This window comes from Streptomyces paludis, assembly GCF_003344965.1.
In the GTDB taxonomy this organism is placed as follows: domain Bacteria; phylum Actinomycetota; class Actinomycetes; order Streptomycetales; family Streptomycetaceae; genus Streptomyces; species Streptomyces paludis.
Window position 1 is genome coordinate 1829626 of record NZ_CP031194.1, and the last position, 115343, is coordinate 1944968.

Annotated in this window: 82 protein-coding genes, 3 tRNA genes and 2 pseudogenes (2 of these 87 only partly in view); 46 read left to right on the forward strand and 41 right to left on the reverse strand. The window is 71.4% G+C overall.

Going from position 1 to position 115343, the window contains the following annotated elements; genetic code table 11:
- A protein-coding gene (locus tag DVK44_RS07970; protein WP_162793708.1) for a pirin family protein crosses the window boundary here: on the reverse strand, window positions 1-283 show its start. The gene continues 392 nt to the left of window position 1, outside the view; the window shows 283 of its 675 coding nt (coding positions 1-283); it begins with the start codon at window positions 281-283; the stop codon falls past the left edge of the window.
- Window positions 284-367: 84 nt separating this feature from the next.
- On the opposite strand from DVK44_RS07970, the gene DVK44_RS07975 reads away from it, so the two are divergent.
- From DVK44_RS07975 to fabF, 5 genes are all read left to right on the forward strand, one after another.
- Window positions 368-1591 (forward strand): PucR family transcriptional regulator, encoded by a 1224-nt coding sequence (locus DVK44_RS07975; protein WP_181957425.1) that lies wholly within the window; start codon window positions 368-370, stop codon window positions 1589-1591.
- An 83-nt stretch (window positions 1592-1674) separates the two neighbouring features.
- On the forward strand, window positions 1675-2622 hold the full coding sequence (locus DVK44_RS07980; protein ID WP_114659013.1) for an ACP S-malonyltransferase: 948 nt from the start codon (window positions 1675-1677) through the stop codon (window positions 2620-2622).
- A 12-nt stretch (window positions 2623-2634) separates the two neighbouring features.
- Window positions 2635-3636 (forward strand): ketoacyl-ACP synthase III, encoded by a 1002-nt coding sequence (locus tag DVK44_RS07985; protein WP_114659014.1) that lies wholly within the window; start codon window positions 2635-2637, stop codon window positions 3634-3636.
- Between the two features lie 106 nt (window positions 3637-3742).
- Window positions 3743-3991, forward strand: coding sequence for an acyl carrier protein (locus DVK44_RS07990; protein ID WP_114659015.1), 249 nt, complete (start codon window positions 3743-3745; stop codon window positions 3989-3991).
- A 77-nt stretch (window positions 3992-4068) separates the two neighbouring features.
- Window positions 4069-5331: a beta-ketoacyl-ACP synthase II gene (fabF, locus tag DVK44_RS07995; protein WP_114659016.1), complete on the forward strand. Its 1263-nt coding sequence runs from the start codon at window positions 4069-4071 to the stop codon at window positions 5329-5331.
- Window positions 5332-5425: 94 nt separating this feature from the next.
- Here the strand turns inward: fabF and DVK44_RS08000 are convergent, their stop codons facing one another.
- Window positions 5426-6316, reverse strand: coding sequence for an NAD(P)-dependent oxidoreductase (locus DVK44_RS08000; protein ID WP_114659017.1), 891 nt, complete (start codon window positions 6314-6316; stop codon window positions 5426-5428).
- A gap of 247 nt (window positions 6317-6563) precedes the next feature.
- The gene (locus DVK44_RS08010; RefSeq protein ID WP_114659018.1) at window positions 6564-7058 is read right to left on the reverse strand and encodes a DUF3145 domain-containing protein; all 495 of its coding nucleotides are present in this window, start codon (window positions 7056-7058) and stop codon (window positions 6564-6566) included.
- Window positions 7059-7347: 289 nt separating this feature from the next.
- Between DVK44_RS08010 and DVK44_RS08015 the strand changes: the two genes are divergently transcribed.
- Entirely contained in the window at window positions 7348-8259 is a 912-nt protein-coding gene (locus DVK44_RS08015; protein ID WP_114659019.1) for an SGNH/GDSL hydrolase family protein, read from the forward strand.
- Between the two features lie 20 nt (window positions 8260-8279).
- The gene (locus DVK44_RS08020; RefSeq protein WP_114659020.1) at window positions 8280-9281 is read left to right on the forward strand and encodes an aldose epimerase family protein; all 1002 of its coding nucleotides are present in this window, start codon (window positions 8280-8282) and stop codon (window positions 9279-9281) included.
- Between the two features lie 140 nt (window positions 9282-9421).
- On the opposite strand, the gene DVK44_RS08025 is transcribed toward DVK44_RS08020, so the two are convergent.
- Window positions 9422-11911 carry a beta-glucosidase gene (locus DVK44_RS08025; protein ID WP_228447037.1) on the reverse strand — a complete coding sequence of 830 codons (2490 nt, stop codon included), beginning with the start codon at window positions 11909-11911 and terminating at the stop codon, window positions 9422-9424.
- A gap of 120 nt (window positions 11912-12031) precedes the next feature.
- On the opposite strand from DVK44_RS08025, the gene DVK44_RS08030 reads away from it, so the two are divergent.
- Together DVK44_RS08030 and DVK44_RS08035 are read left to right on the forward strand one after the other, a co-directional pair.
- The gene (locus tag DVK44_RS08030) at window positions 12032-12619 is read left to right on the forward strand and encodes a TetR/AcrR family transcriptional regulator (RefSeq protein ID WP_114659021.1); all 588 of its coding nucleotides are present in this window, start codon (window positions 12032-12034) and stop codon (window positions 12617-12619) included.
- Between the two features lie 103 nt (window positions 12620-12722).
- Window positions 12723-14075 carry a pyroglutamyl-peptidase I gene (locus DVK44_RS08035; RefSeq protein WP_228447038.1) on the forward strand — a complete coding sequence of 451 codons (1353 nt, stop codon included), beginning with the start codon at window positions 12723-12725 and terminating at the stop codon, window positions 14073-14075.
- Window positions 14076-14104: 29 nt separating this feature from the next.
- On the opposite strand, the gene DVK44_RS08040 is transcribed toward DVK44_RS08035, so the two are convergent.
- On the reverse strand, window positions 14105-14971 hold the full coding sequence (locus DVK44_RS08040; RefSeq protein ID WP_114659022.1) for an EI24 domain-containing protein: 867 nt from the start codon (window positions 14969-14971) through the stop codon (window positions 14105-14107).
- Between the two features lie 187 nt (window positions 14972-15158).
- Here DVK44_RS08040 and DVK44_RS08045 point away from each other — a divergent pair, with 187 nt between their 5' ends.
- Window positions 15159-17792, forward strand: a complete 2634-nt coding sequence (locus DVK44_RS08045) for a M14 family zinc carboxypeptidase (protein WP_114659023.1) — start codon at window positions 15159-15161, stop codon at window positions 17790-17792.
- Window positions 17793-17861: 69 nt separating this feature from the next.
- Here DVK44_RS08045 and DVK44_RS08050 read toward each other — a convergent pair whose 3' ends face one another.
- The 3 genes from DVK44_RS08050 to DVK44_RS08060 form a co-directional block, all read right to left on the reverse strand.
- Complete coding sequence (locus DVK44_RS08050) at window positions 17862-19274, reverse strand: family 43 glycosylhydrolase (RefSeq protein WP_114664989.1); 1413 nt, start codon at window positions 19272-19274, stop codon at window positions 17862-17864.
- A gap of 141 nt (window positions 19275-19415) precedes the next feature.
- A complete protein-coding gene (locus DVK44_RS08055) occupies window positions 19416-20390 on the reverse strand; it encodes an arabinan endo-1,5-alpha-L-arabinosidase (protein ID WP_162793710.1) in 975 nt (324 codons plus the stop codon).
- Between the two features lie 247 nt (window positions 20391-20637).
- On the reverse strand, window positions 20638-21306 hold the full coding sequence (locus DVK44_RS08060; protein WP_114659025.1) for a hypothetical protein: 669 nt from the start codon (window positions 21304-21306) through the stop codon (window positions 20638-20640).
- A 462-nt stretch (window positions 21307-21768) separates the two neighbouring features.
- Between DVK44_RS08060 and DVK44_RS08065 the strand changes: the two genes are divergently transcribed.
- Complete coding sequence (locus tag DVK44_RS08065; protein ID WP_114659026.1) at window positions 21769-28083, forward strand: DNRLRE domain-containing protein; 6315 nt, start codon at window positions 21769-21771, stop codon at window positions 28081-28083.
- Between the two features lie 110 nt (window positions 28084-28193).
- Window positions 28194-28631, forward strand: a complete 438-nt coding sequence (locus DVK44_RS08070; protein WP_162793712.1) for an SCO4225 family membrane protein — start codon at window positions 28194-28196, stop codon at window positions 28629-28631.
- Window positions 28632-28712: 81 nt separating this feature from the next.
- Here DVK44_RS08070 and arfA read toward each other — a convergent pair whose 3' ends face one another.
- Both arfA and DVK44_RS08080 read right to left on the reverse strand, forming a co-directional pair.
- On the reverse strand, window positions 28713-30221 hold the full coding sequence (gene arfA, locus DVK44_RS08075) for an arabinosylfuranosidase ArfA (RefSeq protein WP_114659028.1): 1509 nt from the start codon (window positions 30219-30221) through the stop codon (window positions 28713-28715).
- Between the two features lie 290 nt (window positions 30222-30511).
- Entirely contained in the window at window positions 30512-31519 is a 1008-nt protein-coding gene (locus DVK44_RS08080; protein WP_114659029.1) for an NADP-dependent oxidoreductase, read from the reverse strand.
- Between the two features lie 106 nt (window positions 31520-31625).
- On the opposite strand from DVK44_RS08080, the gene DVK44_RS08085 reads away from it, so the two are divergent.
- Window positions 31626-32066 (forward strand): MarR family winged helix-turn-helix transcriptional regulator, encoded by a 441-nt coding sequence (locus DVK44_RS08085; RefSeq protein WP_114659030.1) that lies wholly within the window; start codon window positions 31626-31628, stop codon window positions 32064-32066.
- 92 nt (window positions 32067-32158) lie between these two features.
- On the opposite strand, the gene DVK44_RS36285 is transcribed toward DVK44_RS08085, so the two are convergent.
- A complete protein-coding gene (locus DVK44_RS36285; RefSeq protein WP_162793715.1) occupies window positions 32159-32989 on the reverse strand; it encodes an SCO2400 family protein in 831 nt (276 codons plus the stop codon).
- Window positions 32990-33135: 146 nt separating this feature from the next.
- On the opposite strand from DVK44_RS36285, the gene DVK44_RS08095 reads away from it, so the two are divergent.
- The 3 genes from DVK44_RS08095 to DVK44_RS08105 all read left to right on the forward strand — a co-directional run bounded on the left by DVK44_RS08095 (window position 33136) and on the right by DVK44_RS08105 (window position 36665).
- The gene (locus tag DVK44_RS08095) at window positions 33136-33762 is read left to right on the forward strand and encodes a hypothetical protein (RefSeq protein ID WP_114659032.1); all 627 of its coding nucleotides are present in this window, start codon (window positions 33136-33138) and stop codon (window positions 33760-33762) included.
- Between the two features lie 127 nt (window positions 33763-33889).
- Window positions 33890-34933, forward strand: a complete 1044-nt coding sequence (gene mreB / locus DVK44_RS08100) for a rod shape-determining protein (RefSeq protein ID WP_114659033.1) — start codon at window positions 33890-33892, stop codon at window positions 34931-34933.
- A gap of 133 nt (window positions 34934-35066) precedes the next feature.
- Entirely contained in the window at window positions 35067-36665 is a 1599-nt protein-coding gene (locus tag DVK44_RS08105; RefSeq protein WP_228447580.1) for a GAF domain-containing protein, read from the forward strand.
- A gap of 58 nt (window positions 36666-36723) precedes the next feature.
- On the opposite strand, the gene DVK44_RS08110 is transcribed toward DVK44_RS08105, so the two are convergent.
- Complete coding sequence (locus DVK44_RS08110) at window positions 36724-37557, reverse strand: SAM-dependent methyltransferase (RefSeq protein WP_114659035.1); 834 nt, start codon at window positions 37555-37557, stop codon at window positions 36724-36726.
- A 289-nt stretch (window positions 37558-37846) separates the two neighbouring features.
- Between DVK44_RS08110 and DVK44_RS08115 the strand changes: the two genes are divergently transcribed.
- A complete protein-coding gene (locus DVK44_RS08115; RefSeq protein ID WP_114659036.1) occupies window positions 37847-38332 on the forward strand; it encodes a hypothetical protein in 486 nt (161 codons plus the stop codon).
- 108 nt (window positions 38333-38440) lie between these two features.
- Here the strand turns inward: DVK44_RS08115 and DVK44_RS08120 are convergent, their stop codons facing one another.
- A complete protein-coding gene (locus tag DVK44_RS08120) occupies window positions 38441-38683 on the reverse strand; it encodes a hypothetical protein (protein ID WP_114659037.1) in 243 nt (80 codons plus the stop codon).
- A gap of 166 nt (window positions 38684-38849) precedes the next feature.
- Here DVK44_RS08120 and DVK44_RS08125 point away from each other — a divergent pair, with 166 nt between their 5' ends.
- The 3 genes from DVK44_RS08125 (at window position 38850) to DVK44_RS08135 (ending at window position 41524) form a co-directional block, all read left to right on the forward strand.
- Window positions 38850-39185: a YnfA family protein gene (locus DVK44_RS08125; protein ID WP_114659038.1), complete on the forward strand. Its 336-nt coding sequence runs from the start codon at window positions 38850-38852 to the stop codon at window positions 39183-39185.
- A gap of 81 nt (window positions 39186-39266) precedes the next feature.
- A complete protein-coding gene (locus DVK44_RS08130; RefSeq protein WP_162793717.1) occupies window positions 39267-40694 on the forward strand; it encodes a tetratricopeptide repeat protein in 1428 nt (475 codons plus the stop codon).
- A 56-nt stretch (window positions 40695-40750) separates the two neighbouring features.
- Window positions 40751-41524, forward strand: coding sequence for a hypothetical protein (locus DVK44_RS08135; protein ID WP_114659040.1), 774 nt, complete (start codon window positions 40751-40753; stop codon window positions 41522-41524).
- A gap of 7 nt (window positions 41525-41531) precedes the next feature.
- Here DVK44_RS08135 and DVK44_RS08140 read toward each other — a convergent pair whose 3' ends face one another.
- From DVK44_RS08140 to DVK44_RS08160, 5 genes are all read right to left on the reverse strand, one after another.
- Window positions 41532-41951, reverse strand: a complete 420-nt coding sequence (locus DVK44_RS08140) for an arsenate reductase ArsC (RefSeq protein ID WP_228447581.1) — start codon at window positions 41949-41951, stop codon at window positions 41532-41534.
- 76 nt (window positions 41952-42027) lie between these two features.
- Window positions 42028-43107 carry an ACR3 family arsenite efflux transporter gene (gene arsB / locus DVK44_RS08145; protein WP_114659042.1) on the reverse strand — a complete coding sequence of 360 codons (1080 nt, stop codon included), beginning with the start codon at window positions 43105-43107 and terminating at the stop codon, window positions 42028-42030.
- Complete coding sequence (locus DVK44_RS08150) at window positions 43104-43538, reverse strand: ArsR/SmtB family transcription factor (protein ID WP_114659043.1); 435 nt, start codon at window positions 43536-43538, stop codon at window positions 43104-43106. The genes arsB and DVK44_RS08150 overlap by 4 nt, the downstream gene beginning before the upstream one ends.
- 24 nt (window positions 43539-43562) lie before the next feature.
- Window positions 43563-45056, reverse strand: coding sequence for a sensor histidine kinase (locus DVK44_RS08155; protein WP_114664990.1), 1494 nt, complete (start codon window positions 45054-45056; stop codon window positions 43563-43565).
- Window positions 45043-45783 carry a response regulator transcription factor gene (locus DVK44_RS08160; RefSeq protein ID WP_228447039.1) on the reverse strand — a complete coding sequence of 247 codons (741 nt, stop codon included), beginning with the start codon at window positions 45781-45783 and terminating at the stop codon, window positions 45043-45045. The genes DVK44_RS08155 and DVK44_RS08160 overlap by 14 nt, the downstream gene beginning before the upstream one ends.
- Before the next feature lie 160 nt (window positions 45784-45943).
- On the opposite strand from DVK44_RS08160, the gene DVK44_RS08165 reads away from it, so the two are divergent.
- Window positions 45944-47476, forward strand: a complete 1533-nt coding sequence (locus DVK44_RS08165) for a glycosyltransferase family 39 protein (RefSeq protein ID WP_114659044.1) — start codon at window positions 45944-45946, stop codon at window positions 47474-47476.
- Window positions 47477-47582: 106 nt separating this feature from the next.
- Here the strand turns inward: DVK44_RS08165 and DVK44_RS08170 are convergent, their stop codons facing one another.
- The 4 genes from DVK44_RS08170 to DVK44_RS08185 form a co-directional block, all read right to left on the reverse strand.
- A complete protein-coding gene (locus DVK44_RS08170; RefSeq protein ID WP_228447040.1) occupies window positions 47583-48572 on the reverse strand; it encodes a sugar-binding transcriptional regulator in 990 nt (329 codons plus the stop codon).
- Window positions 48573-48676: 104 nt separating this feature from the next.
- The gene (locus tag DVK44_RS08175; protein WP_228447041.1) at window positions 48677-50191 is read right to left on the reverse strand and encodes an FGGY family carbohydrate kinase; all 1515 of its coding nucleotides are present in this window, start codon (window positions 50189-50191) and stop codon (window positions 48677-48679) included.
- Entirely contained in the window at window positions 50188-51162 is a 975-nt protein-coding gene (locus tag DVK44_RS08180) for a transketolase family protein (protein ID WP_228447042.1), read from the reverse strand. The genes DVK44_RS08175 and DVK44_RS08180 overlap by 4 nt, the downstream gene beginning before the upstream one ends.
- Complete coding sequence (locus tag DVK44_RS08185) at window positions 51159-52040, reverse strand: transketolase (RefSeq protein WP_114659046.1); 882 nt, start codon at window positions 52038-52040, stop codon at window positions 51159-51161. Before DVK44_RS08185 ends, DVK44_RS08180 begins: the two co-directional genes overlap by 4 nt.
- A gap of 212 nt (window positions 52041-52252) precedes the next feature.
- On the opposite strand from DVK44_RS08185, the gene DVK44_RS08190 reads away from it, so the two are divergent.
- From DVK44_RS08190 to DVK44_RS08235, 10 genes are all read left to right on the forward strand, one after another.
- A complete protein-coding gene (locus tag DVK44_RS08190) occupies window positions 52253-53224 on the forward strand; it encodes a sugar phosphate isomerase/epimerase family protein (protein ID WP_228447043.1) in 972 nt (323 codons plus the stop codon).
- Window positions 53225-53354: 130 nt separating this feature from the next.
- The gene (locus tag DVK44_RS08195) at window positions 53355-54878 is read left to right on the forward strand and encodes an ABC transporter substrate-binding protein (protein WP_114659048.1); all 1524 of its coding nucleotides are present in this window, start codon (window positions 53355-53357) and stop codon (window positions 54876-54878) included.
- A 24-nt stretch (window positions 54879-54902) separates the two neighbouring features.
- The gene (locus tag DVK44_RS08200; protein WP_114659049.1) at window positions 54903-55844 is read left to right on the forward strand and encodes an ABC transporter permease; all 942 of its coding nucleotides are present in this window, start codon (window positions 54903-54905) and stop codon (window positions 55842-55844) included.
- Window positions 55841-57676: a dipeptide/oligopeptide/nickel ABC transporter permease/ATP-binding protein gene (locus DVK44_RS08205; RefSeq protein ID WP_114659050.1), complete on the forward strand. Its 1836-nt coding sequence runs from the start codon at window positions 55841-55843 to the stop codon at window positions 57674-57676. Before DVK44_RS08200 ends, DVK44_RS08205 begins: the two co-directional genes overlap by 4 nt.
- Window positions 57673-58581 carry an ATP-binding cassette domain-containing protein gene (locus tag DVK44_RS08210; protein ID WP_114659051.1) on the forward strand — a complete coding sequence of 303 codons (909 nt, stop codon included), beginning with the start codon at window positions 57673-57675 and terminating at the stop codon, window positions 58579-58581. Before DVK44_RS08205 ends, DVK44_RS08210 begins: the two co-directional genes overlap by 4 nt.
- A complete protein-coding gene (locus tag DVK44_RS08215; RefSeq protein WP_114659052.1) occupies window positions 58578-60167 on the forward strand; it encodes a glycoside hydrolase family 43 protein in 1590 nt (529 codons plus the stop codon). Before DVK44_RS08210 ends, DVK44_RS08215 begins: the two co-directional genes overlap by 4 nt.
- A complete protein-coding gene (locus tag DVK44_RS08220) occupies window positions 60164-62383 on the forward strand; it encodes a beta-galactosidase (protein ID WP_114659053.1) in 2220 nt (739 codons plus the stop codon). Before DVK44_RS08215 ends, DVK44_RS08220 begins: the two co-directional genes overlap by 4 nt.
- The gene (locus DVK44_RS08225; protein WP_114659054.1) at window positions 62383-64137 is read left to right on the forward strand and encodes a DUF5605 domain-containing protein; all 1755 of its coding nucleotides are present in this window, start codon (window positions 62383-62385) and stop codon (window positions 64135-64137) included. Before DVK44_RS08220 ends, DVK44_RS08225 begins: the two co-directional genes overlap by 1 nt.
- 84 nt (window positions 64138-64221) lie before the next feature.
- Window positions 64222-65331 carry a hypothetical protein gene (locus DVK44_RS08230; RefSeq protein WP_114659055.1) on the forward strand — a complete coding sequence of 370 codons (1110 nt, stop codon included), beginning with the start codon at window positions 64222-64224 and terminating at the stop codon, window positions 65329-65331.
- A gap of 51 nt (window positions 65332-65382) precedes the next feature.
- On the forward strand, window positions 65383-66252 hold the full coding sequence (locus tag DVK44_RS08235) for a DUF3592 domain-containing protein (protein WP_114659056.1): 870 nt from the start codon (window positions 65383-65385) through the stop codon (window positions 66250-66252).
- A gap of 35 nt (window positions 66253-66287) precedes the next feature.
- Here DVK44_RS08235 and DVK44_RS08240 read toward each other — a convergent pair whose 3' ends face one another.
- Window positions 66288-67271 carry a LysR family transcriptional regulator gene (locus DVK44_RS08240; protein ID WP_114659057.1) on the reverse strand — a complete coding sequence of 328 codons (984 nt, stop codon included), beginning with the start codon at window positions 67269-67271 and terminating at the stop codon, window positions 66288-66290.
- A gap of 149 nt (window positions 67272-67420) precedes the next feature.
- Here DVK44_RS08240 and DVK44_RS08245 point away from each other — a divergent pair, with 149 nt between their 5' ends.
- The 7 genes from DVK44_RS08245 to DVK44_RS08275 all read left to right on the forward strand — a co-directional run bounded on the left by DVK44_RS08245 (window position 67421) and on the right by DVK44_RS08275 (window position 76242).
- Window positions 67421-68491 carry an alpha/beta hydrolase gene (locus DVK44_RS08245; RefSeq protein ID WP_228447044.1) on the forward strand — a complete coding sequence of 357 codons (1071 nt, stop codon included), beginning with the start codon at window positions 67421-67423 and terminating at the stop codon, window positions 68489-68491.
- A gap of 104 nt (window positions 68492-68595) precedes the next feature.
- Window positions 68596-68916 carry an SDR family NAD(P)-dependent oxidoreductase gene (locus DVK44_RS37860; protein WP_408055300.1) on the forward strand — a complete coding sequence of 107 codons (321 nt, stop codon included), beginning with the start codon at window positions 68596-68598 and terminating at the stop codon, window positions 68914-68916.
- Window positions 68917-69829: 913 nt separating this feature from the next.
- On the forward strand, window positions 69830-71815 hold the full coding sequence (locus tag DVK44_RS08255; RefSeq protein ID WP_114659058.1) for an AfsR/SARP family transcriptional regulator: 1986 nt from the start codon (window positions 69830-69832) through the stop codon (window positions 71813-71815).
- Window positions 71816-72178: 363 nt separating this feature from the next.
- Window positions 72179-73402: an iron-containing redox enzyme family protein gene (locus DVK44_RS08260; protein WP_114659059.1), complete on the forward strand. Its 1224-nt coding sequence runs from the start codon at window positions 72179-72181 to the stop codon at window positions 73400-73402.
- Window positions 73399-73842 (forward strand): Rieske (2Fe-2S) protein, encoded by a 444-nt coding sequence (locus DVK44_RS08265; RefSeq protein WP_114659060.1) that lies wholly within the window; start codon window positions 73399-73401, stop codon window positions 73840-73842. The genes DVK44_RS08260 and DVK44_RS08265 overlap by 4 nt, the downstream gene beginning before the upstream one ends.
- Window positions 73839-74930, forward strand: a complete 1092-nt coding sequence (locus tag DVK44_RS08270) for a 50S ribosomal protein L11 methyltransferase (protein ID WP_114659061.1) — start codon at window positions 73839-73841, stop codon at window positions 74928-74930. Before DVK44_RS08265 ends, DVK44_RS08270 begins: the two co-directional genes overlap by 4 nt.
- A 4-nt stretch (window positions 74931-74934) precedes the next feature.
- Window positions 74935-76242, forward strand: coding sequence for an APC family permease (locus DVK44_RS08275; RefSeq protein WP_162793719.1), 1308 nt, complete (start codon window positions 74935-74937; stop codon window positions 76240-76242).
- A gap of 748 nt (window positions 76243-76990) precedes the next feature.
- On the opposite strand, the gene DVK44_RS37590 is transcribed toward DVK44_RS08275, so the two are convergent.
- The gene (locus DVK44_RS37590; RefSeq protein ID WP_269439581.1) at window positions 76991-77116 is read right to left on the reverse strand and encodes a hypothetical protein; all 126 of its coding nucleotides are present in this window, start codon (window positions 77114-77116) and stop codon (window positions 76991-76993) included.
- A 502-nt stretch (window positions 77117-77618) separates the two neighbouring features.
- On the opposite strand from DVK44_RS37590, the gene DVK44_RS08285 reads away from it, so the two are divergent.
- Window positions 77619-78143 (forward strand): hypothetical protein, encoded by a 525-nt coding sequence (locus DVK44_RS08285; RefSeq protein ID WP_114659063.1) that lies wholly within the window; start codon window positions 77619-77621, stop codon window positions 78141-78143.
- A gap of 15 nt (window positions 78144-78158) precedes the next feature.
- Here DVK44_RS08285 and DVK44_RS08290 read toward each other — a convergent pair whose 3' ends face one another.
- Both DVK44_RS08290 and DVK44_RS08295 read right to left on the reverse strand, forming a co-directional pair.
- Window positions 78159-78782 (reverse strand): SMI1/KNR4 family protein, encoded by a 624-nt coding sequence (locus DVK44_RS08290; protein ID WP_114659064.1) that lies wholly within the window; start codon window positions 78780-78782, stop codon window positions 78159-78161.
- Between the two features lie 75 nt (window positions 78783-78857).
- Window positions 78858-80021 carry an acyltransferase family protein gene (locus tag DVK44_RS08295; RefSeq protein ID WP_114664994.1) on the reverse strand — a complete coding sequence of 388 codons (1164 nt, stop codon included), beginning with the start codon at window positions 80019-80021 and terminating at the stop codon, window positions 78858-78860.
- Between the two features lie 335 nt (window positions 80022-80356).
- Between DVK44_RS08295 and DVK44_RS08300 the strand changes: the two genes are divergently transcribed.
- Window positions 80357-84139, forward strand: coding sequence for an nSTAND1 domain-containing NTPase (locus tag DVK44_RS08300; protein ID WP_114659065.1), 3783 nt, complete (start codon window positions 80357-80359; stop codon window positions 84137-84139).
- Between the two features lie 125 nt (window positions 84140-84264).
- Here DVK44_RS08300 and DVK44_RS08305 read toward each other — a convergent pair whose 3' ends face one another.
- From DVK44_RS08305 to DVK44_RS08325, 5 genes are all read right to left on the reverse strand, one after another.
- A complete protein-coding gene (locus tag DVK44_RS08305; protein ID WP_114659066.1) occupies window positions 84265-95157 on the reverse strand; it encodes a non-ribosomal peptide synthetase/type I polyketide synthase in 10893 nt (3630 codons plus the stop codon).
- Window positions 95117-96460, reverse strand: coding sequence for an MFS transporter (locus tag DVK44_RS08310; RefSeq protein ID WP_114659067.1), 1344 nt, complete (start codon window positions 96458-96460; stop codon window positions 95117-95119). The genes DVK44_RS08305 and DVK44_RS08310 overlap by 41 nt, the downstream gene beginning before the upstream one ends.
- A gap of 593 nt (window positions 96461-97053) precedes the next feature.
- Complete coding sequence (locus tag DVK44_RS08315) at window positions 97054-98130, reverse strand: LLM class flavin-dependent oxidoreductase (RefSeq protein WP_114659068.1); 1077 nt, start codon at window positions 98128-98130, stop codon at window positions 97054-97056.
- Window positions 98131-98233: 103 nt separating this feature from the next.
- On the reverse strand, window positions 98234-98983 hold the full coding sequence (locus DVK44_RS08320; protein ID WP_114659069.1) for an SDR family NAD(P)-dependent oxidoreductase: 750 nt from the start codon (window positions 98981-98983) through the stop codon (window positions 98234-98236).
- A 73-nt stretch (window positions 98984-99056) separates the two neighbouring features.
- Window positions 99057-99470: a nuclear transport factor 2 family protein gene (locus tag DVK44_RS08325; RefSeq protein ID WP_114659070.1), complete on the reverse strand. Its 414-nt coding sequence runs from the start codon at window positions 99468-99470 to the stop codon at window positions 99057-99059.
- Between the two features lie 110 nt (window positions 99471-99580).
- Between DVK44_RS08325 and DVK44_RS08330 the strand changes: the two genes are divergently transcribed.
- The gene (locus tag DVK44_RS08330; RefSeq protein WP_114659071.1) at window positions 99581-100018 is read left to right on the forward strand and encodes a MerR family transcriptional regulator; all 438 of its coding nucleotides are present in this window, start codon (window positions 99581-99583) and stop codon (window positions 100016-100018) included.
- Window positions 100019-100170: 152 nt separating this feature from the next.
- Here the strand turns inward: DVK44_RS08330 and DVK44_RS36990 are convergent.
- The 3 genes and pseudogenes from DVK44_RS36990 to DVK44_RS08350 all read right to left on the reverse strand — a co-directional run.
- Window positions 100171-100406, reverse strand: a pseudogene (locus DVK44_RS36990) (pyruvate dehydrogenase); the annotation flags it as partial.
- Window positions 100400-101248, reverse strand: coding sequence for a CaiB/BaiF CoA transferase family protein (locus DVK44_RS08340; RefSeq protein WP_114659072.1), 849 nt, complete (start codon window positions 101246-101248; stop codon window positions 100400-100402). The pseudogene DVK44_RS36990 and the gene DVK44_RS08340, both read right to left, overlap by 7 nt.
- 318 nt (window positions 101249-101566) lie before the next feature.
- Window positions 101567-102511, reverse strand: a complete 945-nt coding sequence (locus DVK44_RS08350) for an alpha/beta hydrolase family protein (RefSeq protein ID WP_228447046.1) — start codon at window positions 102509-102511, stop codon at window positions 101567-101569.
- Between the two features lie 122 nt (window positions 102512-102633).
- On the opposite strand from DVK44_RS08350, the gene DVK44_RS08355 reads away from it, so the two are divergent.
- Window positions 102634-103029 (forward strand): MerR family transcriptional regulator, encoded by a 396-nt coding sequence (locus tag DVK44_RS08355; RefSeq protein ID WP_114659074.1) that lies wholly within the window; start codon window positions 102634-102636, stop codon window positions 103027-103029.
- 260 nt (window positions 103030-103289) lie between these two features.
- On the opposite strand, the gene DVK44_RS08360 is transcribed toward DVK44_RS08355, so the two are convergent.
- From DVK44_RS08360 to DVK44_RS08370, 3 genes are all read right to left on the reverse strand, one after another.
- Window positions 103290-103366, reverse strand: a tRNA-Ile gene (locus tag DVK44_RS08360).
- Between the two features lie 213 nt (window positions 103367-103579).
- A tRNA-Asn gene (locus DVK44_RS08365) sits at window positions 103580-103652 on the reverse strand.
- Window positions 103653-103657: 5 nt separating this feature from the next.
- Window positions 103658-103730, reverse strand: a tRNA-Asn gene (locus tag DVK44_RS08370).
- A gap of 207 nt (window positions 103731-103937) precedes the next feature.
- Between DVK44_RS08370 and DVK44_RS08375 the strand changes: the two genes are divergently transcribed.
- From DVK44_RS08375 to DVK44_RS08390, 4 genes are all read left to right on the forward strand, one after another.
- Window positions 103938-104249: a YtxH domain-containing protein gene (locus DVK44_RS08375; RefSeq protein WP_114659075.1), complete on the forward strand. Its 312-nt coding sequence runs from the start codon at window positions 103938-103940 to the stop codon at window positions 104247-104249.
- A gap of 66 nt (window positions 104250-104315) precedes the next feature.
- Window positions 104316-105761: an FGGY family carbohydrate kinase gene (locus DVK44_RS08380; RefSeq protein ID WP_114659076.1), complete on the forward strand. Its 1446-nt coding sequence runs from the start codon at window positions 104316-104318 to the stop codon at window positions 105759-105761.
- A 131-nt stretch (window positions 105762-105892) separates the two neighbouring features.
- Entirely contained in the window at window positions 105893-107626 is a 1734-nt protein-coding gene (locus tag DVK44_RS08385) for an ABC transporter ATP-binding protein (RefSeq protein ID WP_114659077.1), read from the forward strand.
- On the forward strand, window positions 107626-109557 hold the full coding sequence (locus DVK44_RS08390) for an ABC transporter ATP-binding protein (RefSeq protein ID WP_114659078.1): 1932 nt from the start codon (window positions 107626-107628) through the stop codon (window positions 109555-109557). The genes DVK44_RS08385 and DVK44_RS08390 overlap by 1 nt, the downstream gene beginning before the upstream one ends.
- An 80-nt stretch (window positions 109558-109637) precedes the next feature.
- Here DVK44_RS08390 and DVK44_RS08395 read toward each other — a convergent pair.
- From DVK44_RS08395 to DVK44_RS08410, 4 genes and pseudogenes are all read right to left on the reverse strand, one after another.
- Window positions 109638-110594 (reverse strand): annotated as a pseudogene (locus DVK44_RS08395) (RNA polymerase sigma factor); the annotation flags it as partial.
- 305 nt (window positions 110595-110899) lie between these two features.
- Complete coding sequence (dnaG, locus tag DVK44_RS08400; protein ID WP_114659079.1) at window positions 110900-112813, reverse strand: DNA primase; 1914 nt, start codon at window positions 112811-112813, stop codon at window positions 110900-110902.
- 75 nt (window positions 112814-112888) lie between these two features.
- Window positions 112889-114163 (reverse strand): NAD(P)/FAD-dependent oxidoreductase, encoded by a 1275-nt coding sequence (locus DVK44_RS08405; protein WP_114659080.1) that lies wholly within the window; start codon window positions 114161-114163, stop codon window positions 112889-112891.
- A gap of 172 nt (window positions 114164-114335) precedes the next feature.
- A protein-coding gene (locus tag DVK44_RS08410; RefSeq protein WP_181957427.1) for a deoxyguanosinetriphosphate triphosphohydrolase crosses the window boundary here: on the reverse strand, window positions 114336-115343 show its 3' portion. 303 nt of this gene lie beyond the right edge of the window; the window shows 1008 of its 1311 coding nt (coding positions 304-1311); its start codon lies off the right edge, out of view; its stop codon occupies window positions 114336-114338.

Genomic DNA, 115343 nt, shown 5'->3' on the forward strand with positions numbered 1-115343 from the left:
GCCGCTGGACGTCGCCCGCGCGGACGACCGTGGCGTGCCCGGCCGAGTCGCGGTGGGTCAGCTCGCCCTCGACGACCCAGGTGACGATCTCGGTGTTGCTGTGCGGGTGTTCGGCGAAGCCCGCGCCCGCCGCGAGCCGCTCCTCGTTGCAGGCCAGGAGCGCGCCGAAGCGCAGGTTGTCCGGGTCGTAGAACCGCCCGAAGGAGAAGGCGTGCCGGGACTCGATGCCCTCGGCAGGGTTGCCTCCGGGGTAGCGGTCGGCCGCGCGCGTCACGAGAATCACCCGCGTACCGTACGAGACCCGCCCGCGTACCGTACGGGAAGCACCGCCGCACCAGCGCCCCCGGGCCTCCGCCCGCCCGTCGGGATGAGGCAGTCTTGTCCCGTGCCAGAACCCTCGAACGAACCGCCTCAGCCACCCGCCCCTCCGGTCCATCCGCACCCCGCGACACTGCGGCGGCTGGAACGGTCCTCGGGACGGCTCGCCGCGGACGCCATCGCGCGCATGGACGCGACGCTGCCCTGGTACCGGGCGATGCCGCCGGAGAACCGTTCGTGGATCGGGCTGGTCGCCCAGGCGGGGATCGCCGCGTTCACCGAGTGGTTCCGGCATCCGGAAACCCCGCAGGCCATCTCGACCGATGTGTTCGGCACGGCGCCGCGCGAGCTGACGCGGGCGATCACGCTGCGCCAGACCGTGGAGATGGTACGGACCTCGATCGAGGTCATGGAGGCGGCGGTCCACGAGATCGCCGCGCCGGGCGACGAGTCGGTGCTGCGCGAGGCGCTGCTCGTCTACGCGCGGGAGATCGCCTTCGCGACGGCCCAGGTGTACGCGCAGGCCGCCGAGGCGCGCGGGGCGTGGGACGCCCGGCTGGAGTCGCTCGTGGTGAACGCCGTGCTGTCGGGGGAGGCCGACGAGGGCACGATCTCGCGGGCGGCGGCGCTCGGCTGGAACTCGCCCGACCATGTCTGTGTGGTGCTCGGGACCGCGCCGGACGGTGACAGCGAGCTGACGGTGGAGGCGATCCGCCGGGCCTCCCGGCATGCGAAGGTGCAGGTCCTGACCGGGGTGCTGGGCAACCGGCTGGTCGTGATCGCCGGGGGCAGCGACAATCCGCTCCAGGTCGCCAAGGCGCTGATCGGCCCGTACGCGGCGGGCGCCGTGGTGGCGGGTCCGGTGGTGCCGGACCTGCTGGCGGCGACGAAGTCGGCGCAGGCGGCGGCGGCCGGGCTGAAGGCGTGTTTCGCCTGGCAGGACGCGCCCCGGCCGGTGCTGGCGGACGATCTGCTGCCGGAGCGCGCGATCGCCTCCGATCCGGCGGCGCGCGAGCAGTTGGTGGAGGAGATCTACAGACCGCTGGAGGAGGCGGGGTCGGCGCTGCTGGAGACGCTGAGCGTGTATCTGGAGCAGGCCAGCAGTCTGGAGGGCGCGGCGCGAATGCTCTTCGTCCATCCCAATACCGTCCGCTACCGGCTACGACGTGTGACTGACGTCACCGGATGGTCACCGTCCGACGTCAGGTCGGCGTTCACGCTGCGGATCGCGCTGATCCTGGGGCGCTTGGCCGACGGGGATCCCCGGTCCTAGACTTTTGTCGTACTCCAACAATTACCCTCACGGTTCTTCGTTCCTGTCCCCACGGGCGGTGAGGACCGTCCGCAAGAGAGAGTGTGAGAGTGCTCGTACTCGTCGCTCCCGGCCAAGGCGCTCAGACGCCCGGCTTCCTGACTCCCTGGCTCGATCTGCCCGGCGCCGAAGACCGGCTGCGCGCGTGGTCGGCCGTCATCGATCTGGATCTGGTCCACTACGGCACGAAGGCCGACGCGGACGAGATCCGGGACACCGCGGTCGCCCAGCCGCTGCTGGTGGCCGCCGCGCTGCTGTCGGCGCGTCAGCTCTTCCCGGCGACCGACGATGTCGTACGGAACGTGGGCGCGGCGGCGGGCCACAGCGTCGGCGAGCTGGCCGCGGCGGCGCTCGCCGGGGTGCTGGACGACGACGCGGCCCTGCGGCTCGTGCGGGCGCGCGGGCTGGCGATGGCCGAGGCCGCCGCCGTCACGGAGACCGGGATGTCGGCGCTGCTCGGCGGCGACCCGGAGACCACGCTCGCGCATCTGGAGAAGCTCGGTCTGACCCCGGCCAATGTGAACGGCGCCGGGCAGATCGTGGCCGCGGGCACCCTGGAGCAGCTGGCGGCGCTGGCGGAGGACAAGCCGGAGGGCGTACGGCGCGTGGTCGCGCTGAAGGTCGCCGGGGCGTTCCACACGAGCCATATGGCGCCCGCGGTCGCCGCCCTGGAAGCCGCCGCCGGGTCGCTGACGCCGGCGGATCCGCTCGTACCGTATGTGTCGAACCGTGACGGCGAGGCCGTCGCCACCGGCGCCGGTGTGGTGGAGCGGCTGGTCGGGCAGGTCGCGAACCCGGTGCGCTGGGACCTGTGCATGGAGACGTTCCAGGCACGGGGCGTGACGGCGCTGCTGGAGCTGTGCCCCGGTGGCACCCTGACCGGTATCGCCAAGCGCGCCCTGCCCGGGGTGCGGACGCTGGCACTGAAGACCCCCGACGACCTCGACGCCGCTCGTGCGCTGATCGCCGAACACTCCTCCACGGCTGAATAGGAGCCCGAGAGCATGTCGAAGATCAAGCCCAGCCAGGGCGCCCCGTACGCGCGGATCATGGGGGTGGGCGGCTACCGCCCGACCCGGGTCGTGCCGAACGAAGTGATCCTCGAAACGATCGATTCGTCCGACGAGTGGATCCGCTCACGCTCCGGTATCGCCAGCCGCCACTGGGCCTCCCCGGAGGAGACGGTCGCGGCGATGTCCATCGAGGCGGCCGGCAAGGCGATCGCCGACGCGGGGATCACCCCCGGGCAGATCGGTGGCGTGATCGTCTGCACCGTCTCGCACTTCAAGCAGACCCCGGCCGTCGCCACGGAGATCGCGGACCGGATCGGGGCGGGGAAGCCCGCCGCGTTCGACATCTCCGCGGGCTGCGCCGGATTCGGTTACGGTCTGACCCTGGCCAAGGGCATGATCGTGGATGGCTCGGCGGAGTATGTGCTGGTCATCGGCGTGGAGCGGCTCTCCGACCTGACCGATCTGGAGGACCGCGCGACGGCCTTCCTGTTCGGTGACGGTGCGGGCGCCGTGATCGTCGGACCGGCGAAGGAGCCGATGATCGGTCCCGCGATCTGGGGCTCCGAGGGCGACAAGTCGGACACGATCAAGCAGACCGTTCCCTGGGACGACTACCGTGAGGGCAGGCCGGAGAAGTTTCCGGCCATCACCCAGGAGGGCCAGGCGGTCTTCCGCTGGGCCGTCTTCGAGATGGCGAAGGTCGCCCAGCAGGCGCTGGACGCGGCCGGAATCACCCCGGAGGAACTGGACGTCTTCATTCCGCACCAGGCCAATATGCGGATCATCGACTCGATGGTGAAGACTCTGAAGCTGCCGGAGAGCGTCACGGTCGCGCGTGACATCGAGACCACCGGCAACACCTCGGCAGCCTCGATCCCGCTCGCGATGGAGCGGCTCCTGGCGACCGGCCAGGCGAAGAGCGGTGACACCGCGCTCGTCATCGGCTTCGGGGCGGGTCTCGTCTACGCCGCGATGGTCGTTACCCTCCCCTAGGCACACCACACCGGATCCCTCGCCGGATCCGGGGCGTTACCGCCGCTGTTCCCGTTTCACCCGCTGTTCCCGTTTCATCCTCTGCGATTAACAAAGGAGCGCCATCATGGCCTTCACCCAGGAAGAGATCGTCGCCGGTCTCGGCGAGATCGTGAACGAGATCGCCGGCATCCCGGCGGAGGACGTCCAGCTGGACAAGTCCTTCACCGACGACCTGGACGTCGACTCGCTGTCCATGGTCGAGGTCGTCGTCGCCGCCGAAGAGCGCTTCGACGTCAAGATCCCGGACGACGACGTCAAGAACCTGAAGACGGTCGGCGACGCCGCCGACTACATCGCGAAGCACCAGTCCTGACCCGACACCGCGGCTGACGCCACCCGGTGGTGGCGCCGTAAAATTCAGCACCCTCTACACGTGGAGAAAGAATTCCAGTGAGCCCGACCAATCGCACCGTGGTCGTCACCGGTATCGGCGCAACCACACCGCTGGGTGGCGACAGCGCCTCGACCTGGGAAGGTCTGCTCGCGGGCCGCTCCGGGGTACGCCCCCTGGAGGGCGAGCGTTTCGCGAACCTGCCGGTCCGTATCGCCGCCACCGCCGCCGTCGACCCGGGCGATGTCCTGCCCCGTCCGCTCGCGCGCAAGCTGGACCGCTCGGCGCAGTTCGCGCTGATCGCGGCCCGTGAGGCATGGGCCGACGCGGGCTTCACCGCGCGCGCCGGCGAGGACGCCTCGGTCGATCCCGACCGGCTCGGGACGGTGATCGCCTCCGGTATCGGCGGTGTCACCACCCTGCTCGACCAGTACGACGTGCTCAAGGAGCGCGGCGAGCGCCGGGTCTCCCCGCACACCGTGCCGATGCTGATGCCGAACAGTCCCTCGGCCAACGTGAGCCTGGAGGTGGGCGCCCGGGCGGGCGTGCACACCCCGGTCTCCGCCTGCGCGTCGGGCGCCGAGGCCGTCGGCTACGCCGTGGAGATGATCCGTACCGGCCGCGCCGATGTCGTCGTCGCCGGGGGTACGGAAGCGGCCATCCACCCGCTGCCCATGGCGGCGTTCGCCAACATGATGGCGATGTCCAAGAACAACGAGCACCCCACCGAGGCGTCCCGCCCGTACGACACGGGCCGTGACGGCTTTGTCATGGGTGAGGGCTCGGGCGTGGTCGTCCTGGAGTCCGCCGAGCACGCGGCGAAGCGCGGCGCGCGCGTCTACTGCGAGGTCCTGGGCCAGGGCCTGTCGTCCGACGCGCACCACATCGCGCAGCCCGAGCCGACGGGCCGGGGTATCGCGAAGGCCATGCAGAACCTGCTGGACTCGTCGGACCTCAAGCCCTCCGAGGTCATGCACCTCAACGCGCACGCGACGTCCACCCCGCAGGGCGATGTCGCCGAGATCAAGGCGCTGCGCCGGGTCCTGGGCGACGAGCTGGACCATGTCGCGATCTCCGCGACGAAGTCGATGACCGGTCATCTGCTGGGCGGCGCGGGCGGTATCGAGACCGTCGCGACGGCTCTCGCGCTGTACCACCGGGTGGCGCCCCCGACGATCAACATCGACCAGCTCGACGCCGAGGTCGACGCGGACGTCGTGCGCGGCGAGCCCCGGCCGCTGCCCAGCGGCACGATCGCGGCGATCAACAACTCGTTCGGCTTCGGCGGCCACAACGTGGTGCTGGCGCTGCGTACGGTCTGACGGACAGTCCGACGATCCGCTCGAACTGAAGTGCCCGGCCGGGGAATTCCCCAGCCGGGCACTTTCCGTGCGGGTGCTTTTCGGTATGAGGGCGTCAGGCGCCGGTCCGGTCCTCGTCGAAGCTCGCGAAGTACGTCGCCACCATGTCCTGTTCGCCGTGGCCCTGCGCAGCCGCCCGCCGGAAGCGCTCCGCGCCCGCGGCGGCGAGATCGAGGCGGACACCGGCCGCCGCGCCCGCCGAGGCGATCAGGTGGGCGTCCTTCGCGGCGGTGGTGACGGTGAAGCTCGGGGTGTAGTCGCCGTCCAGGATCGCCGTGGACTTGGCCTGGAGATAGCCGCAGTCGAGCGGGCCGCCCGCGACCGCCGCCAGGAAGTGACGGGGGTCCACATCCAGGCCCTTGGCCAGCGCGAGGGCCTCGGCGGCGCCGTTGGTGAGGGCCAGCACCCAGCTGTTGCAGACGAGCTTCAGCCGGCTCGCCGCGCCCGTCGTGCCGTCGTCGGACAGCCAGACCGTACGGGAGCCGACCGCGTCGAGTACGGAGGCGAGCGGCGCGCGGACCTCCGCCGGGCCCGCGGCGAGGATCAGGAGCTGTCCGCTCTCGGCCGGGGCCCGGGTGCCGAGGACGGGCGCGTCGACGAAGGCCAGGCCCTCCCGGTGCGCCAGTTCGGCCAGCGGGGCGATCGCCTCGGCGCCCGTGGTCGTCGACTGGAGCCAGACCGCCCCGCGGCGCAGCCCCGGCGCGGCGGCCGTCATGGCCTCCAGCGCGGCCGGGCCGTCGTACAGCATCGTGAGGATCACCTCGGCGCCGCGCACCGCCTCCGCGGGCGTCGCGGCGACCGTGGCGCCCTCGGCGGCCAGCGGCTCGGCCTTGGCCGGGCTGCGGTTCCAGACGCGGACGCGGTGTCCGGCGCGGCAGAGGTTACGGGCCATCGCCGCGCCCATGATGCCGGTGCCGAGGACCGCCACGACCGGGCGGTCCGTCATCGCTGCTAGGGCGTGTTGCGAAAGTCCCGCCTGGCCCACGGCGCCTGGCACGCACGCTCGCGGCGTTGTCGGGCTCACCCCAGTACGTCCAGTACTGGGGCGACCCTCCGCCTTGCGATCGCACGCACCAGACGCCGTGGGCCCCGCCCTTCGGGCGGACGGCGCTACTTTCGCAACACGCCCTAGATCAGTCATGATCACCAGCGTAGGACGTGGCACCGGCGCGGGCACCGTAAGCCGCCCGCCGCTACACCACCTGGTGCAGCCACCGCACCGGCGCGCCCTCGCCCGCGTACCGGAACGGCTCCAGTTCGTCGTCCCACGGCTTGCCGAGCAGCTTGGCGACCTCCGCCTCCAGCTGGGTCTCGCCCCGCTGGGAGCGGGCGAGGGCGGCGCGCAGCCGGTCCTCCGGGATCAGGATGTCGCCGTGCATACCGGTGACGGCATGGAAGATGCCCAGGTCGGGGGTGGCGCTGTAGCGCTCGCCCTCGGCGGTCGCGCACGGTTCGGCGGTCACCTCGAAGCGCAGCATCTGCCAGCCGCGCAGGGCGGAGGCCAGCTGGGAGGCGGTGCCGGCCCGGCCCTTCCAGGAGACCTCGGCTCTCAAGGTGCCGGGCGAGGCCGGCTGCCGGATCCAGTCGAGCTGGACCCGCAGGCCCAGCACGCCCGCCACCGCCCATTCGACGTGCGGGCACATCGCGCGCGGTGCGGAGTGCACGTACAGAACTCCACGTGTCGTCACCGGGACCTCCAGTGTGGGACGAGGTTCGCCTTTCCCAGCGCCTCAGTAAACAGCATCGGGAGTGAAACTCCGCAAAAGGGACAGTAAGTGACGTGAGGTAATTTACCGGAGCCGAAGATCGGGTGTCTCTGGTGCGGACGTGGGAAAAGCTATCGTGCGGTGGGGGGCCTACGGTGACGTACGGTCGGTCCGGGGGCGGATATCCGCGAAGCTTTCACTCGGCAGGGCGCCGCCGGATGCCCGAGAGGACCGGACGGGCCGTCCGTGCGGCCCGGAGGAGGGAGTCAGGATGCCGACACCACGACCACCCGGGACGCCTCCGCGCGGGGCCGCTCTGCGTGCCGGCGCCGCCGCGCTCACCCTCGCGCTCACCGGAGTGCTGGCCGGCTGCGGCTCCGGCGGCTCGGCGCCGCCCGGTCCTGAGGTGAAGCGGGTTCCGGCCGCGCCCGTCTGGAACCGGAGTCCCGCCTCGGTGGCCGCCGTCGGCGACTCCATCACCCGCGGCTTCGACGCCTGCGCGGTGCTCGCGGACTGCCCGGAGGTCTCCTGGGCGACCGGTACGGACGACGGGGTGCGCAGCCTCGCGTACCGGCTCCTCGGCGCGCCCGCGGCGGCGGAGAAGAGCTGGAACCACGCGGTGACCGGCTCCCGGATGGCCGATCTCCCCGAGCAGATGGAGCGGGCGGCCCAGGAGAAGCCCGAGCTGGTCACGGTCATGGCGGGCGCGAACGACGCCTGCCGCGACACCCCCGAGCAGATGACGTCGGTCGCCTCCTTCCGTACGTCCTTCGAGTCCGCCGTGCGGACGTTGCGCGCGGCGGCGCCCAAGGCGCAGGTGTACGTGGCGAGCGTGCCGGACCTCAAGCGGCTCTGGTCGACCGGGCGCGGCAATCCGCTGGGCCGGCAGATCTGGAAGCTGGGGCTGTGCGCCTCGATGCTCGGGGACGCGCAGGACATGAGCGCGGAGGCGCGGCAGCGGCGCGCGACGGTGTACGACCGGGTCGTGGCGTACAACGGGGTGCTGGCGGAGGTGTGCGCGAAGGACGCGCGCTGCCGGTACGACGGCGGAGCGGTCTTCGACTACCGGTTCACCGGCAAGCAGCTGAGCCACTGGGACTGGTTCCACCCCAGCAAGGACGGGCAGGGCGAGCTGGCGGACATCGCCTACCGCAATGTCACGGCGGCCCGGCCTCCGGCGTAAGGTTCTTGATCGTGACTGTCATGAACACGGAGCGCGTTGGCGCCACCGCCGAGGGTACGCCCGTCCACCGCTGGACCCTGGAGCGGGCCGGTACCCGGGTACGGCTGCTGACGTACGGCGGGGTCGTGCAGTCGGTCGAGATCCCCGACCGGGACGGTGTCCCCGGGCAGGTGGCGCTCGGTTTCGCGGACGCCGGGGACTATCCCGCCGCCCGTGGCCCGTACGTGGGCGCGCTGATCGGCCGGTACGCGAACCGGATCGCGGGCGCCGCCTTCACGCTGGACGGGGTGGCGCACCGGCTGACGGCCAACGAGGGCCCCAACACGCTGCACGGCGGCGGGGGCGGCTTCGACCGGCGGGTGTGGGACGCGGTGGCGGAGGGTGCCCACGGGGTGCGGCTGTCGCTGGTCAGCCCGGACGGCGAGGAGGGGTTCCCGGGCCGGGTGGAGCTGTCGGCGACGTACGCGCTGGAGGCGGACGGCGCGCTGCGGATCGACTACCGGGCCGTGACGGACGCCCCGACCCATATCAACCTCACCAACCACACCTACTGGAATCTGGGCGGGGTCCGGGACGCGGACGGCGGTGTGGCCAACGGCCCGGCGACCGCGCACGAGTTGAGGATCGCGGCCGGGCACATCACCCCGGTCGACGCGGCGGCCCTGCCGACCGGGGAGCGGGCGCCGGTCGGCGGCACGCGCTTCGACTTCCGCGAGCGGCGGGTGGTGGGACTCGGTTACGACCACAACTTCGTCCTGGACGAGGTGGCCGAGGGGGAGGCCGCCGCCGAGCTGTACGACCCGGTGTCGGGGCGCGTGCTGACGGTCACGACCACGGAGCCGGGGCTCCAGCTCTACACGGGCGACCACTTCGACGGGGAGCCGTTCGGCCCGGGGGCGGGCATCGCGCTGGAGACCCAGCACTTCCCGGACTCCCCCAACCGGCCCGGCTTTCCCAGCACCGTGCTGCGGCCGGGCGAGGAGTTCCGCTCCACGACGGTCTACGGCTTCGCGGCACGCTGAACGGCACGCGGCCCGTACGGCACGGCACCTGGTACGTACGGCAGCGGTACGTACCGCACGGCGCGCGAGACGTGGTGCGGCATACGGCCCCGGTGCGGAGTCAGGTCCGCCTCGGGGCCGTACGTAAGGGGCCGGTCGTGTCAGCCGGCTTCCACCGTGCGGGTCAGCGGGCGGTCGGCCACGGAGCGGCCCGCCTGGACCTCGTACGCGCCGGGGACGAGCGTCCAGCCGCCGGCGGTCCCGCCCTCCCCGGCGCTCTCGTCCCAGATCTCGAAGGCGCGCCGCCGCAGCGGTACGCGCACCTCGACGCTCTCCCCCGGGTCCGCCTCGGCCTGGGCGAAGCCGGCGAGCCAGCGGGCCGGCCGTTCGACGGGGTCGTTGACGGCGGACAGATAGATCTGCACGGTCTCGCGGCCCGTGCGGGCGCCGGTGTTGCGCAGCCGTACCGTCGCCTCCTCGGGGGTGGCCGTGAGCGTCTCGTACTCCCAGGTGGTGTAGCCGAGGCCGTGGCCGAAGGGGTACGCGGGGACGGCGCCCGACCGCTCCCAGGCCCGGTATCCGATGAACACGCCCTCGGTGTAGTGGAGTTCGTCGTCCGTCGGGGTGACCTCGGAGACCGGGGCGTCGGCCAGGACGGCCGGCCAGGTGGTGGGCAGCCGGCCGCCGGGCTCGGCCGCGCCGAGCAGCACATCGGCGAGCGCCGCGCCGCCCTCCTGGCCCGGGAACCAGCCGAGCAGCACCGCCGCGACCTCCTCGCGCCAGGGCAGCTCCACCGGGGAGCCGGTGTTGACGACCACCACCGTGTTCGGGTTGGCGGCGGCGACGGCCCGTACGAGATCGTCCTGACGGCCGGGGAGGCGCAGGCTCGTACGGTCGAAGCCCTCGGACTCGACGCGCTCCGTCGTGGCGACCACGACGACGGCGGTGGCGGCCGTACGAGCGGCCTCGGCGGCCTCGGCTATCAGCTCGTCGGGGTCGTGGCGCGGGCCGAGGTGGAGCAGGGAGACGGCGACGGCGTCGATCGGGGCGTCCGGGATCCGCTCGACGGTGTACAGGAGCGAGATGTCGATCTGCTTGCCCTCGGTCAGCTCCGCACGGGCGCGCTCGACCGGTGTGCCGAAGAACGCCTCGAACGGGTCGGACGCCTCGTGAAAGCCCTCCGCGCCCTCGAAGAGCCGCTCGCCGGCGACGGTGAGCGCGAAGCCGCCGAGGCCCTGGGTGCCGAAGGTGTGCTCGCCGCTCTCGCGCGGGGTGAAGGTGCCGGTCAGCTCGATGGTGTGGAGGGTCTCGTGGGTGACGCCGTCGGGCAGGTCGGTCCCGGCCCACTGGAGCCGGCCGCCGGGGACGGACGAGGTGCCGAGGATCCGTCCCGAGGCGTCGCGGCAGACGGCCGTCAGCGCGAACCCCTCGTCGGCGCCCGCCAGTTCGTCGCTGGGATCGGCGCCGAGCGCGTACGTCAGGGCGCCGGGCGGGAGGGCGGCGGCGAGGCCGTCGAGCGGGGAGACGACATGGCCGGGGAAGACGGTGGCCGCGCCGCCGCCGAGGATCCGGGCCTGGCGCGCGGCGGCGCCGATCAGGGCGACGGTGGCGCCGGGGGCGAGCGGCAGGGTGCCGTTCTCGTTGCGGACGAGGACGAAGGAGCGGCGGGCGATCTCGCGGGCGAGCGCGTCGCCGTCGATCGGGGCCGGGAGCCCGGCGGCGGGGACGGCGGCGGGGGCCCCGTCGAGGATGCCGACCCGGGCGGCGAGCAGCAGGACGCGCCGCACGGCCTCGTCCACGGTCCGCTCGGGCACCTCCCCGGCCCGTACGGCTTCGACCAGCGCCTCGCCGTACACCGTGCGCGGCCCGGGCATCGCGATGTCGAGGCCGCCGAGGAGCGAGGGGGCGGTGGAGCGGGCGGCGAGCCAGTCGGAGACGTTCGCGCCGTCGAAGCCCCATTCGCCGCGCAGCACCTCGTTCTGGAGGTAGCGGTGTTCGGACATCGTGGAGCCGTTGACCTGGTTGTAGGCGGCCATGATGCCCCAGGGGTGGGCGTTCTTGACGATGGCTTCGAAGGGGGCGAGGTACAGCTCGCGCAGGGGGCGGGGGGCGACGATGTTGTCGACGGTGAAGCGGTCGGTCTCGGCGTCGTTGGCGACGAAGTGCTTGACGGTCGTGCCGACGCCGCCGTCCTGGACCCCCAGCACATATCCCGTGCCGATCTCGCCGGTGAGGTACGGGTCCTCGCTGTACGCCTCGAAGTGCCGCCCGCCCAGCGGCGACCGGTGCAGATTCACCGTCGGAGCCAGCAGCACATGCACACCCTTGCGGCGCGCCTCCTGCGCCAGCAGCCGCCCCGCCCGCCGCGCCAGCCCCGGATCCCAGCTCGCCGCCAGCGCGGTCGGCGACGGCAGCGCGACGGAGGGATCATCCGCCGTCCAGCGCACCCCCCGGACCCCGACCGGACCGTCCGACATCACCAGCGAACCGAGCCCGATCCCCGGAAACGCCGGCAGCGACCACATGTCCTGCCCGGCCAGCAGCCGCGCCTTGTCCGCCAGTTCGAGCTTGCCGAGCGCCGCGTCGACGGCGGTCTCGCGCGCCCGGTCGGTCTGGGTGGTGCGATCGGCCCGGGTGATGGGTGCGGCCACGTCCGTACCTCCTCGTCGGTGAGGTGAGCGGTTACATACTGATCCTCATATCTGTGCACCGGTAGGGTTCTTTATCCATTCGTAATCTTCAACGAGCCAGCGAACGAGAGGAAACGGCCGATGGGGCGTGCCAGGAGCGAGGAACGGCGCGCGGAGATCCTCCGCGCCGCCTTCGAGGTCATCGCGGAGCGCGGCTACCGGGGCGCCACACTGAGCGCGGTGGCCGAGCGCGTCGGCCTCACCCAGCAGGGGCTGCTCCACTACTTCCCCGCCAAGGAGGCGCTGCTGATCGCCGTCCTGGAGGAGCGCGACCAGTGGGACACGGGCGGCGCGCGGATCGGCGGGCGACGGGGCTGGCGGCTGGAGCTGCTGGAGGCGCTGGTGGAGTACAACGCGATGCGCCCGGGGGTGGTGCAGACGTTCTCGGCGCTGCTGGGCGAGAGCGTGACGGAGGACCACCCGGCGCGGGAGTTCTTCACCCACCGCTACGCGCTGGTACGGGACGACATGGCCGGCGTCCTGCGCGAGGAGTTCGGCGACCGGCTGCCGGGCGGCCTCACCCCGGAGCGGGCGGCGCCGCTGCTGACGGCGGTGATGGACGGGCTCCAGTACCAGTGGCTGCTGGACCCGGAGTCGGTGGACATGCCGGCGGTCTTCCGCGACTTCGTGGGGCTGCTGCGGACGGGGGAGCCGGACCGGGAGGGGTGAGGGGCCTCGGCGGTACGCCATGGCCGGTGGCGCCGGTGCCATGGCTAGCGGCGCGATCACGCGGGTAGTACTTCCGCCAGTCGAGGGAAGGAACACCATCACCATGCGACTCACCCGGCACACACGTCACAGCCAAGAACGCGCAGGGGAACGGACTTTACGGGTACGGCCGCGGCGGCTCGGCCCGGCGCTCCTCATCGCCACCGCGCTCACCTTCACCGCGTCGCCCGCACCGGCAGCGGCGGCGGAGTCTTCGGCGTCGGTGGAGGACCGGACGGTGCGGCTCACCGCGTTCCCCGTGGTCGAGATACAGCGCCTCGCCCAGGACGTGCCCCAGGAGATCCTGCGGCGCTCGGGCTTCGACGCGGTGGCGCCCGCGTTCGAGGGGGCGCTGCGCGACGCCCGTACACCGGCCGCCGCCGCGCGGACCGTCGAGCGGCACGGCACCGCGTTGTGGAAGCGCGCGGTGGACCGCGCCCAGGGCCGGGGCCCCGACGGGGGCGATCTGAACCGTAACGACGACCGTCCGCTGTACTGGGCGCGGCTCGGGATGATCTTGGAACTGCGGCAGTGGCAGCCCGAGTTCACGCTCTCCGAGGAGGCCCGTACGCGGCTGCTCGGGAAGCTGGAACGGTCGTCGCGGGGCCAGGACGCGCTGACGTTCGCCGACAAGAAGAACACCAAGAAGAGCGCCAAGAAGCTCAAGCGGATCGTGGTGACGGGCTTCGACCCGTTCACCCTCGACACCGATGTGCGGATCAGCAATCCGTCGGGGGCGACCGCGCTGGCCCTGGACGGGACGGTCATCAGGACCGCCGAGGGGCCGGCCCTGGTCAAGGCGGCCGTCTTCCCGGTCCGCTGGCAGGACTTCGCCGACGGCACGGTCGAGCAGACCCTGCGCCGCCCACTGGCCCAGGCCGATCTCTTCGCCACGGTCAGCCAGGGCCGGGTGGGCCGGATCGACGTGGAGCGCTTCAACGGCGCCTGGCGCGGCGGCTTTCCCGACAACGAGGGCGCGGAGTTCACCGGCCCCGTACCGGTGCGGGACCCGGCGACCCAGCCGCAGTGGACGACGACCAGCCTGCCGTACGGCGCGATCACGGCGGCGGCCACCGGCCCCTTCCCCGTCTACGACAACACCTCGGTGACCGAGATCCCGGCGGGCGGCACCACAGCGGTCGTACGCCCGAACGGCCCGACCCCCGGCTCCGAGGCCCGCCTCGGCGGCGGCGGAAACTACCTCTCCAACGAAATCGCCTACCGCGCCACCCTGCTCCGCGACCGCCTCGGCCTCGACATCCCGGGCGGCCATATCCACACACCGGTACTCCGCTTCGGAGCGGGGAACACCAGCCCCTGGACGGGCACGGTGACCGACCCGGTCTTCGAGCAGAACCGGGCCGACATCATCGCGCAGGTGAGAACCATCATCCAGGTGGCGATCGAGGCGTCCTGAGGGGACCGGGCCGGGCCGGGCCGCCGGCCCTACCGTTCCGGTATGAGCGGCGCGGCCGACGGGCTCACGGCAGACGGAGCCGGTGCCGAGACCGGCGCCGTATCCGCCACCGGGTGCGGGACCGCAGCCCCCGCGCCCGTCGCGACGGCCTCGTCCCCGTCCTCGGACAGCAGATCGCGCACCAGCATCGTCGCGCCCGCCACCGCGCCCGGCATCAGGAAGACCGCCACGAACGGTACGAGGAAGGCGAGCGTCAGGGGTACGCCGAAGCCCAGGGCGAGCATGCGGCGGCCCCGGAGCAGTACGAGGCGTTCCTTCAGCTGGATCTCGCGGCGGGCCAGCGCCACCGCTGTCAGTTCCTCGGCCAGGAAGAAGCCGGAGACGCAGAAGCCGAGGACGGGGATGACCGTCTGTCCGATGACCGGGATGAAGCCGAGCGCGAAGAGCAGTACGCCGTACAGCGCCACGCGGACCAGAATGCGCACGCTGTCCCGGGTGGATATCCACAGGTCGTGCCAGAACGACAGGCCGGACTGGGGGACTTCGCCGCCCGCCTCGCGGTCGACGTCCTCCGACAGCACGTCGTAGAACGGCGAGCCGATCAGCAGGGTGACGGCCGTGAAGGTGATCACCGCGAGGAAGAGGCCGAGCGCGAAGACGAGCACGGTCAGGAAACCCCGGAAGAGACCCAGCCAGGGCGAGGACCAGCCGTCCGCGAACGGGGTCGACCACGCCACCAGATTGTCGGCGCCGAAGCCGAGGCCGACGAGGGCACCCGCGTACAGCACCAGGGTGATCAGTCCGGGCAGCAGCCCGAAGCCGAACCGGCGGCCGTGGGTGCCGGCCCACCGCTGGCCCTTCAACAAGTAGCCGAATCCGGCCGTGAGATCACGCATGGGACGCATGGCAAGCAGAGTACCGGCGCCCACTGACAGCCCCTGTCCCGTCCGGGACGGACGCGGCCGACCCCTCCCCGTCATACGGAGGTGGTCGTTCCGGAACACAACGGGTAGACCCTGCCTGACGATCAGCGCCACCGATCATCGTCGATCGCTTCCCTCTACAGTCGGAGGAACCAGACCTATGGGCATACCCAGCCGCACACCCCGCCGTATCTCCAGACCCGCCCTGCTCACCACCACCGCCGCCGCCGTCACCGCCGGTGCCCTGCTGCTCGTCCCGCTCCCGACCGCCGTCGCCGCGCCCGACCCCGGCGCAGCCGCGCGTCAGCAACCGCACCCGGTACGGGAGCGCGGCGGCCCGGACGCCGGCACCAGCACCGCCGCCGCGCTTCCGGCGGCCAAGCCCGCCGGTGCCGATGCCGGTGCCAGTACCGGTACCAGCGCCGCGCCCGCGCTCCGCAAGGACGGTGGCTATCCGCGCCGTACGGTCCTGAGCGCGCCGCCCGAGAATCCGGCCGACAAGTCGATCAAGCTCGGCCTCGCCCCGTACCACTCGCTCGCGCCCAGGCTCAACGCCCTCCAGAAGCTGGGCGATCGCGTCAGCGTCGAGGTCGCGGGCCGGTCGGCGGGCGGGCACGAGCTGTATCTCGTCACCGTGACCGCGCCCGAGAGCGCCCGGCAGGCCCGCGAGCAGGACCGGATGCGTGAGCTGATCGGCGACTCGCCCGCCGTCGCGGCCAAGGACCGGCGGATCACGTCGTCCTACAAGACCCCGGTCTTCATCAACAACAACATCCACGGCAACGAGTGGGAGGGCACCGACGCCGCCCTCGCGCTCATCGAGGAACTCGCCAAGGCGAAGGACGCGAAGACCGCCGGGCTGCTCGCGAAGAACCGCATCTATCTCAATGTCACCGCCAACCCCGACGGCCGTATCGCCGGCACCCGCGCCAACGCCAACGGCTTCGACCTCAACCGGGACTTCATCACCGCGTCCCAGCCCGAGGTCCGCGCCATGCGGCAGATAGCCGTCGACAAGCAGCCCGCCGTGATGCTCGATCTGCACGGGTACGTCAACGGCACCCTCATCGAGCCGACGACCCCGCCGCACGGCGAGAACTACGAGTACGACCTCTTCCTCAAGAACACCTACGCCAACGCCCTCGGCATGGAGAAGGCGGTCAACGACCTCGGCTACACGCCCGCGAAGGACGGCGTCCAGCCGCCCGTCATCCCCTTCCGGGACCAGCAGGAGGGCTGGGACGACTGGCCGCCCATCTTCACGCCGCAGTACATGGCCTTCCAGGGCGCGGTGGCCTCGCACACCGTCGAGTTCCCGATGCGCGTCAACAACGCCTCGTACGACTCCCTGCCGGTCGAGGAGCTGCGCCGGCGCTCCGCCATCAACACCGATATCGCGGGCGCGGTGATGCGCGCGACGCTCGACTACACCCTCGGCCACCGCGCCTCGGTGCTCGCCGACCAGATCGAGGTGTTCCGGCGCGGCGCGGCCGGCGAGGCGCAGCGGCCGGTCTCCGAGGAGACCGTGCCGGGGGTGCCGGGCATCGGTCCGGAGGACGTGTACACCACCGACTTCCCGCGCGCGTACGTGATTCCGGCGGGCGCCGGTCAGCGCTCCGCGACGGCCGCCGCGCGACTGGTGGATCATCTGATCGCCAATGATGTACGAGTGGTACGGGCCACCGTCGGCTTCCGGCTGGGCGGGCAGGCGTACCCGGCCGGTTCGTACGTCGTCGACATGCGTCAGCCGAAACGCGGTCTGGCCAATGTGATTCTGGGCGAGGGCCGCGACATCAGCGCGGACGTCTCGACCATGTACGACATCTCGGGCTGGAGCCTCGGGCTGCTGTGGGGCGCGCGGGTGGACAAGGTCCAGCGGGCGGACGGGCGGCTGCCGGTGGCCGGGCGGCCGGTCGTGGCCGCCGCGCCGACCGGCTCCGTGGCCGGGGGCCGGGGCGCGCTACGGCTCGCGCTGGACGACGCGAAGGAGCTGACGGCGCTCAACTCGCTGCTCGCGGAGGGTGTTTCGATACGGCGCGCGGCCGATGGCTCGGCGGTCGTACCGGCGTCGGCGCGTCCGCTGGCGACCGTGCTCGCGAGCCGGTACGGGGTCGCCTTCGGCGCCGCGAGCGAGCCGGGGTCGGCGGCCCTGGGGCGTACGCGCGTCGCCGCCGCCGTCACACCCGGCGAGCAGTTCGCGCTGCGCGGGATGGGCTTCGAGGTGACGCCGGTGTCGACGGCGGTCCTCAACGCGGGCTTCGACTGGGCGGCGGCCGATGTGCTGTACGTGTCGTCCGGGCTGTCGTACACCGCCCTGAACGCGACTGCGCGCTCGGCGCTGGGCGGCTTCCTGGCCGGGGGCGGCCGGGTGGTCGGCGTCGGTTCGGCGGGGTCGGCGTTCAACACGGCCGCCGGGCTGCTGGAGGCGAGGCCGGTGGCGGGCAACGGTGACGCCAACGGGGTGGTGCGGGTGGTCAACGCGGGCGGCCCGGTCACCGGTGGCGCCCCGGCGCACGCCTTTGTGTACTCGCCGCGCTGGTTCACCGCCCTGGGCTCCGGCGTACGCGTCGACCAGTCGTACGCCACGGGCAATCCGCTGGTCTCCGGCCACTGGCGCGCGCTCGCCAACGGCACGGGCGGCCCGGCGGACGCGGCGGGCCGCGCGTCGGTCGTCAGCGGTATGTCGGCGGTGGGCGCGCCGGTGGTGCTGTTCGGCACGGAGCCGCTCTTCCGGGACCACCCGAAGGGGCAGTTCGCGCAGGTCGGCCGGGCGCTGCTGGGCGCGGCGGGCTGACGTCAGGGGCGGGGCGCTGGGGATGATCGTACGAACGACCGCCCCAGCGCCCCCGTCCCCTCCGCCGTCTCACACCGGCCTCAACTGCCACTGCTGGCACAGGTCGCCGGTCCACGACCACTGCCGTACGTCGGCGCCCTCGGCCGTCGAGCAGTGCGCGACGTCCGCGACCTTGCCGCTGCGGGCGTTGACGATCCGTACCCAGCCGCCCCGGTCGGTGACGATGAACCGGAACGCCTGGCAGGTGCTGTTCAGCCAGGTCCACTGGCGCAGTTCGGCGCCGTCGGCGACGGAGCAGTTCGCGGTGTCGAGGACCTTGCCGGTGGCGGTGTTGACGAGCCGGGCGGTGTCGTTGCCGAGGTCCTCGATCCGCCATCGCTGGTGGGCGCCGCCGTCGCAGCTCCACTGGATGACATGCGTGCCGTCGGCCGCCGAACCGCCCTCCACCTCAAGGCACTTGCCGCTGTCGCGGTTCACCAGGGTGTAGCCGGTGGGGGTGGCCGCGCGCTCGCCGGAGGGGCCGGGGAGGGTGCGGCCGGCGGCGGCCGGGGTGCCGAGGTCCGGGGTGCCGTCCGCGTTCCAGGTGAACTTCTGGGCGCGGGTGGTCCGTCCCTTGTCGCAGCCGCCGTTCGCGGAGCCGCCGGCGTGGTAGACGGTCCAGCTCTCCGTTCCGTCGGGCGAGGTGAAGAACCCGCCCTGGCCGGGGCCGTGGACTCCCGCCGCGCCGGCGCCCGAGAAGACCGGGGTGGGGCTCTTCGTCCAGGAGGCCGCGCTGAGCGGGTCGGTCCCGGTGTAGGCGAGCAGTCCGAGCCGGGGGCCGGGGGTCCGGCAGCCGCCGGCCGAGTAGACGAGGAAGGTCTTCCCGCCCCGCTGGAGCACTTCGGGCCCCTCGTTGACCGTGCCGCCGGCCCGCTCCCAGCCGTACCCCGGTGTGGAGAGGGTGGAGAAGCCGCCGCTCAGGGTGTACGGGGTGGACATCGGCGCGATCACCAGGTTCCGCGTACCGCCGCCGCGCGCGCTGCCGAGCAGGTAGAGGCGGCCGTCGAGGGTGAGGAGGCTGGCGTCGAGCAGCCGGCCGCCGCCCAGCTGGTTCTTGTAGGTGTACGGGCCCATCGGGTCGGTGCCGACGCTCTCCAGGACATGGACGCGCTGGGTGGGCCGGTAGTCGGTGATGCCCTGGCCCGCCACGTAGTACAGGTACCAGTGCCCGTCGACGAGGTGCATCTCGGGCGCCCGCATGGTGCAGCAGCGCGAGGAGGTGGAGTCGGACCACACCTGGACGCTCGGCGCGGTGGCGAGCCCGGCCAGGGTGGGCGACTTGCGCATGGTCAGCTCGGAGGTCCGGGAGGTGGTGATGAGGTAGTAGTCGCCGTCGTGGAACCGGATCCAGGGGTCGGTGCCCTTCTGCGACTTGACGGGATTGGTGTACGGACGGCCCTCGGCGGCCCCGGCGGGCGGCGCGACGATCGCGACGAAGGCCATGAAGACGACCAGGGCGGAGCAGAGGAGGACGAAGAGGAAGGCGGGCGGGGGCGGCCGGTCGGCGCGGGTCAGGGTCGGGGACGTGGTCCGTTGCGCGGTCCGGGCGCGCGGTGTGGATCGCTTCATGCTTCGCGTCCCCCGTCAGTACGCCGTCGGCCAGCCGCCGGACCAGCTCAGCAGATTGACGCCGAGCTTGGGGGTGCCGTTGTCCTGGCCGTCGTAGTAGTGGTAGACGAGGAGGTCGCCGTCGGTGTCCGCCATGACGGACTGGCCGCCGGGGCCGATATAGCGGCCGTGGCTCTCCAGTACGGGCGAGCCGCCGTTGTTCATCATGGCGACACCGTTCTTGTCGGCGCACGGTCCGGTGACCCGGGAGGCCCGGCCGACCTTGATCTTGTACGTGGAGGCGGTGCCGGCGCAGCAGGTGTCGTACGAGGCGAAGAGGTAGTAGAGGCCGTTCCGTTTGACCAGGTACGGCGCTTCGACGGCCTTGGTCCCGGTGGGGCGGGAGGCGAGGGCGTAGCGGGTGGTGTCGGCCGCGTACTGCTTGCCGGTGGACGGGTCGATACGGATCATCTTGATCCCCGTCCACCAGGAGCCGAAGGTCAGCCACCAGCTGCCGTCGTCGTCGACGAAGAGGTTGGGGTCGATGGCGTTGTAGTCGCTGCTCGCGTTCGACGTGTAGACGGTGCCGTAGTCGGTCCAGCTGCCCGGCCGGCCGGTGGTGGAGCCCGCGAGGCCGATGGCGGAGGTGCTGGAGCCGAAGGTCGAGACGGCGTAGTACATCAGGTACTTGCCGCCGTGGTACGAGATGTCCGGCGCCCAGGGGTCCCTGGCCGGGGAGTACGTGGACCACCAGGCGGGCGCGGTGGTGAAGGCGGAGCCGGCGCGCGCGAAGGCGACGCGGTCGGTGGAGGTACGGGCCTGGAGGCCGTCGCCGGTGGAGTAGAGGAGGTACTGCCCGGCGGAGGTGCGGAGCATGGTCGGGTCGTGGACGACGATGTCGCCGGTGACCCGGCCGGGGTTGGGGTAGGCGGCGGCGCTGCTCGGGACGAGGGCGAGGAGCAGGGCTGCGGGCAGGGCGAGGAGCGGGATTCTGCGGGAGGTGCGGCTCACGCGGACTCTCCTTACGGCCGTGGGGGGGAGACAGCGCGGCCGGCGGAACCTGGTCCCGTTCGGCATGCCGGACCGCACTCGCGGTGTCGGACGGGAAACTAGAGTCGAAGCGCTTGCGCGTCAACGGTTCACGCATACGCCGGGCATCGGCGGCCCTGGGGACGGGCGGTGCCCCGGTGGAGCGCTCCACCGGGGCACCGCCCGCAGACACCGCCCGTACGGACCCGGCCGGGTCTCCGGCCCGCTCTCAACGGGCCCTGGCGACCTTGAAGTCCACCGGCTTGAAGTCGCTCCAGCCCTTGCCCTCGGCGCCCGCCTCGGCCTTCACATGGGTGACCTTCCGGTCCCAGTGGCGGGGCAGCGAGACCCGGACCTCTATGCGGACCGTGGCGCCCTTCTTCACCGTCCGCTCGCCGAACCCGGCGAAGGAGTGGTCGCCGTGCCTGCCTTCGGGGGTGTGCCCCCAGGGCACCTTCTTCCAGGTGCCGTGGCTCAGCTCCTTGAGCACCGGCTGGTCCGCCGCGTAGGTGCTGTAGCCGAACCGGACGTGTTCCAGGGTGTGTCCGGTGCCGTTGTGCAGCCGGATGGTGAAGGTCTCGGCCTTGCCGCCCGGCTTGAGTGTGGTGTGCGCGGACCAGTCGGCGATCTTCACCTTCACGCCTCCGGACCGGGCCGGGACGACCGGCTCCGGCCGCGGTGACGGCTTGTTGTGCGACGGCGACGGCGAGGACGACGAGGGTGCCGGTGCCGGCTTGCCGGCATGCGACGGTGCGGCGTAGGCGGCACCGGCCCCCAGCAGCGAACCGGCGACCACGGCACCCCCGAGCGCCAGCGCACCGGTCCGGCGCAGCGCCCGCGCGCCGCGCCGGCCGGTCCCGCCCGTACCGCCGGTGCCGCCGGTCCCGTTGTTCCTCACACCGCTACCGCCATTGAAAAGTTCCACTTCGGGCCTCTTTCTCACGGTTCACATCTCTCTGGGAGCGACTGAAACGGAATGCTCCGTTCCAGCCTGCTCGCCCCGAAAGAGGGCGATCTCCGCGCGGGCGTTTCATCCCCGTACAGAGTTTCCGCACCGATGAGAAGCGCTTTGCCCGATCATGCCGTTGGCGTCGAGAGCCCGAGTTGAAGCGCTTGCGCGCCGAGGCTCGGGCACCCATGTAGGGAAAATGTAAAAATTATGAAAAGATCATCCGCGGCCGGGGCGACATATGCCCCAGATACGCGAGGAGTTGTTTTTTTGATGAACCACCTTTTCGGTGGTGGAGCGGGACTTGGGGGATCCGATCGGTCGCGGCGTCCGGACAGGACGCGTGTATCGGAACCCGCGGAATCGAGATCCTCACACGGCCCGGCGCAGCCGAAGCGGGCGCTCGCACGGATGTCACTGGCCGTCGCGCTGACCCTGGCACTGGAATCGGCGGTCACGGTCGCGACGACGGGCCAGGCTGTCGCACTGCCCGCGCACACCTCCGCCTCAGCGCCGCAGACGCGTTCACCCGCCGCTGTCACCGAGGCCACCGACACGGATTCCGCGCGGGTGGCGGCTCGCCTCGCCGGCAAGCGGGTCGAAGTCCTGTCCGAGCGCACCGAGTCGTCCACGACCTGGGCGAACCCCGATGGCACCGTAACGGTCGACACCTTCGGCGGGCCGGTCCGCTACGAGGACGACCTCAGCGGCGCCTGGCGGGACATCGATGTGGCTCTGGTCCAGCGGCGGAACGGCGTCGTCGAGGCCGCGGCCCATCCGCTCGGCCTGACCCTCGCGGGCAGAACCTCCGCGGCCGACGCCGCGAGGATCGAGGCGTCCGGGGGCGAACCGGGAGAGCCGAAGACACCCGCCGTACCGCTCGTTTCCCTGGACGACGGCGCCGGCAAGGAACTGACGGTCTCCTGGCGCGGCGAGCTTCCCGCGCCCACCGTCGTGGACACACACGCACGTTATGCGGACGCGATGCCGTTCACCGATCTGATCGTGGAATCCACCCGTACGGGCTTCGAGCAGTTCCTGGAGCTGAAGGACCGTCGCGCCGTCGAGGCGAACGGCTCCGTGACGCTCACTCTGAGTACCAAGGGGCTCGACGTCCGCGCGAATGAGGACCGTTCGGTCTCGTTCCTGGACAGCGACAGCGGCGAACAGGTCGGAGTCCTGCCCGCCCCGGTGATGTGGGACGCGCGCACCGACCCCAGGAGCGGGGACCCCTACCGCACCGCCGAAGTGGGACTCACGGTCTCCCAGCGGGGCGACGATGTCGACCTCACGCTCACCCCGGACCAGGACTTCCTGACGGCTCCCGACACCACGTTCCCGGTGACGGTCGATCCGGCGGTGAACATCGGCCCCAGTTTCGACGCCTTCGTTCAGCAGGGCTACACCACGGACCAGTCCGCGTCGACCGAGCTGAAGCTGGGCAACAACGGATCGGGCCAGGCGGCGCGCTCCTTCCTCGCCTTCCCGATGGCTTCCGTCACGGGAAAGAACATCACCCAGGCGAAGCTCAACCTGTGGAACTTCCACTCCTGGTCGTGCGCGGCGAGGAGTTGGGAGGTGTGGGACACCGGGTCCGTCTCCGCGTCCGCCCGCTGGACCGCACAGCCCGCCTGGCGCAAGAAGTGGGCGGACACGACGAGCACCAAGGGGTACTCCTCGGGGTGCGCGGACGGGTGGGTCAGCCAGGACATCACCGGACTGGCCCAGTCCTGGGCGGCCAACGGAAACGCGACCAACACGCTCGGCATCCGGGCCACGGACGAATCCGATCCGTACGGCTGGAAGAAGTTCAACTCCGCCGACGCGGCCTCGAACATCCCCTACCTCTCGGTGACATACACCTCCCTGGCCTCCGTACCGACCGGGCAGGCCATCACCCCCTCACTGGTGAACGCCTACAACGGCAAGCGATACGTCACCTCGCTCACCCCTCAGGTGTCGGCGAAGGTGAGCCACGCGGGCGGCGGCAGCGTCAAGGCACAGTTCGAGATCACACCCGACCCGGCCTACAACGACGCCGGTGGCTACTCGTACACGGTGACCAGCGCGAACGTGGCGTCCGGCGGGAACGCGAAGATCACCGTGCCGGCGGACAAGGCGTTCCCGGCGGGCTCTCATCTGCGGTACCGCGTGCGCGGGTACGACGGCGCGCTCTACGGACCGTGGACCGGCTACACCGTATTCGTACTGAACACGGCCAAGCCGGCCGCACCCGGGATCAGTTGCGACACCTACCAAAGGGACACCTGGTCGGCCAAGGCCGAGGACAGCACCAAGTGCACCTTCACCACGACTTCCAGCGACGGCCAGGGCTACCTGTGGGGCCTGGACGATCCGGCCACGCCCAAACGCGTCGACGACACGATCGCCGGGTCGGGAGGCAAGCCGTTGACCGTCACCGTCAAGCCGGGGGACGGCTGGCACACCCTGTACGCGAGGACCGTCGACTCCGGAGGCAATCTGTCCACCGCCACCACGCAGTACTCCTTCGGTGTCGGTGCGGACGGTGCCGCGCTGCTGTCTCCCTCCGAGGGAGACCGGTCGGCTCGCCGGGTGGCGCTGTCCGCCAAGGGCAGGACCGACTACACGGGGGTGGCGTATCAGTACCGCCGTGGCGAGACAGACACCTGGAAAAACGTTCCTTCATCCGATGTGAAGAAGGCATCGGACGGTTCGGCCGTAGCCGGCTGGCCGCTGGCCATCAGTGGCGGCATCACCCCGGCGCTCACCTGGGATGTCACCGCCACGCTCGCGGAGGACGGACCCATCGACGTACGCGCCTCGTTCGTCAAGGGTTCCACCACGGGCTATTCGCAGCCCAGCACGGTCACGGTGGACCGCAGAGCGGGCACCGCGCCCGCCGAGCGGCTGGGTCCTGGCACTCTGAACCTGCTCACCGGTGACTACACGCTGTCGATCACCGATGTCTCCGCCTTCGGTATGACCGTTTCCCGGTCCGTCTCCTCCCGCCATCCGTCGGCGGTGGAGGAGGGACAGGCCGCGATCTTCGGCAAGGAGTGGACCGCCGGCAGGATCCTCGGGGACTCCGAGGTGTCGTGGTCGCAGGTGAAGAAGACCTCGGCCGTCTCCGTCGCGCTCGTGGACATCAGCGGCCAGTCCCGGGGCTTCACGGCCACCGGCACGGGCGGCTGGCGACCGGAGCCGGGCTCCTCGGAGCTGACTCTGACCGGATCACTGACCGGCTCGTTCACCCTGCGGGACACCGAGGGCACGGTGACCGTCTTCAGCAGGACCGACTCCAAGGCGACCACCTGGCAGGCGACCTCCACCACTCAGGACGGCCTGGCCGTCTCCACCACGACCGTGATCCCCGAAGCCGCGGGCACCAACGGCCTGACACGTCCGAAGCGCATCGTCGCGTCGACCTCGGCCGTTCCGGCCGCCACCTGCGCCGGCGCTCCCGCCACCAGGGGGTGCCGAGTGCTGGATTTCGTGTACGCCACCACCACCACGGCCACGGACGACTCCCCCGGAGACCACGCCGGCCAAGTGACGGAGATCCGCCTCTGGTCGACAGCCCCGGGAGCCTCCGCCGCGACATCGGAACCGGTGCAGCGGTACCTCTACGACAGGGCGGGGAGGCTGTTCGAGACCTGGCAGCCGAAGGTGAGCCCGCCGCTGAAGACCCGCTACGGCTACGACGCCGACGGCAGGGTCACGACATTGACCCAGGCAGGCGAGCTTCCGTGGACCTTCGCCTACGGAAGGGCCGGCCACACGGACGTGGCCGGTGACGGGATGCTGCTCAAGATGTCCCGCCCGGGGCTGCGCGGAGGCACCGCCGACGTCGTCGAGGGCATCAGCGAGACCAGCGTCGTCTACGACGTACCCGTGACCGGCGCAGGCGCCCCTTACCCGATGGGTCCCTCGGACGTACGAGCATGGGGACAGAGCGACGCGCCCACCGATGCCACCGCCCTGCTGCCGCCCGACGCGGTTCCCCCGCACCACACCGGCTCCGCTCTGAGCGCCGGTGACTACGAGCGGGCGGCCATCACCTATGTCAACGCCTCGGGACGTGAGGTCAACTCGGCTGTGCCGGGAGGACATATCACCGCTGCCGAATACGACCGCCACGGCAACAGCGTACGTACGCTGTCCGCGGCCAACCGGGCCCTGGCACTCGCCCTCACCGCCGATGACCGGGCCACACTGGCCGACCTCGGAATCGCGGCTCTGCCGACGGCCGAGCGAGCCGAGCTGCTCTCCGCCCGCTCGACGTACGACGAGAGCGGCACGCGCGGCCTGGAGGTGTTCGGTCCGCTGCGGCGCATCGAGCTGACGGAGCCGCTGAAGTCGGGAACAACCACCCTGCTGCCGGCCGGCACTTCGGTAGCGGCGCGCAACTGGACGGTGAGCACCTACGACGCCGGGCGTCCCACGGACGGCAGCGCCACCGTGGAGGACCAGGTCACCCGCGCCACCTCCGGGGCCCAGCTCCTGGACTCTCCCGCGCTCATGGCCGAGGCCCGGGTCACCGAGACCGTCTACGACTGGGTCAAGGGACTGCCCGTCAAAACGATCGAGGACCCGGCCGGACTCGCGCTGACCACCATCACTTCGTATGACGAACAAGGCCGGGCGGTCAAGGAACAGCTCCCCGGAGCCGACGGCAACGACGCCGCCACTCAGCTCACGACGTACTGGTCGGCGACGGGCACCGGCAACTGCGCCGGGCGGCCCGAGTGGGCCGATCTGCCCTGCTCGACCTACGCCGCGGCACCGATCACCGGCGGGGGGAGCAATCCGAGCGGTCAGCCGGTCACCACATCCGCCTACGACTGGTGGGGCAACACCACCAGAACCCAGGAGACCGTCGGCGGGGTGACGCGCGTCACCGAGACGGGATACGACGCGGCGGGCCGGGCCATCTCGCTGAAGACCAGCGGCGGCAGCGGCCGTTCCGTACCGGAGACGACCATCACCTACGACCCCGGCAACGGGCAGCCGTTCAGAACCGTCTCACCGACCGGGGGCACGATCACCCAGAGGTACGACGCGCTGGGGCGCCTGATCTCGTACACCGACGCCGACGACGGCACCACCCGGACCGAGTACGACGCGCTCGACCGGCCGGTCAAGGTCTCCGATTCCATTCCTTCGACCGTGACCTACTCCTACGACCACCGGGCCGAGCCGCGTGGCATGGCGGTCAGGAGCACCGACTCGGTGGCGGGTGTGTTCACCGCCCAGTACGACGCGGACGGCTCGGTCGTGCGGGAAGGACTGCCCGGCGGCTACACCCTGACACAGAAGGAGGATCCCGCCGGGGCCGTCGTCTCCCGGGTCTACGTTCGGGACAGCGACAGCGTCGGCGTCATGGCCGACTCCGTGACCCGGTCCATCCATGGCGAGGTCGTCGGCCACGACGGCTGGTCGTCGCAGACCTTCGGTTACGACAGGACCGGGCGGCTGGCAACCGTCGAGGACACGGTCGGGGACGTGTGCACGAGGCGAACCTATACGTTCGACCGGAGCGCCAACCGGACCTCGCTCACCAGCGCGAGCGGCGGCGTCGGCGCGGACTGCCCGACGAGCGCGGGCACTCGCAGGACGCACAGCTACGACAGCGGCAACCGCCTGGTCGACGCGGGGTACGGATACGACGCGTTCGGCCGTACCACCACCCTGCCCGGCAGCCGGATCGACTACTTCGCCAACGATCTGGTCCATCAGCAGACCACCGCGGGAGCGCGTCAGACCTGGACGCTCGACGCCCATCACCGGGCACGCTCCTGGACGGTGGAGTCCAGTACGGAGAACGGCTGGGAGACCACCGGGTCCAAGCGGAACCACTACGACGGTGACGGAGACAGCCCACGCTGGATCGTCGAGGACACCGGGACCGGGGCACTGACCCGTATCGTCGACTCGGCGGCGGGTGAGTTCTCGGCGACGACCGGGGCGGACGGTGGCACCGTCCTGCAACTGACCGGAATCCACGGGGACATCGGACTCCAGCTCCCGCTGGACCCGGCCGAGGCCCCCCAGGTGCTCGACAACGACGAGTACGGCAACGCCCGTCTTGGGCAGGCCGCTCCCCGCTACGGCTGGCTCGGTGCCAAGCAGCGCTCCAGCGAGACCCTCACCGGTCTGACGATGCTGGGTGTCCGCCTGTACAACCCGGCGACCGGACGGTTTCTCTCCGTGGACCCCGACCCGGACGGCGGGTCGAACGCCTACGTCTACTGCTCGGGCGACGCGGTCAACTGCCGCGACACCACCGGGCTGCTGGACTACAGCTTCGAATTCCAGCTCGGCCTCGGCAAAGCAAAGGCGAAATCCCTCTTCAAGCACTGGATGAAGAATTTCGGAAAGATCTTCCCACTCAAGGGACGAGCCAAAAAGATCACCCATGTCGGCCAGAAGATGGATCTGCGCGACTCGATCGCCGGATTCGGCTCCATCAACTTCAATGTACGCGTCGCGTCCATCGGAGCACGGAGGCTGCGCCTCGACGCACGCAAGGGAAGCGTCGTCTACGGCCGAAACTCCTACATAGCTTTCCGCATCCACAAACCCAAGAAGGACAGCAAGGGATTCGGGCAGCTCTACCTGATCGTCCACGGCCACACGGAGGGCGACACCTGGGCGGACCGCTGGATACCAGGGTTCATGTACCGGAAGGGAGCATATTCCACCTGGGATAAACTGGCCAGTAACCTCCGTCGGCAGGTGTGGTGAGAACAGGTAGTCGCCACCGCCTTCAACTGCGGTGACCCAGGTGCGGGCGGTGACCGCCGGCCGCCCGCACCCAGAACCGTCCCACACCTCCCCGGATATAAGGAACTTCCGTGAGACAGACTGGACCGATTTCCCGGAGAATCGCCCCGGCAATCGACAACTGGACCTCCAGGATCTACGCAGGAATCGTTCTCACTCTGGCCTTGTGGGCCACAGCGGGCGCGCTGGGTTTTGTGGAGGACCCGGATTCCATCGCACGCTTCCTGGCCGTGGTGCTGTGCATGCCATGGACTCTGGCGGTGTTCCTGATGATATGGATCAGCCAGATCGAGACATGGCTGCTCGGTTACAGTTTCTACGCCGAATCGCCGAACTGGATGTTCGAGCCCCTGTGGCTCGTGTTCTGTGTCGTCGCCGTATTTCTGAACGCGCGCATCATTTCCCGGCTCACTCGCCTCGCGGCGCTGCGTACCGGCCCTTCGGGACAGATCGTCCCGCTGGGGCTGCTGGGATTCTTCGGCGTGATCGTTCTGATTTTCCGCTGGTGACCGACCGCTCCCCGCCGGCCCTGTCCGGGGCCGGCGGGGAGCGGTGCCGTCAGGAAGCGGTCGAGTCAGGAAGCGGGCCCTTCAGGGGGCCAGTCGGATCACGTTCCAGGAGAGCGGTTCCAGAGTGGCCGTCAGGGAGCCGGCGGTGAGGGAGGTGCCCTCGGCCGCGTGCGGGGTGACGCGGTCCTGGTCCTCCAGGGTGTTCCTGGCCTCCGGGTCGGCGTCGGCGAGGACGCTGTGCTCGACGACCGTCGTCAGCCCGAGCCCGGCCAGCTCCACGGTGAGCGGCAGCGCCTCGGTCTGGCTGCGGTTGACGGCGAAGACGGTGACCGAACCGTCCTCGGCCCGTACGGCGGTGGCGTGCAGCAGGTCGGCCTCGCCGTGCTTCTTCGTGGTGTGCGACGGCGAGTCGACCCGTACGTCCAGCACCGTGCCACGGCCGTACTTGGACGCCTGGGCGAAGGGGTAGAAGGTGGTCTGCCGCCAGGCGGCGCCGCCCGGCTCGGTCATGATCGGCGCGATGACATTGACGAGCTGGGCGAGGCAGGCCACCGTGACCCGGTCCGCGTGCCGGAGCAGCGCGATCAGCAGCGAGCCGAAGACGACGGCGTCGGTCACCGAGTAGATGTCCTCCAGCAGACGGGGGGCCTCCTGCCAGTCCTCGACCTGGTGCGGGTTCGGCTTCTCCATGTACCAGACGTTCCACTCGTCGAACGAGAGGTTGATCTTCTTGTCGGACTTCAGCCGGGCCCCGACATGGTCACAGGTCGCCACGACCTTCTCGATGAACGCCTCCATGTCCACCGCCGAGGCGAGGAAGGAGTCGCGGTCGCCGTCCGTCTCCCAGTAGTAGCTGTGCAGGGAGACATAGTCGACGAGGTCGTATGTCTCGGTGAGGACCGTCGCCTCCCACGCGGCGAAGGTGTCCATGTTCGAGTTGGACGAGCCGCTGGCGACCAGTTCGACGTCCGGGTCGATCTGCCGCATCGCGCGCGCGGTCTCGGCGGCGATCCGCCCGTACTCCTCGGCCGTCTTGTGGCCGGTCTGCCAGGGGCCGTCCACCTCGTTGCCCAGGCACCAGAGCCGGATGCCGTACGGGTCCTTGTCGCCGTTCGCGGCGCGGCGGTCGGACAGCTCCGTGCCGGAGGGGTGGTTGGCGTACTCCTGGAGCTGGATGGCCTCGGCCACCCCGCGCGTACCGAGGTTGACGGCCATCATCGGCTCGGCCTCGGGGCCGGCCTTGCGGACGAAGTCGATGAACTCGCCGAGCCCGAAGCGGTTGGACTCCGTGGTCTTCCAGGCCAGGTCGAGCCGGCGGGGCCGCTCGTCCACCGGTCCCACGCTGTCCTCCCAGCGGAAGCCGGAGACGAAGTTGCCGCCCGGGTAGCGGATGGCCGTGGGGCCCAGCTCGCGGACGAGTTCGAGGACGTCCGTACGGAGCCCGGCCGCGTCGGCGGTCGGATGGCCGGGCTCGTGGATGCCGGTGTAGACACAGCGGCCGAGGTGTTCGACGAACGAGCCGAAGAGCCGGGGGTTCACCTCGCCGACCGTGAAGTCCGGGTGCAGGGTGAAGCGGGCGGATCGGGTCATGGCTTCCTCAACTGATTCTGTGCGGCGGATGCGGGCGGGCACGGACATGCGCGGGCACGGGGACGTTCCGACCTCACGGACCCCTCCGTCCGAAATGTCGAACCGCAACCGTAACTTCGAACGAAAACGTACGGTCGATCAGGAATTCACGTCAATGCCTCGCCCGAAAATCCGGATCAAGTTCAGAATGCCGAACAAGCAGAACAAAGCGGTGAGGGCCGCGCCCCGCTGGATCGGGGTGCGGCCCTCGGGTGTGCCGTACACGCACATCGGCTCGTACGGAGTGCCGGTCAGCCCAGGGTGACGATCATCTTCCCGGTGTTGTCACCACGGAGTACACCCAGGAACGCGTCAAAGCCGTTCTCAATACCCTCGACCGTCGTCTCGCGGTACTTCAGCTGTCCCGAGGCGATCCAGCCCGAGACATCCTGGACGAACTTCTCCTTGAGGCCGAAGTGGTCGCTGACCAGCATGCCCTGGAGGCGCAGCCGCTTGCCGATGACCAGGGCGAGATTGCGCGGGCCGGCGGTCGGGCCCGTGTTGTTGTACTGCGCGATGGCGCCGCACAGCGTCGCGCGGCCGTTCACGTTCAGCTCGGAGACCGCGGCTTCGAGGTGCTCCCCGCCCACATTGTCGAAGTAGACGTCGATGCCGTCGGGCGCCGCCGCCGCGAGCTGCTCCCGGACCGGGCCGTCCTTGTAGTTGAACGCCGCGTCGAAGCCGTACTCCTCGATGAGCAGCTTGACCTTCTCGTCCGAACCGGCCGAACCGATCACCCGCGAGGCGCCGTTGATCTTCGCGATCTGGCCGACCTGGCTGCCGACGGCGCCGGCTGCGCCGGAGACGAAGACGGCGTCGCCCTCCTTGAAGGACGCGGTCTCGAAGAGTCCGGCGTACGCCGTGAGGCCGGTCATGCCCAGCACCCCGAGATACGCGGGGAGCGGCGCGTCGATCCTGGTGGCGTGCGCGGCCGGGACCTCGGCGTACTCACGCCAGCCGAGGCCGTGCAGCACACTGTCACCGACGGCGAAGCCCTCGGCGTTCGACGCGATGACCTCGCCGACCGCGCCGCCGTCCATCGGCTGGTCCAGCTGGAACGGCGGGGTGTACGACTTCACGTCGTTCATCCGGCCGCGCATGTACGGGTCGACGGAGAAGTGCCGATTCCGGACCAGGATCCGCCCCTCCCCCGGCTCGGTCACCGGAACGTCGCGCAGGGCCACGTCCGACGGCACGGGCCAGCCGTCAGGACGGGCGACGAGATACCAGGCGCGGCCGGATGTGGGGAGTGCGGTCATGGTGCGGATCCTCCTCGGACGGTCTTCCACGGAAAAGCTTCACTACCTGAAACAACCATGCCTCTGAATATTTCATGTTGTCAAGTATCTGGGTAGACTGTGTCCCATGGCCACTCCACTCGCCCGCACAGACCCACTGACCCTCGAAGTGGTCGACCTGATAGGCACCGTCGTGGCGCGGTACTACGAGGAGTACGAACAGGCCGCCGCCCAGCACTCCCTCACCGGCGCGCAGGCGCGCGTCCTGCGGCTGCTGTCGCTGGAGCCCCTGCCGATGCGCCGCCTCGCGCGACAGCTGAAGTGCGAGCCGTCCAATGTCACCGGCATCATCGACCGGCTGGAGGCGCGCGAGCTGGTGGAGCGGCGGCCCGATCCGGCCGACCGCAGGGTGAAGCTGGCCGTCCCGACGGAGAAGGGCCTCGCGACGGCGGCGCTGATGCGGGACGCGCTGGACTTCGCCCGGGAACCGCTCGCCGGGCTCACGGTCACGGAGCGGGCGCTGCTGCGGGATCTGCTGAAGCGGATGCTGGGCGAGAGCCCGGTCTGACGGGGGCGGCCGGTCCGACGGGGGCGGCCGGTCTGACGGGGGCGGCCGGTTCTGACAGGCTCCCGGTGGTCAGGCGCGCCGCCGGCGGGTGGTCAGGTGCACCACCAGAGGAAGCGGGTGCAGGTCTCGGTCGGCTCGGGCGTGGGGGTCGCGGTGGGGGTGGGGCTGGTGGACGGCGTCGGGGTGGCGCCGGGGGTCCCGGTGGCCGGGGCGTCGGAGGCGGAGGTGCCGGTTCCGGTCGGCGTAGTGGTGCCCGGCTCCGGCGGCTGACCGCCACCGCTCGCCGTACCGGCGTCCGGGCGGCCCTCACCGGCGGGCGCCGAAGGGACGGGCTGCCCCGACGCGTTCGGGCCGGCGCCACCGGCGCCCGTACCGCCGTCGCCGTCCTCCGGGTCCGTCGTCACTCCCGTCCCCGTACCGGCTCCGGTCTCCGCGCCCGGCGCCGGGCCGGACGCACTGGCGCCGGGGGCGTCGGGGACGGCCGGGCGGTCCGTACCGTCCCCGCCGCCGTCGGGGGCGACGACGGCGTCCTCCCGCACCGAGGTGGCGCCGTCCCGGCCTCCGGGGTCCGTCGTGAGGTGGGCCACTCCCAGCGCGCCCGCCGCCAGCACCACCACGATCCCGCCGATCAGCGCCCCGCGACCGCGCCCGCGACTGCGGCTGTCCCGCGACCGGCGCGGTCCGGTACGGCCCGACGAGGTCGCGGAGGGCTCCGGTTCGCGCGGGGGCACGGTCAGCTCGTACGGGACGACCGCGTCCGGAGCCGATACGGGAGCCGGTGCCGGTGCCGGAGCCGACGCCCGAGCCGACGCCGGAACCGCGTCCGCGCGCGGTTCGGGGCGTGCCTCGCCGGCGGGCGCGCCGCATCCCGGGCAGGCCAGCGCGCCATTGAGGTGCCGACGGCACGGGTCGCAGTAGTCCATGAGGACCGCAGATTATTCGGCCGCGATGACAAGGAGACGCGCACTGTTGTGCGAATCCTGTGCAAACACCGGATTCCGAACGCATGATGTCTTAATCCGGACGCCATGATGTCCGGATTCAAAACCCGGGACGGCAGGATGGCGGTATGACGTCCCAGGGGCCTTTCGGGCCGCTCGATTTCCAGCTCGTACTGCTGCGCAGGATGGCCGACCACCAGCCCGAGCTGGTCGAAGACGCCCGCCGCGAGCTGGGTGTCTCCCTCGCCACCATGCGCGAGGCCAACCGGCGCTGGCAGGCGCGGGCGCGCTCGCCGCACGCCCGGGGCGCGCTGTCCCGCTACCGCGCCGCGCTCGGCGCGCCGGAGCACACCGTACGGCGGCGGATCGGTGACCTGGAGTGCGAGGCGCTGCTGTGGCCCGTCCCGCTCTGGCCCGATCTGCGCTTCGAGGTGACGACGGCACCCGGCGGCGCGGTCTGGAACGAGTGGCTGGTCCGCGCGCCGGGCGTCGCGGGTCCCGTGCTGCGTACGGCCGCCGATCTGCGTCCCTGGGCCTGCACGGTGGACGAGGTCGCCCGCGCGTTCCCGCCCGCCCGGCCGATGGAGGGCACCGCGCCGACACGGCTGCGGCTGGCTTTCACCCCGCCGGAGCGGGGGCCGGAGCATCAACCGGAGCCTCAACAAGCACAGGAGCCTCAGCAGGGGCCGTGGGTCGCGGAGTTCACCTGGGGGCTGTTGCAGCGCTGGTCGCCGGGAGGCGCGCCGGCGCCGTAGCACGCCGTACACCGTACGCCGCCCGTACGGACCAGCCCGGCGGGCGCGGTGACCCGGTCGGCCGCAGGATGCGAAGAGGGCCGGCCGCCGCCGGTGAACCACCTCAGCGCTCTCGGGAGACCCTGCCGTGACCGTCAGTCTTGAGCAGTTGCGCCGCTGTCACCTCGCCGTCGACCTGGGGGCCGCCCGGACCCGGGTCTTCGTGAAGGGGGCCGGGCTCGTCGTGGACGAGCCCAGCGTCGCCGCCGTCAACACCCGTACGGGCGCGCTCATCGCGGTCGGGGCGCTCGCCGAGCAGATGACGGGCCGTACCCCCCACTACATCCAGGTCGCCCGGCCGGTCCGGGGCGGCACGGTCGTGGACGTCGAGATGGCGCAGCGGATGCTCCGGCACCTCATCGGCGACAAGCTCCGCCGCCAGCTGCGCCGCAAGCCCTTCCTGCGGGCCGCCGCCTGCACCCCGCACGACAGCGATCCGCTGGCCCAGCGCGCGGCCGTGGAGACGCTGGTCGGTCTGGGCGCGCGCCGGGTCGAGCTGGTCGACACGCTGATCGCCGCCGCCGTGGGCGCCGGGCTGCCGGTGGAACAGCCCACCGCCACCATGATCATGGTGTGCGGTGCGGCGACCACGCAGGTCGCGGTGCTCTCGCTCGGTTCGATCGTCACCGCGCAGCGGATCCCGATCGGCGGCAACGCCATCGATCACGCGGTGATCCAGTACCTGCGCCACCAGCATGAACTGATGCTGCCCAGCCAGTCCGTCCGCCCGTTGCAGCTCGCGCTCAGCGGCAACGGGCTCAATCCGCACGGCCCGTCGACCACGGAGATCCACGGCCGGGACGTGGCGACCGGTATCGCGCGCTCGGTTCTCGTGGACACCGCCGCCGTACGGGCCGCGGTCTACACGCCGCTGACGGCGGTCCTGGACGGCATCGGCAAGGTGCTGCGGGACTGCCCGCCCGATCTGGTGGCCGACCTCGCGGACCGCGGGATCATGATGGTCGGCGGCAGCGCGCTGCTGCCGGGCCTCGACCAGATGCTGCGCGACGCGACGGGTGTGCCGGTGGCGATCGCCGACCGGCCGGACATCTGCGCCGTACTGGGCATCGGGGCGATGCTGGAGGGCAAGGTCCGGCCGATGATCCTGGACCCGCTGGCCGAGGCGCACTGAGGCCGGGACGGTGAGGGGTGACGGCGAGGCGGGTGGTGGCGGGGCGGGTGGCGCGGACGGCGGCCCGCCTCCCGGGAACAGGCCGACACCGGCACCCGAGCCGCCCTCACCCCGGCCGCCCCCGCTCCCCCGGCTGCTCGAAGCCGTACTCGGCATCGGTACGGACCTCGAACTGCGCGCCACACTCCAGCACGTCGTCGACACCGCCACCGAACTCATCGGCGCGCGGTACGGCGCGCTCGGCGTCGTCGATGCCGAACGCGGCGGGCTGACCGAGCTGTTCACCGCCGGTCTGAGCGACACCGAACGGCACCGTATCGGCCGGCTCCCCGACGGTCACACCGGGCTCCTCGGCGCCCTCATCGACGAGCCGGGGCCCATCCGGCTCGACGATCTGACCACCGACCCGCGCTCACGCGGGGTGCCGCCCGGCCACCCCCCGATGCGCTCCTTTCTCGGGGTCCCGGTCCAGTTGGACGGCGAGGTCCTCGGCAATCTCTATCTGGCGGAGAAGCGGAGCGGCACCTTCACCGAGCAGGACCAGAGCCTGCTGCGGGTCCTGGCCGCGCAGGCGGCCGGCGCGATCGGCACCGCCAGGCTGTACGGGACGGCCCGGCAGCGCGAGCGCTGGATCGAGGGCGCCGCCGCCGTCACCACCGCCCTGCTGACCGGCCGGAACGCCGTGGACGCGCTGGAGACGGTGGCCGAGTCGGCCCGGGTGCTCGCGGACGCGTTCGCGGGCGTGGTCCTCCACCCGACCGAGGAGGGCGGGATGGAGATCGTCACCGCGTCCACGGTCGACGACCCCGGCGACCTCGTCGGCACGACCATCGAGCCCGGCTCCCCCGTACTCGTCCAACTGCTGGGCGGTGAGCCGGTGTTCATCGAGGATTCGGCCACGGATCCCCGGATGACCACGCATGTGCGCTCGCGCTTCGGCCCGAGCATGATGCTGCCGCTCCAGAGCGGCGGCAAGCTGATCGGCACGCTCGCCCTGCCGCGCAAGCGCGGGGGCCGTCCGTACCGTGCCGTGGACCGGCTGCTGGCCACCCAGTTCGCGTCGCAGGCGGCGCTGGCGCTGGTGCTGGCGGACGCGCAGCACGACCGGGAGCAGCTGGCGGTGTTCGAGGACCGCGACCGGATCGCCCGCGATCTGCACGATCTGGTGGTGCAGCGGCTCTTCGCCACGGAAATGATGCTGGAGTCGACGCGGCGTCGGGTGGCGGACCCCGGTCTGGACGGGCTGCTCGGCCGGGCCGTGGACGAGCTGGACTCCACCATCCAGGAGGTGCGCACCACGATCTTCGCGCTCCAGCAGCCGCCCGCCGACGGCCCGACGAGCGTACGGGGCAAGGTGCTGCGCGAGACGGGAGGCGCGGCGGTCCTGCTGGGCTTCCGGCCGTCCGTACGCTTCACGGGCCCGGTGGACACCCTGGTCGGCGAGCCGGCGGGCGGTGAGCTGCTCGCCGCACTGCGGACGGCGCTGGCCGCCGCGCACCGCAGGGTCGGGGTGACGTCGATCGATGTGGAGGTCGACGCGACGGCACGGCTGGCGGGCGACCGGGACGGGGTGCGGCTGACGGTGCGCGACAACGGCGTACGGGACAACGGCGTACGGGACGACGGCGTACGGGACGACGGCGCGCGGGACGACTCCGTACGGGACGACGGTGTGTACGACGCCGACAGCGGCGAGCGCGGTACGACGGTGACGTGGGAGGCCCCCCGATAGCGGAGGGCCTCCCCATGCGACGGCCTTACGCGCGCGGCCCCGCGACTACGGCTTGCGGCTACGGCTTGCGGCCGACGCCGCAGTAGGCGTCCACCTCGGGCGCCGTACCGTCCGAGCCGTCGGATCCGTCCGTCTCCGGGCGCCACCGCGTGACCTGCGCGATGCCCGGCTCCGCCAGTTCGAGACCGTCGAAGAAGCCGCCGATCTCCTCGACACTGCGGACGTAGTACGGCACGGCGCCGCTCGCGTTGTACGCGTCCGAGGCGGCGATCATGCCCGCGCTGGTGGAGGTCGAGTCGCTGATCACCAGGTAACTGCCGGTCGGCAGACCGGCCATGAGCTGCGAGACCAGCGAACGGGCCTGCTCGTAGTCGGCGACATGGCCGAGCGTGTTGAGGATCATGAGCGCGACCGGCTGCGAGAGATCGAGCGTGCCCGCGGCGGCCTTGAGGATCGCGGCCGGGTCGTAGAGGTCGGCGTCGAGGTAGTCCGTCCGGCCCTCGGGTGTGCTCGTCAGCAGCGCCCGGGCGTGTGCGAGGACCAGGGGGTCGTTGTCGACGTACACGATCCGCGCGTCCGGGGCGAGGCGCTGGGCGACCTCGTGGGTGTTGTCGGCGGTCGGCAGGCCCGTACCGATGTCCAGGAACTGCCGGACGCCCTGGTCCACGGCGAGGTGGCGGACCGCGCGGCCGAGGAAGTAACGGCTGGTGCGGGCCACATCGACCAGACCGGGGAAGATCTCCTTGATCTGATCGCCCACGGCGCGGTCGACGTCGTAGTTGTCCTTGCCGCCCACGAAGTAGTTCCAGAAGCGCGCGGAATGCGGCTTTCCGGTGTCGATCCGCGCCCGGATGGCGGCGGACGACTCAACACTGGGGTCACGATCGGACACGGGAGCGCCTCCTGTGGAAACGGGACATGGGACCTGGCCATGCGGTGCCCAACCTAAACGACATCTCAGCTCGAATGCACGTCCAAACGTCCGCCAACTGCGAATCGGAGTCCGGTATTTGGCCGGGACGGGGCGATGGTCCCGGCGGGGGTCCGTGGTAGGGCGCGGACGGTGTGCGGCGGGCCGTGCGGCCGGGCCGTGAACGGAGCGCGGCCGCGCCCCGTACATACGTGACGAGGCGCAAGCCCACACGAGCCCCAACCGACCGGACCGACCCGAAGGACGACCTGTGACGGCAGCCCGTCCCCACCGCGCGCGCATCGCCGCCCTGCTCACCGCGCTCCTGCTCGCCCCCCTCGCGGTGGGCTGCTCGGCGGACGAGGCCGGCACACCGCCCGACGCCCGCTCCAAGAGCGGCACGAGCGGCGCGTCCGCCCCGTCCACCACACCGCCGCCCACCCCCACGGCGGCACCCGCCCCCGCGAACATCGAGAAGATCGCCGCCCTGACCGGCTGCGAAGCCACGATCCGTATCGAGGCCGACGAACTCCGCGAGGGCGTGTGCGTCACCACACGGGGCAAGTGGATCGTGACGACGTTCCCGGAGGAGAAGTTCAAGGACATCTGGCTGGACACCGCGAGCATGTACGGCGGCACCTACCTCGTGGGCCCGAAGTGGGCCATCGGGGGCAAGGTGGAGATCCTCAACGAACTGCACCCGGAAGTCGGCGGTGAGCTGCGCAAGCTGCGCGACATGTACGCACCCGCGACCTGACTTCCCCCGCCGCCCGCCACACGCCGCCCCCCACGGCGGCCTGAAGCCGCTGTGGGAGTACGGGAGCCGCCGGCCCCGACGGCTTCCCGGCGCGGTGTCGGACCGGTGTCAGTCCTTGTGCGCGGGGTAGCCCCCGTCGCCCTGGACCGTCGCCGTGTTTCCGTCGTCGTCGACGTCCAGGATCGTCACGTCCACCTCGCCGTCGCCGTCCGTGTCGAACTGGAGCACGTCCGGCTTGCCGTCCCCGTCGGTGTCGAGGAACCAGACATCCGCCTTGCCGTCCCCGTTGGTGTCCTTCGCCATCAGCTCATGGCGCTCGCCACCCTGCGCCCCGGCCTCGTCCTCGCCCATAACAGCCTCTCCTCGCACGGCGGTTCCGCTCCGCTCTGTCGGACGTGATCCTACGCGGGCGCCATCAGGGCCGCCGTCAGCCTGCCGGGGCGGTCACGTCCGCCTCTTCGGCCCGGCCGCCTGACACACTTTCCCCATTCGTCCCCCTACCGGAAAGACCTCCGCCGTGCTCGTGGCCCGCTCCCTCGCCCTGTTCGCCGTCGCCGCACTGTTCGAGATCGGAGGCGCCTGGCTCGTCTGGCAGGGCATTCGTGAGCACAAGGGGTGGATCTGGATCGGCGCGGGTGTGATCGCGCTGGGGCTGTACGGGGTGGTGGCCACCTTCCAGAGCGATGAGAACTTCGGCCGTATCCTCGCCGCGTACGGTGGCATCTTCGTGGCGGGTTCGATCGGCTGGGGCATGGTCGCCGACGGCTACCGGCCCGACCGCTTCGATGTCATCGGCGCCCTCGTCTGCCTCGCCGGGATGGCCGTCATCATGTACGCGCCCCGAGGTCATTGACCGGTCCTGTCCGGGACGCGCATGATTCCGCCGGGGGGTCTCATGGGGGTTTTACGCGTACTGCTGCCCGGGGCGCGTTGGGTGGCACGGTGGGGTGGGCGGCCCGGTGACGCCCTGCTGGGCGCCGCGCTGCTGCGGTGCGTCGCACCGGGGTGGATGTGGCGGAACGAGCCGGCCGTCGCGCGGCGGCTGGCGTGGTCCGGTGAAGCGGTCGTGGTGTACCGCCGGCTTCCCCGGCGCCGGGACGGTCTGTGCCACGCGCTCGCGCTCCACGCCAACGCCCTGTGCGAGAGCGGCCGTTACGAAGAGGCGATCGCGGCGGTGGCGGAGTCGCCGGCCCGGACCGGCTACACACTGCACGTCCGCGCCAAGGCCCTGATGGGGGCGGGCCGGCTCGACGAGGCCCTGGTGGCGGTGGAGGAGAGTGTGGCCGCGTACCGGAACGCCGTACCGCGGCGTGAGGACCGGCCGCGCGAGGACCGGCCGCGCGAGGACCGGCCGAGGGAACACACCGTCAACGCGCTGCGCACCCAAGGGTGGATACTGGATCGTCTCGACCGCACGGCGGAGGCGGTGGTCGCCTATCAGGAGTGTGTCGCCCTGCTGCGGGACATGCCGCCGCGGCAGGCGCTGAGCCAGGCGCGCCTGAAGATCGTCGCGCTGACGGAGCTGGCCACCGCGCTGCGTGGCCTCGGCCGGTTCGACGAGGCCATCGAGGCCGGCACCAAGGCCCGGGCGGACACCGACCCTCCCATTCTGCGCCTCTACCCCGCGTTCCTGCCGCAGCGCGTCCAGCTCCTGATCGACCTGGCCTGGTGCCACGGCGCGACCGATGATCTGCCGGCGGCGCGTGAGGCCGCCGAGGAGGCCGTCGCCGCGGCCCGCACACTGATCGGGCACGACCGGGCCACCGGGGAGCACGGGCTCGTCCTGGCGCTGGAGTGTCTCTCCCATCACCTCGGTGAACTGGCCGAGGCGGCGGCGGAGTTGTCGGCCCTGAAGGAGCTGGCGGACCTCTGCGCCCGGCTCGCCCCCGCCGACCCCGAGAAGTACGAACCCCACCTCGCCGCGGCGCTGGACGACCTGGCGTACCGGTACGAGGAGGACGGCGCCCGCCAGGAGTCCGTGGCGGCCACCGCGGAGAGCGTCGCCGTGTACCGCCGCACCGCCGCACGCGATCCGCTGCTCCACGAAACGGAGTTGGCCCGGGTCCTGGCGAACCTCAGCATCCGCCAACGCGACACCGGAAGCGCGGACGCCGCCGTGGCGAGCGGCCGTGAGGCGCTGGCGATCACCCGCCGGCTGACCGGGACCGCCCCGTACACGCACAGCCTGCTGACCGCCACCCGCCTGCGGATCCTCGCCGACGCACTGCGCCTGACCGGGCAGGACACGGAAGCATCGGCCTGCCGCGCGGAGGCCAGGACCATCGACGCAGAAGCCGCCGAAGCCGCAGAGGCCGCCGAAGCCGCCGAAGCCGCGCCATACAACCCCGCGGCGCCCTCGTGAGTCTCCCCCACATCCGGACAGACCATGGATCCGGCCCCTCGACCCCTAGGAGTAGCATGCGCGCGCGTCACACCGTGGTCGTCGCCCTCGCTCCCCTGGTCCTCATCGGCACCGTGGCGCCCACCGTCCACGCCGACACGGCCGTGGGAGACACCCGCATCACATCCGTCACCGTCAAGCCGGCCACCGGCGTCGGAGCCGACCTCAAGACAGGGGTCACCGTCTCCCTGACCGCCACGGACAACTCCGGGATCGACCGCGTCATCGGCACCAAACTGACGGGCCCCGACGGGCTGGTCATCCCCGCCTCCAGCACCACCTGCAAGGCGCGGAGCGCGATCACCGTCCAGTGCCGGATCTTCTTCCCGCTCTGGCCGAAGGGTACGGACCCGGGGAATCTGCGGAACAGCGCGGCGGGCGCCTGGCGCTTCACGGCCAAGGCCGTTGCCGTGAACGGCGATTCCCACCGCCTGTCACCGGGCAAACTGCTCCACGTCAAGCGGCACGCCACGCTCCAGTCCTTGGAGGCCACGCCCCGCCCGGTCGGCAAGGGCGGCAAACTCACCCTCTCGGGCCGACTCCAACGGGCCAACTGGGACACCAACTCCTGGGAGGGATACGCGGGCCGGCCCGTCGCCCTCCAGTTCCGCAAGTCCGGCACCAAGAAGTTCAAGCCCGTCAAGACGGTCACCACCGACAGCGCCGGACGGCTGCACACCACGGTCACCGCGAAGACCACCGGCAGCTGGCGCTGGCGGTTCACCGCCGACACCGAATCCACCGGCGCGAAGTCGCAGCACCAACGAGTGGTGGTGCGTCAGCAGTCCTGACGCACGGTCAGAAACACGGTGGGACACCGAGGTCGGCCAGCAGGCCGCGGACACGTCGCTCGATCTCGTCGCGGATGGGGCGTACGGCGTCGATGCCCCGGCCCGCCGGGTCGTCGAGGCTCCAGTCGAGGTACGTCTTGCCGGGGAAGACCGGGCAGGTGTCGCCGCAGCCCATGGTGATCACCACGTCGGACGCCCGCACGGCGTCGACGGTCAGTGTCTTCGGCGTCTCGGCGGACATGTCGATACCGGCCTCCGCCATGGCCGCGACGGCGGCCGGGTTCACGGCGTCGGCCGGTACGGACCCGGCCGACCGTACCTCGACCCGTCCCTCGGAGAGATGGGTGAGATAGGCGGCGGCCATCTGCGAGCGGCCCGCGTTGTGCACACACACGAAGAGCACGGACGGCTTCGAGGACCCGGACACGGTGACGGACGAGGACTCGGACTCGGACTCGGACTCGGACTCGGACTCGGACTCGGGCACAGGCTCTGAAGCGGACTCAGACATGGGCGGAACCTTCCGGGAGAACGGCCTGCCCGGCCGTCGGTACGGTACGGGGAAAGAAGCGCCGGGCGGCGAGCCCGACATGGACCAGCCCGATCAGGACCGGCACTTCGATGAGCGGTCCCACCACCCCCGCGAGCGCCTGGCCCGAGGCCGCGCCGAAGGAGGCGATGGCGACCGCGATGGCGAGTTCGAAGTTGTTGCCCGCCGCCGTGAACGCCAGTGTCGTCGCCTTCGGATGGTCCAGCCCGACCGCCCGGCCGACCGCCAGGGACCCGGCCCACATCACCGCGAAGTACACCAGCAGCGGCAGCGCGATCCGTACGACATCCAGGGGGCGCGCGGTGATGGCGTCGCCCTGGAGCGCGAAGAGTACGACGACGGTGAACAGCAGCCCGTACAGCGCGAACGGCCCGATCCGGGGCAGCAGCCGCGCCTCGTACCAGGCGCGCCCCCTGGCCCGCTCGCCCAGGCGGCGGGTGGCGTACCCGGCCAGCAGCGGAATGCCGAGGAAGATCAGCACGGAGCGCGCGATCTCCCACACGGAGACATCGAGCGCGGTCCGCTCCAGACCGAGCCACCCCGGCAGCACACTCAGGTAGAACCAGCCCAGCCCGGCGAACGCGACCACCTGGAACACCGAGTTCAGCGCGACAAGGACGGCGGCGGACTCGCGGTCGCCGCCCGCGAGATCGTTCCAGATGATCACCATCGCGATACAGCGCGCCAGGCCGACGATGATCAGGCCGGTACGGTACTCGGGCAGATCCGGCAGAAAGGCCCAGGCCAGCGCGAACATCAGAGCCGGGCCGACGATCCAGTTCAGGACGAGGGACGGCACGATGAGGCGCCGGTCGCGGGTGACGGTGTCCAGCCGGTCGTAACGGACCTTCGCGAGCACCGGGTACATCATCACCAGCAGCCCGAGCGCGATGGGCAGCGAGACACCGGTGACGGTGACCCCCGCGAGGGCGTCCCCGAGGCCGGGCACCAGCCGCCCCAGCCCGAGGCCGCCGGCCATCGCGAGCAGAATCCACACGGCGAGGAAGCGGTCCAGGAACGAGAGCCGCCTCACGACCCGGACCCGGCCGACGGGGACTCCGCCGACGGGGACTCCGCCGCCGAAGCCCCGGCGGGGCGGGTGAGGACCGCCGCGAGCCGGTCGGTCATCTGCGGAAGCGGCCGGTAGTACACCCATGTCCCGCGCCGCTCCGAGTCGATGAGCCCGGCCTGCTTGAGCAGTTTGAGATGGTGGGAGATCGTCGGCTGGGCCAGATCGAAGGCCGGTGTGAGGTCACAGACACAGACCTCGCCACCGGCGCGGGAGGCGATCATCGACAGCAGCCGCAGCCGCACCGGGTCGCCCAGCGCCTTGAACACCTTCGCCAGATCCGCGGCCTGCGCCTCGTCCAGCGGGGCGTCCAGCAGCGCGGGGCAGCATCCGTCGCCAGTATCGGTGTCGGCATCGCAGTCCTGGCCGAGCACCACAAGCTCTTGTTTCGACATACTTCTATATTGATACTCTTCGATTCAAGAAGCAAGGGCTCCCTCGACGGGAGCGTCGTCAGGCGCCGCCGGGACGCGCAGCAGGAAGCACGCTCCCAGCGTCCGCGGGGCCAGTGTGAGTGTGCCGCTATGGCGGTGGGCCAGGTCGCGGGCGATGGCCAGGCCCAGGCCCGTACCCCCGCGGTCGCGCGAGCGGGCGTCGTCGAGCCGGACGAAGCGCTCGAAAACACGCTCGGCGTCCTCGGTGGGCACCCCCGGCCCGTCGTCGTGCACGGTGAGGACGACCCAGCCGTCCTCGTTCCGTACGGTGATCTGGACGCGGTGCGCGGCATGGCGGGTGGCGTTGTCGATGAGGTTGCGCAGCAGCCGCTCGCACTCGTCCGGATTTCCTTGTACGGGGACGGGTCCCGTCGAGTCGCAGTCGAGGGCCAACGACCGCTCGGTGAGGGGGTACTGCTCGGTCAGGCGGGAGGCCAGGGCCCCCAGGTCGACGGTGCTCGTGCGGACCGCCGGGGTGCGGGTGTCGAGGCGGGCGAGCAGCAGCAGGTCCTCGGCCAGCGCCTGGAGGCGGCGGGTCTGCCGCGCGGCGGTGGTGGCCGCGGCCGGCCAGTCGGTGCGCTCCGGGTAGGCGAGCGCGACTTCCAGGCTGGCCAGCAGGGTGGTGAGGGGGCTGCGCAGCTCGTGGGCGGCGTCCGCGACGAAGCGGCGCTGCTGGGCGGCGGCGCTCTCAAGGCGCTGGAGGGTGGTGTTGATGGTGGTGGCCAGGGCGGCGATCTCGTGTCCGGTGGCGGGGACGACGACCCGTTCCCGGGGGTCGCTCGCGGTGACCGAGGCGGTGAGGACCCGGATGGCCTCGACCGGCCGCAGCGCGATCCGGACGGCGAAGTAGGCGACGGCGGCGATCAGTACGAGACCGACGAGCCCGGCCCGCAGCAGCAGTCCGTCCGTGGTGGCGGCGATCGTCTCGGCCGTGTGCGGGGACATCACCACATAGACCCGCAGGGTGGAGTCGGCGGCGACGCCCAGGGTGATGGCCTTGGCGGCGCCGAGGTCACGGGCACTGACATCGGTGTGCATGCCCATGTAGGTGCCGCCGGCCAGTTCGAACCGGTCGCGGGGGTTGTAGTCGCGGCGCTCCGGCAGACGGAGGGGGGCGATCGTCCAGCCCCCGGACGCTCTCGCCTCCGCCGGGGCGGGCAGTACATGGCGGGTGCCGGGGTCGAAGTCCGCCATGCCTCCGCCGTAGGCGACGGCGGAGCGCCGGCCGGTCGCGACGATCTCGTACGGCACGGCGCTTCTGTCGACGGGTATCCGCCCCTCGTTCAGCTGGTCGACGAGGGACCAGAGCTGTTCCTGGGCCTGGGACTCGGTGATCTCCATGCTCTGGCGGTACACCTCGCGGTGCACCCACCAGCCGATGCTCATCAGGACGACGGCGGCGGCAGCGGCGGCGGCCAGGGCGGCGCGGGCCCGTACGGAACGCGGCCACCAGCGGCGGCGCGGCTCAGCCGCGTTCACGGTCGCCCTGTTCTCGGTCGTCACGTTCACGGTCGCCCTGCTCACGGTCGTCCTGTTCGCGGTCGTCGACCAGCCGGTAGCCGGTCCCGCGTACGGTCTGGAGGGACCTCCGGCCGAACGCGGAGTCCACCTTCTTGCGCAGGGCGCTGACGCGCGCCTCGACCAGGTTCGGGTCCCATGCCTCGTCGGGCCACGCGTGGTACAGCAGATCGGACTTGGAGACCGCCTGGCCCGCCCGCCGGGCCAGCATCTCCAGTACGGCGAACTCCCGGGGCGTCAGCTCCACCCGGGTGCCGGCCCGGCGGCAGACCCGGGCGGCGACATCCACCGAGAGGTCGCCCACGGCGAGGACGGGCGGGGCGGTCGTGGCGGCCCGCCGCACCAGGGCCCGCAGCCGGGCGACGAGCACCACGTAGGAGAAGGGTTTGGCCAGGTAGTCGTCGGCCCCGGTGTCCAGGGCCTCCGCCTGGTCCCATTCCCCGTCCTTCGCGGTGAGCACCAGGATGGGCGTGGTGTCGCCCTCCCGGCGCAGCTGGGCGCAGACCTTGTAGCCGTTGAGTCCGGGCAGCATCAAGTCCAGTACGACGACGGCGTATTCGCCGTTCCGGGCCATCCACAGACCCTGGCGGCCGTCATGGGCGAGATCGACACTGTAGCCCTCCGCGGTCAGACCGGTGCGCAGTGTGTGTGCGAGGTCCACCTCGTCTTCGACCACCAGGATGCGCATGTTGTGCAGCTTCGCACAGTGCCCGCACACCTTCCTGACCTTCCGGTCAGGTTGGATCAGGAAACGGTCAACGACGTCCGGGCACCCTGGCGGGGTGTTTCCTCGCCGCCGCGGAAGGCGCGGGGTGTGTCCTCGCCGCCGCTGAAAGGCTCTGCCCCCGATGTCCCTTGATGAACGCGCCCCCGCCGCGGTCCGGACGCTCGCTCCTCCCGTACCCGCTCCTCCCGTACCCGCCCGTGCCTACGTACCGCGCCTGTCCGGGGCGGTGGTCGCCCTCGCGCCCGCGCTGCTGACCGTGGTGCTCGGGCTCTGGGGCATCCGCAGACAGAACAGCATGTGGGGGGACGAGTCCGTCACGTACCAGCTCGCCCACCGCGAGCTGTCGGAGATCTGGCTCACCGCCCAGCACGTCGATCTGGTCCATGCGCTCCACTACGCCCTGATGCACGGGCTCTACGGCGTCTTCGGCGGCGGGCTGCTGACGCTGCGACTGCCGTCGGTGCTGGCGATGGCCCTGGCGGCGGCCGGAGTCGGGCTGCTGGGGCTGCGGCTGGCGGGTCCCCGCGCGGGGCTGCTGGCCGGGCTGGTGTTTCCGCTCATCCCCCAGATGCAGCGGTACGCGCAGGAGGGCCGCTCGTACGCGCTGGTGTGCGCCCTGGTCACCTGGGCCACGTACGCGCTCGTCGTCGGTGTCGCGCGGCACGCCCGGTGGCGGTGGGCGCTCTACGGCGCCACCATGCTGCTCGCCTGTCTGCTCCATGAGTTCGCGGTCCTCGCCCTGGTCGCACACGGTGTCACCCTGTTTGTCTCCGGGGTGCCGCGGCCGGTGCTGCGGGCGTGGAGTGTGACCGCCGCGGTCGTCGTGGTGGCGCTGCTGCCGCTGGTGGTCGGCAGTGCGGGGCAGTCGGGGCAGGTGTCCTGGATCGGCTGGCCGGGGACACGGCTGCTGGGTTTCCTGGTCATGGTGGCCGTGGGACTGGTGTGTGCCCGGGCGCCGCTGGCGGCGCGGGGGCCCGTACGGCTGCCTGTGCTGGCGCTGCCGATCCTGGTGCTTCCGACCCTTCTGCTGCTGCTCGCCGCCCCGGTCAAGCCGCTCTATGTCGACCGGTACGTGCTCTACAGCGGTATCGGGTTCGCGTTGCTGCTGGGCGCCTGGATGGACCATATGCACCGGCTCCACCCGTCCTCCCGTATCGCGTGGGTCGCGGTGGTGGTCGCCCTGGCCTCGCTCGTCCCGACGACCCTTTCGCTGCGGACGCCCGCGAGCCGGGGCGACGATGTCATCGCCATCGGCGCCGCCGTACGGGAGCAGGGCCGTCCCGGCGACGGGCTGATCTATCTCTCCGGCCGGCACCGGGTCTGGACGGAGGCGTACCCGGAGGACACCCGGGCCCTGACGGATCTGGCCCTGGACCGGGATCCCGTCGCCTCGAACACACTGGCCGGTGTGGAGCTTCCGGCCCGGGAGATAGCGGCGCGCATGCTGGAGTTCGACCGGATCGTCGCGGTCCGCGACCCGTTCCGCGGGCAGTCGCACATGAACCCGCAGGAGGAGGCGAAGACACGCACCCTGCGGCGCCACTTCCGCGAGGACGGGACAACGCACGTCAGGGGCGCGCGGATCACTGTCTACGTACGCGACCACACCAAGTCACCCGAACAGGCGCAGGCGCCGCTGCCGACCGCGAGGTGACAGAACGGCGCATCCCACAACTCCGGTCCGGCCGGGGGCAGTCGCGCCTCCCGGCCGGTCCGGCCCGAACGCCGCAGCCGTAGCAAACGCCACCCCCGGGCGCCCGCTACGGCTGCGGCTCGTCGACCAGCCGCCGGGCCGTGGTGCTGTCGGTGACCAGGGCGGTGATCCAGCGGCCGCGGACCGCGCCCAGCACCGCCGGGTACTTCGCGGCCCCGCCCGCGACGCCGATCCGGCGCGGCACGGTGCGCAGTTGGTCGACGGAGATCCCGATGGTCCGCTCGCCCAGCCCGGCGTCGACGTGGATCCCGTTCTCGTCGAAGAAGCGCTGGCAGATGTCGCCGACGGCGCCCAGCGACCGCAGCCGGGCCATCTCCTCCGCCGCGATGGCGTTGCCGCTCAGCCGGAGCAGCGGTGACGGCTCCAGGCTCCCTATCCCGACCAGTACGGCGGTGAGCCGCTGCCACGCCTGGCTGACCTCGGTCACCGACGGGTCGTGCAGCAGCGACAGCCGGGCCTCGGCCGAGCCGACCAGCCCGGGGGCCCGTACGAACAGCGGTGTGCCGCCGGTCAGTTGGGCCAGCCGTACGGTGAGCCGGGTCGCCTGCACCTGTCCCTGCGGGTCGCCCATGCCGCCCATCAGCTGCACCACCTGGTCGGCCACCTGGTGCTTGCCCGGCTGCATGGCGCTGGCCGCCTCCAGCAGGGTCTCGCTCCAGGTGGAGACGCCGATGAAGTCCCCGGCCCGGAAGGCGGTCTCCAGATAGCTGGCCGCCGCCGAACCGAGCGCCCGCAGCAGGCTGCGGGGGTGGTCCAGGAAGTCGTCCCCCTCGACGATCACCACGTCCGCCAGCTGGTACCGCTCCGCGACCGCGTCCTCCAGCTCGCTGTGGATGCCCTCCGGGGACACCACGACGGTACGGACCACACCGAGCGAGGCGGCGGTGCGCAGCAGCCGGGACACGCCGGCCTGCGAGAGGTTGAGCGCGTCGGCGATCTGCGCCTGGCGCAGGCCGCGTTCGTGGTACATCCGGGCGACGCGGACGATCAGCCGGAGCTTGTCGACCGACTCATGGCCGGTGAGGTCAGGGGACACCCGCCGAAGACTACTGAGGTTCGGGCGGGTTGGACCTGCCGGGGAACCTCCGGGATCAAGGGCCCGGGCCCGGTCGGGGGTTCCCGGCGGGAGCGCCGGCGGACTCATGGTGTGCTCACCTCCACGGGTCCGGTGGCGTGCCCCCGGGAGCGGGCCACCGCGCGGTGCCAGTCCGCCGTACGCCGCAGCCGGTCGGCCTCCGGGAGCGCCGGGCGGTGGATGTCGCGGTCCCGGGCCCGGCCCGCGAGGTCCTCGCGGGTGAGCAGGCCGAGGGCGGTGCCCGCCAGGTCGGCGGCGCCGAGCGCGGACAGGTCGCGGACCCGGGGGCGTTCCACGGTCCGGCCGGAGGTGTCGGCCTGGAGCCGCATCAGGGCGGCGTTGTCGGTGGGGCCGCCGTCGGCGAGGATCACCGAGACCCGGCCGGCCGCCCGGTCCACGGCCGCGATCACGTCCTCGGTCTGGAAGGCGATCGACTCCAGTGCGGCGCGGGCCAGTTGGGGCAGTCCGGCGCCCAGGGTGAGGCCGCTGATCAGTCCGCTGGCGTCGTTGTCCCACCAGGGCGCGGCGAGTCCGCCGAAGGCGGGCACCAGATGGACGCCGCCGGAGTCCTCGGCGGCGCGGGCGGCGAGTTCGCCCTCGCTCTGTCCGAAGAGCCCGGCCAGCCAGCGCAGGGTGGCGCCGGAGGAGCGGATATTGCCTTCCAGGGCGTATGCGGGCGTGCCGTCGTCCCAGGCGATGGTGAGGCACAACTCGCTTCCGGCTAGGGCCCGTTCCGGCTCCGTGACGAGTCCCATCACCGAGGAGCCGGTGCCGTACGTGGCCTTCACCCGGCCGGGGCGGAACACCCCGTGGCCCAGCAGGGCGGCGTGCGAGTCGCCGAGGACCGCCGCGACCGGGGTGCCGTCCCGCAGTGGCGCCAGGCCCAGGACCGGGCGGAACGGGCCGGTGGAGGCGGTCACCCGGGGCAGTGCCTGCCGGGGGACGCCGAAGAGGCCGAGCAGCGCGTCGTCCCACGTACGGCGGTGGATGTCCAGGAGTTGAGTACGGGCGGCGTTGCCGACCTCGATGACGTGCTCGCCGCCCGCCGCGCCGCCGCCGAGCCGCCACAGCAGCCAGGAGTCGACGGTGCCCAGACAGAGTTCGCCGCGCCGGGCCCGGTCCCGCCCGGGGTCGTAGGTGTCCAGCAGCCACTGGGCCTTCAGCGCGCTGAACATCGGGTCGAGCGGCAGTCCGGTGGTGGCCCGGATCTCCGGGCCCGCGCCCTCGGCGGTCAGCCGGGCGCAGCCGGCGGCGGTGCGCCGGTCCTGCCAGCCGAGTACGGGCCCGGCGGGCTCGCCGGTGGCGCGCTCCCAGAGCAGCAGGGACTCGCGCTGGGTGCTGAGCCCGAGGCCCGCGACCCGGGCCGGGTCCTGTCCGGCGAGGCAGCCCCGGACGGCGGTGGTCACGCTCTGCCAGATCTCCTCGGCCGACTGCTCCACCCAGCCGGGCCGGGGGTGGGCACTGCCCAGCGGGGCGGAGGCGGCGGCGACCACCGTACCGGCCGGGTCGACGAGCAGGGCCTTGGTGGCGGAGGTGCCCTGGTCGACGGCGAGCAGCAGCGGGCCCGGGGCCACGGTCACACCACCGCCGCGGCGAGCACCTGGTGGACGGCCCGGCGGATGCCCTCGGCGGTGAGCCCGAAGTGTTCCAGCAGGAAGGCGGCGTCACCGGTGGGGGCGAAGCCGTTGACGCCGAGGAGCCGCATCGGGACCGGGCGGTGCTGGCTGACCAGCGAGGCGACGGCCGCGCCGAGGCCGCCGCTGAGGGTGGCCTCCTCGACGGTGACCAGGGCACCGGTCTCGGCGGCGGCGCGCAGCACGGTCTCCTCGTCCAGCGGATCGACGAAGGGCGTGTTGAGCACCCGTACGGAGATGCCCTCGGCGGCCAGCTCCCGGGCCGCGTCCAGGGCGCGGGAGACGAGCGTGCCGATGGCGATGACGGTGACGTCGGTGCCCTCGCGCAGGGTCACCGCGCGGCCGGGGGCGAAGGGGGCGCCGGGCGGGATGACGTCGGGCACCTTGAAGCGGGGTATCCGCAGGTAGCAGGGGCCTTCGGCGGCGTAGGCCCAGCGGATGGCGGCGCGGGTCTGCTCGCGGTCGGTGGGCACGAGCACGGGCAGGTCGGCGACCGCGCGGAGCCAGGACAGGTCCTCGATGGAGTGGTGGGTGGGGCCCAGCTCTCCGTAGGCCATGCCGGGGCTCTGGCCGCAGAGGACGACCTTGTGCCCGCTGTAGGCGCAGTCGGCCTTGATCTGCTCCAGCGCCCGCCCGGTGAGGAAGGGACCGGCGGCGGAGACGAAGGGGATGAGGCCGCCGTTGGCCAGGCCGGCGCCGACGCCGACGAGGTCCTGTTCCGCGATGCCGACGTTGATCAGCCGGTCGGGGAACTCGTCGCGGAAGCCGGTGAGGTTGCTGGAGCCGACGGAGTCGTTGCAGACGGCCACCACCCGGGAGTCCTCACGGGCCAGGGCGGTCAGCTCCTCCGCGAAGACCTGGCGGCAGTCGTAAACGGGGGCGGGGACGGGCGCGGGGGCGGTGATCGTGTTCGTCAACGGGACAGCTCCTCGATCGCGGCGTGCACCTGCTGCTGGTCGGGCACCTTGTGGTGCCACTCGACGCGGTCCTCCATGAAGGAGACACCCTTGCCCTTGACGGTGTCCGCGATCACCGCGACCGGGCGGCCGGTGGCCGAGGGCGCGAAGGCGGCGAGCAGCTGGGCGTGGTCATGGCCGTCGACACGGCGGGCCTCCCAGCCGAAGGCGGTCCATTTGTCGGCCAGCGGCTCCAGCGTCTTGGTGTCCTCGGTACGGGCGCCCTGCTGGAGCCGGTTGCGGTCGACGACCGCGGTGAGCGAGGTCAGCCCGTAGTGGCCGGCGGTCATGGCCGCCTCCCAGTTGCTGCCCTCCTGCATCTCGCCGTCGCCGAGGACGACCACGGTGCGCCGGTTCTCACCGCGCAGCCGGGCCGCCAGGGCGGTGCCGACGGCGACCGGGAAGCCGTGGCCGAGGGGGCCGGTGTTGGTCTCCACGCCCGGGACCTTGCGGCGGTTGGGGTGGCCGTTGAGGGCCGAGAGCGGGGCCATGAAGGTGTCCAGCTCGGCATCGGGGAAGTAGCCGCAGTGGGAGAGCGTGGAGTAGAGGGCGGCGGCGCAGTGGCCCTTGCTCAGGATGAAGCGGTCCCGGCCCGGGTCGTGGGGGTGCTCGGGATCGACGTCCAGTACGGCCCCGAAGAGCGTGACCAGGATGTCGGTGACGGACAGATCGCCGCCGATGTGGCCCAGCTGGGACCGGTCGATCATGGTCACGATCCGCAGACGGATGTCGGTGGACATGGCCCGGAGGACTTCCAGGGTCTCGTCCGCTCCGCCGTCGCGCGTGGCCTTCCGCAGATCGCGATAACGCGCCGCGGCTGCCGGGTCAGCGGTAAGCATGGTGAATATCCATTCACGCGTTGATGTCTATGTGGGGCGATAGTGAGGCACCCCCCACCGATGCGTCAAGGGATGTGCGAGGCGAGCCGAATGCCCGGTTTAGTTGGGTAGAGAAACGTTCCGGCAATACCCTTGACACGCCTTTGCGCCCCGGCTTACGTTCCCGGCATTCACCAATCAACGGCATCTGAATATTAATTCAGGAGGACCGAGTGGCAGTGCGGAATTACGCCGGCGGCATGTGGAGCTTCGGCCGCATCATCGACCGGTACGCCACCAACGGCTACGGCCCGCCGGTCGGAACCCTGGAGACCATCGAACTGGCGGCCAGGACCAAAGAGCTGACCGGCCTCGACCTCAACTACCCCTTCGACGAAGGGGTGACCGTCGAACAGGTCAAGGCGGCGCTGACCGCCCACGGTCTGACCGCCACCAACATCACCCCCGTCATCTACGACCGCGGCTTCCGCAGCGGGTCCTTCACCTCCGCGGACCCGGACATCCGGCGCGCCGCGACGGACCTCGCCCACGAGTCGGTCGAGGTGGCCCGCGCCCTGGACGCGCGCTACGTCAAGTTCTGGCCCGGCCAGGACGGCTACGACTACCCGTTCCAGGTGGACTACCCGACCCTGCGGCGGCACGCCATCGAGGGCATCCGTGATGTCGCCCGTAACTTCCCCGATGTCACCTTCGCCATCGAGTACAAGCTCAAGGAGCCCCGCAACCGGCTCTTCTGGAGCACCGCCGCCGCCAGCCTGCTCGCCATCGAGCAGATGGGCGCCGACAACGTCGGCCTCGTCGTGGACTTCGGCCACTCCCTCTTCGCCAAGGAGAACCCGGCCGAGGCCCTCAGCCTCGCGCACAGCATGGGCCGGCTGGTCGATGTCGAGGTGGACGACAACTACCGCGAGTGGGACGACGACCTGACGGCCGGCGCCCTCCACCTGGTGGAGACCCTGGAGTTCCTGCACGTCGTCCGCACCATCGACTGGCCCCACCCGCTCAAGCTGGACCTCTTCCCCTACCGGGAGGACCCGGGCGAGGCCGTCCGGGAGAGCGTCGCCACACTGCGCTCCCTGGAGGACGCCGCCGCCCGGCTTCCCCTCGACGCGCTCCACGCGGCCCAGTCCCGCCACGACGCCATGGCCGTACAGCGCCTGGTCCGTACCGCCCTGCTCGGCTGATTCCCGCCCCACCTGTCGGACCGGCCCACAACGCCCGCCGGTGAACCCTCCCCTTCTCTTCTCCCACCCCCCTCCCCGCCCACCCTTGTCTTAGCGTTCCCGAGGGAACCAAGATCCTGGAGTTCCAGTCATGCGAAGAGTTCTCATAGGCGCCGGAGTCGTCGCCGTCCTGGTCGGTACCGCAGCCTGCTCGGGCGGCGCCGCCACCGGGGGCGGGAGCGGGAGCAGGACCCTGACACTCGCGCCGCTCGTCCCGGCCCAGCCCTGGGACCTGAAGGACGCCGGGCTCGGCAACAACACCCAGTACTACCAGCCGGTCTACGACTCGCTGCTCCGGCTGGACACCGAGGCCGAGCCCAAGGCCAACCTCGCCACCGAGTGGAGCTACGACAGCACCAACACCGTGCTGACCCTCAAGCTCCGCGACGGTGTGAAGTTCACCGACGGCACCACACTGGACGCCGCCGCCGTCAAGGCCAACCTGGAGCACAACAAGACCGGCTCCCAGGAGGCGGCCGGGCAGCTCAAGGGGATCAAGAGCGTCGCGACCGAGGGCACCGACACCGTCAGGATCACCCTCGCCGCCCCCGACCCGTCGTTCGTCGCCAACCTCGGCTCCGTCGCCGGGATGATCGCCAGCCCCAAGGCCATCGAGGCGGGCACCCTCAAGAGCACCCCGGTCGGCTCCGGCCCGTACACCTTGGACAAGTCGGCCACCACCGGCGGCAGCGTCTACACCTTCGTCCGTAACAAGGACTACTGGAACATCAAGGCGTTCCCCTTCGACAAGATCGTCCTCAAGCCGCTGAACGACCCCACCGCCGTGCTCAACGCGCTGCGCTCCGGCCAGGTCGACGGGGCACTCATCACCACCCCGAAGAACGTCGCCGCGGCCAAGTCCGGCGGCCTGAACATCCTGAAGTACGCGCCGGGCGACGTGGCCGGCGTCTACATCTGGGACCGCGGCGGCAAGATCTCCCCTCCCCTGGGCAAGCTCAAGGTCCGCCAGGCCATCAACTACGCCTTCGACCGCACCGAGCTGATCAAGTCCGTGTACCAGGGCGACGGCCAGGCCACCGCTCAGGTCTTCAACCCCACCAGCACCGCCTACGACACCGCCCTCAACGAGAAGTACCCGTACGACCCGGCGAAGGCGAAGGCCCTGCTGGCCGAGGCCGGCTACCCCAAGGGCTTCAAGGTCGACATCCCCGACCTCAGCGCGATCTTCCCCGAGGCACAGGCCGCCATGGTCCAGCAGCTCGCCGACGTGGGCATCACCGCCAAGCTGGTGACCGTCCCGCCGGGCGAGGTCATCAACCAGCTGCTCGCCGGCAAGTTCGCGATGTCCTACATGTCGCTCGCCTCCTTCCACTCCTGGGACACGGTGCAGATCCAGATCGGCAAGGACACCACCTGGAACATCTTCAAGAACCAGGACCCCACGGTCACCAAGCTGATCAACACCGCCCAGCACTCCACCGGCGCCGAGCAGGACACCGCGTTCAAGGAGCTGGACACCCACCTCGTCGACCAGGCGTGGAACGCCCCCTGGGCCGTCGTGGAGAACTCCTACGCCTACAGCAAGAAGGTCAAGGTCGTCCCGCAGGCGTTCACCCCCGTGCCGGGCATCTACAACTTCACGCCCGCCAACTAGCCGGTATCCACGGGAGAAGCAGCCATGAAGTCCTTCCTGGCCCGGCGTCTGCTGTCGGGCGTGGTCCTGGTGTTCGTCATCTCGACCCTGACCTTCGTGCTCATGCGCATGACCGGCACCGATGTCGCGCGGAATATCGCGGGTGTCACCGCCAGCTCCGCGCAGGTCGCCGAGAAGAAGACCGAACTGGGCCTGGACCGGCCCGTGTTCAGCCAGTATCTCGACTGGCTCGGCGGGGCGCTCCAGGGCGATCTGGGCCGGTCCTGGTTCAGCGGCGACCCGGTCACCGCCACCCTCACCGACAAGCTGCCCGTCACCTTGTCGATCGTGCTGGGCGGGCTGCTTCTCTCCGCCGTGGTCAGTGTCCTGCTCGGGGTCGCCGCGGCGGTCCGGGGCGGGGTGCTGGACCGGGTCGTCCAGGTCGTGGCCGTCATCGGCTTCGCCCTGCCCAGCTTCCTGGTGGCGCTGATCCTGGCCTTCTTCGTCGGGGTGAAGTGGGGGCTGCTGCCGGCCACCGGCTACACCACCTTCGCCGAATCACCGGGCGCCTGGGCCCAGTCGGTCATCCTGCCGTCGCTCTCCCTGGCCGTCGGCGCCATCGCCGCCACCGCCCAGCAGGTCCGCGGCTCCATGCTCGACATCCTGGCCAAGGACTACATCCGCACCCTGCGCAGCCGGGGGCTCAGCAACCGCAGCCTGCTGCTCAAGCACGCGCTGCGCAACGCCGCCCCGGCCGCCCTCACGGTGCTCGGCCTCCAGTTCATCGGGCTGGTCGGCGGGGCGGTCGTGGTGGAGAAGGTCTTCGGGCTCGCCGGAATCGGCAGTACGGCCAATGTCGCCGCCGGCCAGGGCGACGTACCGCTGCTGATGGGGGTGGTGGTCGTGATGGTGACGCTCGTCGTCGTGGTCAATCTCCTGCTGGACGTCGCCCAAGGGTGGCTCAACCCGAAGGTGCGTGTCGGATGACCGTCCCCCTCCTCGACCCCGCCGCCGCCCCGGCCGGCGAACCCGGCTCCGTACCGCGCCGTGACAAGACCCTGCGGCGGCTGCTCAGGGACCCCGTCGCCGTGACCTGTCTGGCGCTGCTGGCGCTGATCGCCCTGGCCAGCGTCTGCGCGCCGCTGCTGACCTCGCACGACCCGTACCGCTCGAACCTCTCCGACGCCCTCGCCCCGATCAGCGCCGACCATCCGCTCGGCGGCGACGGCGTCGGCCGGGACATCCTGGCGCGGCTGCTGTACGGGGCCCGGACCAGCATGCTCGGCACCGTACTGGCCGCCGCCATCGCCCTCGCCATCGGTGTCCCGGCGGGTCTGCTCGCCGGTTACTACCGGGGCTGGTTCGACGGTATCGCCGGCTGGGTGTCCAACCTCGTCATGTCCATCCCGGCGATCATCCTGCTGCTGGTGGTGCTGGGCTCGGTCGGCCAGAGCACGTACCTGGCCATGGGCGTCTTCGGCGTGCTGATGGCCCCGGGCGTCTTCCGGCTGGTCCGCGGCTCGGTCAACGCCGTGCGCGAGGAGCTGTACGTCGACGCCGCCCGGGTCTCCGGGCTGCCGGACGCCCGGATCGTACGGCGGCACGTCCTGCCGGTGATCCAGGCCCCGGTGATCATCCTGGCCGCGCAAATGCTCGGCGTCGGCATCCTCATCCAGTCCGGTCTGGAGTTCCTCGGTCTCGGCTCGGCGAGCCAGCCCAGCTGGGGATCGATGCTCAACGACGCCTTCGGCAACATCTACACCGAGCCGCTGCTGCTGGTCTGGCCCGGTCTGGCCATCGCGATCACCGTCACCGCCTCGGCGCTGCTCGGCAACTCCCTCACCGATGTCCTGGTGAACGGCGGCAAGCGGCGTACGCGGCGCGGGGACACCCCGGCGGCCGGGGACGCCCCCGCCGAGGACGACGGCGTTCCCGCCTCGGTCCCGCTCGGCCCGTTGACCGGCGAGGAACTCCTCGTCGTGGAGGATCTGCGGGTCTCGTACCCGAAGAACACCGGCACCGGCAGCAGCACCGTGGTCGACGGGGTCTCCCTCACCGTCCGCCGGGGCGAAGTCCTCGGCCTGGTCGGTGAGTCGGGCTCCGGCAAGAGCCAGACCGCCTTCTCCGTCCTCGGCCTCCTGCCGTCCACCGCCCGGATCACCGCGGGCGCCCTGGTCTTCGACGGTACGGATCTCGGCACCGCCGGGGCCGGCGCGCGCGGCGGTGTCCGGGGGCGGCGGATCGCGTACGTACCGCAGGAGCCGATGTCCAATCTGGACCCGTCCTTCCGGATCGGCTCCCAGCTGGTCGAGCCCATGCGCCGGCACCTGGGGCTGCGGGCCGGCGAGGCCAGGGAGAAGGCGCTGGCGCTGCTGGACCGGGTGGGCATCGCGGACCCGGCCCGGGTCTACGCGGCCTACCCGCACCAGATCTCCGGCGGTATGGCGCAGCGTGTGCTGATCGCCGCCGCGATCTCCTGCGACCCCGACCTGCTGATCGCGGACGAGCCCACCACCGCGCTCGATGTCACCGTGCAGGCCGAGGTACTGGATCTGATGCGCTCCCTCCAGAAGGAGCGCGACATGGGGATGATCCTGGTCACCCATGACTTCGGGGTGGTCGCCGACATCTGCGACCGGGTGTCGGTCATGCAGAACGGCCGGATCGTGGAGTCCGCCCCGGCCGACGAGCTGTTCGCCGACCCGCGGCACCCGTACACCCGGATGCTGCTGGAATCCACGCTGGAGGACAGCGAGCCCCGCCGCCCGCCGGGCGACGACGCCACCACCAGCCCGATCGAGCAAGGAGCCGACGCATGAGCGCCGCCGACCCGGTGACCGCGGCGGCCGGACCGCTGCTCACCGTCGAAGACCTGGTCGTGGAGTACCCCGGCAAGGGCCGGGGCCGGGCCCCCTTCCGCGCGCTCAAGGGCGTCAGCCTGAGCGTCCGCGCGGGGGAGACCCTGGGCCTGGTCGGGGAGTCCGGCTCCGGCAAGACCACCCTGGGGCGGGCCATCCTCGGCCTCGCCCCGGTCACCGGGGGCACCATCCGCTACGAGGGCCGGGTGATCTCCGGCATCGGCAAGAAGGAGCGCCGGGCCCTCAGCGAGGACATCCAAGTGGTCTTCCAGGACCCGTACACCTCGCTCAACCCGGCCCTCACCGTCAACGACATCCTCACCGAACCGCTGCTGGTCACCGGCGCCTCGGCGGCCGACGCCAACCGCCGGGTGCGCGATCTGCTGGACCAGGTACGGCTGCCGGCCGACGCGGGCGGGCGGCTGCCCCGCGAGTTCTCCGGCGGCCAGCGGCAGCGCATCGCGATCGCGCGGGCCCTCACCCGCTCGCCGCGGATCATCGTCTGCGACGAGCCGGTCAGCGCGCTGGACCTCTCCAACCGGTCCCGGATCCTGGACCTCTTCATCGAGATCCAGGAGCGCACCCGGGTCGCCTATCTCTTCGTCACCCACGATCTGTCGGTGGTCCGGCACATCAGCCACCGGGTGGCGGTGATGTATCAGGGGGCGATCGTCGAGTCCGGCGACGCCGCGACCGTCACCACCGCCCCCGACCACCCGTACACCCGCCGCCTCCTCCTCGCCGCGCCGGTGCCCGACCCCGCCCGCCAGGCCACCCGCCGGGCGGCCCGGCACGCGGCGGCGCGAGCGGCGGTGGCGGATGCCGCCGCGAGCCCCGTAACCGAAGAAGCCGGAGACGCAGCATGAGCGCCCTCAACCCGTTGATCCCCGGGTTTCATCCGGACCCGAGCGTCTGCCGGGTCGGGGACGACTACTACCTGGCGTGTTCCACCTTCGAGTATCTGCCCGGCATCCCCGTGTTCCACAGCCGGGACCTCGCCGAATGGACGCTGATCGGTCATGTCGCCGAGCGGGCCTCCCAGTTGGCGGTGGCGGAGGTGCCCACCCTCGGCGGGGCCTGGGCGCCGACCATCCGGCACCACGACGGCCGGTTCTGGTGTGTGGTCACGGACGCGATGGGCCGGGGCAGTCTCATCTTCACCGCCGAGCGCCCCGAGGGCCCCTGGTCGGAGGGGACCGTCATGCGCGGTGTCTCCGGCATCGACCCGGACATCGTCTGGGACGAGGACGGCACCTGTTATGTCACGTACTCCGGTCTGCAACTCGACACGTCCGCCGGGTCCGCCACCCACCTGGGCATCCAGCAGGTACGGATGGACCCGGAGACCGGCCGGGCGCTGGAGGAGCCCCGCTCGCTCTGGTCCGGTACGGGCCTGATGTTCCCCGAGGCCCCGCACCTCTACCGGATCGACGGCCACTGGTATCTGATGATCGCCGAGGGCGGCACCGAGCGCGGCCACAGTGTCAGCATCGCCCGCTCCGACCGCCCGGACGGGCCCTTCGAGGGCTGCCCCGCCAACCCCGTGCTCAGCGCGCGCAGCACGGAGCGCCCGGTCCAGAACACCGGCCACGGCGATCTGGTACGCGCCCCCGACGGCTCCTGGCTGATGGTGCTGCTCGGTATGCGCCCCCGGGGGATGACCCGGGCCTTCTCCGCGATGGGCCGCGAGACCTTCGCCACCGCGCTGCGGTGGGAGGACGGCTGGCCGGTGGTCGACCCGGTCACCCTGGGCGAGCCGCGCCCGGAGTTCCGCGACCGCGACGAGCTGCCGGGTCCGGCGCTGGCCCCGGAGTGGGTGGCGATCCGTCAGGAACCTTCGGTCGTAGGCGACTTGGCCGGGCGTCCCGGCTGGGTCCGCCTGACGGCGGCGGACGGCGAGACGGGCGTGGAGGGCTCCGGGGACTCGGCGGACACCGCCATGGACTCCCCCCGCCCCGCGTTCCTCGGCCGCCGCCAGCTGCACGAACGGGCCTCGTTCACCGCGCTGTTCGACGTCGGCCGGGGCACCGGCGGGCTCACCCTGCGGATGGACGAGTTCCACCACTACGACATCGAGGCGGGCGCCGGCCAGGTCCGTGCCCGAGCCAGGATCGGACCCGTCCGCCAGACCTGGGAGAGGCCGCTGACCGGCGACCCCGGTTCCGTGGAACTGCGGATCATCACGGAGCCGGTCGGTGCGGACGGTCTGGAGCGGATGGGACCTGACACCGTACGCCTGGCATTCCGTACGGGCGGGGACGGCGACGGGGACGACGGCGGCCGGGACGACGGTCCGGGCGGTGGCTGGCAGGAGCTGGCCGCGCTCGACGGCCGTTATATCGCCGCCGAGACCGCCGCCTCCTTCACCGGCCGGGTCGCCGGGGTGTACGCCGCCGAGGGCGTGGTCGACGTCGACTGGTTCGCGTACACCGGGCAGGACAACGCCCGATGAGCGCCGCCGAGAACACTCCCGGGACCGGGGGCGGGACTGGGACCGGGGGCGGGACCCGGGGCATCCTGTTCGGCGCCGCCTACTACCACGAGTACCAGCCCCACCCCCGGCTGGAGCAGGACCTCGATCTGATGGCCGAGGGCGGTTTCAATGTCATCCGGGTCGGCGAGTCCGTCTGGTCGACCTGGGAGCCGCGCGAGGGCGAGTTCGACCTCGACTGGCTGGAGCCGGTGCTCGACGCCGCCCACCGGCGCGGGATCGCCGCCATCGTCGGCACGCCCACGTACGCCGTCCCGCCCTGGCTGCGCCGTACGTATCCGGAGACCACCCTCGACACCGCCACCGGCACCCCGATGCCGTACGGCATGCGCCAGGACATCAACTACGCCCACCCGGCCTTCCGTTACCTCGCCGAGCGGCTGATCCGGAAGATCGTCACCCGGTACGCCGGACACCCCGCCGTGATCGGCTGGCAGGTCGACAACGAGCCCGGACTGCGGCTGATCCACAACCACTCGGTCTTCCAGGGCTTCCTGGAGTATCTGCGCGAGCGCCACGGCGATATCGAGACCCTCAACAGACGCTGGGGGCTGACCTATTGGTCCCACCGGCTGAGCGAGTGGGCCGATCTGTGGACCCCGGAGGGCAACTCCACCCCCTCCTACGATCTGGCCTGGCGCCGCTACCAGGCCCTGCTGAGCCATGAGTTCATCGCCTGGCAGGCCGGGATCGTACGGGAGCTGGTGCCCGCCGGGCAGACCGTGACCACCTGTGTGGCGCTCGGCCAGCCCGGCCAGGACATCTCCGTCATCGGCGCGCCGCTGGACGTCGTCGGGACCAACATCTACTACGCCACCCAGGACGGTCTGGCCCTGCCGGGACCGGACGGGCTCAGCCGCGAGGGCGCCCCCTTCTTCGTGCCGTGGACCGGCCCCGCGTACGTCGCCTACCAGGCCGATCTGTCGCGCGGCACCAAGCAGGCGCCGTTCCTGGTCACCGAGACCAACGCCACCAACATCGGCGGCACCGCCGACAACTTCCCCGCCTACCGGGGCCAGCGCCGCCAGATCGTCTGGCAGCTGGTCGCCCGGGGGGCCAGGATGGTCGAGTACTGGCACTGGCACACCCTGCACTACGGCGCGGAGACCTACTGGGGCGGCATCCTCGGCCACAGCCTCACCCCCGGCCGCACCTACCGGGAGCTGTCGGAGGTCGCCGGGGAGCTGCGCGACCACGCCGGACTGCTCGGCGGGCTGACGGCGCTCAGCGAGGTGTCGCTGCTGGTCGGCGCGGAGAGCCGCTGGGCAATGGAGTTCGCGGGCCCGCTCCAGGGCGCCGAGCCCAACTGGAGCGGCGACCCGGCCTCGTACGAACGGATCGTCGCCGCCTTCTACCGGGGCCTGTACGACGCGGGGCTCTCGGTGGACATCGTCAGCCCCGGTCAACTCACCCAGGACGCGGAGGAGTTGGCGAGGCTCCGGCCGGTGCTGGTGGTCCCCGCGCTCTACATCGCCGACGATGCGACGCTCGATCTCCTCGACCGTTACGCGCGCGCCGGGGGCCACTTGGTGCTGACCCCGCGTACGGGCTACGCCGACGAGGAGGCCGTCGCCCGCGCCGAGGTCATGCCGGGCGCGCTGCGGGAGGCGGCGGGGGCGCACTACCTGGAGTACACGAACCTGCTCCATGACGTCCCGGTCACGCACGTCCCCATCACTCACCCGTCAGCCGGTGCTCCGCTCTCCGGTCCTCCACTCTCCGGCAGGGCCACCGGGTGGGCCGACGGTCTGATCCCCGACACCGCCACCGTGCTCGCCGGGTACGACCACCCCCACCTGGGCGAGTTCGCCGCCGTCACCACCCGTCCCCACGGCCGGGGCCGGACCACGTACATCGGCACCGTCCCCGACCGCGAGCTGTCCCGCACCCTCGCGGAGTGGATCGCCGCCGTCTCGCTGCCCGCCGACCCCTGGCGCACCGCCCACCCGTCGACGGTGACCCACTGCGCCGCCCGTACCGCCGACGGCCGGGTGCTGCGCGTACTGCACAACTGGTCCTGGGAGCCGGCCGGGCGGACCGCCCCGGAGGCCGCCACCGACCTGCTCACCGGCGCGGCCGTCGCGCCGGGCGAGGCGCTGCGCCTCGGCCCCTGGGACGTCCGCGTCCTCGTCACCGACCGGCGGCCCGACCCCACTCATACTCCTGGAGCGTCCTGATGCCCTACAGCCCGGAATCGATCCTCTGGGATCTCCTGCGCGACAAGCGGGCCACCACCGTGCTGCGCAAGCATCTGCCCGGCATCGTCAACGCGCCGCTGGGGGCCCAGCTGGCCTACGTACCGCTGGCGCAGGTGGTCGAGCTGCTGGACGCCACCAAGACCGACCCGGCCGCGCAGCGCGCCTTCTTCGCCGCGCTGGCCGACCTCGAACACGCCCCGCCGCCGGCCCCGGACGCGGCCGAGACCGTGACCGTACCCGCCGCCGACTACGAACCCGCCACGGTGGCCCGGGGCAGCGCGCACGCCAACTGGCCTACTTCGGCTGCTCGTTGGCAGCCGTTCGAGGTGGAGCTGCGCGGTCCCTCGCACGGCAACCCGTTCACCGATGTCGAGCTGACCGCCGAGTTCCGGCACGGCGAGCGCACCCTGACGGCGTACGGCTTCCACGACGGCGACGGGGTGTGCCGGGTCCGGCTGATGCCCGACGAGGAGGGCGACTGGACCTTCCGCACCACCAGCAACGCCCGTTCGCTGGACGGCATCGACGGCGCCTTCACCTGCGGCCCCCCGCCGCCGGGGCAGCACGGCCCGGTCCGGGTCCACGACACCTTCCACTTCCGGCACGCCGACGGCACCCGCCACCAGCCCATCGGCACCACCGCCTACGCCTGGACCCACCAGGGCGAGGAACTGGAGAAGCGCACCCTGGCCACGCTCGCGGAATCGCCCTTCAACAAGCTGCGGATGTGCGTCTTCCCGAAGGCGTACCTCTTCAACACCGACGAGCCGCCGCTGTACCCCTTCGAGGGCTCCACCGAGGCGGGCTGGGACTTCCGCCGCCCCAACCCGGCCTTCTTCACCCACCTGGAGCGGCGGATCCGGGAACTCGGCGAGCTGGGCGTCCAGGCCGATCTGATCCTCTTCCACCCCTACGACCGCTGGGGCTTCGCCGACATGGGCCCGGTCGCCGCCGACCGCTACACCGCCTACGTGGTCTCCCGGCTGGCCGCCTTCCCGCATGTGTGGTGGTCACTGGCCAACGAGTACGACCTCATGACGGACCGCACGGCCGAGGACTGGCACCGTACCGCCGAGGTCGTCCGGCGGCACGACCCGCACGGCCACCTCATCGGCATCCACAACTGCATGGCCTTCTGGGACAACACCGCCGACTGGGTGACCCACTCCAGTGTGCAGCGGGTCGATGTCTACCGCACCGCCGAGAACACCGACGGCTGGCGGCAGGAGTGGGGCAAGCCGGTGGTGGTCGACGAGTGCGGCTACGAGGGCGACATCGACCAGGGCTGGGGCAATCTCACCGGCCGGGAGATGGTCCGCCGCTTCTGGGAGGGCGCGGTACGCGGCGGCTACATCGGCCACGGCGAGACCTACCTCGCCGACGACGAGGTCCTGTGGTGGTCGAAGGGCGGCGTCTTCAAGGGCGAGTCCCCCGCCCGTATCGCCTTCCTCCGCGCCATCCTGGAGGACGCCCCGGACATCTCCCCGCTCCCCTCCGACTGGGACGTCCCCGTCGGCGGCGTCCAAGGCGTCTACCACCTCACCTACTTCGGCGCCAACCAGCCCCGCTACCGCACCTTCGTGATGCCCCCCGGCACCCGCTACCACGCCGACATCATCGACACCTGGAACATGACCATCACCCCCACCGAGGGCCCCCACGAGGGCGTCTTCACCCTCCCCCTCCCCGGCCTCCCGTACATCGCGGTCCGCCTCCGCGCGGTCAGCGCCTGAAACGCCACCCACCTGTGGGGCGCCGTGCATCACGGCGCCCCACAGGTCTGTCGGACGTCGCCCATGAGGTGCAGAATCAGCCATATGACGATCGCCGCGGGCGCACCGCCCACGCACAGCACGCCTGCCGGTCTCGCTTTCGGGTTTTTGACGGGCGGGGTGATCGGGGCGTCGTTGACCGCCTTTATCGGTGGCTGTGTCGTGGGGAGGGCGCCGCTGATCATCACGGGCCTGGCCCTGCCGGCGGCGTACGGGCTGCTGTTCTTCCTGGGTACGCTGCCGCGCCGGCTTCGGGAGGCGGCTGTGGCGCCGTCCACGGCGCTGGCGGTGGTCGAGGACTTCGAGGCCATCGGGGGTGAGGGCAGCGATGTGCCGGTGCGGTTCGAGCTGTCCGTGGTGCCGGACGGCGCGCCCGGGTTCCGGGTCGAGTTCCGGCAGGCCGTCAACCTGGTGGAGCTGGCCGAATACCGGCCACGGAGTGTCGTGGTGGTGGAGTACCCGCCGGACCGGCCGTGGAAGACCCGGATCGTGCGCCGGCCCACGCCCGAGTGGGAGGAGCGGGCGGCCGGGGCCCAGGTGGATTCGGTGCCCGGTCCGGTCATGCGGAGCGAGACCTCGGACGGCTGCTTCGTCGGGTTCCTCAACCTGCTCGGGCTGCTGCTCGGCGTGGCCGCCGTACTCGTGTTCTTCCGCGCGGACCTGTTTGGCTCGTCCGGGACCGACAGCGGCGCGCCCGGGCCGTCCGTCTCCTCCTCGCCGTCCGCGTCGGCCACATCGTCCACCACCATTACGGTGACGTCGGCCACCGGCATGGTCACTCTCGGTCCCGGACAGTCGATGCTTGACAAGGGCGAACTGCGCAGAGCCGTCGAGTCGTTGACGCGCGGCGAGGACAAGCGCGAGGCGCTGACCGTGGTGGTGCAGGACCGCATGCTGACGGTCGTCTTCTCCCCCAGCGGTGTGCCGGCCGGCGGGTTCGACCCGAGGTCCCTGCCCTACGACCGTATTCCCGCTCTGGTGAAGGAGGCGGGGTCCGGTCCCGGTGCCGGGTCGCCGGAGGGCTGGCAGGTGACCGCCGACGGTGTCACCGGCGCGCTGCGGCTCCGGGTTGTGGTCACCGGTGGCGACGGCGGGGGTACGGGGGTACTGGAGGCGGACGGCCGGGGCAGAGTGCTCCAGCGCGACGGCGGTTGACCGGGGTCAAGCGGGGCTGGGCCGGGTTCGGTTGGGCTGGAGGAGGGGCGTATGGGGTGGGACGAGGCTCTGCTGCTGTGGTGCGGGGTGTGGGGGGTGGTGGCGCTGGCCGGGTTCGGTATGTCCGTGGCCGGGGTGACCAGGGAGCAGCGGACGGTGCGGCTGGTGGGCCGGATTGTGCGGGTGCGGGTGCCTGTGCACGGTGGTTCGCGGGCGGGTGGGGTGTCGGTGGTCGTCTCCTACCGTGATCCGGTCTCGGGCCGGGAGGTGACGGTGACGAACGACGGTGAGCGGGGGGATACGGTCGTGGTCGCGTGGGTGGGCCGGGAGATCGGGGTCGCCCATCTGCGGGGCAGGCCGCACGCGTACCGGTTCACCGGTGTGCCGCTGGAGCCCGGTCGCGGACTGTTCCTGCCGGGGGTCGCGGTCTTCCTCGTCTACGCGGGGCTGGTGGCCCTCGCCGCGGTCGCGTGGGGGTGGCCGTGGGCGCTGGTCGGGCTCGGCGGGCCGTGGGCGGTCTTCGGCACCGCGCATCTGCCCGGGGCGGTCCGTGCGAAGGACCGCCGTGTCGAGCGGCTGGCCGCGATGGACACCGTCCCGGGCAAGGTCGTCGCGGTCCTCAAGGACGTCACCGTCGACCAGGACGACGGCCACACCGCGACCACCCTCACCCCCGTCATCGAGTTCACCACCCGCGAGGGCACGGCCGTCACGGCCTACTGCACCACCCACCTCCCGGACCCCGCCCACGCACACGGCCGGGACCTCACCGTCCACTACACCCCCACCGACCCGGCCGACTTCACACTGAACCCCACCGCCGACCAGCACGCCGCACACCGCGAAATGATCTTCGACCTCACCGTATCCGCCACACTCGTGACGGCACTCATCACCGGGGTCACACTGCTGCTGCTCTGACACACTGCCACACTGCCGCGCTGGTGAACCCGGCCCTACGCCGCTCCGTCGCCCGCCGTCAGGTTGGCGGGGCCCGTGGGGTACGCGGCCTCGGGGTACGCGGCCTCCGCGACGGTGGTGGCTGTGCGGACGAAGGCGGCGATGGCCGGTGACCGGGACTCTCTCGGCCAGGCGAGGGCGAGGGTGAGCGGGGGGAGGTCGTCGACGGGGCGGTAGACGATGCCGGGGCGGGGGTGGCGGCGGGCTACGGACGCGGGCGGGAACCAGATGACGCTCCCCAGCTCGATGAGGCTGAAGATCTGCGCCAGGTCCATGATCCTCGGCCGGGCCGCGGCCAGCGGGGGCCCCGCATCGTCCGCCGGCTTCCGCTGCTGAGGGTCCCCAGCGCCGCCGACGCCGGTAAGGGGGTGGCCCTCCCGGTCGGCGGGCTTTCCGTCGGGCAGTGTCCGGCCGGCCAGGTCGGCCAGGCGCAGGCCCGGCCGGGCGGCCAGCGGATCGGTCGTCGCCAGGGCGACGAGCCGGGGCTCGGTCAGCAGCGGCTCGGCGTCCAGGCCCAGGGTGTCGAAGGGTACGGGCAGCAGCGCGATGTCCGCCCGGCCGCCGCGCAGTGCGGGCAGTTGCTCGCCCTTCCCGACCAGCATCAACTCGACCGGCAGCGCGGCCGTTTCGTGCCGGTACGCGGCGAGGATCCGCGGCAGGAGCCCGCCGTCGTAGTCCGCCTTCATCGCCAGCCGCAGTCCCGGATCGGGCCGGCCCGCGTGCTGGGCGCGCCGGACGGCCGCCGCGACGGTGTCGAGCACGGTACGGGCGTCACGGAGCAGGACCTCCCCGGCCGCTGTGAGCCTGACCTGACGGGTCGTCCGCTCCAACAGCGTGACGCCCAGCTGCCGTTCGAGGTCCCGGATGGCCCGCGACAGCGGTGGCTGCGCCATGTCCAGCCGCCGGGCCGCCCGCCCGAAGTGCAACTCCTCGGCGACGGTCACGAAATACCGGAGCTGTCGGACGTGCAGATCACTCATACCTTCACGGTATCAATCACGCGCGGATCGGTCCTTCAGGTCCACCCGGGTGCCGGGTTGACTGAGGTGCACCCCCCACCGGCCGGTCGGCCCCTTGATCCGAGCCCCGCTCCAGGTCGGCGTCGTAACAACACAAGGAGAATGCAGCTATGGGCGACCGTCCGAACAGGCGGCAGATGCTGGGTACCTCCATGGGCGCGGCGACCGCCCTCGGCCTCGCCGCGACGGGGGCGCTCACCGGCGCCCGGCCGGCCGCGGCGGCGGTGAGCGACCCCGGCGCGGGCGCGGCCAACTCCCCCGCGAGCGCCGCCGATTCCGAGGCGCTGCTCACGCAGTTCGCCGACGCGTTCAGCTTTACGCAGCGGTCCCCGATCCTCCACACGCCGGACGAGCACGGTCTCGACTACGAGGACATCACCTTCCCCGCCCGGGACGGAGTGCCGCTGGAAGGCTGGTTCATCCCCGCGCGCGGATCCGACAAGGTGATCATCGCCAACCACCCCATGGGGTTCAGCCGGTCGGGGCTGCCCTCCCATCTGGAGCCCTGGCGCTCACTGTGGGCGCCGAGCGGCAACGGGTTCGAGGTCGACCTCACCCCGGACCTCAAGATCCTCCACGACGCGGGCTACAACGTACTCACCTACGACCTGCGGAACCTGGGCCACAGCGGCGCCGCCAACGGAGGACTCGCGTCCAGCGGCATCTACGAGGCCAGGGACGTCGTCGGGTCGCTGGACTACGTACGCGGCCGTCGCGACACACGCCGTATGAAGATCGGGCTGTTCAGCCGGTGCCTGGGGTGCAGCTCCACATTCGCCGCGATGGCGCAGTTCCCCGAGGCGTTCGCCGGGGTGCGCTGTCTGGTCGGCCCTCAGCCCGTGACCGCGAAGACCATCCTCCAGCGGCGGCTGGCCATGATCGGTCTCCCCGACGAGATCGACCGGCTCGAACAGCTCATCATCATGCGTACGAGCATCGGCTTCGCGCGGCGGAGCCCGATCGACTGGGCGAAGAGCGTCAGCGTGCCGACGTTCCTCTACCAGGTGCGTGGCGATGTGCTCACCCTGCCGAGCGACGTGCAGACGATGTTCGACAACATCCCCGTCGCGCGGAAGAAGCTCCAGTGGATCGAGGGCACCACGGCACGCTGGGACGGCTACTTGGAGTTCCAGCGCCGCCCGGAGCCGATGCTCGAATGGTTCGCGGCGCACTTCGCCTGAGACCGCGCCCTGGCCTTCCACGGCTTGGCCTTCTCTCCGTCCCGCCGCCCAACTCGCGCGGCCGGATGCCGTGTTACACAGCAGCGCCCCGACGAAGGGACAGCATGAACATCGTCAACGTCAGCTCCGGCACAACGGTCCTCGCCCCGCCCGGAGTCGGCGCCTACGCCGCGTCCAAGTCGGCGGTGAACATGCTCAGCACCGTGGCGCGCAAGGAACTCGCCGCGATGGCATCGACGTCTCGCTCGTCCTGCCGTCCATCACCGCGACCGCGTTCGGCGGCGGGATCTTCCGTGACAGCGGCAATGTGCCGGCCGGTCTGGTCGCGCACAGCCCCGAGCAGCCGGAGTCCCGGCGGCCCCCGGAGCGTGACCGCCCCCCACCCTCGCAGTGACGAACGTCACAATCGAGCCCACGTCGACTGAAGGTAATAGTCCGTTCCGCCGAATGCTCGCGATTTCCCCAATGACGCACACATAAAGGGAAAGATTCCGCGACTCTCGGTCACCGGGAGATCGAATGGAGCGGACACGGCCCAGCATTTGGCTTCCCGCCGAGGTGTCGCGATAGGTACGTTCCTGGAGTGCCAGCGGGGGCGGCCGGTTCAACAGAGCATGGGTTACCGCATGGGTTACTGCATGGGTTACCGCATGGGTTCAAGATCCTCCCCGCGGCGTGGATAATTCGCACATTTACGGGGGCGACATGATCCATCCGGTACGACGATTTTGCAAGCCAGGCGCCAAGGCGCGGGGCACGTTTCGCGCGGCGGGCCCCCTCTCGGAGCCGCCCAGGCATTTCGTCCGCCAAGGGGCCGACGTCCCCCTTGGGGAATACAAGGAATTGCGTTACGGATCCGCCCGGCCGCGTACGGCGTGCGCCCGGATGCGCCTTGCGAACATGGCCATGGTGATCTCCACGGAGATCGCCATGGCCATCTTCAGGAACCCCGCCGAGCGCCGGAAGACAGCGGCCCGTCGATGTCTTCCCGCCGACACTCCGTACTGACGCCGACCCACGACGCCACGTTCATCGGAGAATGCCCCGCGTGACCTGCGGCTCCGCCGCTCGGGCAGCGCTCTGCGCTTCTGCGCTCCCGCGGTGTACTCCGGTTGGTACCGCCGTGGCCGCCGTAGCTGTCGACGTCCGCAGCGCTCTCTCGGCCGGTCTCCCGGCCGCCTCCGCCGCGCACGCGACCGCTCCTGGCTGAAGCCTGCCCCTGATCGCCGGTCCTGACACGGCTCGTACCCAACCACACATGCCCCCGAAGCCGCCCGCGAAACCAACCCCCCGGCCAACGTCCCCGGTCGTCAACTCCCACTCCTGGAAGGATGAGTCATGTCGGAACCGAGTCAACAAGGCTTCGCCGTCAATCTGCTTGGCCCCCTCCGCCTGCGAATGGGCCACCGCGAACTCACCGTGGGGCCGCCCAAACAGCAGGCCGTCCTGGCCCTGCTCGCCGGCCACCGGGGCGCCGTCGTCAGCCGCGCGCAGATCGTGGACGCGCTCTGGGGCACCGAAGCCCCCTCCTCGTCCGCCAACGCCGTACACACCTACGTCGCCGGACTGCGCCGTACCCTCGAACCCGACCGCGGCAGCCGGGACTCCGGCGCCTTCCTCGTCTCCCGGCCCGGCGGCTACGAACTCCGGCTGCCCGCCGAGGCCGTGGACTCCGCGGTGTTCGTGGACCGCTACCAAGGAGCCAGGAAGCTGGCCGCGGCCGGCGAGGCCACGGCCCTCGACCGCTTCGAGTCGGCGCTCGCGCTCTGGCGCGGTGAGGCCCTCGCGGGGATCCCCGGGCCGTACGCGGCGCTGGAGCGCACCCGGCTGCGCGAGCTGCGCTACGCCGCCACCGAGGGCTGGCTCGCCGGACTGATCGACGCCGGCCGGTACGAGGCCGCGATCGTCGCGTCCGCCGACGCCATCGCCCAGGAGCCGCTGCGCGAGCCACTGCGCCGCCTCAGCATGGTGGCGCTCTACCGGAGCGGCCGGGCCGCCCACGCGATCCGGGCGTACGACGAGACCAGGGCGCTGCTGCGGGAGGAGCTGGGGATAGACCCCGGCCCCGAGTTACGCGAGCTGCACCGACGCATGCTGGCCGGTGACCTGGCGGATGACCTGGCCCCCGGCCCCCGGCCGCCCCGCCAGTCCCCGGGACCCACCCCCGGCCCAACCCCGGCCTCACCGGCCCCCGTTCGGAGGTCCACGCCCGTACGCTGGTCGCCTCCCCATCAATTGCCCCCGGCGGCACGTGTTTTCGTGGGCCGGGACACGGAACTCCGTCATGCGCGAGGCGCGTTGATGGCGGACCCCGCCCGACCCGAAGGCCCGGCGCCGTTCCTGGTGATCGACGGTCCCGCCGGGGTCGGCAAGACCGCCTTCGCCCTTCAACTGGCTTACACCTGCGCGGAGTTCTACCCCGAGGGGCGGCTCCACGTCGACCTCCGCGGCACCCACCCCGCCGGGCCCCGCTCACCGGGCGACGCCCTCGCCTGCCTTCTGACCGGCCTCGGTATCGCCGCCGACCGGCTGCCGCGGGACGTCGAGGGCCGCAGCGCGCTCTACCGGGGTCTGATGCACGGCCGCCGTACGCTCCTGCTGCTCGACGACGCGCGCGACGCCGAGCAACTGCGGCCCCTCCTGCCGCCGGGGCCCTCCGCCGTGCTGGTCACCAGCCGCTGGCTACAGCGCGGGCTCCTGGCCCGGGAGGGTGCCCAGCGGATCGGGCTGAGCCCGCTGGACCGGCGGGCCGCGGTCGGCCTCTTCACCGGTCTGCTCGGCCCGGAGCGGTGTGCCGGCCAGAGCACGGAGATCGCCCTGCTCGCCGACTTCTGCGGGCGGCTGCCGCTGGCGATCCGTATCGCCGCCGGGACGCTGGTCGCCAACCCCTATCTGAGCCCGCGCGACCTGGCCCGGCGCTACGCGGACCCGCGGACGCGGCTCGACCACCTGAGCGTGGACGGGGACGCCGCGACCAGCGTCCGGGCCGCCCTCGACGCGAGCCACCGCACACTGCCGCCGGACGCCGCGCGTCTGCTGTGTGCCCTGGGCCGCTCGGGCACCACCACCACCGGCCCCTCCGCCGCCGCCGTACACACCGGCGGTGACACGGCCGCCGCCTGCCGCCAGCTGGACGTGCTCGCTGACACCGGGCTGCTGGAGCGCACCGGCCCCGACGCGTACCGGCTGGCGGAACTGGTCCGTATCTACGCGGCGGAACGCGCCGACGAGGCCGACCGGGCGGCCATGACCCTGCTGTCCCTGCCACTGCGCGGCGAGATCGGCCCCGGCCGCGGCCGGCCGGAAGCCCTGGCCGCCCGCTGACACCACGCTGACACCGCGCCCTTCCACACTGTGCTCGAACGAGTCCACGGGAAGGTGCCCCGGACACGCTTCAGAGCTTCTTCAGAGGTCTCGCGCACAATCCCGTCACGCACCCAACTTCAGGCCAACTGCCGTGGGCACATGCCCAAAGCGGTGGAGCGACGGAGGAGCATGATGTCCACCAGCACCAGTCCGGAGAGCGCCTACAGAAGCCCAACAGCCCCCGGAAGCAAGACCGCGACCGCCCCCGGGAGCCCAACTGCCCCCGGGAGCCTGCCTGACGACCGCGTTCGCTTCAGCCGCTTCTCCCAATTCCGCCCGACCAGCGCGCCGTTCATCAAGGACAACCCGTACCACCGCCCCTTGGACCCCGAGCGCGTCGCGGCGCTCGACTGGAGCCGGCCGATCACGGAGGAGACCTTCACCTCCGACCGCAGCCTGCTCGCCAACCGCCTGCTGATGAATGTGTACGAGAGCGATGCCCTTTTCCTGCCGGCCGCCGGACTGCGCAAGTTCGAGGCCGACTTCCACGCCTTCTACCACTCCGACAGCCGACGGGCGGGCGACCTCATCCGCCCCGAGACGGAGCGCTTCGCCTTCGGCTTCCTCGATGACACCGTCAGTGTGTCCGGGCAGTGGGACGAGGAAACCCTCCGCGCCCATCTGCGGCACGCCGTCGACCGCGCCAACAGCCCGGCCGTCCGGCCCGCCTTCGAGGCGATCCGCGCCGCGAAGAACCCCAAGGTCGCCGCCGGCAGCCAGATCGTGCAGATGGCGCTCGACGGGCTGACCGAGGCCACCGCGATGTCGCAGAACCTCGGCGGCGCCTTCGGCCCGGAGCAGAGCGAACTCTTCAAGATCTTCGTCGACGAGTTCGGCTACGGCGTCTTCCCCGCCAAACACAGCACCCTCTTCATGGACCTGTGCTCCAGCGTCGGCATGGCGACCACCTCGCACCACTACTGGTTCTTCTATCTGCCCAGCTCGATCGCCATCAACAACTACTTCTACTGGGCCACCCGCAACCGCACCGGTTTCTTCCGGTACATCGGTGCGATGGCCTTCCTGGAGGCCACTTTCGCGGCCTGGTTCGGCGACCTCACCAAGGTCTTCCGGGACGTGTACGGCGATACGGTCGACACGCGCTACTGCGACGAGCACGCCCATATCGACCAGCACCACGGCCGTATGGCCATCGACGACCTGCTCATCCCGCTCGCCCGCAAACACGGGCCCGTCGCCGTCAAGGGGCTGCTTCAGGGCGTCGAGGAGATCCAGTACCTCGACCGGCTCGCGGGCGCCGACCTGCTCCGCCAGATCACCTGGGACCCGGCGCTCTCCGGGACCCCCGAGGACGCCCCGGCCGGCGCGGTCGGTGAACTCGACGCCAACAGCGCCTTCGACACCCAGGTCGCCGCCGTCGACACCCGGCTGCGCGTACTGAGCGGCGAGGCGCTCCTCTACCACTCCGCCACCGACGACCCACTGCGGGTGCCGCAGGGCAGCAGTGTGCTCGTACCGGCAGGGCGTCTGTACGGTGTACGGGCGGAGAGCCGCGCCGAGATCGCCACCGGACCCGAGGCATGAGGCCCGCCGAAGGCGCCACGGCCCCGGCGGCACCCGCGGCCCCGGCAACGCACACAACACAAGCAGCCTCCACAACACGAGCGGCCCCCGCGGCCCGTACATCCACCACTCCGCCCCGTATCCGCGTCGAGTTCGACCGCTCCCGGCACAACGCGCTCATCGCCGGTGACGACATCTACTTCGCCATGGACCGCGGCAGGGCCGTCCATGTCCTCAGCAGCGCCTGCCCGCACCGGGGCGGCCCGCTGCACCTCGGTGACATCGAGGGGGAACGGCTGCGCTGCCCCTGGCACGGCAGCCTCTTCCCGGTCGGCCGGCTCTGCGACCGGTCCCACCCCGCCGTCCGCGTCGGGAGCACCGTCACGGTGTACCTCCCCGCGAGCGAGCACCCGCCCGTCCCCGTCCACACCATGGTGCGAGCAGGAGTGAGTGCGGCATGAACCTGACCGCCACAGAAGTCGCCACCGACAGTCTCGTCATCCCCCGTGAGCCCGTGGAGGCCACCGGACCGTCCGAGAAAGCCCTCGCCCTCGGTAACGAGGCGATGAGCCGGCGTCAGTACGAGCGCGCCTACGACCTGTTCAGCGCCGCGGCCCGCGCCGACGCCGGCGAGCGGCGCTTCCGCCGGGAGATCAACCGTGCCGTCCGCGCCCTGGTGCCCCGCTGGCACTTCGGCATGATGAACGACGCCGAACGCAACCAGGCGTACGCCCGCGCGATCGCGCGGAGCGTCGGCGCGGGGCAGTCCGTCCTCGACATCGGCACCGGCGCCGGACTGCTCGCCCTGCTGTCCGCCCGCTCCGGCGCGGACCATGTCGTCACCTGCGAAGGTGTCGACGTGGTCGCCGCCACCGCCCGCGAGATCGTCGAGCGGAACGGTTACGCGGAGACCATCACGGTGGTCTCCCGCCTCTCCACCGAGCTGCGTGTCGGCGTCGACCTGCCGCGGCGGGCCGATGTCCTGGTCACCGAGATCTTCGACTGCGCCCTGCTCGGTGAGTTCGCACTGCCCGCGCTCCAGCACGCGCGCCGCGAACTGCTCACCCCGGACGCGACGATCCTGCCCCGGTCGGCCCGGCTGTTCGCCCAGTTCGTGGAGAGTACGGAGCTGCACTCCCTCAACCACGTCGGGGAGGTGGAGGGCTTCGACTTCAGCCCGTTCACCTCCCTCAGCTCGCTGGAGTACTTCTCCACCGCCCTCGGCAACTACCGGCACCGGCCGCTGACCGACCCGGTGGAGATCTTCCGCTTCGACTTCGGCCAGGACATCGCGCCCGCGGCGCACACGGTGGCGGCCGTCCCGGCGGAGAGCGGCACCGCGCACGCCGTCGTCATGTGGTTCGAACTCGACCTCGCGGACGGCATCACTCTCTCCAACAGCCCTTCGGACCGGGGCTCCCACTGGAAACAGGCCATTCAGACCCTGCCGGAGCCCTGGAGACTGAATAAGCACTCCCCCGTCGAGTTCCGGGCCTCCCATGATGGGCAGCGCGTTCTGGTCAGCCCCACGATCACTACCCCCGGGTGAGGTAATGGCAGTCACGAATGAAGGACAGACCACCGAGGCCCAGCATCCGGGTTCCGAGCTGCACAAGACGCTGACCGTGCCGCGGGGCATCGGGGTCGCCACCGGCATGATCATCGGCAGCGGTCTGCTCGTGCTGCCCGGCCTCGCCTATGTCCAGGTCGGCTCCAGCGCCGTCTACGCCTGGCTGTCCGCCGCCGTCGTGGTCCTTCCCCTCCTCGTCATCTTCGCCCAGCTCGGCTCCCGTTACCCCACAGCGGGCGGCGTCCAGGGCTTCGCCCAGGCCGCGTTCGGCGCCCGGGGGTCCACCTGCGCGGCGGTGATCCTGATCGGCGCCTGCGCGTTCGGCGGGGCCGTGATGGCGATCAGCGGCGGCAACTACGTCGCGGCCCTCTTCGGCGCGAGCGGGGCCGGCGGCTGGGTGGCCCTCGGCTATCTGGTGGTCATCGGCCTGCTCCAGGCCGCCGGCTCCCGGCTGGCCGGCGGCATCCAGTCGGCCGTCACCATCGGGCTGCTGCTGCTCCTGGGCCTCGTCGCGTTCGCCCCGGTGATGGTCGACGCCGGCTCCCTCCAGGGGGCCGTGGCCGCGCCCAGCGCCTGGCTGTCCGCGATGCCGGCCGTCGGCCTGGTGTTCTTCGCGTACACCGGCTGGGAACTGGTCGCCTCGACCGCGGAGGAGTACCGCAACCCCAAGCGCGACTTCCCGCTCGTCATCGGCATCACCTTCGCGATCGTCGTCGCGCTGTACATCGGCATCTCCCTGGCCGTGCAACTGGTCGTCGCCCCCGGCGACCCCCTGCTCGGGGAAGCCCCGGTGGTCGCCGTACTCCAGGAGGCCCTGGGCGACGCCAGCGGCCGGGTCGCCGCGGCCCTGGGCGCCGCGATCATCTTCGCCACGCTCATGGGCGGCACCTGGGCCACCTCCCGCATCGTCTACGCGACCGCCCGGGACCGCCTCCTGCCCGCCGTACTCACCCACGTGGACGCCCGCTCCGGCGCCCCCCGCCCGGCGGTACTGCTCTCGGTCCTCATGTTCGGCGCGGTGGTCCTCGCCCACTCACTGAAACTGATCAGCCTGACCCTGGTGGTGGAGCTGTCCACCGTCAACTTCGTCATCGGCTACGCGATCTCCGTACTCAGCTACGCCAAACTCTACCGACGCCCCGCCCAACGCCTCCTGGCCGTCATCGCCGGCCTACCGGTCCTGGCGATGCTGGCCGGCTTCGGCTGGGTCCTGCTCTACCCCACAGCCCTCCTGGCCTTCGCGGCCCTGGTACACCACACCCGCCAACGCCGCCGGCCCGCTACTGGCTAGGGGCGGTCGTTGTCGATGAGGTCGTGCTGCCTGGCTCTGTTGACTTCTTCGTGCATTCGATTTATCAGGCGATCGATTTCGCGCCACGCAGTTTCATTTACACGCGCGGCCGCGTCGTCATGCCGCCACCTGTCGATGGTGCTCTCACCGACGACGCCCGCTCGACGCCGATGCCACCGAAGTCCGCGTTGAGGAGATGCCCGGCGACAAAAGTTTCGTTGGAGTAGTAAGCACGTGCGGCATCGATGGCCGGGGGAAGCCGGGGGGTGGCGTCCGACCCACGGCCCGAGTAGCCGTACGGTCCCAGAGTCGCGGTGGCGCGGGTCCCACCCCCGTTTGTGCCACGGGCGGCGTAGTACGTCGGAGGGGCGAGGTACACAGCGTGCCGCAGCTCCGCGACATTGACCGGTATCCGCCGTCGCGGCCGCTCCACGACGGCCGGGGTGCCGCCGCCCCCGTAGCCACCGCCTCCGCCTCCGTAGCCGCCTCCGCCGTAGCCACCACCTCCGCCTCCGTAGCCGCCTCCGCCGTAGCCGCCACCACCGCCGTATCCGCCGCCCCCGTACCCGCTTCCGCCGCCGCCTCCGTAGCCGTATCCGCTGGTGTAGGAAATGTTCCTGCTACTGGAACCCCCACCCCCGTACCCGCCCCCGTACCCGTACGGGTCATATCCGCTGCGCTGCACGACATACCCGGGGGCTCTGTGGTCACTTGCCGACTCCGCCGGGGCCCGCTGCACCGAATCGGTCTACGATGCGGGACCGGAGGGCACCTGCTGGACGGTGTCCTCCCGCCCAACGCCGCCCTCGCCACGCTGCGCCAAGTCCCGGACAGCGGCCGCGTTGCCGGCCGCCCGCTGCAACTGCTCGATCATCGCCGCGTCCATCGGCCCGCCACGGTGGACGGCATTGACAGGGGACGCACTCTGAGCAGCGCCTCCCCTGTCCCGCTTGTCCCTCTCCCCGGTACGCCGCCCTCTTCCCATATCCCGCATAGCCCGCGCTCGTCCCCTCGATCGACGATCCCGCTTCCCGGTCAGTCTCCGACCACGACCGCGCCCCGGGCAATCGGAACGGAGGGCACGATTTCCGGCTTCGGGGGCAGCGATCAGAGTGCCGATGGCATAAACGTGCTGGACTTCCGCACGACCGGCACATATGAGCAGTGGACGACATCCAGGACGGGCAATTGCTCGCGGTACGGCCGGCGCCAGAAGGCGGCCCTGGAAAACCAGCCGAGTTATGCATACAAGGCAGTACGTGACCTCGCGCAAAACATTAGCAACTGAAGGCCCCAGACCCCCCCTATCGTGAAGCGATCACCACTACGCCGACCCGGCTCAGGAGCCGCGTGATCACTGCTGGAGGATGTGGCGCATGCAGTCGTTGATCACCGCCATCCGGGAGAACGAAGACGCCTCCCGCTATCTGGCATGGCCGGCCGACTTCGATCTGGACCGGGGCGACCACTGCGAGGACGTCCACCTTGCCTCGGGCGCCCCACTGGACGGCTTCGCCGGTGACGGAGCCGGCGGCACGTACTTCTTCTGCGGCGAGGGCGGCGAGGAACGCCCGGTGCTGTACGCGGACTCCGAGGGCGGCGCGGCTCTTGTCGCAGTCGGCCTGACGGAGCTGCTGCGGCTCCTGCTGGTCGCCCCCTGGTGGCATGACTGCCGCTCCTTCACCACGGACGAGAGCACCGAGCTGGCCGCCGAGTATCTGGTGAACACACCTGACCTGGCAGCACGACGTGCCCGCGCGGCCACCGCGCTCGGCCTCGACCTACCCACAACGGCCGACGCCCTGGCCCGCCTCCGTAAGGTCGCCACGGAAGCGGGCGAAGGGTTCGTCCTGATCTTCACACCGGAGAACAAGCCCTACGAACCGCTGATCCCCAGCTGAGCGACTCAGACCCGTTCACCAGCCGACCAGATCCATGGAACTTCGCGCGAGCCAGTCCGTGAACGACACAGGCTGACCGTCAAGGTTCAGAGGAAGGATCTGGTCGCAGGTGGCCCGGCCGTCGAACCACAGTGAGCCCCGGTGCGGACCGGTGACAACGAGCAGGGTGGCGAAGCCACAGCCGTTGTCCTGGATGAAAACAGCGCCGGACGTCTTGCGCTCCTGGAACACCTCGTACTCGGCGTCCCACTGCTGCCATGCCGCTCGGTACGTGTGGTGGTCCGGGAATGCCGGTGCCAGCGGCTCGCGCGCGTCCAGTTCCTGCTCGTAGGCACGGTAGGAGTCGGGATGAGGGAAGTCAGCAGTGAGCAGGTCGTAGTTGGTACGTGAGTCCCCCTGCCACCCCCAGCCTGCCGGCGATCGGCGTAGGCGCTTCATCGCGCCGCCGGCGCTCTCCCGGAGCAAGTGCGCTCGGTACTGGTCCGGGAATGTGATGCCCAGCTCCGCCTCCGCTTCGCGGATCTCCGCTTCGGACAGCGGCGGCGGGGAAGCGCCCTGGCTCGCGGATAGACGGGGCAGGTCGCCGCAGCGCCGGCCCCTGGCCAATTGCCTGGCTTCCGCTGTCCAATCGATCGCCATACAGATGAGGGTAGACCGCGCGATCCGTGAGGACTCTGCCGTCGCATTGATGCGCGCCGCCGGCTCGGCGGCTGCTCACGGTGGCATACGGCGTGCCAGCCTGCGGCCCAGGGTCTGGCACGGCGCTTCGATGTAGCGGTAGGTCAGTAGGCACAGGGGCAGCAGCACGGCGAAGAACGCGGCTTCGAGTGCGGGATTGTCCTGCCGCCGTCGGCCGGTCGTGCTGTCGATGACCGCCAGCAGTACGGGATGCACCAGGTAGACCGAGTAGCTGATCGTGCCCAGTCCGGTCAGCGTCCGCGGCATGCGCCGGCGGCGCGAGGCCAGTCCCGCGCCGAAGGTGAGCACAGCCAGCAGGAACGCGACGATCCAGCCGCGCCGGGTGAAGTGGTAGCCGTCGCCGTACCGGTACGCGCTCCCCACGGCGCAGGCGACCACCACGCCGGCGGTGGCCGCCGCACAGCGCCAGGCGGTCTGACCGTTCTCGGCGCGGTGGACGGCAGTGCCGAGGAACATCACGGCGAGGATCGCCAGGCCCTCCCACAACGGAACCGTGCCGTTGAACGGGACCAGGACGAGCGCCGTCACCCCGCCCAACACGCCGCCGAATACGCGGAGTACGTGCGAGCCCGCGCTCGCACAGCAGATGGCGACCACCATGGCGGTCGAGGCACACACGATCAGCGGACCGGTGCCGGCCAGGCCGGACAGGGCAGAGGCCGGCAGCACCGCCCCTGCCGTCACGCTCACAACGCCGAGCACGGCGAGCGCGGCAAGGACGACCGCGACCGCCGCCGACCGCTGGTGAAGACGGACCGTGAAGAGAGCGACGCACAGCAGATAGAAGGACATCTCGTAGGAGAGCGTCCACAGGACGAGCAGAAGATTGGGTGTCCCCAGTAACTCCTGGAGCATGGTGGCGTGGGCTACCGCCACGGTGACAGCGCTCTGCCGGCCGAAGTCACGCGACTCCACCATGCCCAAGAGGCCGGCGCCGAGGAACACAGCGACCACAGCCGCCCACAGCGGGTACACACGGAAGACGCGGCCGATCCAGAACGTACGGACGCAGCCCCCGCGCTCCAGGGACGCGGGGATGACATAGCCGCTCACCAGGAAGAACACCATGATGCCGTAGCGGCTGGTGTTGAAGTGCGGCATCAGCTCCCCCCGGAAGTCGGCCATGAAGGTGTACGACGAGTGGTCGAACACCACGACCAGTGCGGCGATGCCGCGCAACGCGTCCAGCCAGCCCCACCGCGCGCCCTGCCGCGCGCCCCGCCTCGGTCCCCACCGCGCGCCCCACCGCGACGGACCGGCCGCCGCGGACTCGGTCCTGGTCCTGGTCCTGGTCCTCTGCACTGGTTCGTTCCTTCCGGTGCGCCGCGACCTGCGCGCTCCCCGCGGCTCAGCTCTCCGCGCCGCTCTCCTCACCGAGTTCAGCGGCCGGAGCATTGTTCGGCAGCACCGTTCCGGCGGCCGAACAATGAGACGGGCCGCGCCCCTTCGCGTGTCATGGATGTGCGTCGATTGGCTGCCCGCGCCGACGCGGGGCGGCCGGAGGGGGTGAAGGTGTGGCGGGGCGTCGTGAGGTGCCGGTGGATCCGGCGGCGGGGCCGGTACAGCGGTTCGCGTGCGACTTGCGCGATCTGCGGGCCGGGGCGGACGGAATCACCTACCGGTCGCTGGCCCGGCGGGCGGGCTACTCGGTGACCACGCTGTCGCGGGCCGCGGCGGGCGAGCAGCTGCCGACCCTGCCGGTGGCCCTGGCCTATGCGGGGGCGTGCGGGGGCGACCCGGCGGAATGGGAGGCCCGCTGGCAGAAGGCCGCGGAGGAGTCCGCCGGCAACGGCACTCGGGCCGACGACGCGGCACTCGCGCCGTACCGGGGGCTGGCCCGGTTCGAGACAGGGGACAGCGGCCTGTTCTTCGGACGGGAGCACCTCACCGCCGACCTGGTCGACCTGCTGCGCCGCCGGCGGTTCGCGGCGGTCTTCGGCCCCTCCGGCAGCGGCAAGTCCTCTCTGCTGCGGGCCGGCCTGATCCCCGTACTCCAGCACGCTCAGGAGCCGGACCTGCGTCCGGCCGCGATCCGGATCCTGACGCCGGGGGCACGCCCCGCCCGCGGCCACGCGGCCCTTCTGACACCCGCGCTTCCCCGCGCCGGCGACGCCGCCTCCGTAGCCGGGACGGACACGTTTGTGATCATCGACCAGTTCGAGGAGGTCTTCACCCTCTGCCACGACGCGGCCGAGCGCGCTCGCTTCATCGATCTGTTGCTGACGGCCCGGCGGCCCGAGAGCCGCCTGCGCGTGCTGCTGGCGGTGCGCGGCGACTTCTACGGCCGCTGCGCCGAACACCCCGGCCTGGCCGACGCGCTGCGCGATGCCAACCTGCTGGCCGGCGCGATGAGCCAGGCGGAGCTGCGCGACGCCGTCGTCAAGCCGGCCACGGCCGCCGGGCTGACCGTGGAACGCGCCCTCACCACCCGGCTGGTCAAGGAGGTCACCGACGCGCCGGGCGGGCTGCCGCTGCTGTCCCACGCGTTACTGGAGACCTGGCGTCGCCGCCGTGGCAAGACACTGACCATGGCGGGGTACGAGGCGGCCGGCTGCCTGGACGGCGCGATCGCCAGGACCGCCGAGAGGGTCTACGGCGGATTCACCGAGGACCAGGCGGCCACCGCCCGCCGCGTGCTGCTCCGCCTGGTCGCCCCCGGCGACGGCACCCCCGACACCCGCCGTCCCGTCAAGCGTGCGGAACTGCCCACTACCGGCCGGGACGACACCGCCCAGGTGATGGAGGCACTCGCGCGGGCGCGGCTGCTCGCCCTGGACGGCGATACGGTCGAGATGGCCCACGAGGCCCTGATCACGGCCTGGCCCCGGCTGCGCGAGTGGACCGGGGAAGACCGTGAGCGCCTGCGTGTGCACCGGAACCTGACCGAGGCCGCCCACACCTGGCGGGAACTGGGGCACGAAAAGGAGTCTCTGTACCGAGGAAGCAGGCTCGCCGCCGCCCAGGAACACTTCGGCGGCGCACCGCGCGAGGACCTGACCGATACGGAGCACGCTTTCCTCGACGCCAGTCGCGACCACGAGCGGAAGGGCCGTCGCCGCTCCCGTCTGGTGCTCACCGCGGTCACCGCCGCCCTGTGTCTCGCCCTCGTCGCCGCCGGCCTGGCCGTGGGGCAGTGGCGGAGCGCGGTCAGCGCCCAAGAGCTGGCCCAGTCCCGGCAACTGGCCGCCCAGTCCGGCGCGTTGCTGGACTCCGAGCCCGATCTCGCCTCACTGCTCGCTGTCCACGCCTACCGGACCAGTCCGACCCGCGAAGCCGCCGCCGCCCTGTACGCCGCCGCGGCGCTGCCGCTGCGCAAGACCCTGACCGGCGGCACCCAGCCCGTGGGTTCCCTCGCGCTCAGCCCGGACGGACACACCCTTGCCACCCACAGCCGGGACGGCAAGGTACGGGTCTGGAATCTGCCGGGAGGCCGGCTCCGGCACACGCTCACAGCGGGAGACCTCGGTGAAGTCGCGGCGTTCAGCCCCGACGGACGCACCCTCGCCGTCGCTGCCCTCGATGGCACCGACTGGGTCATCGCCCTGTGGGATCCCGTCACCGGCAGGAAACTCAGAGACTTCGCCGTCCCCGACGGTTCGGTACGCGAAATGGCCTTCAGCCCGGACAGCCGCACCATGGCCGCCACCTCCCCCTCGGTCGTACGGGTGTGGGACGTGGCCACGGGCCGCACCCTGCACAGCTTCACCAGCCACCCCGACCCGCTGACGGTCGCCTTCGGCCCGGACGGCCGTACGGTCGCCACGGTGGGCCACGGCGGAGAAGTGCGGGTGTGGGATACGGCCACCGGCCGCACCCGGACCGCTCACGACAGCGAATCCGGGGGCAGGGCGGTGGCGTTGAGCCCTGACGGCAGAACCTACGCGGTGGTCCGCGCCGATGGTCCCGTGCAACTGCGGGAGACGGCCACCGGCATGGTCCGGCGCACCATCAGGGACGTTCCCATCGGATTGAACGAGGTGACTTTCGCCCCGGACGGCCGCACCCTCGCCACCCTGGGCCCCGGGGACACCGTCCAGCTGTGGGACACCGCCTCCGGCGCCCCGCAGGCCACCGTGACCGCCGGTCACCACGGCCGGGGAATCATGAGAGTGGCCCTGGGCGCGGACGGCCACACCCTTGTCACCAGCAGCAATCTGGACCCCGCCGTCCGCGTCCACCGCCTGTCCGCCGACCGCTCACGGACCACTCCGCCGGGCCAGACCACCACCTATATCGCCGGCATGGCGTTCAGTCCGGACGGACGCACGATGGCCACGGTTCGCCAAGGGCCGCCCGGCGGTGGATCGGCGCAGCTCTGGGACGTCAGGACCGGTGATCGCGAAGCCACACTGACGCTCGACTCCGGGTCCAACTCCGCCTTCGACCTCGACTCCGACCTTGCCCCCAACTCCGACTCCGACTCCAACTCCCACTCCGACCCGTCGCTCCGGAAGAAGCAGCCGCTCGTCATGGCGTCGCGCCTCGGTGCTGTGGGGTTCAGCCCGACCGGGCGCGCCCTGGCCGCCAGGGCCGTCAAGAACGGGGTGATCGAGGTACGGGACCTCGCCACCGGCCGGCTTCGCCAGAGCCGTGCCCTGGACTCCACCGACACGGCGGTCTTCAGTCCCGACGGAACACGGCTCGCCGTTGTCGGCATGAAGGGGTCGGTACAGATCTGGCACCTCTCCACCGGCGCGCTGCACACCGTCCACACCGGCCACGGCCAATCCGTGAGGACCATCGCGTTCACCCCGGACAGCCGCACACTCGCCGTCGTGGACATCGAGGCCAACGGCGAACAGATCACACTGCTCGACGCCGAGACGGGCCGCACACAGCACACCATCGACCCGGACACCCGGAGCCCGCTGTCCCTCGCGTTCAGCCCGGACGGGCACACCCTGGCGACCGTGAGCAGCAGAAACGGGGTCGTCAAGACATGGGACACGCGCACCGGTCGGCTCCAGGGCGGCTTCAGTCTCAGCGCTGAAGCCGCGTCGCCGGCCTTCAGCCCCGACGGACGCACCCTGGCGGCGAGCAGCCTGAGAGGAATCCAGCTGTGGGATCTCGCCACCGGCCGCCCGAGAATCACCCTGCCGCCCCGCTCACTCGCAGCACTGGCGTTCAGCCCGGACGGACGGACCCTGGCCATCAGCACGGGCAGCTCCGTCCAGCTGAGAAGCATCGACCTGCCCGACCCCGCCCACGCGATCCGTAGCATCTGCGAGGCCATCGGCACCGGCCGTACCGCCCCGGAGCAGCCCCCGGAGACCGGCTGCCGGTCAGCCGCTCGATGAGTTGACGGCAACGGAGTTGACGGCCGCGATCCCGTCGGCGACGACCAGCGGCATCAGCGCGTGAGGAGCCCGGCATTCTTCGGACAGGGTCCGACCGGAGAATGCCGGGCTCCTCGCCGTGGGGCTCAGTCCTCCGTCACCTCCCGCAGCAGTTCCGTGAAGCCCTTCCCCCACGCCTCGACGGTCTCGTGGGTGAACAGGTCCGTGGAGTACTCCAGGGTGACGGTGATGATGTCCGCCGCCGGCACGACGACGAAGTACAGCTCGTTGCGTGCCACCCCCGAGGTGGGCAGGTCCCGTACGGTGGCCCGCGCCGAACGGAGGTCCAGGGTGGGGGGCGGGGTGGTGACCACGGTGAACAGGACCGTGGGGAAGGGCGCGTCCCCGGTGCCGGGCGAGACGAGTTCGACCACGTCGTTGAGCGGCAGGTCCTGGTGGTCCAGTGCGGTGAACAGGGCCGAACCCAGCTGTGCCACCAGGCCGGCGAAGGTTTCGGCCTCGCCGATACGGGCGCGCAGCAGGACCGCGTCGCCCAGCATGCCGACCGTACCGGCGTGTTCGCGCCGGGTGCGGTTCGCGCTGGAGGCGGCCAGCACCACGTCGGAGGAGCCGCCGCGGACTCCGGCCGCCCAGGTGGCGAAGGTCGCGGCCAGCACGGTGTACGGGGTTGTGCCCAGACGCGTGGCGGTGTGCGCGAGCTGCCCGGGGATCTTCCCTTCGACGGTCCAGGTGTGCAGGGCGCCACGGCCGGAGAGCGTCTGTGGCCTCGGCCGGTCGCAGGGCAGGGCGAGATCCAGGGTCGCGCCGTCGAGTTCGGTGCGCCAGAAGCGCTCCAGTTCCGCTCTGCGGGTGGGGTCCAGAGCCTGTTCCGCGCGGGCGAAGTCGGTGAACTGCGAGGTGGGCGGCGGCAGTTCCTTGCCGTCACCGTGGTTCCGGGTGCGGTACAGCTCCTGGAGTTCGCGGTGGATGACGCCCATCGACCAGCCGTCGCAGACGGCGTGGTGGAAGACGGTCACCAGGACCCAGTGGTCAGGTCCGCACCGGGCCAGCCGGAAGCGGAACAGCGGCGCCCGGTCCATGTCCAGCGGCCGGGAGGCGTGTTCCTGGCACCAGCGCTCGACGGCGGTGTCGTCCCCGGCGTGGGCGGACAGGTCGGTGACCGGCAGCTCCACGGGAACCTCGGGCAGCACCTCGACGAGGTACTGCCCGTCGCGCCGTACGGCCCGGCTGCGCAGGGCGTGATGGCGGGCCACCAGGTCCTCCAGCGCGCCCGCGAGGTCGCGGGGGGACAGGTCGCCGCGCAGGTCGATGCGGTGGGCGACGTTGTTGACACCGGGGTCGCTCAGCCCGTGGTGCCGTCGCCACAGTCTGCGCTGGGTGGCGGTCATGGGCACGGTCTCCACCGGCCGTACGGCGGGGGCCCGGCGGGTTCCGTGTGCCGCGATGCCCCGGATCGTGGGGTCGCGGAAGAACTCCGCCATGGAGATCTCGATCTCCAGCTGGTCCGTCACGCTGTTCAGCAGCCTGATCGCGCTCAGCGAGTGGCCGCCCAGTTCGAAGAACGACCGGGTCACCGGCGCCCGGTCCACACCGAGTTCGTCGCACCACAGTTCGTGCAGGGACTTCTCCAGCGGGGTGGCCGGCCGGCCGTCAATGTCCGGGCCGTCGCCCGCGGGCTCCGGCTCGGGCAGCCGGGACCGGTCGAGTTTGCCCGCGGCGTTCACCGGGAGCCGGTCCAGCCGCGCCCAGCGGCTCGGCACCAGGTGGCCGGGGAGCCGGGCGCCGAGTGCGGCGCGCAGTGTGGACAGGTCGTCCGACGGGGTCGAGGGAACCACGTACGCGACGAGTTCGGTGTCGCCGTGCCGGTCGCGTACGGCCACCACGGCGGCATCGCGAACCCCGGCGACGGCGCTCAACGCCGTTTGTACTTCGGCCGGTTCGACGCGGTGGCCGCGGATCTTGACCTGCTCGTCGGCGCGCCCGAGGTACTGGAGCGAGCCGTCGGCGCGCCAGCGCGCGAGGTCTCCGGTGCGGTAGCGCCGGGCCCCGGTGCCGTCGTCGAGGAAGGCGGCGGCGGTCTCGGCGGGCCGGGCGTGGTAGCCGAGGGCGACCGGCGTACCACTGACGTGGATCTCCCCGACGGCCCCCCGGGGTACGTCCCGGCCGGCGCCGTCCAGCAGCCGGATCCGCGCTCCCGGCACAGGTGTGCCGATGGGCGGCCACTCGCCGTCGTCGCCGGGACGGACCCGGTGCGAGGTGACGATGACGGAGGCTTCGGTGGGCCCGTACTGGTTGTAGAGCGCGCACCGCGGGTGCGCGGTGAGGAACCGGCGGAAGGACGGAGTGAGCTGGAGGGCCTCGCCGGCCGAGAACAGCTCACGCAGGGACGGCAGTTCGGGGGCGGTGTGGATCAGGTACTTCAGTGGTGTGCAGGGCATGAACATCCGCTGCACCTCATGGCGGCGTACCGTCTCGGCGACGGCCGCCGGGTCGTTCCGTGCCGCGTCGTCGATGAGGACGAGCGCCGCTCCGCAGGACAGCGTGGTGAAGATCTCCTGGACGCTGACGTCGAAGGAGGGCGAGGTCCACTGGAGGGTACGCAGCGCCGGGTGGCGGGCCAGGTGCCCGCGTACGAGGTGGGCCGGGCCGCGGTGCGGTACGACGACCGCCTTGGGGCGTCCGGTCGATCCGGAGGTGTAGATCCAGTAGGCGGGATCCTCGGGGCGGGCCGCCCTGTCGTCGGTCAGATCGTGGGCCGCCGGGGCGGTCCCGTCGGTGCGGTAGGTGCCGTCCTTGTCATCCGTGTCGTCCACCAGGTGTACGGGCAGACCGGGCGCGAGCCCCGGATGCCGGGCCAGGGTGGTGCCGCTGGTCAACAGCAGGGCGGGGGTGGCGTCTTCGAGGAGCGCGGTGAGCCGCGAGGTGGGCACGGCGGGGTCGATCGGCAGGTACGCGGCGCCGCTCTTGAGCACCCCCAGCAGTGCGGTGATCAGTTCCGGGCCCCGGGGCAGCAGCACCGCGACCCGCTCGCCGCGGCCCGCGCCCAGGGCGCGCAGCCAGTGGGCGAGCGACTCCGCGCGGGCGTCCAGCTCCTGGTAGCTGACACTGTTCTCGTCGTCCACGAGGGCGACGGCGTCCGGTGTCCGCCGGGCCTGCTGCTCGAAGAGCCCGTGCAGGACGTCTTCGCTGGCGGGTGCCGGTTCGTCCAACTGCCCCCACCGGGCGATGCTCTCGCGGTCGGCGGCGGTCACGGCGGTGAGTTCGTCCAGCAGTGCGCCGGGGGTGTCGAGGGCGCGGCGCAGTACCTGCTCCACGTACTCCACGAGGCGGCGCACGGTGCTCTCGTCGAAGAGGGCCGTGTCGTACTCGGCCATGAACCGCACACCGGTGCGGTGGTGGGTCAGGTAGATGCCGATGTCGAAGGGGGCGCGCGGGCTCGGCATGTCGAGCAGGGCGGCCGTCAGGCGGGGCGGGTCGAACTCCACCTCGCTCTCGTTCTCGTACTCCACCATCACCTGGAAGACCGGGGTACGTCCGGCGTCCCGCCGCGGGTTGAGCGCCCCGACCAGCTCGTCGAAGGGCACGTCGCGGTGCTCGTACGCCGCGCTGCTGCTGTCCCGTACGCGGTGCAGCAGGGCCGGGAAGTCCGGTTCGCCGGTGAGGTCGACGCGCAGCGGCACGGTGTCGAGGAAGAGGCCGACGTGGTGTTCGGCGCCGGCGGGCCGGGCGGCGACCGCGGTGCCGAGGACCACGTCCTGTTGTCCGCTGAACCGGCCGAGTACGGCCGCGACCGCGCCGGTCAGTGCCATGAACGGGGTGACCCGGTGGGAGGCGGCGAACTTCCGCAGCCTGCCAGTGAGTTCGGCGTCGAGATGGTGGGTGAGGCTGGCTCCCGCTCCCGAGCGGACCGGGGGGCGGGGCCGGTCGGTGGGCAGCGAGAGTTCCGGGGCCCCGGCCATCTCCCGCCGCCAGAAGTCGAGGGAGGGGGAAGGCCCATTGGACCCGGACGCGGCGTCGGACCCGGACGCCGACGCCGGGTCCGGCGCCGCCTCGGTCAACTCCGGCAGCCCGGCGTCTCCGTCCGGCCCCGCGCGGTAGAAGGCGGCGATGTCACCGACGAGCACCGCTGTGGAGGAGGAGTCGAAGACGATGTGGTGGGCCAGCAGGAAGAGCACATGCCGCTCCGGTGACAGGCGCAGCAGCCGCGCCGTGACCAGCGGTCCGTCGGCCAGGTCGAGGATCCGGCGCCCCTCGGTCGCGAGGACCGCGGCCAGGGCTTCCTCCTCGGTCGCCCCGCTGTGGTCGTCGACCGGGCAGTCGAGCCGTATCCGGTCAACCGTCTCCTGGTAGGGCACTCCGTCGGCGGTCCGGAAGACCGTGCGCAGCGCCGGGTGCCGGTCCGCGGCCCGCTGGAGCGCCCACCGCAGTGTCCCGGTGTCCAGCGGACCGTCCAGCCGGACCGCCTTGGGCTCGTGGTACATGCTGCTCCCCGGATGGAGCTGCTCCAGGAACCAGATGCGGCGCTGCGCGGGCGACAGCGGCTTCCGCCGGCGCGTGAGCACCGTACGTTCCCGTGTCGCGGTCTGTTCCCGGCGGCGGACCCGGTCGAGTACCGGCAGCGCGGCCAGCACCTGTCCGGCCGGCACCCCGAAGTCCACGAAGCAGGCGATCTCGTCCGCGCCCGCGTCCACCAGGCGGCGTACCGTCTCGGCGGCGGTGTCCTCGTCGCCGATGAGGGCACGTGACTCGCAGTAGCGCTCGTAGGCGCGGCCGAGCAGGAACTCCACGTCCTCCTCGGCGGTGTTGGCGAGGTCCACCTGGAACCCCAGGCTGTTGGTGACCTGGTCGAAGAGGGAGAGCGAGGAACGCAGATACGACACGAAGGGCCCGTACGCCTCGGCCTTCGCCCGCTCCGCGTCGTCGCCGAGGTACGTGTGCACCAGCACCACGACCCGGCCGGCCGCGGGGTCGAGCCCGTGCTCGGCGCGGGTACGGCGGTAGAGCGCGATGTTCTCCGCCAGCTGCTCCACGGTCTGGGTCATCAGGTTGGTGACCACCCCGAGGTCCTCGACGGCCGCCCGGCGGTAGCTGTCCGGGTTGCCGACGATGGCCACGTACATGGGGATTTGCGGCTGTACGGGACGGGGTTGCAGGGATATCTCGACCGGCTTGCCGTCGCCCGCGACCGTGGCGTACGGCTGCCCGGACCAGAGCTGCCGTACGGTGGCCAGCTGCTCGTACATCACCTCGCGGTGCCGGCCGAAGTTGTGCGGGGCGAGGGTGAAGTCGGTGGCGTGCCAGCCGTTGGCGATGCACAGGCCCGCCCTGCCGCCGGAGATGTTGTCGACCACCGACCACTCCTCCGCGACCCTGACCGGATGGTGCAGGGGCAGCACGACCGAGCCCGCGTGCAGCCGGATACGGCTGGTCCTGGCCGCGAGCGCGGCGGCGAGGACGGAGGGGTTGGGGAAGAGCGCGCCGAAGGAGTTGAAGTGGCGCTCCGGGAACCACAGGGCGTGGAATCCGTGGGTGTCGGCGTACTCCGACGCCGCCATGATGAGCCCGTACTTGTCGTGGGCGGCGGTCTCGGGGTAGTCACCGAAGAAGTAGAGGCTGAAGTCGCACCCGGTGGCGGAGACCGGATCCGGCGCGCCGAGCGCCGGTACGGGAAGCGCCGGTACGGGCGCTGACGCTGAGGCCGGGGCCGGGGCCGGGGCCGGGGCGACAGGCACGAGGGCCGGAACCGGAACCGGAGCGGCCTGCGCCGGGGCCGGGACAGCGGCCGTCGGCGTTGCGGTCCCCGCGAGCACATCGAGCTGGCGGGAGATCACTCCGGCCACTTGGTCGATGAGACTCTGCGTCATTCTGAGCTGCTGCCCGAACAGCTCATGGAGTTCCGGGGAGGACCCTGCGGGCGCGGAGACAGAGACGGGCACAGACACAGGAACAGACGGTACGGATACGGGCAGCGGCGCGGACCCAGGTGCGGCCCCCGCGCCCGTCGCCTGCCGGGGCGGCTCCGTGGGACCGGCCGCGTCCCCCCGCAGCCGTACGAGCAGCGCGGCCAGCGCGCGCGGAGTGTCCGCCGAGGAGAACAGCTCCCGGACCGGAACCCGTACGCCGTAACGCTGTTCGAGTTCCGTCGTCATGCCCATGAGGGAGAGCGAGTCGGCGCCGAGGTCGAAGAAGGAAGCGTCGGGAGTGACGTCCGCCGGGCTGCTGCCGAGCTTGTGGGCCGTCATCTCGATGATTTCCCCCAGCAGTTCGCCGGGGGCAGCGGCCTCTGCCGCAGTCACCGTCACAGCAGCAGTCACAGCAGCAGCCGGTGTGGTCCGGGGCGCGACCGGCTGCCGCCGGAGGGGATGCCCGGGGAGCGGGATCCGCCCGCCGGGAGGGTTGACCGCCCGCCAGTCCAGCTCGGCACCGTCACGGTAGAGCGACCCCAGGGCCGTCAGAAGCCCCTCCACCTGACCGGCCGCCCTGCTGCCCGGGCCCTGCCCGCCCAGCCAGCGGCTCTCCGGAGCACAGTGCCGGCCGAGTCCGGTGAGGACTTCCCCGGCGCCGATCTCCACGAACTGCCCGGGGCCCTCCGCTGTGGCGGCGTCCATGGCGAGATCCCAGCGGACCGGCCGGCGGGCCTGGCGGCAGAGGTACTCCGCGTCGACGGTCCATCCGGCCGGGCGCGGATCGCCATCGGCCGTGGTGACCAGCGGGATACGCAGCGGACCGTACGTCAACGACTCGGCGCGGGACCGGAATTCACGCAGCGCCGGTTCGACGGCGGCGGAGTGGAACGCCCGGTCCACGGGCAGCCTCCGCCACCGCAGACCCTCGGCGTCGAGCAGACGTACCGCCTCCTCAACTGCCTCCGGCGGGCCGGAGATCACCTGGGCGCGCGGGCCGTTGACGGCGGCCATTTCGGCACCGGCGGCCTTCGCGACGCGCTGCGCCGTGGCGTGGTCGGCGCGGACGGCGAGCATGCCGCCGGGCGCGCAGGACCGGCCCATCAGCCGGCCCCGCCACCCGGTGAGCCGCACTCCGTCGTCGAGGGTGAAGGCACCGGCCGTGTGCAGAGCCGCGTACTCACCGATGCTGTGGCCGAGCAGCAGCGCGGGGCGCACACCGGCGGCGCGCCATACGGCGGCGAGCGCCGACTGGTGGGCGAAGAGAGCGGCCTGGGCGGTCTCGGTGGGCCAGCTGTCGTCCTCGGCGGCGGACTCGTCCAGCAGGAGCGGGAGCAGTGTGCCGCCGAACTCGTCGGCGTAGACCTCCTCACAGCGGTCCAGGATCCGCCGGGCCTCGGGATACGCGGCGTACAGACCGCTCGCCATCCCGCGGCGCGCGCTCCCCTGCCCGGAGAAGGCGAAGGCGACCGGGCCGACCTGGCCGGGCACGCCCCGGGGTGTGGGCCGGGGTGCGGGCCGGGGCTCGTCCAGCGCGCGGGCCAGCTCCCCGGCGGTCCGGCCGACGGCCACCGTCCGGGCAGCGCGGTGCGGGCGGCCCAGTGCCATGGTGGCCGCCACGTCCACGGCCGCCGGTGCCGGCTGTCGCCGCAGCCGGTCGCGGAGCCGGCCGGTGAGTTCGTCCAGATCCTGTCCGTCGCGGGCGGACAGCGGTACGAGCACGGGCAGCCCGGGACCGGCCGCCGCCGCCCCGGCCCCCACAAGGGTTTCGGGGGCCAAGGGGGCTTCCTCCAGGACCACATGGGCGTTGGTGCCGCCGACACCGAGCGCGCTGACCCCGGCCCGGCGCGGCGCGCCCGCCGGGGACGGCCACGGCCGCAGCTCGGTGCCGAGCACCAGCGGGCCGCTGTCCAGGCGGAGTTCGGGGTTCGGGCGGGTCAGATGGAGCGTGGGGACCAGCGTGCGGTGCCGCAGCATGAGCACGGTCTTGATCAGGCCGGCCATCCCGGCGCAGCTGTCGAGGTGTCCGATGCCCGGCTTCACCGATCCGACGGTGCACGGCTCGGTACGTCCCGTACCCTCGCCGAGGGCTCTGCCGAGCGCCTCGAACTCCACCGGATCGCCGAGCCTGGTGCCCGTCCCGTGCGCCTCGACGTACGAGATCGTGGCTGCCGGGACGTCCGCCGTACGCAGCGCCTGGCGGACGACATCGACCTGGCCGGCGACACCGGGCGCGGTGAATCCGACCTTGGCGGCGCCGTCGTTGTTGACGGCGGAGCCGAGGATCACGGCGTGCACGGTGTCACCGTCGGCGATCGCCCGGTCGAGCCGCTTGAGCAGGACCGCGGCCACTCCGTTGCCGCCGACGGTCCCGTCGGCCTCCGCGTCGAAGGCCCGGCAGCGTCCCGTCGGGGACAGGATGGAGCCGGGGTGGCTGAAGTAGCCGGTCTCCTGCGGGAGATGGACGGCCGCGGCGCCCGCCAGGGCGAGGTCCGACTCGCCGCTCAGCAGCGACTGGACGGCCAGGTGGACGGCGACGAGCGAGGTGGAGCAGGCCGTCTGCACGCCGATGGCGGGACCGGTGAGCCCGAGCCGGTAGGCCACCCGGGAGGCGAGGAAGTCGGGTTGCTCCCCGATGACGGCCTGTATACCGGTCGCCGGGTCCGCCGGGTCCGCCGCGTCGTCGGCCGGGCCCGTCGTCGGCGGGTGCTGATGGTCGTAGAGGTTCATTCCCGCGCCCGCGAACACCCCTGTCCTGGTGCCCGGTTCGGGCGCCGCGTGGCCGCCGTGCTCCAGGGCCTCGTGGCAGCACTCCAGGAACAGCCGGTGCGCCGGGTGGGTGAGCCGGGCCTCCTTGGGGCTCATCCCGAAGAAGTCCGTGTCGAACCCGTCGACCTCGTCGAGGACCCCGGCCACCGGCACCAGCCCGGGGGCGCGCCGCTGCTCCGGGCTCAGACCTGCCGCGGCCAACTCCTCCTCGCCGAACACCCGGACGCTGTCGACACCGTCCCGCAGGTTGGACCAGAACTGCTCGACGGAGTCCGCGCCCGGGAAGCGCAGCGACAGCCCGATGACCGCGACGCGCCGGTCAGCCGTATCGCGGTCGGCTGTGCGGCGGTCCGCTGTATCGCGGCCGGCCGGTGCGGAGACTGCGAGATGCGCGGCCAGCGCGGCGGCCGTGGGGTGTTCGAAGAAGGCGGTCAGGGCGACCGGGGTCCCCAGCCGCTCTTCCAGGCGGGCCCGCAGCCGTGCGAGGTGTACGGAGGCCAGCCCGAGTTCGTAGAAGGGCACCTGCTCGTCCACCGGGTGGCCCAGCACGGCGGCGATCTCCTCCCGCACCACCAGAGTCACACCAGCGAGATCGGGCGCGGCATCGTCAGAGACAGGGACAGCCAGAGCGGGAGTGGTCGGCGAACCACCGCTCATCAGGCGTTCCCGCAGCTCGGCCCGGCGGACCTTCCCCGCGGGGGTCCTCGGGAACTCGGCCTCGGGGACGGGCAGGACATGGGCGGCGGTGAGACGGAGCCTGCTGAACAGCGCGGCCCGTACCTCCCGTGCGATACGGGTGTCCTCGGCGGCGCCCCGGCTCACGAAAAGCACGGCCAGGTCCTCCGTACCGCTGTCGGCGTGCGGTACACCGCAGGCGGCCACCTCGCCCGGCCGGATGCCGTCGACGACGGCGGCGGCCTCCTCGACCTCGTGGCAGTAGACGTTGTGCCCGTTGAGGATGATCAGGTCCTTGCGCCGGCCGGTGATCACCACCTGGCCGCTGTCGAGGAAGGCCAGGTCACCGGAGTCCAGCCACTCCCGTCCCATGGGGTAGGCCGCCGCGTCCGCCTCGGGGGCGTTCACGTAGCCGGGGGTGAGCCGGGCGGGTGTACGCACCTGGAGCCGGCCGATCCGGCCGCTGGGCACCGGCGCGCCGAGGTCGTCCACGATGCGCAGGGTGACGCCGTGCGCGGGCGATCCGGCCGCGATGAAGGTGACGTACTCCTCCGGCGCGGTCTGTTCGTCCGCCCGCAGCAGGTCGCCGCCCAGGCTGCTCTTGAGCAGGCGGTGTACGGTGCCCGGCCGGTCGAGCCGTCCGAAGGTGACGGCCGTGACGGTCTCGGCCATGCCCCACGCCGGGACGATGTGCCCCTCGCGGACCCCGGAGGCGGCGGTCGCGTCGAGGAAGCGGCGCAGGACCGGCAGGACGATCTGCTCGCCGCCGCAGAGCAGGCTCTTGAGGCCGCTCAGGTCCCGGCGGCCCTGCGGGCGCTCGTCGAGCGCGTCCGCGACGAGTCCGTAGGCGAAGGTCGGTGCCCAGGAGTGCTGCGCGCCGTGCTCCTCCAGGAGGTCGAGCCAGCGCAGCGGGTCGGCCAGTACCCGTTCGGTCGGGGCGTGGACATTGGTGCACCCCGTGAACACGGCGAGCATGTGGTAGAGGAGGAACGCGCCGCTGTGGTCGACCGGCAGCCAGTTCACCATGGTGTCGCCCGGGGACACGCCCAGGAAGTGACGGGTGCTCGCGGCGAAGTCCACCAGACCGGTGTGGGTGAGCCGGGCGGCCTTGGGCACCCCGGTGCTGCCGGAGGACAGCATCAGCAGCGCGGTGTCGGAACCGGCCGGCTCGACGTGGTCGTCCGCGGGCGCCGCTTCCATACATTCCGCGGCGACGACGACCCGCAGCCCGGGATCGGTGCGTCCCAGGGACGCGGCGCCGACCGCGTCGCTGACCACCAGGGGCCGGTCCAGCAGCGCGACCGCGTGGCGCAGGCGCTCCAGGGCGGGGGTGTCCGGGCCGGGCCGCTCGGCGATGGCCGCGGGCCGGGCGCCGCCGAGCACACAGGCCCAGAAGACGGGGAAGAACTCCGCCAGCGGCAGCCCGCACAGCACCACCGTGTCCCCGGCGCGCAGACCGCGTTCGCGCAGTCCGGCGAGGAGCCGGCGGGCCCGGGAGAGCAGTTCGGGGTACGGGAGCGTCGTCGTGGATCCGTCGGGTGCCACCGTGACGACGGCGCCGACGGCCGCTTCCGCGGCGCGCAGCAGCGCCTGGACGGCGCTGCCCGGGTGGTCCTGGCCGTACTCCGGCTCAGGACCCCGGCAGACGGCCTGCCCTTGTACGCGTTCCATGGGAGTCCTCTCCTTGTCCTTCTTCACTCGTGGATTCCGGTGACACGGCGGTGCCGCGGCCCCCGGCGGCGAACAGCAGCAGGAGCAGGGCCCCGCACACCGCCGCGCCGTGGAAGGCCCCGACCACGGTCAGGGCGGGCAGGACCTCCAGAGCCGCCGCGGCGGCCACCGTGCCCACCCCGAACCCCGCGGTCTCCGCTGTGGCGGACAGCCCGAACAGCCGGCTGCGCTGCCGGTCGGGGGCTGCCTGGAGGCGTGAGGTGTAGACGATCTCGGTCCAGCCGTCGGCGAATCCCGCCGCGGCCGCGGCCGCCATCAGCGCCACGGCGGGCAGCCCCAGGAAGGCGGCCACGAAACCGGCCGACATGGCGCAGGTGCCGGCCACGAACGCCCGGACCCCCCACGCCGAACGGCCCTTGGTACGGCTGAGCACCAGATGGGCGACGACCGTGCCCACGGCCCACGCGGCCCAGAACCGGGCCATGTACGCGGCGGGCGCCAACGGCTCGACCGCGTGCGCGACCACCGGCAGCGCGACATTGTGCGAGGAGGACGCCAGGGCGTCGATCCCCCTCAGCGCGATCATGCCCAGCAGCAGGGCGGGAACCGCCGCGAGCCCCTGCCACGGACGGAGGCCGCGGGACGCCGCCTCGGCGCCGGGCGTACGGTCCGCTTCCGCCGGTGTCCCGCGGTCCTCGTCGTCCGTACGCGGCCGCAACACCAGCAGGGCCGCCGCGCACACCGCGAAACTCGCGGCGTTGACGGCGAAGGCGGCGGCGTATCCGCCGAAGGCGATGACCGGGGCCGCCGAGGCGAACCCCAGCACCGTGGCGAACGACCGCCCCGTGACCAGCAGTCCGTTCGCCCGCGCACGGGCTTCCTGGCCGACCATGGAGGGCACCGCGCTGCGCAGCGCGACGGTGAAGAGCGTGTTGCCCGCGCCCATGACAACGACCACGCAGCCCAGCAGCCACAGCGGTACGGACGCGGCACACAGCGCGAGCACCACCATGGCCGTGCACTGGGCAGCGTCCGCGCCGATCATCATGGCCCGACGGGTGGTCCGGTCCGACAGCGCCCCGGCCATGAGCCCGGCCACAAAGCCGGAGGAGAGCCGTAACGCCATCACCAGGCCAACGCCCAGCGCGCTGTCGGTGACCTCGTAGGAGAACAGGCTCAGCGCGATCAGACTCAGATAGTTGCCGTAACCGGAAGCCGCGTACGCGGCGACGAGGGCACGGAACCGCCTGTCGACGCCGCCGACTACGCCTCCTTGAGCCGGCGATTCGGCACGACGCGGCAAGATCGAAATCTTAAGCTCCCATGACTATTAAATCAGCAGCCTATTCGAGGGCCTTCATCAACCATTTACGCGCCACGAACACCCGAACTCACTTCACCAAATACAGGAAACGATCGTTCGCGATCCGCCGACAATGCGAAAGTTAGCACGAGGCAAAGAAACTTCCAACAAACCACAAAATGCAGTCACCCGGTCGCACTCAGCAACTAGAAGTCGCCGCCTGCGGTAAGCGGTTGTTAGAACGATCCAGGTACGGTTTCCGCACCATTTGGAAAGTCATTGTCACGCACCAACTCGACACACACCCCACCCAGCGCGACCAGCACCCCAGAAGCCACCCACCCGAGGAAGCACCCAAGCCCTGCCCGGCGGACAACGATGTCGGCGGGCTGTTCGGATTGCAGAGAAATATCAGCCTTGCGCCCCCAGCGATTACCACCACCGGGGGCGCATAGATTTAATCTGGGGAATGACGATTTATTTCATTCATTAGCGGCCCGCGCGGCGACCACCGCCTATTCGGCGGCATTTCCGTCTCCGCCGGGCAGACAGGAGCGGAGCGTCCCCGTACCGGCAACAAGGTGAAATGCAGGTCAGCTCTGCTTTTTCGTCGTCGAGGTGCCGAGGAATTCCTGTGCGAGGAGCTGGAGAGTGAGCGCACGGCCGCCCGCGGAGGCGGGGTCCTCGTTCGAGCGGGCCCCGCTGATGGGCCAGACCATCAGCTCGTCGATGTCCAGTCGGTGAGCGAGCTGCCGAAGGCTCTCGGCGACCGTCTCAGGGGTACCGATGTGCCATGCGCCCCGCGTACGCTTCGCGACCTCACGCTCCTGCGCCGACCACACATGCCGTTCGGCCTCCTCGACCGTGAGGACGGGACCGAGCGGGGCACCGGTCTGCAACCCCGCCATCATGATCAGGTGGGGTTGCGCCAAGCGCTCCGCCTCGTCGGGATCCGGGTGCACGAGAACGTTCACAGGCAGCAGGGTGCGCGGTTCGGGGTGTGCCGTCGACGGCTGGTACTGGGCACGGTACGCCGTGATCGACGCCTCCGCGCCGGGCACGCCTGTGTGATGGGCGAACACGTAGGGAAGGCCGCGCCGGGCCGCGAGAGAAGCCGAGTAGCCCGATGACCCCAGCAGCCAGATGTCCGGAGCCGAGGCCGGCCGCGGCGTGGCGCGCAGCGCGTAGGGGCGACCGCCCAGCGAGACGTTCAGCGCCTCGTCCTCGGTGCGTCCCAGATCGAGCAGACGCGAGACAAGCTCGATGTCCTGCGGGAAGTCGTCGTCCGAGCCGGAACCGCTTCCCTCCCCTCGCAGCAGGAACGCCGTCACGCCGTCCGTGCCGGGGGCGCGGCCGATTCCGAGGTCGATGCGGCCGGGGTACATCGCCTCCAGCAGGGCGAACTGTTCGGCGACGGAGAGCGCGGCGTGGTTGGGAAGCATCACCCCGCCGGAACCAAATCGGAGCCGCCGTGTACCGGCCGCCAGATACGGGATGATCACTCCCGGAACGGTTGCCGCCGCGGTGGGCATGTTGTGGTGCTCGGCAACCCAGTAGCGCGTGTAGCCGAGGCGATCCGCCTCCCGCGCCAACTGAGCCGACGACCGCAGCACTTCGGCGCTGGTCTGGTTCGTGCGCACGCTCAGTAGGTCGAGTACGGAGAGTCTCATGAGAAAGGTCCTTTCTTGGGCGGCTGGGCGTGTCTTCAACGCCCGTGCACGGTGCGGTGCACGGGCGTTGGCTTCGAACCGCCGGCGAAGTGCGCGCTTGCCGCTAGGCAGCCATGCGCTTGGCGCCGTCGAGGCGGATCACGCCGCCGTTGAGGTAGTCGTTCTCCACGATGTGGACCGCGAGGCGCGCGTATTCGTCCGGGTGCCCGGCGCGCTTGGGGAACGGCACGGTCGGGCCGAGCATGTCGGCCACGCCGTTCGCCTGGGTCATCGGGGTGTCGAAGACGCCGGGCGAGATGGCCATCACCCGGATGCCGCGGTCCGCGAACTCCCGGGCCGAGGGCAGCGTCAGCCCGTACACACCGGCCTTGGCCGCGGAGTAGGCCGCCGACTGGGCCGGCCCGTCGAGGGAGACCATCGAGGCAGTGTTGATGATGACCCCTCGGGTGTCCTCGTCCACCGGATCTGTCTTCGCGATGACCTCGGCGGCCAGCACCATCAGGTTGAACGTACCGATCAGGTTGACCTCGACGGACCTGCGGAACTCGCCCAGGTCATACCGCCCCTGTGCCGGCAGCATGGGCCCGGTCGGCGCGATGCCCGCGCAGTTGATCGCCGTGCGCAACGGCAGCCCGCTGTCCGCCGCGAGGCCGACGGCCCGCTGTAGCTGCTCGGGGTCGGTCACATCAGCCGCGAGGTAGGTCACCCCGTCCATCTCGGGAGCCTTCGCGATCCCGCCCGCGAGATCGAGCGCGAACACCCGCGCCCCCCGCTCCGCCAGCGCCCGGGCGGTGGCGGCTCCCATGCCCGAGGCGGCTCCGGTGACGATCGCGGCAGTGTCCTTGATCTGCATTGCTTGCCTTCTTTACGTGTCGTAGGTGATGCGGTGGGGGGAGGCCGGACGGGCCGGCGGAAAGGGGGGGCGTTCAGTCCATGCCGGCGATACGGCGGAACTCGACGAGGTCCCAGTAGTAGGGCCGGATCTCGGTGACCTTGCCGCCCTCGACCCAGAAGAGTTCGGCGACGGGCATGGTCCAGGACTCACCGGCCGGATTGACGCCATGCGCGTCGACCAGGCCGATGACGCGGTTCGGGCCGTCGGCAACGATCTCGCGGACGGTGACACTGCGGGTGCCCACCATCGGGAACAGCCGCCCCAGGGCGGCGTCGGCATCGGACCCGTTCCACTGCCCCGGTACCGGGCCTCCGGCGGGCCGGACCAGGGTGTAGCTGTCGGACAGATACGTGCCCAGTTCACCGAGGGCGCCGCTGTCGGCGACTTCGTACACCTTGCGGACGATCTCGCGGTTGCGGTCGGCGACGGACAAATCGCTGGTCATGGGGGTGCTCCAGGGTTGGAAAGCGCGGCGTGTACCGGCATTCGCTAAGCTAGAACCTGACGTCGGCGTCAGGTGCAAGTCCCTGGGCCGGGCCGAGCGAGGAGGCCGGAATGCGCATCGGAGAGGTCGCCGCGAAGGCGGGTGTCAGTGTGAGGTCGCTGCGCTACTACGAACAGCACGACCTGCTGCACGCGACCCGCAACCCGGGCGGACAGCGCCAGTACCCGGACAGCGCCGTCGAACGAGTGCGTCTGATCCAGCAGCTCTACGCCGCGGGACTGCCGAGCAGAACCATCCGCGAGGTGCTGCCGTTCGCAGACTCGGGCGAGGCATCCCCCGAACTGCTGGAGCTGCTGGCCGCCGAACGGGACCGCATCGACCGCCAGATGGCCGACTTGCGGAGCGTACGCAAACGGCTCGACGGCATGATTACGGAGGCGGAGAAGCCAGACGCCGACTGCCCCTATCTGCACACCGGCCGGCTGGAAGAGGAGCCGAGGGGCGTACTGCAACAGGGGCAGGCGGCATCGGTACGCATGAGCGGGTGACACCGTCCGACGTGTGCTCTCCGTACACCCGTAACGCCTGGAGCATCCGGTGCCCTGCTCCACGTCCGCCGGCCCAAAAACCGTCCCCATCGCGCTGCCCTCACCCGACTCCGTGGCCCGGGGCAGTGCCTGCTTGTTCGCACGGGCGGCGTTCCGGGGAACTGGGACGCGAGGTAGCGGTGCGCGACGGCCGCCCACAGCGCCGCTGTTGCGCCGATTCCGACCGGCCGGTGGAGAAGTCGACCGTGTCGGGGTCCTTGAGGCGTGACGGGTAGGACTGAAGGCCGCCCTTCGCCCGGAGCGTCGTCAGGTACTTCGGGTCGAGGTCACCGAGCAGATAGTTGATGGCGTGGAGGACCGGTGACGCGTGCGGTTTGGCCGCTACCCGGCAGGTTCTCGGGGACGTATGGGTTCGGGTACGCGCGGAGAGAGGCCGGTGCCCCTGGCGGCGAACTGCGCGTCCCCGACGATGTCCTTCGCGGTATGGATCGGCCCGGCCGGGACTCCGGCGGCCTCCAGGACGGCGAGGACCTCGTCGCGGGTGCGCCGACTCGTCCACGCCTCGATGGCGTGATCGAGCTCGTCCCGTCGGGTCCAGCGGCCGGCGTTGGTCGCCAGACTGGGGTCGTCGCGCAGACCGGGGCGCCCGATGGCCTCCATGTAACGGCCGAAGACGGAGTCGCCGCCGACGCAGGGGCAGGCGTTGGAGGGTGCGAGGCCCTGCATCCGGCCGCCTGTGCGTTCCCGAAGGACGCCGTGGGCGGAGTAGTCGGGAACGAGGGACTCCGTCATCGAGAACACGGCCTCGTGGAGTGACACGTCGATGTGCCGTTCCATGGGCGTCCATGGAACGTGCCCGTAGTTCTTGCGCGTGGTGCGGTCCAGCAGCGACATGACGACACCGAACGCGGCGTAGAGACCGGCGATGGAGTCCCCGATGGAGACACCGACGTTCTCGATGAGGACGTCGGAGCAGGAGACCAGTTCCAGGACCATGGCCCGGACTTCGCCGGTTCGCAGGTCCGGCGCGATCGACTTCTCGTTCCGGTTGATGGTGCGGTACAGCATCGACGTATCGCCTTCGAACAGGCGCCAGTTACGAAGCTCGTCACCGCCGCGGGGCCGCTCGATCTTGATGACCTCGGCGCCGAAGTCGGCCAGCAGGCGGCCCGCGGTGGGGGCGGCGATGAAGTTGCCGAGCTGGACGACCCGGATGCCGGCCAGGGGCAGCGCGTCGGACGAGGTCGGGCCGGACGAAGCTGACCGTCTCGATACGGCGGGCGCCCTGGCCGACCAGACGCCTGATCAGCTCCACCCGAGTACCGACGTCGAGCGGGTTCTTCTCGTTCTGAAGGCCGTCGCGCGGGCCGACCTCGACAAGTTCGAAAGTCGTGGGCATGGACGCGTTCTCCCTGTCCATCAGGCCGCCCAAGCGACACGAACGACTGGCAGGTGAAGCCCACGGGCTGGTCATCGGCCTGGCCGCCCCGTGCGGTGACGACGACAACACCCGAAACGGGAGGGACACCGGCTTTCAACCGCCGGGGGTCACTTGCTGTCGAGCCGCCCCAGCGCGTGGGCGTCGGTGAGGACGGATCGGGCCGTCTGCCAGTCGGTGTGGTCGATGCCGGTGATGTGGCGCAGGTAAGCGAGGGTGACCTGCTGGACGAGGGCGACACGGCCGGGGTCCTCGTCGGTGGTCTCCGCTGCCCGGTAGCCGGAGATACCGCCGAGGAAGTGCTCGCCGCCGTAGACGGTGAGCAGGCTCTTGTTGCCGCGGCTGAGGGTGTAGGGGTCGCGTGTCCAGGCGGCTCCTCGGGTGGTGAGCGGGAGATCGTCCTTGTCGCCGGCGACCACCAGCCCGGGGGCGGTGATGTGGGAGAAGTCCTGGTCGCGGAGCCAGGGAAGGTTCTCGTGGGCGAAAGGGGTCAGTCCGTCGCCGCCCGCGCCGGCCGTGGCCAGCTGGATGCTGGCCATGACCCGGGAGTCGGACAGGTCGTCGGCGATACCGGTCCCGGGGTCGGTGACGCGCAGACCCACCAGGATGCCGGCGGTCTGGCCCCCGAAGGAGTGGCCCGCCGCGACGATACGGCCGTGGTCGCCCCGGCCGGACAGGCCCGGCACGGATGCCTCCAGTGTCTTGAGCTCATCGAGAATGTGCTTCATGTCCTGCACGCGGTAGCGCCACAGATGCGGCCTGCGGGAGTCGTCCGCGGCGAGGGCGACCCGCTGGGAGTCGAGATGCGTGGCCTGGATCACCACGAAGCCATGAGAGGCCCAGTGGTCGACCAGCGGCGCGTAGCCGTCCAGGTCGGACCCGAATCCGTGCGCGAAGAGCACGATCGGCAGGCGCGTGCCCGTGAGCGGTGCGGAAACGCGTACGTGCAGGTCCTGGCCGCGCTCGGGGGCGGGCAGCACGATCGGCCTGACCGTCACGGCCGGGGTGGGAGGGGGGCCGGTGAGACCGGTCGTCCGGTGGGGGTGGGTGGTCACGTGTGTGCTTCTTTCCGGTGCGGGTGGCGGGGTCGAAAGCCGCCGGGGCATGGCAGCTACGCTAAAACTTGACGTTGACGTCAAAGGCAAGTCGTTGCGGCGTAGATCACATGGAGCCCGGAATGCGCATTGGGGAACTCGCCCGCCGCACAGGCGTCAGCACCCGGGCCCTGCGGTACTACGAGGAGCAGCACCTGCTCACGGCCGAGCGCAGCGACACCGGCCAGCGCCACTACCCGGAATCCGCGGTCGCCCGGATCCTTCTGGTCCGAGAACTGTTCACCGCCGGCCTGTCGAGCAAGACCATCGCCGAACTCACGCCCTGCGTCATCGACGGCAAGGCCACCCCCGAACTCCTCGACCGCCTGACCGTGGAACGCGGCCACATCGACCAGCACATCGCCGACCTCACCCGCACCCGAGACAGGCTCGACGCGGTCATCGCCAACGCCACCACATCCCTGGACACCGGCACCCCCTGCCGCCCCGCCCCGGCATCGCCCCCTACGGCGCGGTGACTCAAGAAGCTCAAGAAGCTCAGGAAGGTGAGGGCTGACGTCCCGTCCAGTCCGTTCGCGGCACTCCGGAACAGCGACCAACTCGCGCTGTTACGAGAGCTGGCGAGACCGACGGGCGCAGCGAACGCATGCCGCCCCGGCCCGCGTCCCGAATCCGTCCCCACAGCCGTGAGGCGATGACACGCCGGACCGTCAGATCCCCGAGGTCTCCAGGAACGTCGGTTAACGTGCAGGTCAGAACGTTCCTGCACGTCTACTTCTGGTGGGGCGGCTGGGACTCGAACCCAGGACCGACGGATTATGAGTCCGCTGCTCTAACCGGCTGAGCTACCGCCCCCAACGGCGCGTCGCGTACATGTGTGCGCGCCCGTCTGCCGCAGCATAGCCGGTCATACGATCTCCTGCCTCGGATGGTCGGCTTCGCTTGACCTTGAGGACTTCGTCACGCGCCGATCGGTTCCGTGCGGGGCCAAGTACGTTCGTACGAGGGAACCTTGGCGGGGGTGGGCATACGAAAAAGGACCCCGGAGGGTCCTTCTCGTATTGCTTGCTCCCCCGGCTGGACTCGAACCAGCAACCCTCCGGTTAACAGCCGAATGCTCTGCCAATTGAGCTACAGGGGACCGCGCTCCCCCGACTGGACTCGAACCAGTAACCTGCCGGTTAACAGCCGGCTGCTCTGCCAATTGAGCTACAGGGGATTGCTGCGTTTCGCACCGAACGTACCCTTCCCGGTCCTCCCGAGCGGCGCGCGTTCGCTGCGACACATACATTAGCGCAAGCAGGGGGGTGCTCCGCCAATCGGTATCGGGCCGGGTCACGTCGGGTGAGCCCGGGTGGGACGGGGTAGGCGGAGGCACGGGGAGGGGCCCCGGGGACTCGGACGCAGAGAGAGAAGGGTGGCAGCCATGCGGTACCGCCTCACGTTCATCGCGGGACTCGCTTGTGGGTATGTGCTGGGGACGCGCGCCGGGCGCGAGCGTTACGAACAGCTCAAGAAATCGGCGCGCCAGGTGTCGCAGAATCCGGCGGTGCGCAACGCCGCGGAGTCCGCCGCGCAGACCGGTCGCGCGTACGCGGGCAAGGCGTACCACTCGGTGAACGGCGTGGTGGGCGACCGGCTCGGGGACAAACTGCCCGGCTCCGTCGCCCAGCGGGTGCGGTCGCTGCGGGAGCGCAGCCAGAACGGGCAGGACGACTGGGGCACCAGCAACACCTGACGGTGCTCGTGACCGGCGGCGCTCGTCGTGCCGCGTGTCGCCGCGCGTGCGGCAGAATCGGGTGTCATGGGAATAGTCGCCGGGTTGGACAGTTCGTCCGGGTTCACACGCGTCGTGGTCTGTGACTCCGACACGGGCGCCGTGCTGCGCCAGGGGTACGCCCCGCATCCGGTCGAGCCCAAAGCCACGGAGGTCGACCCGCAGGTCTGGCTGCTCTCCCTCGGCGAGGCCGCGTCCGGCGGGCTGCTGGAGGGGGTCCAGGCCATCGGCGTCTCGGCGCAGCAGCACGGCATGGTGCCGCTGGACCGGCAGGGCAATCTCGTACGTCCCGCGCTGGTCGGCAATGACAAGCGCGCGCAGGTCGCCGCCGCCGATCTGGTGGACTCGCTGGGGGGCCGGCAGGCGTGGGCCGACGCCGTCGGATCCGTACCGCAGTCGGGGCAGATCGTGTCCAAGCTGCGCTGGATGGCGCGGACCGAACCGGCGGCGGCGCAGCGCACCGCGCTGGTGATGCAGCCGCACGACTGGCTGGTCTGGCAGCTGCTCGGCCGGCCGGCCCGGCGGACCACCGACCGGGGCGCCGCGTCCGGCACCGGCTACTGGTCGGCCCGTACGGGCGCGTACCGGCCGGATCTGGTGGAGCTGGCGCTCGGGCACCGGGCGGCGCTGCCCGACGTGCTCGGTCCCGCGGACGCGGCGGGGACCACCCCCGAGGGGCTGCTGATCTCGGCGGGCACCGGGGAGACCATGGCCGCCGCCTTCGGGCTCGGGGTCGCGGCCGGGGACGCCGTGGTGTCCCTCGGCGCCTCGGGATCCGTGATGGCCGTGCACCACGAGGCCGCGGCCGACCCGTCGGGGCTGATCACCTCCTTCGCGGACGCCACCGGCATGCATCTGCCCGTCGTCCATACGCTCAACGCGGTCAGAGCCCTGCGCGGTACGGCGGAGCTACTCGGTACGGCGGAGCTGGCCGAGCTGTCCGCGCTGGCGCTGAAGTCGACGCCGGGCTCCTCGGGGCTGGTGTTCCTGCCGTATCTGGAGGGCGAGCGGACCCCGCAGCTGCCGCACACGGCCGGCACGCTGACCGGGCTGCGGCGCGAGTCGATGAAGCCGGAGCATCTGGCACGGGCCGCGTTCGAGGGCATGCTCTGCTCGCTCGCGGACGCGATGGACGTGCTGCGCGCGCGGGGGGTGGAGGTGCGCCGGGTGTTCCTCCTGGGGGCCGCTGCGGAGCTGCCCGCCGTCCAGGCCGTGGCTCCGGCGATCTTCGGCGCGCAGGTTGTCGTACCGCAGCCCGCGGACTACGCGGCGATCGGCGCGGCCCGGCAGGCCGCGTGGGCCCTCGGCGTCTCGCGGGGGACGCTCGCCCCGCACACCCCGCCGGCCTGGCAGGGCGCGGCGGCCCAGGTCTTCGAGCCGGGGGACGACGCGGCGGTGGGGACGGCCGTAAGGCAGCAGTACACGGCCACGCGCGAGCAGGTCCATCCGGGAGCCTTCGGGCCCGTTGGGTGACGGGTGTCCCGTCGCGTTCTTGACTCTCCTTTGGACATAAACCCTTGGGGTTCCACCGGCGCGGTGCCGCAAGATGGGGGCGGACCCCAGATCTTGCCGACCGCCTCCGAGCCGACCCCGAGAGACTCCGCGTGCTCCTACGATTGCTGCGAGCCCACCTCGCTCCGTACAAAAAACCGATCATCCTGCTGGTAGCGCTCCAGCTCCTGCAAACCTGCGCCACCCTCTATCTGCCCACGCTCAACGCCGACATCATCGACAACGGTGTGGTGAAGGGGGACTCGGGCTACATCCTGGCGTTCGGCGGCATCATGATCGCCGTCAGTGTGGTCCAGGTCCTCTGCAATATCGGTGCCGTCTTCTACGGCGCGCGCACCGCCTCCGCGCTGGGGCGGGATGTGCGGGCCGCCGTCTTCGGGCGGGTGCAGAGCTTCTCCGCGCGCGAGCTGGGGCACTTCGGGGCCCCCTCGCTGATCACGCGTACCACCAATGATGTCCAGCAGGTACAGATGCTGGTGCTGATGTCGTTCACGCTGATGGTGTCCGCGCCCATCATGTGTGTCGGCGGGATCGTGATGGCGCTCGGCCAGGATGTACCGCTCTCGGGGGTGCTGGTGGCCGTCGTTCCCGTGCTCGGTATCTGTGTGACGCTCATCGTGAAGCGGATGCGACCGCTGTTCCGGACCATGCAGACGCGGCTGGACACCGTCAACCGGGTGCTGCGCGAGCAGATCACCGGAAACCGGGTGATCAGGGCCTTTGTCCGGGAGGAGTACGAGAAGGAACGATTCCGCGGCGCCAATACCGAGCTGACTGATGTCGCGCTGTCGACCGGCCGGCTGATGGCCCTGATGTTCCCCACCGTGATGACGGTCGTGAACCTGTCGTCGATCGCCGTCGTCTGGTTCGGCGCGCACCGCATCGACAGCGGCGGGATGCAGATCGGGGCGCTGACCGCGTTCCTCGCGTATCTGATGCAGATCGTCATGGCCCTGATGATGGCCACCTTCATGTTCATGATGGTGCCGCGCGCCGAGGTGTGCGCCGAGCGCATCGAGGAGGTGCTGGACACCCGCTCCAGCGTCGTCCCGCCGGAGAACCCGGTGCGGGAGCTGCGGCGGCACGGGCATCTGGAGATCCGGGGCGCGGAGTTCCGCTTCCCGGGCGCCGAGGAGCCGGTGCTGCGCGAGGTGTCGCTGGTCGCCCGGCCCGGCGAGACGACCGCCGTGATCGGGTCGACGGGCAGCGGGAAGTCGACGCTGCTGGGGCTCGTACCGCGGCTGTTCGACGCCACCGAGGGACAGGTGCTGGTCGACGGGCAGGATGTGCGCGTGCTCGATCCGGTGCTGCTGGCGAAAACCGTGAGCCTCGTACCGCAGAAGCCGTATCTGTTCTCCGGCACGGTCGCGACCAATCTGCGGTACGGCAACCCCGACGCGACGGACGACGAGCTGTGGCACGCGCTGGAGGTGGCGCAGGCGAAGGAGTTCGTGGAGAGCCTGGAGGGCGGACTCGACGCGCCCGTCGCGCAGGGCGGCACCAATGTGTCCGGCGGCCAGCGGCAGCGGCTCGCGATCGCGCGGACGCTGGTGCGGCGGCCGGAGATCTATCTCTTCGACGACTCCTTCTCCGCGCTCGACTACGCCACGGACGCGGCGCTGCGCGGCGCGCTGGCGCACGAGACCGCGGAGGCGACCGTCGTGATCGTCGCGCAGCGCGTCTCCACCATCCGTGACGCCGACCGGATCGTGGTCCTCGACGAGGGCCGGGTCGTCGGGTCGGGGCGGCATCACGAGCTGATGGCGTCGAACGAGACATACCGGGAGATCGTCCTCTCCCAGCTGACCGAGGCGGAGGCGGCCTGATGAGCGGTCCTGGCGGACGCATGATGATGGCCGGCGCCGGTTCGACCGAGCGGTCCATGGACTTCAAGGGGTCCGGCAAGCGGCTGCTGCGCCTGCTGACCGTGGAGCGGACCACGCTGTGGTGGATGCTCGGGGCGGGGGTGCTGAGCGTCGCCCTGTCGGTCGTCGGCCCGAAGATCCTGGGCCGGGCCACCGACCTGATCTTCGCGGGGGTGGTCGGCCGGCAGACCGGCGAGGGCGCCACCAAGGCCCAGACCGTCGACGCGCTGCGCGCGAAGGGCGACGACGGGCTCGCCGATCTGCTCTCCGGGGTGGACTTCACCCCCGGGCAGGGCATCGACTTCGACGCCGTGGGGCGGGTGCTGCTGGTCGCGCTGCTGGTCTACGTGGGCGCGGGCCTGCTGATGCTGGTGTCGACGCGGCTCTCCATCCGGGTGATCAACCAGACGGTCTTCCGGATACGCGAGGAGGTCCAGGCGAAGCTGTCGCGGCTGCCCCTGTCGTACTTCGACCGGCAGCCGCGCGGCGAGGTGCTGAGCCGGGCGACGAACGATGTCGACAACATCTCGCAGACCTTGCAGCAGACCATGGGCCAGCTGATCAACTCGCTGCTGACGATCATCGGTGTGCTGGGGATGATGTTCTGGATCTCCCCGCTGCTGGCGCTGGTCGCGCTGGTGACCGTACCGCTGTCGGTGTTCGTGGCGGCGAAGGTCGGCAAGCGGTCGCAGCCGCAGTTCGTCCAGCAGTGGAAGGTCACCGGCACGCTGAACGCCCATATCGAGGAGATGTACACCGGGCACTCCCTCGTCAAGGTCTTCGGGCGGCAGGACGAGTCGGCGGAGGCGTTCCGCGAGCAGAACGACAAGCTGTACGAGGCGGGCTTCAAGGCCCAGTTCAACAGCGGGATCATGCAGCCGCTGATGTTCTTCATCTCCAATCTGAACTATGTGCTGGTCGCGGTGGTCGGCGGGCTGCGGGTCGCCTCGGGCACGCTGTCGATCGGTGACGTACAGGCGTTCATCCAGTACTCGCGGCAGTTCTCGATGCCGCTGACCCAGGTCGCCTCGATGGCGAACCTGGTGCAGTCCGGGGTCGCGTCGGCCGAGCGGATCTTCGAGCTGCTGGACTCGCCGGAGCAGGAGCCCGACGCGCCGTCGATCGAGCGGCTGCGCGAGCCGCAGGGGCGGGTGGCGCTGGAGAACGTGTCGTTCCGCTACGACCCGGAGAAGCCGCTGATCGACGATCTGTCGCTCTCCGTGGACCCGGGCCAGACGGTCGCGATCGTCGGACCGACGGGCGCGGGGAAGACCACGCTGGTCAATCTGCTGATGCGGTTCTACGAGGTGACCGGAGGCCGGATCACCCTGGACGGGCTGGACATCTCGCGGATGTCGCGCGAGGAGCTGCGGTCCGGGATAGGCATGGTGCTCCAGGACACCTGGCTCTTCGGCGGCACGATAGCGGAGAACATCGCGTACGGCGCCTCGCGCGAGGTGACCCGCGCGGACATCGAGGAGGCGGCCCGGGCGGCCCACGCGGACCGGTTCGTACGGACGCTCCCGGACGGTTACGACACGGTGATCGACGACGACGGCGCGGGCGTCAGCGCCGGCGAGAAGCAGCTGATCACCATCGCGCGGGCGTTCCTGTCCGACCCGGTGATCCTCGTGCTGGACGAGGCGACCAGCTCGGTGGACACCAGGACCGAGGTGCTGATCCAGAAGGCGATGGCGCGGCTGGCCCACGGCCGTACGAGCTTCGTCATCGCGCACCGGCTCTCCACGATCAGGGACGCGGACGTGATCCTGGTGATGGAGGAGGGCGCGATCGTCGAACAGGGCACGCACGAGGAGCTGCTGACGGCGGAGGGGTCGTACGCGCGGCTGTACGCGGCGCAGTTCGCGCAGGCCGTGGCCGAGGTGGACTGAGGGGACTCTTCCGAGAGGGCGCGGCTGCGGGTACGGGCGCGGCTGCGGGTGCGGCTTGCGGGTCCGGGCGTGGCTTCCGGTCAGTCCAGGTAGCCGCGCAGTTGGTCGGCGAAGGCGTGGTCGCGCAGTCTGCTGAGGGTCTTGGACTCGATCTGGCGTATGCGTTCGCGGGTGACGCCGAAGATCCTGCCGATCTCCTCCAGGGTGCGCGGCCGCCCGTCGTCCAGTCCGTACCGCAGCTGGACGACCTTGCGTTCGCGCTCGCCGAGCGTGGCGAGCACCACGTCCAGGTGCTCGCGCAGCAGCAGGAAGGCGGCGGACTCGGCGGGCGACGCGGCGTCGCCGTCCTCGATCAGGTCCCCGAGCGCGACATCGTCCTCCTCCCCCACCGGGGTGTGCAGGGACACCGGCTCCTGGGCGAGCCGTAACACCTCCCGGACCCGGGCCGGGTCCAGCTCCAGCTGGCCGCCGATCTCCTCGGGCGTGGGCTCCTGGCCGCGCTCCTGGAGCAGCCGGCGCTGGACCCGGACGACCCGGTTGATCAGCTCGACCACATGGACCGGGACCCGGATGGTCCGGGCCTGGTCGGCCAGGGCGCGGGACATCGCCTGGCGTATCCACCAGGTCGCGTATGTGGAGAACTTGTAGCCGCGCGCGTAGTCGAACTTCTCGACGGCCCTGATCAGGCCGAGATTGCCCTCCTGCACGAGGTCGAGCATGGTCAGCCCGCGGCCCACATAGCGTTTGGCGACGGAGACGACGAGCCGCAGATTGGCCTCGATCAGCCGGCGCTTGGCCATCCGGCCGAGGACGACGAGCCGGTCGAGGTCCAGTGCGAGCCGGGAGTCCAGATCGGGCGTACGGCTCAGCTTCTCCTCGGCGAACAGCCCCGCCTCGACACGGCGGGCCAGCTCCACCTCGTCGGCGGCGGTGAGCAACGGTATACGGCCGATCTCCCGCAGATACTGCCGGAACAGATCCGACGAGGGCCCGCCGGTGTCGGCACGGCCGCCGCCCCGGCGTCCCGTGGGCTCGGGCACGAGGGGCTCCTCCACGGGGTGCTCGGTGAGCAACTGGGTGTGCACGGGGGGCGACCTCCAGGGTGATCGCCGCCGCTCGGGGGAGTCGCGGCGGCGGGACGGGGGCGGCCGGGCCGCACTCCGAAGAACTCAGGCACCGCCCCCAGTGTGCGGTACGGCGCGTCGCCGCCACGAGGGGCGTGCGGTGACTTTCTGCGCTCCGGACGTAACCCGGCTGTTACCCCCGGGCGGTGGCCACGACGGCCGCGCCCCGGCGGTCGCACGGCAGCGCGGCGGCCGCCGGGTGCGATGGCGGCGCCGGGCTACAGCGCGTCGGCGCCGATGTTGCGCAGGGCCTGGCCGTACTGCTGGAGGATCCACAGATCCTTCTGCACGGCCGCGTAGTGGTCGGGGTCCGACTGGGTGCCCAGCCGGGTCAGGGTGCCGGTGATGTCCTGGATACGGCGGTCGACGGCGCGCAGCCGGACCTGGACGAGCTGCTGTCCCGCGTAGATCTCGTCGATGGTCTTGCCGCGGAACACCTCGACGGCCAGCTCGGTGACCATGGCGCGCACCTGGTCGTTCGGCGCGGCCTCCCGGACCCGGGCCAGATACTCGGGCGCGGACTGGAGCCCGGACTCGGCGCCGCCCGCCTCCTCGACGGCGCGGCGTACGGCGGCGTAGGGCGCGGCGGTGAACTCGTCCTCGCCGTAGGCGTCGAAGGCCGGGGAGACCAGCTCGGGCCGCTGGAGGGCGAGCTTGAGCAGCTCGCGCTCGGTGCGGTGGGCGGGGCTGCGCAGGGTGAGCGCGGGGCCGGCCGGGCCGGGGGGCCGCGCGGTCTCCTGCGGCTGCTGCTGCCTCGTACGGCGGTCCTCCGGGCCGCCCGCCGGGCCCCGGCCGCCGCGGTCGCGCGCCCAGCGGGCCACCTGGGCGACGCGCTTGACGACGAACTGGGTGTCGAGGATGCCGAGGATGCCGGCGAGCTGCACCGCCACCTCGTGCTGGGAGGAGCCGTTCTTGATCCGGGCGACGATCGGCGCGGCCTCGTCGAGCGCGGCGGCGCGGCCCGCCGGGGTCTCCAGGTCGTAGCGGGAGACGATCTGGCGGATGGCGAACTCGAAGAGCGGCGTACGCGGTTCCGCCAGGTCCACGACGGCCTGGTCGCCCTTGGCGAGCCGCAGCTCGCAGGGGTCCATGCCGTCGGGGGCGATGGCGATATAGGTCTCGGCAGCGAATTTCTGGTCGTCCTCGAAGGCGCGCAGCGCGGCCTTCTGACCGGCCGCGTCACCGTCGAAGGTGAAGATCACGCGCGCGCTGCCGTTGTCCATGAGGAGCCGGCGGAGGATCTTGATGTGATCGCCGCCGAAGGCGGTGCCGCAGGTGGCGATGGCGGTGGTGACCCCGGCCAGATGGCAGGCCATCACGTCCGTGTAGCCCTCGACGACGACGGCCCTGCTGGACTTGGCGATGTCCTTCTTGGCCAGGTCCACGCCGTACAGCACCTGGGACTTCTTGTAGATCGCGGTCTCGGGCGTGTTGAGGTACTTCGGGCCGTTGTCGTCGTCGCGCAGCTTGCGCGCGCCGAAGCCGACGACCTCCCCGGAGATATCGCGGATCGGCCACATCAGCCGGCCGCGGAAGCGGTCGATCGGGCCGCGCCGGCCGTCCTGGGAGAGGCCGGAGAGCAGCAGCTCCTTGTCGGAGAAGCCCTGGCCGCGCAGGAACCGGGTGAGGTGGTCCCAGCCGGCCGGGCTGTAGCCGACGCCGAAGTGCTCGGCCGCCGCCTGGTCGAAGCCGCGCTCGGCGAGGAACCGGCGGCCGATCTCGGCCTCGGCCCCGGCGAGCTGCTCCGTGTAGAAGCGCGCGGCGGCCTTGTGCGCCTCGACGAGCCGGGTGCGCTCGCCACGCTGGCTCGACGGGTTGTACCCGCCCTCCTCGTACCGGAGGGTGACGCCCGCCTGGGCGGCGAGCCGCTCGACCGTCTCGGAGAACGAGAGGTGGTCGATCTTCATGACGAAGGCGATGGTGTCCCCGCCCTCCTGGCAGCCGAAGCAGTGGAAGAGACCCTTGCTCGGACTGACCTGGAAGGAGGGGGACTTCTCGTCGTGGAAGGGGCAGAGGCCCTTGAGGTTGCCGCCGCCGGCGCTGCGCAGCTGGAGGTACTCGGACACGACGGCGTCGATCGGGACCGCGTCCCGAACAGCCTTCACGTCGTCATCGTTGATCCTGCCTGCCACGCGTGAATTCTACGGGCCCGCACCGACACACCGGACCGTGCGCGGAGAGGGCGCGGAGAGTGCCCGGCCGCGGTCTCAGGTGCCGAGTGCGGCCAGCGGGACATTCGGGTCGGCCAGGGCGTCGAGATCCTGGGGCGCGCCGGAGCGGATCAGACGCTGGATGTCCGCGGTGACGTCCCAGACGTTGACGTTCATCCCGGCGAGCACCCTGCGGTCCTTGAGCCAGAAGGCGATGAACTCGCGCTTGCCCGCGTCGCCGCGCACCACCACCTGGTCGTACGAGCCGGGCGGGGCCCAGCCCGAGTACTCCAGGCCCAGGTCGTACTGGTCGGAGAAGAAGTAGGGAATACGGTCGTACGTCACGTCCTGGCCGAGCATGGCGCGGGCGGCGGCCGGTCCGCCGTTGAGGGCGTTCGCCCAGTGCTCGACGCGTACGACCAGGCCGCCGGGGGCGCCATGGGCGGTCAGCGGGAAGGCGGCCACATCGCCGGCGGCGTAGATGTCGGGGTCGGAGGTGCGCAGGGAGGCGTCCACGGCGATGCCGCCGCCCGCGGACCGGCCGGCCAGGGTGAGCCCGGCGGCCTCGGCCAGCGCGGTGCGGGGCGCGGCGCCGATCGCGGCGAGGACGTCGTGCGCGGGGTGCTCCTCGCCGTCGTCCGTGCGGGCCGCCAGGACCATGCCGTCCTGGCCGGTGATCTCGGTGAGCCGGGCGCCGAAGTGGAACCGTACGCCCCGGTCCTGGTGCAGCTCGGTGAAGAGCTGGCCCAGCTCGGGGCCGATGGCCTGGTGGAGCGGGGTGGACTCGGCCTCGACGACGGTGACCTCGGCGCCGTATCCGCGCGCCGCCGCCGCGACCTCCAGCCCGATCCAGCCCGCGCCCGCGATCACCAGATGGCCGTTGTCGCGGCCGAGGGCGGACAGCACCTGGCGCAGCCGGTCCGCGTGGGCGAGGCGGCGCAGGTGGTGGACGCCCGCCAGCTCCGTGCCGGGGATGTCGAGCCGGCGCGGCTCGGCGCCGGTGGCCAGCAATAGCTTGTCGTACCGCAGGGAGGTGCCGTCGCCGAGGAGGACCCGGTGGGTGTCGCGGTCGACGGCGGTGACGGTCTGGCCGAGGTGCAGCTCGACCTGGGTTCCGGCGTACCAGGCGGGCTTCTGTACGAAGACGCTGTCACGGCCGTCCTTGCCCGCCAGATAGCCCTTGGACAGGGGCGGACGTTCATAGGGGTGGTCGCGCTCGTCACCGATGAGGATCACCCGGCCGGTGAACCCCTCCGCGCGCAGGGTTTCCGCGGCCTTCGCCCCGGCCAGCCCGCCGCCGACGATGACAAATGTCCGGTGTGCGTCGACCACTTGATGCCTCCAATTCGCGCTGCCGCCATCTGCGAGCGTCCCGCACGGAGGCCGACGGCGAAAGGGGGAGCGCTCCGCGGGGCTGTCCCACGGCCCCGAAAAGGGGTCGTGATCCGGCTACTTTCGTATATGCCCGCGTCCGGAGCCATGAGGCATGAGCGGGCGGAATGTCTCAGGGGTGCCCGGTGAGGGTGGTGTGCAGGGAGCGGGCCGCCGCGTCGGTGAGCGAGGCGATCTGGTCGACGATGACGCGTTTGCGCGCGCGGTCGTCAAGAGCGGTGTCGAACAGCGCGCGGAACTGCGGGTCGAGCCCTTCGGGGGCGCGGGCGGTGAGCGCCTCGGCCAGCTCGGCGAGAACGACGCGCTGATCGGCGCGGAGTGTCTCCTGCTCGGCGCGCTGCATCACGTAGCGGTCCGCGACGGCCTTGAGGACCGCGCACTCGTGGCGGGCCTCGCGCGGGACGACGAGTTCGGCGGCGTACCGGGTGAGCGGGCCCGTGCCGTACGCCTGTCTGGTCGCGTTCTCCGCCGCTTCGCAGAAGCGGCCGATGAGCTGGCTGGTGGCGTCCTTGAGGCGGGCCTGGGCGAGGGCGGAGCCGTCGTAGCCGTGCGGCCACCACTCCTGCCGCACCAGCCGGTCGAGCGCGTCGGCCAGCTCCTGCGGATCGGTGCCGGCCGGTACGTAACGGCCGATCGCGGCAGCCCAGATACCGCTGCGCTCGTCCTCGGAGGCGAGCGCCGCGGGGTCGACGTGCCCGGCGTGCAGGGCGTCCTCGAAGTCGTGGACGGAGTAGGCAACATCGTCGGACCAGTCCATGACCTGCGCCTCGAAGCAGGCACGGTCCGCCGGCGCGCCCTCGCGCACCCACGCGAAGACGGGCAGGTCGTCCTCGTACACGCCGAACTTCACCGAGGCGGGGTCGGTGGGGTGGGCGCCGCGCGGCCACGGGTACTTGGTGGCGGCGTCGAGGGCGGCGCGGGTGAGGTTGAGGCCGACGCTGGCGACTCCGCCGGGAACCGGAACGAAGCGTTTCGGTTCAATGCGGGTGAGCAGCCGCAGCGACTGGGCGTTGCCCTCGAAGCCGCCGCAGTCGGCGGCGAAACTGTTGAGCGCCTGTTCCCCGTTGTGGCCGAACGGCGGGTGGCCCATGTCGTGCGAGAGACACGCGGCCTCGACGAG

What these genes read in the sequence shown, in the direction of transcription:
- DVK44_RS07975 (WP_181957425.1), top strand. Translation starts at nt 368, where the DNA reads ATGAGGCAGTCTTGTCCCGTGCCAGAACCCTCGAACGAACCGCCTCAG.
- arfA (WP_114659028.1), bottom strand. Translation starts at nt 30,221, where the DNA reads ATGACCCGATCCGCCCGCTTCACCCTGCACCCGGACTTCACGGTCGGC.
- DVK44_RS08120 (WP_114659037.1), bottom strand. Translation starts at nt 38,683, where the DNA reads ATGGGCGAGGACGAGGCCGGGGCGCAGGGTGGCGAGCGCCATGAGCTG.
- DVK44_RS08000 (WP_114659017.1), bottom strand. Translation starts at nt 6,316, where the DNA reads ATGACGGACCGCCCGGTCGTGGCGGTCCTCGGCACCGGCATCATGGGC.
- DVK44_RS08230 (WP_114659055.1), top strand. Translation starts at nt 64,222, where the DNA reads ATGACGATCGCCGCGGGCGCACCGCCCACGCACAGCACGCCTGCCGGT.
- DVK44_RS08285 (WP_114659063.1), top strand. Translation starts at nt 77,619, where the DNA reads ATGCAGTCGTTGATCACCGCCATCCGGGAGAACGAAGACGCCTCCCGC.
- DVK44_RS08290 (WP_114659064.1), bottom strand. Translation starts at nt 78,782, where the DNA reads ATGGCGATCGATTGGACAGCGGAAGCCAGGCAATTGGCCAGGGGCCGG.
- DVK44_RS08195 (WP_114659048.1), top strand. Translation starts at nt 53,355, where the DNA reads ATGCGAAGAGTTCTCATAGGCGCCGGAGTCGTCGCCGTCCTGGTCGGT.
- DVK44_RS08355 (WP_114659074.1), top strand. Translation starts at nt 102,634, where the DNA reads ATGCGCATTGGGGAACTCGCCCGCCGCACAGGCGTCAGCACCCGGGCC.
- DVK44_RS08270 (WP_114659061.1), top strand. Translation starts at nt 73,839, where the DNA reads ATGAACCTGACCGCCACAGAAGTCGCCACCGACAGTCTCGTCATCCCC.
- DVK44_RS08325 (WP_114659070.1), bottom strand. Translation starts at nt 99,470, where the DNA reads ATGACCAGCGATTTGTCCGTCGCCGACCGCAACCGCGAGATCGTCCGC.
- DVK44_RS08265 (WP_114659060.1), top strand. Translation starts at nt 73,399, where the DNA reads ATGAGGCCCGCCGAAGGCGCCACGGCCCCGGCGGCACCCGCGGCCCCG.
- DVK44_RS08020 (WP_114659020.1), top strand. Translation starts at nt 8,280, where the DNA reads ATGAACACGGAGCGCGTTGGCGCCACCGCCGAGGGTACGCCCGTCCAC.
- DVK44_RS37860 (WP_408055300.1), top strand. Translation starts at nt 68,596, where the DNA reads ATGAACATCGTCAACGTCAGCTCCGGCACAACGGTCCTCGCCCCGCCC.
- DVK44_RS08165 (WP_114659044.1), top strand. Translation starts at nt 45,944, where the DNA reads ATGTCCCTTGATGAACGCGCCCCCGCCGCGGTCCGGACGCTCGCTCCT.
- DVK44_RS08240 (WP_114659057.1), bottom strand. Translation starts at nt 67,271, where the DNA reads ATGAGTGATCTGCACGTCCGACAGCTCCGGTATTTCGTGACCGTCGCC.
- DVK44_RS08185 (WP_114659046.1), bottom strand. Translation starts at nt 52,040, where the DNA reads ATGCTTACCGCTGACCCGGCAGCCGCGGCGCGTTATCGCGATCTGCGG.
- DVK44_RS08380 (WP_114659076.1), top strand. Translation starts at nt 104,316, where the DNA reads ATGGGAATAGTCGCCGGGTTGGACAGTTCGTCCGGGTTCACACGCGTC.
- DVK44_RS08215 (WP_114659052.1), top strand. Translation starts at nt 58,578, where the DNA reads ATGAGCGCCCTCAACCCGTTGATCCCCGGGTTTCATCCGGACCCGAGC.
- DVK44_RS08375 (WP_114659075.1), top strand. Translation starts at nt 103,938, where the DNA reads ATGCGGTACCGCCTCACGTTCATCGCGGGACTCGCTTGTGGGTATGTG.
- DVK44_RS08050 (WP_114664989.1), bottom strand. Translation starts at nt 19,274, where the DNA reads ATGGCCTTCGTCGCGATCGTCGCGCCGCCCGCCGGGGCCGCCGAGGGC.
- DVK44_RS37590 (WP_269439581.1), bottom strand. Translation starts at nt 77,116, where the DNA reads ATGATCGAGCAGTTGCAGCGGGCGGCCGGCAACGCGGCCGCTGTCCGG.
- DVK44_RS08045 (WP_114659023.1), top strand. Translation starts at nt 15,159, where the DNA reads ATGGGCATACCCAGCCGCACACCCCGCCGTATCTCCAGACCCGCCCTG.
- DVK44_RS08035 (WP_228447038.1), top strand. Translation starts at nt 12,723, where the DNA reads ATGCGACTCACCCGGCACACACGTCACAGCCAAGAACGCGCAGGGGAA.
- DVK44_RS08220 (WP_114659053.1), top strand. Translation starts at nt 60,164, where the DNA reads ATGAGCGCCGCCGAGAACACTCCCGGGACCGGGGGCGGGACTGGGACC.
- DVK44_RS08160 (WP_228447039.1), bottom strand. Translation starts at nt 45,783, where the DNA reads ATGCGCATCCTGGTGGTCGAAGACGAGGTGGACCTCGCACACACACTG.
- DVK44_RS07985 (WP_114659014.1), top strand. Translation starts at nt 2,635, where the DNA reads ATGTCGAAGATCAAGCCCAGCCAGGGCGCCCCGTACGCGCGGATCATG.
- DVK44_RS08225 (WP_114659054.1), top strand. Translation starts at nt 62,383, where the DNA reads ATGCCCTACAGCCCGGAATCGATCCTCTGGGATCTCCTGCGCGACAAG.
- DVK44_RS08245 (WP_228447044.1), top strand. Translation starts at nt 67,421, where the DNA reads ATGGGCGACCGTCCGAACAGGCGGCAGATGCTGGGTACCTCCATGGGC.
- DVK44_RS08210 (WP_114659051.1), top strand. Translation starts at nt 57,673, where the DNA reads ATGAGCGCCGCCGACCCGGTGACCGCGGCGGCCGGACCGCTGCTCACC.
- DVK44_RS36285 (WP_162793715.1), bottom strand. Translation starts at nt 32,989, where the DNA reads ATGGACTACTGCGACCCGTGCCGTCGGCACCTCAATGGCGCGCTGGCC.
- DVK44_RS08205 (WP_114659050.1), top strand. Translation starts at nt 55,841, where the DNA reads ATGACCGTCCCCCTCCTCGACCCCGCCGCCGCCCCGGCCGGCGAACCC.
- DVK44_RS08015 (WP_114659019.1), top strand. Translation starts at nt 7,348, where the DNA reads ATGCCGACACCACGACCACCCGGGACGCCTCCGCGCGGGGCCGCTCTG.
- DVK44_RS08085 (WP_114659030.1), top strand. Translation starts at nt 31,626, where the DNA reads ATGGCCACTCCACTCGCCCGCACAGACCCACTGACCCTCGAAGTGGTC.
- DVK44_RS08305 (WP_114659066.1), bottom strand. Translation starts at nt 95,157, where the DNA reads ATGGAACGCGTACAAGGGCAGGCCGTCTGCCGGGGTCCTGAGCCGGAG.
- DVK44_RS08150 (WP_114659043.1), bottom strand. Translation starts at nt 43,538, where the DNA reads ATGTCGAAACAAGAGCTTGTGGTGCTCGGCCAGGACTGCGATGCCGAC.
- DVK44_RS07990 (WP_114659015.1), top strand. Translation starts at nt 3,743, where the DNA reads ATGGCCTTCACCCAGGAAGAGATCGTCGCCGGTCTCGGCGAGATCGTG.
- DVK44_RS08275 (WP_162793719.1), top strand. Translation starts at nt 74,935, where the DNA reads ATGGCAGTCACGAATGAAGGACAGACCACCGAGGCCCAGCATCCGGGT.
- DVK44_RS08040 (WP_114659022.1), bottom strand. Translation starts at nt 14,971, where the DNA reads ATGCGTGATCTCACGGCCGGATTCGGCTACTTGTTGAAGGGCCAGCGG.
- DVK44_RS08235 (WP_114659056.1), top strand. Translation starts at nt 65,383, where the DNA reads ATGGGGTGGGACGAGGCTCTGCTGCTGTGGTGCGGGGTGTGGGGGGTG.
- DVK44_RS08200 (WP_114659049.1), top strand. Translation starts at nt 54,903, where the DNA reads ATGAAGTCCTTCCTGGCCCGGCGTCTGCTGTCGGGCGTGGTCCTGGTG.
- DVK44_RS08080 (WP_114659029.1), bottom strand. Translation starts at nt 31,519, where the DNA reads ATGACCGCACTCCCCACATCCGGCCGCGCCTGGTATCTCGTCGCCCGT.
- DVK44_RS08315 (WP_114659068.1), bottom strand. Translation starts at nt 98,130, where the DNA reads ATGAGACTCTCCGTACTCGACCTACTGAGCGTGCGCACGAACCAGACC.
- DVK44_RS08320 (WP_114659069.1), bottom strand. Translation starts at nt 98,983, where the DNA reads ATGCAGATCAAGGACACTGCCGCGATCGTCACCGGAGCCGCCTCGGGC.
- DVK44_RS08065 (WP_114659026.1), top strand. Translation starts at nt 21,769, where the DNA reads ATGTCACTGGCCGTCGCGCTGACCCTGGCACTGGAATCGGCGGTCACG.
- DVK44_RS08095 (WP_114659032.1), top strand. Translation starts at nt 33,136, where the DNA reads ATGACGTCCCAGGGGCCTTTCGGGCCGCTCGATTTCCAGCTCGTACTG.
- DVK44_RS08030 (WP_114659021.1), top strand. Translation starts at nt 12,032, where the DNA reads ATGGGGCGTGCCAGGAGCGAGGAACGGCGCGCGGAGATCCTCCGCGCC.
- DVK44_RS08255 (WP_114659058.1), top strand. Translation starts at nt 69,830, where the DNA reads ATGTCGGAACCGAGTCAACAAGGCTTCGCCGTCAATCTGCTTGGCCCC.
- DVK44_RS08135 (WP_114659040.1), top strand. Translation starts at nt 40,751, where the DNA reads ATGCGCGCGCGTCACACCGTGGTCGTCGCCCTCGCTCCCCTGGTCCTC.
- DVK44_RS08330 (WP_114659071.1), top strand. Translation starts at nt 99,581, where the DNA reads ATGCGCATCGGAGAGGTCGCCGCGAAGGCGGGTGTCAGTGTGAGGTCG.
- DVK44_RS08390 (WP_114659078.1), top strand. Translation starts at nt 107,626, where the DNA reads ATGAGCGGTCCTGGCGGACGCATGATGATGGCCGGCGCCGGTTCGACC.